Here is an 87,892-nt window from a genome sequence, read left to right as displayed (position 1 = left end):
AACGCCCGGTCCCATTCCGAACCCGGAAGCTAAGACCCACAGCGCCGATGGTACTGCACCCGGGAGGGTGTGGGAGAGTAGGACACCGCCGGACAACCATTAGGTCGAGACCCCCCAACCCACGGTTGGGGGGTCTCCCACACTCAACACCACAAACACACGAAAAGGCCTCCCCACAAGGAGGCCTTCACACGTTAAAGCCCCGCTAGCCCGAGAAGAACTCCGACAATTCCGAGATCAGCTTGTCCGGGGCCTTGTTCGGGCCATCGTGGCCGAATCCGGGCAGGATGGTGTAGCTGGATCCGGAAAGGACATCGTGGATCTGCCCGCAGGCCACGCCGAAGTACGCGGGGCTCTTTTCGCCCACCACGATCAAGGTCTCCAGAGGCAACGCCAGGAATGGCTCGGCGGGCATATCAGCGGCGATGACCGCCTTGATTTCGCGGACCCCACAGGTCATGAGTTCACGCAGCTGTTTGCCCAGCGGGGTGCCGGCTGCCAGCTTGTTGGCCAGGGTCAGCATGGACAGCGGCATCCTCGCGAAGGCGCCGCCCGTCTCCACTCCCTTGATGAGAACGGCGAGGGCGCGATCGTAGTCTCCTGCCGCCGTCGCCCGTTCATAGTCGTCTGTCCACTCTGCCTTGACACTGTGGTTGACCGAGACCGCCGGATCATAGACCGCCAGGCGTTCCACGGGCAGGGTGCGGGCCGCGTGTAATGCCACTGCACCGCCGAAGCTGTGGCCGAATACATCCGTAGTGGACGTGTGCTCCATAACGGTCTGAAGATCACGGATATCGGCTTCCAGGGTGTAGTCCTCGGCCTGCGGGGATGAATCGCCCCGCCCGCGCCTGTTGAACGTGTGGACCGGCCGGCCGAGGGCGTCGCTGAGCTTCTGGGCAAAGCGCGTGTAGTCCGAGGCCGTCACCATGGAGGCAGGGACAACCACGACACCGGAGCCTGCCGATACATGTTCACTGCCAGTGGTGAATATTTCGAGGTGGCCGCCGTCGTGGGTCATGATGATGTCGCGCGTCATGTCATGAGCCTAGCTGAGGCACCTGGCAGCAAGCCGCATACCGGCCCCGTATGTGCATAAACCGCAGGTGGGTAAGAAGTCAGCTTTTAAAGTACTCCGAAATATCCGTCACCAGCTCGTTGACCGCCGCAGGGATCGAGCCGTGGAATCCTTTGGGGGAGACCTCCAACGTGCTCCCGGGAACGGCCCTGTTCAGCCGGGCCGCGGTGACTTTATAGAACTGCGGACTCTTTTTGCCCACCATGAAATGGGTGTTCGAGGGCAGCACCGAAAAGTCCTGGGGCGTGCCGGCGTCGTCGAAGGCCGCCTTCAGCTCGCCTACTCCGGAAGGCAGCAGCTGCCGGAACAACCTGTTCACCTTGGTTCGGGAAACCACGGCCATGAGACCGGCCAGGATGGGCTCGGGAACGCGTGCCAGCGCAGTCCCCGGCTCCATTCCGCGCCGCATCCTCGCCATGGCCCGGTTGATGTCGCCTTGGTTTACCGCGTCCGCGAAACCATCCACCCAGCCGGTGTCCATGCTTCCGTCGATATTCACTGCGGCGTCGTAAACTGCGAGTTTGCCGGGTTCATGGCTGGTTCCGGCAAACGCCTGCGCGGCATTCAAGGCAACGGAGCCGCCGAGGCTGTGTCCAAGGATGTTTCGGGCGCCGGTGGCGTCCATGACAGTGCGGACATCCTCGATTTCCGTCGCCATTGAGTAATCGTTCGGCTGCTTGGTGGAATTTCCCCGGCCGCGACGATCGTAGACGTCCACCGCCCAGCCGTCGCCAAGGCCTTTTGCCAAGGCTACTGAGAAGGGCCTGTAGATCAGGGCCGTCAGAAACGCACCTCCGATCAACGCCACCCTGCGCTCCCCGGGCGCGTTGTGGTCGCCGTAGCCGTACAAGGCGAGGCTGCCGCCGTCGTGTGTCTTGATCACGCGTTCCTTCACCGGAACAGCTTAGGTGGCGTCCGCCCGTTCTTCCGGGAGGTGGTCCGCCGAAAGGAACCGGGCGATCCGCGCCGCCAGGCTCCGTCCCGGCCGGAGCGGACCTTCGTGGAATTGCCGCGGCACCACGGCGAACTCGATGGCGGGAACGGCGCCAGCCAGCGCCCGCCCCGTCTCGCCGAAGTACGACGGACTCCATCCTCCACTGAGCATGAGGGTGGGCGTGGACAGTTTCATGAAGTCGTGAAGGTGCGCGTCGGCGTCCAGGACCGCCCGCATTTCCACGACGGCGGTGGGCAGCAGGGAGCGCATCTCCAGTCCCAGCCTGGTTTGGGCCGACAACACGCTCAAGGTACGCAAGGCGCGCAGCGGGAGGTAGGAAATGGGCCCGGCCGTGCCAAGCCCTTGCACCAGGTGTGCCCACGCATGGTCCAGCTGGCCCGCCGTGACTGCTGCCTCAAGCTCCGGCCGCCAACGGCTGCTCAAATTGCCGGACAGGGACACCGCGGCATCGTAGGTCACCAAGCGGTCGATAGGGATCTCCCGGGCAGCCTGGAGCCCCACAAACCCGCCGTAGCTGTGCGCAACAACGTCGGTGGAGCCGCTCTTTTCCATGACTGCCTGGAGGTCAGCGATCTCCGTGTCGACGGAGTAGCCGGCGGGTTGCGGGGCGGAATTGCCGCGTCCGCGCCGGTTGTAGCTGTGCACGGGGCGCCCCAGCAAAATACTCAACGTCCGCGCGAAGGGCCAGTACAGGGAATCGGTCACCAAAGTGCCGTGGACCAGCACGACGCCGGTCGGTTCCACGGGCGCTTGGGCTCCTGGAATCGAAGCAGCCGACGCCGGCCTGAAGCTGTGCACCTCAAGCTGCCCGCCGCCGTCGTGCGTTTCAACCATCCATGTCTCCACCGTCCGAGTCTATGCTTTTCCCCGCTGGTGAAGTCCGGAAGTGGAGGTCGGTAATCAACGGTAAACTTAAGGACTGTGACTTCCGCAAACACCCCAGCCCCGAACACCTCCGCAGAACCCATCGACGCCAGCGAGCAGATGCGCATCCGCATGGACAAGCGCGCCAAGCTGATCGAGCGCGGCACGGAGGTCTACCCCGTGGGCGTGGAACGGACCCACTCCCTCGGCGAAATCCGCGAAAAGTATGCGCACCTCGAGGCCGACGAGACGACGGGGGACATCGTTGGCGTCACCGGGCGCGTGGTGTTCGTCCGCAATACCGGCAAGCTCTGCTTCGCCACTCTCCAGGAGGGCGGCGTGGACGGGAAGGGCGTACGCCTTCAGGCGATGCTGAGCCTGGCCAACGTCGGCGAGGAAGCCCTGGCCGACTGGAAGGCCCTGGTGGACCTAGGCGACCATGTGTTCATCAAGGGCGAGGTCATTTCCTCCCGCCGCGGCGAACTGTCCGTGATGGCCGATTCCTGGTCCATGGCGTCCAAGGCACTGCGTCCGCTCCCCGTCCTGCACGCGGAGCTCAACGAGGAAACCCGCGTCCGCCAGCGCTATGTGGACCTCATGGTCCGCGACGAAGCCCGCGAGATGGTTTACAAGCGTGCCGCCATTACCCGTTCGGTCCGCGACACCCTTGACCGACACGGATACGTGGAGGTGGAAACCCCCATCCTTCAGTTGGTCCACGGTGGCGCCACGGCGCGTCCTTTCGAAACGCACATGAATGCGTTCGACCAGAAAATGACGCTCCGCATTGCCACCGAGCTTTTCCTCAAGCGCGCCGTTGTAGGTGGAATTGACCGCGTCTACGACATGGGCCGCGTCTTCCGCAACGAGGGCGTGGACTCCACCCACAGCCCCGAATTCACCACGCTTGAATGCTACGAGGCTTGGGCTGACCAGTTCGTCATGGCCGAGCGCATGAAGGAAATCATCCTGAATGTGGCAGACGTCGTGGGCACGCGTACCATCCAGACCGAGGCCGGAGAAATAAACCTCGACGGCGAATGGGCCTGGCTTGCGGTTTACCCCGGTATTTCAGAAGCCGTCGGTGTGGAAATTACCCCGGACACCACTGTGGAGGAGTTGTTGGCGATCGCCGCCAAGCACGACGTCAAGGTGGACCCGAAATGGGACGCCGAGAAGATTGTGGTTGAACTCTTCGGTGAAATCGTCGAGCCCACGCTCCTGAACCCCACTTTTGTGTACGACTACCCGCCGTCGGCGCAGCCATTGGCCCGCCCGCACCGCGAGGATGGCCGTTTGATCGAGGCATGGGACCTCATTATCGGTGGAATGGAGCGCGGCACGGCATTCTCCGAGTTGATCGACCCCGTCATTCAGCGTGAACGCCTCACCGAGCAATCCCGCAGGTCCGCTGCCGGTGATGAAGAAGCAATGCAGCTGGATGAGGATTTCCTCCGTGCCCTCGAATACGGTGCACCGCCGATGGGTGGAATCGGACTGGGCATCGACCGCCTGGTCATGTTGTTCACCGGGGCCGGTATCCGCGAGACCATTCTTTTCCCCTTGTTGAAGCCTGAAGGGCACTGATCATGGAGTACATCGCAGTCCTGGCGCCGTCGGTGGTGGTCGGTTTGATTTTCTGGTTTGCCATGAAGTCCATCTTCAACGCGGACAAATCCGAGCGTCAGGCAGAAGCCCGGGCCCAGGAGGAGGCCAATTTGAAAAATCAGGGCCCGGCTCCCGAAGGTCCGGCCGCTAAATAGCTCCAAAATGGCTTCCCCTAAGCAGACGAATCCAATTGTGCTTTGACGTGCGTGCTTGTTGTGACAGATAATCAAGAAAGAAACCCGGGGAATTTCTGATTATCCAAACCCTCCAAATGAGAGGCAACTCATGGCACAGAAAGTAAAAATCATCCTCGTCGATGACCTGGATGAAGGGGCTGCGGACGAAACTGTCCGTTTTGGCCTCGACGGCGTGAGCTACGAGATGGACCTGTCCACGGCTAACGCAGCTTCCCTTCGGAAAGCCCTGGAACCGTTTGTCGCCAAGGCCCGGAAAACCTCCGGCCGCGCAACGCGGGGCCGCGCAACAGCTGCCCGCAACCAGGATTCTGCGCAGATCCGGCAGTGGGCCCGTGACAACGGTTACACGGTCAACAGCCGCGGACGTATTCAGGCAGAAATTCAGGAAGCTTACCAAAAGGCAAATTCCTGATTCATCACTTCAATGCCCCGGCAGTTGCTGCCGGGGCATTCGTTGTTTAAGCGCCCTTTTTCGCGCGCTACGGCCTTGCCTGGGAATCTTCTGTGAAATCCGTCGCCATGGAAAGAGATGGTGATTCCATTTGGTCGCCCTAATCCCGGGGGAGCACGCGTTGCGAAACGGCCCGGGCGGGATCCCGGCGACCACCGGTGGGGCGCGCGTCAGGATGTCACCGCCGTCGTCCCGGGTCAAGGGCCGCAAACGGATTTATTCCGCGAGAGCGTCATGTTTCCCCTGTGGCGAACACGCTCCAAAAGTCTTCTCCGGGCACGTAGCATCAAAGTACGTCGTAGCTAGGAGTGTGGCGAAATGTTTGAGAGATTTACGGACCGTGCCCGTCGCGTGGTCGTCCTTGCCCAAGAAGAGGCAAGGATGCTCAACCACAATTACATCGGTACCGAGCACATCCTCTTGGGTCTGATCCACGAGGGTGAAGGCGTTGCAGCCAAGGCGCTCGAGTCCCTGAGCATTTCGCTCGATGGCGTCCGCGAGCAGGTGCAGGAGATCATCGGCCAGGGCCAGCAAGCCCCGTCCGGCCACATCCCCTTCACTCCGCGCGCCAAGAAGGTGCTTGAGCTTTCGCTCCGCGAAGCACTGCAGCTCGGCCACAACTACATCGGTACTGAGCACATCCTGCTCGGCCTCATTCGCGAAGGCGAAGGCGTGGCCGCCCAGGTGCTGGTCAAGCTTGGTGCGGACCTGAACCGTGTCCGCCAGCAGGTTATCCAGCTGCTCTCCGGCTACCAGGGCAAGGAGACCGCCGGAAGCGGCTCCGGCCAGGGCCAGCCCGAAGGTACCCCTGCCGGCTCGGTGGTTCTGGACCAGTTCGGTCGCAACCTCACCCAGGCTGCCCGCGAAAACAAGCTCGATCCTGTGATCGGCCGCGAGCAGGAGATGGAACGCGTCATGCAGGTCCTCTCCCGCCGTACCAAGAACAACCCTGTGCTGATCGGTGAGCCCGGCGTCGGCAAGACCGCCGTCGTCGAAGGCCTCGCCCAGGCGATCGTCCGCGGCGATGTCCCGGAAACCATCAAGGACAAGCAGCTCTACACGCTGGACCTTGGTTCCCTGGTTGCCGGCTCCCGTTACCGCGGTGACTTCGAAGAGCGCCTGAAGAAGGTCCTCAAGGAAATCCGCACCCGAGGCGACATCATCCTGTTCATTGACGAGATCCACACCCTCGTCGGTGCAGGTGCCGCAGAAGGTGCCATCGATGCTGCGTCGATCCTGAAGCCGATGCTCGCCCGTGGTGAACTCCAGACCATTGGCGCCACTACTCTGGACGAGTACCGCAAGCACATCGAGAAGGATGCCGCCCTTGAGCGCCGCTTCCAGCCGATCCAGGTCAAGGAACCCTCTGTTGCGCACGCGATCGAGATCCTCAAGGGCCTGCGGGACCGTTACGAGGCACACCACCGCGTCACGATTACCGACGGCGCACTGGCCTCGGCCGCTCAGCTCGCCGAACGCTACATCTCGGACCGCTTCCTGCCGGACAAGGCGATCGACCTCATCGATGAAGCCGGCGCACGCCTGCGCATCCGCCGCATGACCGCTCCGCCGGAGCTCAAGGCCATGGACGAGCGCATTGCCGACGTCAAGATGGAGAAGGAATCCGCCATCGACGCCCAGGATTTCGAGGGTGCTGCCTCGCTGCGCGACAAGGAGCAGAAGCTCATTGCCGAACGCGCCGAGAAGGAGCGCACGTGGAAGTCCGGCGGCATGGACGACATCTCCGAGGTTGACGAAGACCTGATCGCCGAGGTTCTCGCGAACTCCACCGGCATCCCGGTCTTCAAGCTCACCGAGGAAGAGTCTTCGCGGCTCCTCAAGATGGAAGACGAACTGCACAAGCGCGTCGTCGGCCAGGACGAAGCCATCAAGGCCCTGTCTCAGGCTATCCGCCGTACCCGTGCAGGCCTCAAGGACCCCAAGCGTCCCGGTGGTTCGTTCATCTTCGCCGGCCCCACCGGCGTCGGAAAGACCGAGCTCGCCAAGGCACTTGCCGAGTTCCTGTTCGGTGAAGAGGACGCCCTCATCACGCTGGACATGTCCGAGTACTCCGAGAAGCACACGGTTTCGCGTCTCTTCGGTGCACCTCCGGGCTACGTCGGCTACGAAGAAGGCGGCCAGCTGACCGAGAAGGTCCGTCGTCGTCCGTTCTCCGTGGTGCTGTTCGACGAAGTTGAGAAGGCGCACGCCGATCTCTTCAACTCGCTGCTGCAGATTCTGGAAGACGGCCGCCTGACCGACTCCCAGGGCCGCGTGGTGGACTTCAAGAACACCGTGATCATCATGACCACCAACCTGGGGACCCGCGACATCTCCAAGAGCGTCGCAACCGGCTTCCAGTCCGGCACGGACACCCAGACCGGCTACAACCGGATGCGTGCACGGGTCACGGAAGAGCTCAAGCAGCACTTCCGCCCCGAGTTCCTCAACCGCGTTGATGATGTCGTGGTGTTCCCGCAGCTGACGCAGGACGAGATCATCGAGATCGTGGACCTGTTCGTCACCCGCCTGGAGCGTCGCCTCAAGGACAAGGACATGGGCATCGAGCTCACCAAGGCCGCCAAGGTCCTGCTCGCTACCCGTGGTTACGACCCCGCAATGGGTGCCCGGCCTCTGCGCCGCACCATCCAGCGCGAGATCGAGGACCAACTGTCCGAGAAGATCCTGTTCGGCGACATTCACCCGGGCGACATCGTTGTGGTGGACGTCGAGGGTGAGGGTGACGACGCCAAGTTCACGTTCGAAGGCAACGCCAAGCCGCGGATCCCGGAGATTGCTCCCACCGCGTAAGTTATCCGGCCTGGCCCAACGAAAGCCCCGTCCATTCCGAAAGGAGTGGGCGGGGCTTTCGCTTTGCACCCCCCACCCGCCCTCCCTCCTTCCCCCGATGGAGTTTTTGTACACCTAATGACGTTAAGGTGGCCTTATAAGGGCGTTATCTGTACAAAAACTCCAGTAGGGGAGGGGCGCGTGCGCGTTTTGATGGTGGCTCCGGGTACCAGGGGTGACGTTGCGCCCATGGCCGGTCTCGGCAGCAGCCTCCAGTCTTTGGGCTATGAGGTCGCCATTGCCGCCAACCCTGCGTACGCCGCACTCGTTGTTGGGTCCGGCTGCGAATTCAGGCCGCTGCAAGGGGATTTGGCGCAGCTGATCAGGCGGCCTGCCCCTGGCACGAAGCCGACATCCGGCAGCGTAATGGCATTCTGGAAGCAGCTTGGCCAGTACATGGAGAATGCCGCGATCGGCACCCTGGCCGCAGCCGAGGCCGGAGCCGACGTCATTCTGGCCAACTCAGTAGCACCCTATGCGTACGACGTTGCTGAAGCCTTCGGGATCCCAGCCATCGGCGCCCACCTGCAGCCCACGGAACCGAGTTCTGCCTACCCGCCGGTGATCATGAACTCTGCCCGAAGCCTTGGCCCATGGGGCAACAAGCTCATCGGTGAGCGGGCTGCCGCGGGCCCGGCCCCCTATGACGGGCCCAGCAGACGGCTTCGCAAGACCCTGGGCCTGAAAAAGGAAAGCCGAGTGGCTGCGGAGCGTCGTACAAGGAAAGCCCGGGCAACTACGCTCCACGGCATCAGCCCCACCGTGCTTGCGCGTCCTTCAGATTGGCACGACGGCCTGGTCATGGCCGGATACTGGTGGCCCGCAGGCAGGCAGGACTGGCAGCCGCCGGAGGACTTGGTGGACTTCCTTGCGGGCGGACCGCCGCCCGTCTTCGTGGGCTTTGGCAGCAGCGCCCATATTGACCCCGACTTCATTCTCGAGGCCACGCGGCGGGCCGGCGCGAGGGCTGTGGTGCAAGGGGTGGAGGGAGTCCTGGGCGATGACGCAATCGGCGTCGGCGATGTTCCCCATGAGTGGCTGTTTCCGCGGATGGCGGCGGTTGTGCATCACGCGGGTGCAGGAACGACGGCGGCCGGCTTCCGGGCCGGTGTCCCTGCGGTAGCCGTCCCGGTGTACACCGATCAACCGCTGTGGGCCTCCAGGATTGCCGCGCTCGGGGCTGGTCCCCGTCCGCTTCCGCATAAAACGCTGACTCCGGAGAGCCTCGGCGAGGCCATTGCGGAAGCGGTCAACGCGCCGTCGTACGGTCTACGGGCGAAGGAAGTCGCGGCGGCCGTCGCCGAAGAGGACGGAACCATCCCGGTCGTTGACGCACTGCGGCAGGTTGAAGCCCGCACCAATATCTGAAAGTAGTGTTTCACTCTAAGTGAACCGGACTGTGATGGCGGGCACATTCCGTGTTGAATCAGGGTATGGACTCTGCTGATACCTCGGGCGAGCAGCCCGAAACCCCCTTTCACGACCTGGACCACTACCTCGCCATCCCGCGGGTAGGAGGCCTGGCGCTCAGCCCGGATGGCAATCGCCTGGTCACCACCGTGACGACGTTGAACTCCAAAGGAACCAGCTTCACTACCGCCCTCTGGGAGCTCGATCCCGCCGGTCAAAGCCACGCACGCCGGATTACCCGCAGTTCCAAGGGGGAAACGGGTGCCGCCTTCGGGGCCAACGGTGACCTCTACTTCACCTCGGCACGCCCTGACCCGGAAAGTCCCGATGCCGACCCTGTCAACGCGCTGTGGCTGCTCCCGGCCGACGGGGGTGAAGCGCGTGTGGTCCACTCGCGTGCCGGTGGCATCAGTTCCGTCATGACGGCGAAGAGTGCCGACGCGACCTTCATCAACGCAGAGGTCCTGGCGGGCTCCACCGACGAGGAAAACGATGAAGAGCGCAGGAAGGCCCGCAAGGACAACAAGGTCTCCGCCATCCTGCACAGTGGCTACCCCGTCCGCTATTGGGATGCCGACCTCGGCCCGGCAGAGCCGCGGATCTTCGCGGTGGAGCCTGGTGAAGAGAAGGAGCCCGGCAAGCCTTCAACAGTGGACGCTACCGCGCCGCTGAAGTTGCGCAACCTGACATCCGGCGTCGGAAGTTCGCTTCGGGAAGCCAAGACCGTGGTGAGCCCGGACGGCAAAACCATCTACACCAGCATGGCCAAGGCACTGGCAAAAGCCGACAGCCGCCAGGTCCTGGCCGCCATCGACGTGGCTACCGGTGCCGTCAAAGTTCTGCTGGATCACGAGGGCATGAGCTACTTCCCGGGTCCCGTCAGCCCGGATAGCCGGACGCTGGTGGTGGAGAGTGAGAGTGACACAACGCCCACCCAGGCGCCCCAGGTGAAGCTGCACCTGCTGAACGTCTCGGGCGGAGAGACCGCCGACCTGGAGCCCCTGGCCCACCAGTGGGACCGATGGGCTACTGCGCTCGCATGGCTCCCGGACGGTTCGGCCATCCTGGCGAAAGCGGACGACGACGGCGCGTCGCCGGTTTTCCGGATCAACGTCGCCGACGGTGGCGTTACCCAGGTGACGAAAGACGGCGCGGCGTATACCGACGTCGTGGTTTCTCCCGACGGAAGCGTGGCCTATGCGCTGCGCAGCTCTTATGAATTCCCCGCCGAAGCAGTGCGGATCGACCTCGCCACGGGAGAAGTGGTCCGCTTGCAGGCCCCGGCGGATCGCCCTGTGTACAAGGGCCGGCTTGAGCGTGTGGAGGCAACGGCCGACGACGGCGCGCGGGTCCCTGCGTACCTCGCCCTCCCGGAGGGTGCCTCGGCGGACAATCCCGCGCCGCTCCTGCTCTGGATCCACGGAGGGCCCCTGGGCTCGTGGAATGCCTGGACCTGGCGCTGGAACCCGTGGCTGTTGGTGGCCAAGGGCTACGCCGTCCTGCTGCCCGATCCTGCCCTGTCCACCGGCTACGGGCAGGACTTCATCCAGCGTGGATGGGGTGAATGGGGAAAGAAGCCTTTCACGGACCTTATGGCCATCACCGATGCCGCGGTGGGGCGACCGGATATTGACGAAACGCGGACCGCAGCGATGGGTGGCTCGTTCGGTGGCTACATGGCGAACTGGGTGGCCGGGCAAACGGACCGTTTCAAGGCCATCGTCACGCATGCGAGCCTGTGGGCGCTGGATCAGTTCGGCCCCACCACGGACGCGGCCCAGTATTGGCTGAAGGAAATGACCGCTGAGATGGCCATGGAGAATTCGCCTCACCTGAACGTGGGCGACATCAAGACGCCCATGCTGGTGATCCACGGTGACAAGGACTACCGGGTGCCGATCGGCGAGGGCTTGCGGCTTTGGTACGAGCTCCTGTCCTCTTCCCAGCTGCCGGCGGACGACAACGGCCAGAGCCCGCACCGCTTCCTGTACTTCCCGGATGAGAACCACTGGATCCTGCAACCGCAACACGCCAAGGTTTGGTACGGCGTGGTGGAGCACTTCCTGGCCAAGCAGGTTCTGGGCAAGGATGTGGCGCTGCCCGAAGAGTTGGGACTGTGAGCACCGGGGAGGCTGGGCGATCAGCCTCCCCGGATCAGCTTCCCGACATCCGGCGGATGTCGCCCACACCCGCCTTCACGAAGCTGCCCCTTCCGCCCATCTCGCTAGGATGGGGGAGTGACTTCCTCCTTCACTCTTCGCCCTGCCCGCACCAGCGACGTGGCGGCCATTAAAAGGCTCGTTGCTCCACTGGCGGAGGAGCGGATTCTCATGGCGAAGGAGACGGTGGCCTACTACGAGAGCCTCCAGGAATTCCGGATCGCCGAATCCGACGCCGGCGAGGTTATTGGCTGCGGCGCCCTGCACGTGATGTGGGAAGACCTGGCCGAAATCCGCACGCTGGCGGCGGCAGACTCCTGGCGCGGACGCGGCGTCGGGCACACCCTGGTGGAGGATCTCCTGGAAGAAGCACGTGCCCTGGGTGTAAGCCGGGTCTTCTGCCTGACCTTCGAGGTGGACTTCTTCAAGCGCCACGGATTTGAGGTCATGGCGGACCAGTCCGCGGTGGATCCGCAGGTGTACTCGGAGTTGCTGCGCTCGCATGACGAGGGTGTGGCGGAGTTCCTGGACCTTGCCCGGGTCAAGCCCAACACCTTGGGCAATACCCGCATGATCAAGCAGCTTTAGCCCTTAACAACCGCCGCCCGATTATGGGTGATTTAAAAACTCTTCTCTTATATCCAGTTGATGGATAAACTGATCACGGCTTGCTGGGGAAGCTTCCACTACTCGGTCAATGTGAGAGAAGATCATGCAGTCCCACGCGTCCATTTCAGATGTTTCAGAACTCCAACTCAGCGTGCGCGGTCCAGTGTTCACGCCTGCCGATCCCGGCTTCGCCGCTGAAGTAGCGGCGTTCAATCTATCCACCCAGCACCAGCCTGACCTTGCCTTCGGCGCCCTCGATGCAGAGGACGTCGCGGCGGCGGTCCGTTGGGCTGCAGAACGTCGAATGCCTGTTTCCGTGCAATCCACGGGTCATGGTGCCACCAACGCCATCGAAGGTGGCCTGCTCATCAGTACGCGCCGCATGCTGGAGCTCAGTATCGATCCCCTCGAGAAGACCGCCCGTGTCGGAGCTGGTGTCCGTTGGAGGGCGGTGGTGGACCACGCGGCGACCTTCGGGTTGATGGGCCTCTGCGGCTCAACCACCGACGTCGGCGTGGTGGGCTACACGCTCGGCGGCGGATTGCCCATCCTTGGCCGCAAGTACGGCTTTGCCTCGGACCATGTGATCGCCTTTGAACTCGTCACCGCCGACGGCACCCAGCGCCGGGTGAGCAAGGACGAGAACTCCGAACTGTTCTACCTCCTGCGGGGCGGGAAGGGAAACCTCGGCATCGTCACGGCCATGGAATTCCACCTGTTCCCCAGCTCGGACCTCTTCGCCGGCGGCCTCTACTACGACGGCGAGCACGCCCCGGCCGTTCTCCAGCAGTTCAGCGAATGGGTGCCGGAGCTGCCCAAGGAGGCATCGGCGTCGTTGGCTTTCCTTCGCCTGCCGGACATGGACATCGTCCCCGAACCGCTGCGCGGAAGATTCGTAGTGCACCTGCGCTATGCCTACCAGGGCGACGCCGCGGTGGCCACCCAGCTGCTGGAGCCGATGCGCCGGAGTGCTCCCTTCATGATGGACGGGACCGGCCCTTTGGATTCAACCCAAATGGACATGGTCCATCAGGACCCGGAGCAGCCCGTCCCCGTGCGGGAGCGGGGTTTCCTGCTGGATCGCTTGGACCAAGGGGCCAAGGACGCCATCCTTCGCCACTTCGGCCCCGGTGTCCCGAGCCCCGTGCTCATGGCGGAAATCCGGCTCCTTGGTGGGGCCCTGGCCGCCTGCGCGGACGGTGAAGACATGGTTGGTGCGCGCGACGCTGCGTTCAGCTTCTTTATGGCCGGCATGGCCGTCCCGCCTGTGGCGGAGCTGCTCCCGGGGGTGTTCGACGCCGTTCGCGAGGACCTGCGCCCGGCCTCCAGCGGCGGGACTTTCGTCAACCTGCACGGTCACTTCGTGGATGCCGAGGACAGGGAACGGCCATGGGGGCCAAGCGTCCGTGAACGGCTCCGCAAGGCGAAGGCCGAAGTGGATCCGCAGAATATGTTCAGTTTTGGGCACGTCGTTGGGCTGCCGGTCATCGATCAGACCGTCCTGCTGGAAGACGTTGCCACTGCCGGCGGCGACGCCGTGCTGAACAACTGAAGGGGATGCGGACAATGGACCATAGGGTCACATTTCCCGATTTCTCCGCCTTCCAGATCGATCTCCCTTTCGGGTCATGGCCGCACGATGCTTCCTGGTCGGGCGACCGGCACACCGACCCGGATCTCTACTCGGCTTTCTGGCCGGAGTTCCCGGTGCGGCAGGAAGCCAGTGAGGTGACCGAACCGTCCGGCGAGGAGTAGCCCGGTAGGCCTACCGGGGCAGTGGATATATTCTACGACAGATCCAGTTATCTGTCGTAGAATATATCCATGAATCGAAGGAGCCCGCTCCTGGACAGGCTTCCGCCCCGGGCCGCCTTTAGCGTAAAGGAGGCCGCTCACTACGGCGTGCCCAAAGCAAGCCTGTACCGGCTACGCGACGCGGGGCTCATAGAGCAGCTCGGGCATGGCCTCTACATTGCGGCGGAAGGTCTGGACGCAGACCTCGACTTGGTTGAGGCTGCGCATAAGGCGCCCTTGGCTACTCTGTGCTTGAACAGTGCGCTGGCGCGCCATGGGCTGATCGACGAGATTCCGTTGGCCATCGATTTGGCGATCCCTCGAGGAAAAACTCCGCCCCAGGTTTTGTCGCCGGTAAATTGGCATATCTTCGACCGGGCGACCTTCGAGGTAGGCCGGTCAGAGACGCCTATCGACGGTGCGGACGGTGCAATGATCGGAATTTACTCCCCTGAGCGTTCAATAGTTGATGCGTTTCGCCTGCGTGCCACCGCTGGGTATGAAACTGGCATTGAAGCTCTTCGCAACTGGCTGAAGCGTTCAGACTCTCATCCGGGGCGACTAATGCAAGTGGCGTCTGCCATTCCCCGATCCGGCGGGCCGCTCCGCCGGGCACTGGAGGTCCTTCTATGACCGCCTCCGGGATTTACAACCAATTGCAGGCCCTCGCACGCAATCGGGCTCGTCCCTTTGACGAAATCCTGGTCTTGTACGCACTTGAGCGCTTTCTGCACCGTCTCGGCAGCACCCCTTACGTTGGAGATTTTTGCCTTAAAGGTGGGGTCCTCTTGTCTGCCCACTCGCTTCGTAGACCCACGCGGGATATCGATATCCAGGCGCTCGACTTTGAGCTGGACGTCACCCACGTCACCCAGGTAGTGGCAACGGTCGCGGATGTGGTCGCAGGGGACGGTCTCTCGTTTCATACTGGATCCCTGAACATCGAGCAGATTCGTGATGAAGACGAGTACACAGGCCTTAGGGCTACCCTGCCGGCAACACTGCATCGGGCAAAGCTCACAATCAAGCTGGACATCAGCACCGGGGACCCCATCTGGCCCGCTCCCGAGCAAATTGAACTTCCATCATTGTTGGGCGGCTCTGTGAAGATGCAAGGCCATCCTCTAGTGATGGTCCTTGCCGAGAAGACGGTCACCATGCTGCAAAGAGGGACAACGAGCACCAGATGGCGTGACCTTCTGGATGTCGTGGCCCTGTCCGATAGATACCCCTTTGTGGCAGAGCAGGTCAGGGAGGCGGCAAGGAAAGTTGCTATCCACCGGAATGTCGAGCTGGGACCGCTCCGCGAATTCCTCAACGGCTACGGGCAGGTTGGGCAAAGCAAATGGGCGGCCTGGCGCGCTAAAAACAGGGTGGAAGACCTATGCGCGAAGGACCTTGATGACCAAGTGGAACGCATCCTGCGGTTCATGGATCCACTTTTCGATGGAACAGCGGAAGACCACCATGTATGGAGTCCTGACCAGCGATCGTGGGCATAGGGTCGACGACGACGGCAGGGGAGTTTAGTCCCCGACACCCATGGCCCGGTTCACTGGGCCAAAGCGGCAGGATAACTGCCATAGCGGGCCCGGTAGGCCTACCGGGGCCACGGCCCCGGTAGTAGGGTCAGAGCACCAGCCACACCACGCCAGGAGCATCCAATGAAAAAGCTCATCAATGATCCGCGTGCCGTGGTGGACGAGTCCGTTGAAGGGTTCGGCATGGCGCATGCCGACATCGTGGACGTCCACCCCGAGCCGAAGTTCGTCGTCCGGAAAGGTGCACCGGTGCAGGGCAAAGTAGCCCTCGTTTCCGGCGGAGGCAGCGGCCACGAGCCCCTGCACGCGGGGTTCGTCGGACTCGGCATGCTCGACGCCGCTGTCCCGGGTGTGGTCTTCACCTCGCCGACCCCTGACCAGATCATTCCGGCCACTGTCGCGGTCGACTCAGGTGCCGGCGTCGTCCATATCGTGAAGAACTACACCGGCGACGTCCTGAACTTCGAAACCGCGGCCGAGATGGCGCAGGCCGAGGGCGTCCACGTGCGTTCGGTCCTGGTCAACGACGACGTCGCCGTGGAGGACTCGCTGTACACGGCCGGGCGCCGAGGCGTTGGCGGAACCGTTTTGGTGGAGAAGATCGCCGGTGCTGCGGCGGAGCGCGGAGACGATCTCGACGCCGTCACAGCAATCGCCGAAAGGGTAGTGGCGAACGTGCGGACCATGGGCGTGGCCCTGTCCGGCTGCACGGTGCCGCACGCGGGAACACCAAGTTTTGAACTGGCCGACGACGAAATCGAAATCGGCATAGGCATCCACGGAGAGCCGGGCCGCCACAGGATAGCCATGGAAGGAGCCGACGCCATCACCGACCGGCTGCTCGAACCCGTGCTGGAGGACCTTGGCCTAAGCTCCGGTGACAAGGTGCTGCTGTTCGTCAACGGCATGGGCGGGACCCCGCAAAGCGAGCTGTACATCGTGTACCGGCGGGCCGCGCAGGTTCTTGCCGAACGTGGGGTCACAGTGGAGCGCTCCCTGGTGGGGAACTATGTGACGTCCCTGGAGATGCAGGGCTGCTCTGTGTCGATACTGCGCCTGGACGACGAGATGACGGGGCTCTGGGACGCTCCCGTCCACACTGCGGCACTGCGATGGGGAGCCTGAGCATGGGGCTGGACGTTAAATGGACGCAGGACTGGCTGAAGCTGTCCGCCAAAGCGATGGCTGAGCACCGGGTTGAGCTGATTGAGCTGGACCGGGCCATCGGGGATTCCGACCACGGCGAGAACATGGACCGCGGTTTCCAGGCCGTGCTGCAGAAACTCGATGAAAGCCCGCCGGAAACTCCTGGTGCCGCACTGAAGGCCGCAGCCATGGCGCTCATGTCCAAGGTGGGCGGGGCGGCCGGGCCGCTTTACGGAACGGCCTACCTCCGCGCGGCCACCTCGTTGGGCGACACGGTCGACGTCGACTCGGAGGCGCTCGCAGCGGCCCTCGCCGCAGCGCGGGACGGGGTTGTGGCGCGTGGAAAGGCCGAGCCTGGCGATAAAACGATGATTGATGCGTGGACGCCGGCGGTTGAGGCTGCCGCGAAGGCGGCGTCCGAGGGTGCAGAACCGTCGGCCGTGCTGGAAGCCGCCGCCAAAGCCGCGGAGGAAGGTGCCAAGGCAACCGATCCCCTGGTGGCACGCAAGGGCCGGGCCAGCTATCTCGGCGACCGCAGCGCCGGCCACCGGGACCCCGGGGCGGCATCAACCGCTCTCCTGTTGCGGGCAGCTGCCGAAGCAGCGGCCGGATCCGCCAGCACGGGAGCGGCCGGATGACGGTTGGGATCGTGGTTGTTTCGCACAGCAGCAAGATCGCTGAAGGAGCCGTTGAACTCGCCGCCCAGATGGCGCCCGACGTCGACCTCGTCGCCGCCGGGGGAACTGACGACGACCGGATCGGGACCAGCCTGGAGAAGGTGCTTGCCGCCGTCGAGCAGTCACTGGTGGATTCCGGTGGCGACGGCGTTGTTGTGCTGACGGATCTTGGCTCTGCGGTGATGACGGCTGAATCCGCGATGGAATTCGCCAGCAATCCGGACGCCGTGCGACTGGCCGACGCGCCGTTGGTGGAGGGGCTCGTCGCGGCGGCTGTGGCCGCGCAAGGGGGCGCAGGCGTCGAGGATGTACGCAAGGCTGCGGAGGCGGCCGGCTCAACCAGCAACTCCGCAGCGGCCAAGCGTACTGACCTGCCGGATCCGTACGGACAGGATGAACCTGACGCCAGCGGAGACTTCGAACTCATCAACCCCATGGGCATGCACGCGCGGCCGGCAGCAAAGATCGCGGGTGGCCTGTCAGGTTTGGACGCGGAGGTGACGGTGAACGGCGTCGACGGCATGTCCATCATGGCGCTCGCCGCCGGGAAAGGCTCCAGCCTCCATGTCGAGGCCCGGGGCAAGGACGCCGCCAAGGCCGTCGAGTATGTGGGCCGCTTGGTCAAGGAAGGGTTCGGGGAGCTCTAGTATGAACCGATTTTTACCCAAATATTGCTAAGTACACTGATTAGTGATGTTGTAGAGGTACAAGGTTCCTACGACGAAAGAGGTGCGACATGGGTGCTGACGACAAGTTGGAGAACACCGGCGAGAAGCTTGGCGGCAAGGCCAAGGAAGCTGCCGGCAAGCTGACGGACGACAAAGGCCTCGAAGCTGAAGGTAAAGGCGACCAGGTCAAGGCTGACCTCAAGAACGCCGGCGAAAAGGTGAAAGACGCCTTCAAGAAGGACTAGGAATGTGGACAGGGCCGCTGCGCTTGCAGCGGCCCTGTCGCGTTGTGTGAACTTCTTGTGCGAAGCGCCGCTCCAGCGGTGCGCTGATTGATGGAGGATCGTCGTGAACATAGTGGTAAAGCTGTTTGGACTCGCCGTGAGCCTGGGTGCCGGCGCGCTCGCCAACAAAACGCTGGAGGGCCTCTGGGAGAAGAAGACCGGCAAGCCCGCGCCCAAGGACGGAACAGACCTTGATGACTCCCTGCCGGGTGTCCTGGTTTTCGCCGTTGTGTCCGCCGCTGTTGGCGCAGTGGTTCACGTACTGACCCAGCGGGGCACCAAGAGTGCCCTGGCCCGCATGAAAAAGACGGCTGACGAGGTCTAAGCCATGGCTATAGCTAAATTCCCGAACGTTGTTCTTGATTGTCCCGATGCGGCCGCATTGGCCGCGTTCTACGGGGAAGTCTTCGGCTGGGAAGTCCAGGGCAAGGACGACTGGTACGAGATCCGCCCCAGCGATGGCAGCAACTGCATCTCATTTCAGCAAGTGGAGGTTTACCAGGCACCTGTTTGGCCCGGGCAGACCATCCCGCAGCAGATGCACCTGGACATGGTGGTAGAGGACCTGGATAAGGGTGAGGAGGCTGTGCTGTCACTTGGTGCGACCAAAGCCGACCACCAGCCGGGCGAAACATTCCGGGTATTCCTCGACCCGGCCGGCCACCCCTTCTGCCTCTGCCTCAGCTAGCCCCCCGGGCTGGCCGCACCCCCGGTCCGGTCAGCCCTGCCGGGCCGCCCATTCTTCTACCCGACGGTTGCTTTCCTCCTCGGAAAGGTCTTCAACGCGGGTCATGATGGACCAGCGCACGCCAAAGGGGTCCCGGATGCTGGCGTAGCGGTCACCGGAAACGAAGGTGGTCAGTGGCTCACGGATAGTGGCTCCGGCTTGCTCGGCCTTCCGGACCAAACCGTCCGCGTCCGCGCAGTACAGGCCCATGGAGTAGCAGTCGTCCTCGCCGTCCGGTGCGGGCACCAGGTGGTACTCCGGGTTCGGCTCACCGAGTTGCAGGTGTCCGTTTCCGAAGTCCAACTCGGCGTGCACCACCACTGCGCCCATTTCGGTCTGGCCCACCACGCGGGCTCCGAAGATATCGCGGTAGAACGCTATGGCTTCCCTCGCGTTGGGGACAGCGAGGAAAGGCGTGAGGCTGGTCAGCCCGTTGGGGACGCCGCGGGTGGTGTACTGTCCATCGGCTGCCGTGGTTGATTCTGTGCTTGTAGTATCGGTCATGGCTACGACGCTACGCTCCGGCCGCGCAGGGGCGCTTGCAGATTCGCGACAGGTTTGGAGGTCCGTTGGAGAGCTCCTTCAAGGGCATCCTGTATCCGGCGAGGCTGCCCACTTTCCATCGGCTGCCCGCCCCCGACGCCGTCGCGGAGCTCGTGGAATGGTTCTGGATCCCCGAATGGGACATCGAGCCTGGCCGCTCTTCCCGGCAGCATGTGATCGCCTACCCTGCCTCCAACCTGGTGGTCCAAGGTGGTGGCGTCGGGTTTTCCGGTCCAACCACCCGTGCCGGATTCCGCGACCTCAGCGGCAAAGGCTGGGCCGTGGGCGCCCTGCTCCGGCCCGCCACGGTTCCCCTGTTCACGGATGACCCCACTGGGCTGCGCGACAAGGAAGTCGCGCTGCCGCTTGACGACCTTCAAACCGCGGTATCGGCCGCCATGGACCCGCCTCCCGGGCGAACCGCGCACGACGGCGGCGCTCACCGGGAGCGCGCAGTGGCTGCCTTCGTTGCGTGGTTGGCTTCCCGGGATGTGGTCCCGTCCGAGGAGGCCCTGCTCGCCAACCGCATGGCGGACGTGATCGCTTCCGACCCTGATGTACTCCTGATCGAAGATGCCGCACGGCGCTTGGCGGTATCGCCCAGAACCCTGCAACGGATTGCGAAGAAGTACGTCGGGCTCAGCCCGTCGGCCCTCATCCGGCGTCGAAGGCTGCAGGACGCCGCCGAGCGCGCAAGGTCCAATCCAACAGCGGACCTCGCGGCGATCGCCGTCGAACTTGGCTACGCGGACCACGCGCACCTGACGAACGACTTCCGGAAGTACCTGGGCTTTACGCCGAGTACGTATCGGAGGTCAGCTGGGGAGTTTTGAGTACGGGGGCTTGCGGTTCAGCCGGGGCGGCCTCGGGATCCGGTGGGGTGCTGTCACCGCGGAAGGCAGCGAGCATTGCCTCCCGGTCGAACTGGCCTTCCCACTTTGCCACCACGAACGTGGCCACACAGTTGCCGAGCAGGTTCACCACAACGCGCATGGAGTCCATGAGCCGGTCCGCTCCGAGGAGCAGCGCGACCCCGGCGACCGGGAAGATGCCCAGCGCTCCCGCTGTGGCGGACAGGGCAAGGAAGGCGGAGCCTGGCACGCCGGCCATGCCTTTGGACGTCAGCATCAGCACTCCGAGCGCGGCCAGCTGCTGCCCGAGATCCAGATTGTGGCCGAAAGCCTGGGCGAGGAAAAGCAGGGAGATGGAGAGGTAGAGTGCTGCGCCGTCGAGGTTGAAGGAGTACCCGGTGGGTACAACCAAGCCCGTGGTCGCCCTGGAGCAGCCGGCGTTGGTCAGCTTGGTCATGATGCGGGGCAGCACCGATTCGGTGGAGGCCGTACCGAGGGCCAGCAGGAACTCTTCGCGGGAGTACTTGATGAACTGCCATAGCGGGACACGAGGGTAGACCCAGGCGACGACGAACAGCAGTCCGATGAAGACCAGGGCGGAGCCGTAGCACGCTGCGATCAGGAGTGCGTAGGTGCTGAGTGAGCTGAGGCCGTACTGGCCGATGATGAAGGCCATGGCGCCGAAGGCACCCACGGGCGCAACCCGCATCACCCAGGCCATGATCTTGAAGAAGAGCTCGAGGGTGGTTTCCATGACATCGATGACCGGCTTGCATTTTTCGCGGCCTACCACCACGATTGCAGCCCCGAAGAAGACGGCGAAGCACAGGACCTGAAGCAAGGAGTTGGAAGCGAACGCGCCCACCACGCTGGTAGGGATGATGCCCAGCAGGAATTGTCCTGCATCCTTGGGCGGGGCGGTGGTGGTCTTGGCGTTCACCGCGTCTGCGGACAACGTGGCGGGATCGATGTTCAGGCCAGCGCCCGGCTGCACGATGTTGGCGACCACCAGTCCGAATGCCAGGGCGAAGAGCGTGGCGGCGGTGAAGTAGATCAAAGCCTTCACACCTACCCGGCCCACTGCTTTCACGTCTCCCACGGCGGAAATTCCTGTGACGATGACCAGGAAGATCAGCGGGGCGATGATCATCTTGATGAGCTGGATGAAGCCGTCGCCAAGGGGACGAAGCGCGGATCCAAGGTCAGGCCAGAGGTAGCCAATGCTGATCCCCAACACCACGGCCACCAGGATCTGGAAGAACAAGGATTTGTACAAGGGCTTCTTGGCCGCCGGGCTCACGGCGGAGGCGGGTGCTGGGATCTTCAAAGTGGCGCCTATCTGTGCGATGGCCGTGCAGGGTCACGGTCCGGAACACCTAAGACGCTATGGAAGGGTTGTTTCCGGGAGGCTAATTCCAAGGGCTTGCTGTGTTTAATATCGGAATCAAGTTTCCGCCATACGGAATCTACTGTTGTTGCTTCAGGCCTTCCGTATCAAGCACCACGCCGGCCGAAATGACCCGTCCGCACTTCTCGCCGTACGGATACGAGCCGCGGGGTGTAAAGCTCACCGTGCGCACGGGCAGCGCCGCGCCGGTCTTGGACACGCCGCTGACCGTGACTTCCATCGGAGACTCCGATAGGGAGGGCAACTCCACGAAGCCCTGCAGGGTCCCGTCCGGAGACGACGTCGCCGAGCACACGCCATCCGGTGTGCACTTCTCGTCCGAGGTCACGGCTCCCGGGTTCAGCATGAGGTCCTTCTCGGTGCACGCCGCGTCCTGGCAGGCCTTCAACCGCAGCGAACCCACCTGGTTCACGTAGTCGGCAGTTACGGTCAAGGAGACGGCGGCTATGTGCCCGATCGCGGGACAAGCAACCGGCACGTCTGCGCAAGCGGATAGCAATGCCGTCCCGGCAAGGGTCAAGGCGACTCCGATTCTCCCCATGCTTCAGGGTAGGACGGCAATCGTTCCGCCGCTACGCTGGGAGCCGCAACCCGTCGTCGTGCATTTCCGCCAGTCCGTCGGCAAGCAGGCCGTCGAGCGCCCGTTCGAGCTGCTCGGGCGCGGAGTTGAGCCGGTGCAGGGCAGCCAAGGGGATCCCGATGCCCGAGGCCTCGAACCCGAGGTCGGCAGGCGCATGCTCGAACATCTCGCGCGGAACCGGATGGGCGGCCTCGCGCAGGACAGCCATCACGGCTCCGCGGACCTGGCGGTCGGTGCCGTGCCAGGACTGGCCCTTGGGGGTGTACGACGGCGGCGGCTCACCGGCCGCGAGCCAGGCGCAGCTGTCGCGAACGGGACACTCGGTGCACTTGGGACTGCGGGCCGTGCAGACCATGGCTCCCAATTCCATGACGGAGGCGTTCCACCGGACCGAAAGGCCTTGGTCTTCTGGCAGCAGGACATCGGCGAGCCGCATCTCCGCGGCAGTGAGCGCCGGGGCCGGCAAGGCATTCCCGGAGACAAGCCGTGCATGGACGCGCCGGATGTTGGTATCCACCACCGTTTCGCGGCGACCAAAGGCAAAAGCGGCGACGGCGGCCGCTGTGTAACCGCCGATCCCCGGCAATCCAAGAAGCGCGGGATAGTTGTCAGGTACGTTGCCGTCGTGCTCCTCACAGATGGCGACGGCGGCCGCGTGCAGCCGGAGGGCGCGGCGCGGATACCCCAGCCGTCCCCAGTGACGTACGGCTGCTCCGGACGCTTCCGCTGCGAGGTGGGCCGGTGTTGGCCAGCGCTCCATCCAGTCTAGCCACACCGGGAGTACCCGGACCACAGGGGTCTGCTGGAGCATGATTTCGCTGACCAGGATGCCCCACGGGGTACAGTCCGGCTGGCGCCACGGCAGGTCCCGCGCCGTCCGGGCGAACCAACGGTCCAAGGCGTGGTGGAGCCGGGCAAGCTCATTGGAATCGGGGAGTGTCATACTGCAATTAACTGTAGTGGAACCACCCCGGCGGCCTGCTCATGGCCGACGTCACACACGCCGGGATTGTTGCCAAGCGGCGTGTAGGTTAGCTGCCCCGACGGCCACGAGCCTAGCCTAGATGCATGGCCACCAACGGTAAGCAGCACTCGACCGCGCGCTCCTCCGCGCCGGCAAAGAGCGCTGCCCGGGGCTCCTCCAGCACCCCGGCCAACAGGCGGCGGCCCAGCCCCGCCGTGTATCGCCGTCGTCGTCAGGTTGTCTTCGGGGGGCTGCTGCTGGTGATCGTGCTGGTGGTTGCTGCCGTGCTGGCTCTGACTGGCGTGTTCGCCGGAACCGCCGAGCCACAGGCCGTCAATACCCCGGCGCCCACCCAGGCGCCCACGCAGGGGAGCGCGCCGTCCGTGGCGGCGTCGCCGTCGGCCTCGCCCACTCCCGTCTGCGACTTCAACCTGATGACCGTTGCAGCGAAAACTGACAAGCCTGCCTACGGTCCCGATGAAAAGCCGCTGCTGACCATGACCATCACTAACGGCAATGCAGCGCCATGCGAGGTCAATGTGGGCACATCCCAGATGGAATATGTGGTGATGAGCGGCTCGGACCGCATCTTCTCATCCAAGGACTGCCAGACCGGGGGAGTAGACCTGGTCAAGACCATCCAGCCGGGCAAGAGCGAAACCGCCAACTTCCCTTGGGAGCGCAACAGGTCGCTGGAAGGCTGCGGCGTGATCAACGCAAAACCCGGCGCGGGCGGCGCCTACTACACGTTTGAGGCGCGGTTGGGAAACAAAGCCAGCCCCAAGGCTGTCTTCCAGCTGAACTGACGGTTCAGGCGGCAGCCGCGCCCGAGGCGGCTGGAAAACGCCCGACGGCGGCAGCCGGCTTTAGAGGAACCGGTCCAGCAGGCTGGCCTCGGCCATGCGGCTCAAACCTTCGCGGACAGTGCGGGCGCGCTGATCGCCGATGCCGTCCACGGTCATGAGGTCGTCGATGGTGGCGGCCATCAGGTTCTGCAGCCCACCGAAGTAGTCCACCAAGCGGTCGGCGACAGCCTTCGGCACGGACTTCAGGCCGGACAACAGGCGGTAACCGCGCGGCTGGACTACGGCGTCCCACTGCTCGACTCCGCCGGCGAAGCCGATGATGTGGGCAATGCGGCTGAGGTCGATCAGTTCCGTGGGCCCGAGGTTCAGCAGTGCCTGGACGGCTTCTTCGATGTCTTCAGGGGTTGCGTTGGGGTCGGAGTAATCGCGGATGATCACTTCGCTGCCCGGGCCACGCCCCACGGTGAGTTCCTCCACCTGGAGGGACAGCAGGCGGCCGTCTTCGCCGAGTTCAAGAACGTATTGGGCAATTTCTTCGGAGATCCGGCGGACCATTTCCTGGCGTTGCAGCGTGACGGCTACGTCCCGCACCGTCACCAAAGCCTCGATCTCCAGTGCAGAAAGGGAGCTGGTGACCTGGTCCAGCCTGGCGCTGTACCGCTCCAGGGTTGCCAAGGCCTGGTTGGCGCGGGCCAGGACCTTCTCGGAGCCCTCCAGGACGTGGCGCAGGCCGTTCACGTACAGGGCGATGATCTGCATTGACTGGCTGACCGAGATTACCGGCACACCTGTCTGGATGGCGACGCGTTCAGCCGTGCGGTGCCGGGTACCCGATTCCTGGGTTTCAATGCTGGCATCCGGGACGAGTTGGACGGCTGCTTTGATGATGTTGCTGGCGTCCTTGTCGCAAATGATGGCCCCATCCATTTTGGCCAATTCACGGAGACGTGTCGGGGAGAAGTCGATGCCGATGTCGAAGCCGCCCGAGCAGATGGAATCAATGGTGCGGTCGTGTCCCAACACAATCAATGCGCCGGTGCGCCCGCGGAGGATGCGCTCAAGGCCGTCGCGCAATGGAGTTCCGGGTGCGACTCTGGCAAGAGTCGCCTTGAGCGATTCTTCCGGGCTCCGGGCCATAGGGTTTCCCTTCGAAGGTGCAAGCCATGGCTCGCAAACATGCTGAATCCGGCGTCAGCGGGCACATCCAAAAATGGCCTTGTGACGACAAGCTCAATGATAGGGCTTCATTGCATCGTTAACCGCACCAGCAAGCCCCAAAGTGGGTCATTTCGTTATGTTCGGAGGTGCCTCAAAGTGGCTAGTAGTCCACCTGCCGCTTGAGCCTGTTCCCCAGCCAGAGCATCGCCAGGCTGACCACGAGGAACCCGACAGAGATGGCCAGTGCGAACATCACCACTCCACCCCAGCCGCCTGCACGATCCGGGTTGATGAACCAGTACGGATACCAGTTGACGATGGAGCCACGGATGAGGCTGTACGTCAGATAGGCGATGGGGTAGATCAGCCAGTACCAGATGTGACGGAGTTCAAGCTTGGCCCGCGGGGGTTGGAACAACCAGTCCGCCACCATCACCACGGGCATCAGGTAGTGCACCACGAAGTTGACCCACGGCACCATGGACCCGAGATCCTCGCCGGCAAGCAAGGCGCCAAAGACCAGCCCCACCACGGCCATGGCGATGGTAGCCGTGCCCCGGGTAACGTCGTCCGCTTCGCTGGGGCGTTTGCGGACCAGCACCCTGTAGCCGCCGATGAGCAGGACGACGGCGGCGAAAATGTTGGACAGGTTGGTGAAGTAGCTGAAGAAGTTCCCGACGTCGTAGCCCAGCCCGATGTGGACCACCAGCTGGGTCGCCACAGCCACCAACGTCAAAAGCCCAAAGAAAAAGCGTCCCCCGATAAGCACATTCCGTCTGGTCATGGGCCAATCCTTGCCCAAGCCGGTCCACGGAGGCGGCCCGACACCCCGAAAGGGTTAAGTGATGAGCAGTTCCAGTGCCTCAGCCAAATGTCCCACTTCGCGGACGGAGAAGCCGTCGGGGATGACTCCCGCTCCGGCTGGACTGGCTGGAACGATCGCGTGGGTGAATCCGAGGCGATGGGCTTCCTGGATGCGTTGGTTGATCCCGGGAACCGGGCGCACCTCACCGGCCAGGCCTACTTCACCAAAGGCAATCAAACGCTGGGGGAGTGCTTTGCGGGACTTGGCAGAGGCAACAGCCAATGCCACGGCGAGGTCCGTAGCCGGTTCCGTAAGCTTCACCCCGCCCACGGTCGCCACGTACGAGTCATCCTTGTGCAGCATGCAGCCGGCGCGTTGCTGCAGGACGGCGAGCAGCATGGCCACGCGGGAGCTTTCCAGGCCGCTGGTGGCACGCCGGGGCTGGGAGTTGGGGCTCTCGGCGAGAAGTGATTGGACCTCGGCCAGCAGGGGCCGGCGGCCTTCCATGGTTACCGTGATACACGTTCCCGAAACCGGCTCCCGGGTGCGGGAAACGAACAGCCCGCTGGGATCAGCGAGTCCTTCGATGCCTGCCTCGTTGAGGTCGAAACACCCCACATCATCCGTGGCGCCGTAACGGTTCTTGACCGCCCTCAGCAGGCGGAGCCGCGAGTGGCGCTCACCCTCGAACTGGCACACGACATCCACCAGGTGCTCCAGCAAGCGCGGGCCCGCGATGGTGCCTTCCTTGGTGACGTGGCCTACCAACAGTGTGGTCATGTTTCGCCTCTTGGCTGCAGCAATGATGGAGGCAGCTACTTCGCGCACCTGTGACACACCGCCGGCACTGCCCTCGACGTCCGCGCTGCTCAGCGTCTGCACGGAGTCCACAATCAGGAGTTTCGGCTCAAGCTTCTCCACCTGCCCAAGGGCCTGGCCCAGGTCGGTCTCCGCGGAAAGGTAAAGGGTATGGGCGACGGCGTCGATCCGTTCTGCGCGCAGCTTCACCTGCGCGGCGGATTCCTCGCCCGTGATGTACAGGACATCCTGCCCGGTGCGGGCGAACTTCGCGGCGACGTCCAGCAGCAGCGTGGACTTTCCGACGCCGGGTTCCCCCGCGAGCAGGATGACGGCACCCGGGACGAGGCCTCCTCCGAGGACGCGGTCAAGCTCGTCTACTCCCGTGGGCAGGAACGCCGCCGTGGTCCCATCCACCTCGGCGATCCGGCGGGCCGGCTCCAGAACTGTAGCGGCCGCCGTCGTACGGGCTACCGTGGCGCCGTACTCCTCAACGGTTCCCCATGCCTGGCATTCGCCGCAACGACCCACCCACTTGATGGCCGTCCAGCCACATTCGGAACACTTGTAGGCGGGTGTCTTGGATGCGCGGGAAGTCTTTGAAGCCATGCGTTCCAGATTAGTCGGGGGGACTGACAGGATTAGCCCGGCCGTACCGCACCGCGTCAACGAACACTGCCAGGCCAAACACGCCCAGCGCCACCCCCATCGATGCCACGACGTCCGTGAGCCAGTGGTAGCCCAGGTAGAGCCGGCTGTAGGCGACCAGCAGCGTGACCAAGGCGGCGCCGGCGTAGGTGAGGACCGCCGTCGTGCGTGATCCTGAGCGTGACACCAGCAAATACGTGAGGACAAGGCTGAAGACAGCGGCGCCCAGCGTATGGCCGGAGGGGAAAGACAGGGCGTCGTCTGGGCCAAGAAGGAAGTCCGACGACGGCGGCCGGGACCTGGAAACCTCCAGCTTGATGACAGTAGCCAGGACGACGGAGAGCACCATGGCCCCCATGAGAATGGCCGGACGCCACAGCTCCCTCTTCCACACGGCCCACGCCACAGCCACCAGGCCGCCGGCCACCGACATCACGATCGGCGACGTAACTGCCGAGACACCGGCCAGGAATCCGGTGGCAAGATCGCTGCGGGAGTCCACGACGAACGAGTGCACTGCGCCGTCCAGGGTCGCCAGGCCGCTGGTGGACACAACGGCCGCGAACATCAGCCAGAACACCACGTCCCCGGCGACAAACAGCGCTCCCGCCCAGAGAAACAGGACCCGCTGCGGCATCCGGAGGGCGGGGGCAGGCCGGGGTTGCAACGAAAGGGCTTGGATCATCGGGTCATTCTGCCAAACGGTGCTGAGGCTTGGCTGAGAGCGTCTCGAGATGGCATTTAATGACAATCCGAGGCCGTGGGACTGTCATTAAATGCCACCTCGGCGCGGGTTACAGGGCCGGAAGCACCGCCCGGGCCTCCTCCGGCTCCATGCCGCTGGCCTCCAACAGGTCGACCATGAGCGGCCTGAAGAGCATCACCACGGTTTCACCCTCGAGCCTTTGAACGTCGAGCATCTTGGGGTGCAGCCGGGCCGCGATGTCGGAAAGTTCGTTCCGGGCGCGCCTCAAGTGGACCCTGCGCGTGCCTTCGCTTTGCTCGGAAAGGCCAATGGTCAGCTCATCAATGGCCGCTGCGGTTTCCTGCAGCACCTCCGAAATGCTGTCGATTGCCTCGTCTGAGAGTGCGGCGTGGTTGATGGCGCTCGTGAGGCGGCGAGCGAACACACGGCTGTTACGGAGTGCGAGGTCAATGTATTCCAGGGAGTGCTCCAGGCTGGCGAGCTCCTCGCGGTGCCTGCGATGGGCGGGAGCCAGGGTGGCAACCTCCCCGGAGGCCCGCAGCGTCTGCCGCATCCGGTCAACCAAAGGCTGGCAGTTGCGGCCGCGGATCAACGCGTGCCAGGCAGCTGTCGAGTCGCTTTCGATCATCGCCGTGGCACACTCCCGCAGTACCTCGGCGAGTTCGTGCAGGATTTTCTGGACGTCCTTGCGGGGCTCCCTGCGCGGATCCTTCGGTACCAGGATAGTCACCAGCAGCGCGAACACGCCGCCGATCACCGCGTCCAGGCTCCGCGTGAAAGGCCCGCCGGCCGGCGCCGGAAGCAACACCACCAGCAACGACTGCAGTCCCAACTGCGTTGTGAAAATGGTCCCGCTGTCCAGGAACCTGGCCAGCAGGATGGAGAAAAGAAGAACGACGGCGGCCTGCCAGATTCCAGCGCCCAGCCAGTGGAGCAGGAGGTCGCCAACCACGATGCCGAGGGTGCAGCCCAGCCCTACCTCAATGACCCGGCGCAGGCGTGGATCGCGCGAGAAGCCCAGGGCAATCAGTGAGGACGTGGCCGCGAACAGGGGTCCTTGGTGGCCCAGGACGTATTCGGCGAAAGCGTAGGCACCCACTGCGCACACCGTCATTTGGATGGCCGGGGTCAAGGAGTTCCGGCTTCGGACCAGGCCGGTCCGTACCCTGGCCCGCAGAAACCTCTTGCTTGCAGTGAGTCCCTTAGCGGCAGCCATGCCTTTCAGTCTATTTCCCCGGCCACGTTCCGCCGGGGAACGACGAGCGTAACAGCGGAACCACTCAAGGTGGCACGCGACACATAACCCAATGGTCCGCCGTCGTTCACCTTCCGTTCACCTGCCACCGCAGATCCCGTTACCTGCGCTCCTTACCTTCAGTAAAGGAACAAAACGGTCCACAGCTCGCGCACGCCGAAATCTCCGTTCGGAACGCATCTGAGAAATCCCTGGAAGGGGTACATCCAAGTGAAGGCAACTCGCTTCGGCCGCAACGCGGCACTCGCGGTCATCGCAGCAGGCGCACTCGCGCTCACCGCTTGCGGTTCTGACAACGCAACCGGCACCACTGGCGGATCCCAGTCCGCAGCAGCCGGCACCAAGGTGACGGGCACCCTGACCGGCATCGGTGCCTCCTCCACCGGCGCAGCCATGGACGCCTGGAAGGCCGGTTTCGCCTCCGCAAACCAGGGCGCCACGGTCCAGTACTCCCCGGACGGCTCCGGCGCAGGCCGCAAGGCCATCATCGACGGTTCGGCACAGTTTGCCGGTTCCGACGCCTACCTGAAGGACGACGAGCTTGCCGCCTCCAAGGCCAAGTGCGGCCCTGAGGGTGCCATCAACATCCCGGTCTACATCTCCCCGATCGCCGTCGCCTTCAACATCCCCGATGTCAAGGAACTGAAGCTCGACGCGGCTACGGTTGCCAAGATCTTCCGCGGCCAGATCACCAACTGGAACGACCCCGCCATCGCAGCCCTGAACTCCGGCGTCACCCTGCCGGATCTCAAGGTCACCCCGGTCAACCGCTCTGACGACTCCGGCACCACCTCCAACTTCACCGACTACCTCGCATCCGCTGCACCCGAGGTCTGGACGGACAAGGCTGCAGGCGTTTGGCCCGCCTCCCTGAAGGGCGAGAACGCAAAGGGCACCTCCGGCGTCGTGAAGACCGTCACCGACACCCCCGGTGCCGTGACCTACGCTGACGACTCCGCAGTTTCCGGCAAGCTGGGCACCGCCTCCATCAAGGTCGGCGAAGAGTTCGTGAAGATCTCCGCAGACGCTGCCGCCAAGGCTGTTGAAGCAGGCAAGCCGGTTGACGGCCGCGCCAGCAACGACGTCGCCATCAAGCTGGACCGCAAGACCACCGTATCGGGTGCCTACCCGGTAGTGCTCGTCTCGTACCACGTTGTCTGCACCACGTACGAAACCAAGGCTGTTGCCGACCTGGTCAAGGCCTTCGAGACCTATGTCGTTTCGGACGAGGGCCAGAAGACCGCCGCTGACGCAGCAAAGTCCGCGCCGCTCTCCAAGACGCTGCAGGACAAGGCCAAGGCTGCAATCGAAACCATCAAGGCCAAGTCCTAAGGGCTTTCGCCAAGAGCACGGCTGAACACTGAAGTTCCCTGTCCCGTTCGCCGGTGGCCGCAACGCCACCGGGGCGGGGCAGGGAACTTAGCCGTGTAAGACCAGTTCACTCCAGACTGAAGGATCGTGAAGTGACCACCAACTCCCTGACAACCTCCCGAGGCGCAGGACGCGCCGGGGACAAGGTTTTCTCCGGGGCCGCCATGGCCGCAGGGTGCCTTATTCTCGCGGTCCTCTTCGGAGTCGCGTTGTTCCTCGTGGTGCAGGCCATCCCGGCCCTCACCGCCCCGCCCGCCGACATCCAGGGCGGACACGGCTTCTTTGCCTACATTGCTCCGATCGTGGTGGGCACCCTGATCGCCGCTGTGATCGCACTGGTCATCGCCACGCCCGTGGCCATCGGCGTGGCACTGTTCATCTCGCATTACGCACCGCGCCGGCTCGCTGCCGGACTCGGTTACGTGGTGGACCTCCTGGCCGCCATCCCCTCCGTTGTCTACGGTGCGTGGGGTGCTGCCTTCCTGGCCAAGGAAATTTCCCCCGCCTACGACTGGCTGGCCAACAACCTCGGATGGATCCCGATCTTCCAAGGCCCGGCCTCCGCTACCGGGAAGACCATCCTCACGGCAGGCATCGTCCTGTCGGTCATGGTCCTGCCCATCATCACCTCCCTGTCCCGCGAAATCTTCCTGCAGACCCCCAAGCTGCACGAAGAAGCCGCGCTGGCGCTGGGAGCCACCCGCTGGGAAATGATCAAGATGGCTGTGCTGCCCTTTGGCCGCCCGGGCATCATCAGCGCCGTCATGCTTGGCCTGGGCCGCGCGCTCGGAGAAACCATGGCCGTGGCCCTGGTGCTGTCCTCCGGCGTCCTTACGGCCAGCCTGATCCAGTCCGGCAACCAGACCATCGCCGCCGAGATTGCGCTGAACTTCCCCGAGGCCAGCGGCCTGAAGGTCAACACGTTGATCGCTGCCGGCTTGGTGCTGTTCGTCATCACCCTTGGCGTGAACATGATCGCCCGCTGGATCATCTCCAAGCACAAAGAATTCTCGGGAGCCAACTAAATGACCGCCACAGCAGTCCGCAAGCGCTCCGCGCTCACCAAGGGCCAACTGCCCAAGTTCGCGCCCTACGTCGTCCTGGCTGTCGCGCTCGTTGTCGGCGCGGCCATCCTGGCATTGATCGGCTTCAACGCCTTCGGCTGGGGCATCGTTTCGGCCATCCTCTTCGCCATCGGTCTGGTTTCCTGGAGCGGCGTTGTAGAGGGTTCCCGCAAGGCCAAGGACAAGCTGGCTACCTGCCTCGTTGTAGGTGCGTTCCTGATCGCTTTGTTGCCTTTGATCTCGGTGATCGTCACGGTGCTGATCAACGGCATCCCCGGGCTCATTACCCCTGGGTTCCTTGGCACCTCCATGAACGGTGTCACCGGCGCGTTCGACAACAAGGCAGCCGAGGAGGGCGGGAAGGTCCTCGGCGGCATCTATCACGCGCTGATCGGCACCATCCAGATCACGCTCCTTGCAACCGTCATCTCGGTGCCCGTTGGCCTGCTCACCTCGATCTACCTGGTGGAATACGGCAACGACCGTCCGCTGGCCCGCGCAATCACCTTCTTCGTGGATGTCATGACCGGCATCCCGTCGATCGTGGCCGGCCTCTTCGCGGCAGCGTTCTTCTTCGCCGTTGTGGGCCCCGGCACCAAGACCGGTGCGGTAGCCGCCGTCGCGCTTTCCGTCCTGATGATCCCGGTGGTGGTCCGCTCCAGCGAGGAAATGCTGAAGATCGTCCCGAACGAGCTCCGCGAGGCCTCCTATGCGCTGGGCGTACGCAAGTGGCGAACCATCACCAAGGTGGTTATTCCGACGGCGATCTCCGGTATCGCTTCCGGCGTCACCCTGGCGATCGCGCGCGTTATCGGCGAAACTGCGCCGATCCTCGTAACCGCCGGTTTCGCCACCACCATCAACAACAACGTGTTCGGCGGCTGGATGGCTTCGCTGCCCACGTTCATCTACACGCAGATCCTCAACCCGACGTCGCCGTCCAACCCTGGTCCGTCCGACCAGCGTGCCTGGGGCGCGGCGCTGGTGCTGATCATCCTGGTGATGCTCCTGAACCTCGGAGCACGCCTCATCGCCCGCATCTTCGCTCCCAAGACGGGCCGTTAGCCGGCCGCCGCCTCCGGCAGGCTCAAAAACTTCCAGAACCCCCAAGGAACAAAGGAACACCATGTCCAAGCGCATCGACGTCAAAGACCTGAATGTCTACTACGGCAATTTCCTGGCCGTCGAGGACGTCAACATCAACATCCAGGCCAAGTCCGTAACGGCATTCATTGGCCCGTCCGGCTGCGGCAAGTCCACCTTCCTCCGCACGCTGAACCGCATGCACGAGGTCCTCCCGGGCGCCCGCGTCGAAGGCGAAGTACTGCTCGACGGCGACAACCTGTACGGACCCGGCGTGGACCCCGTGACCGTCCGCACCCAGGTGGGCATGGTCTTCCAGCGCCCCAACCCGTTCCCGACCATGTCCATCCGCGACAACGTGCTGGCCGGCGTGAAGCTGAACAACAAGAAGATCTCCAAGGGCGCAGCCGATGCCCTGGTGGAGAAGTCCCTCGTCGGCGCCAACCTGTGGAACGAGGTCAAGGACCGCCTGGACAAGCCGGGCTCCGGTCTCTCCGGTGGCCAGCAGCAGCGACTCTGCATCGCCCGCGCCATCGCCGTCGAACCCCAGGTGATCCTCATGGACGAGCCCTGCTCCGCCCTGGACCCCATCTCCACGCTGGCCGTTGAAGACCTCATCAACGAGCTCAAGGACCAGTACACCGTGGTGATTGTTACCCACAACATGCAGCAGGCTGCCCGCGTGTCCGACAAGACCGCGTTCTTCAACATTGCAGGCACCGGCAAGCCGGGCAAGCTCATCGAGTTCGCCGACACCACGTCCATCTTCAACAACCCGTCCCAGAAGGCCACGGAAGACTACGTCTCCGGTCGCTTCGGATAAGGGTTCCGCGGGTTCCGGCTTCTATGGGGGGAGTCGGCACATAACGACGGCGGCCGTCGCCTTGGGGGTACGGCCGCCGTCGTTTTTTGTTGCCCAACTAAGTAACAGCAAACGGTCCATTGAGTGCTCAGTGGGCCGTTTGCTGTTACTCAGTTGGGTCTAGAGGTGGGTGAGGGGGGAGAAGGCGAGTTCCAGGATGAATGCCGCGGCCGCAGTGACCAGGGGAGTGGCTACCCAGAACATCAGGATCCGTCGAACAAGCCGCCTGTTGACGGTATGGAACCGCTGGTTGATGCCCCCGCCCAGTACCGACGCCGTGAGGGTGTGTGTGGTGGAGAGCGGCAGCTGGAAACCGATGGCGCCGACAAACAGCATGACGGACGTCAGGGTCTGGGCCACGAATCCACGCAGTGGATCCACCCGGATCAGTTTGTGGCCCAGCGTGTGCGAGATCCTCCAGCCACCCAACAGGGTACCCGCCGTCAGCATAACGGCCGTTAGCAGCAGGACCCACAGGGGCACGTCGTCACCGCCTGACAACCCGGCTGCCACAACGGCAAGGAAAATGACCGCTGCTGTGCGCTGGCCGTCCTGCAGGCCATGACCGAACGCCACGGCCGCGCTGGACACGGCCTGCGCCCGCCGGAAGCGCCTGTTCACCACATTCGGCTGCGTATAGCGGGCCGCCCACGTCACAGGCCACACCAGCAAATAGGCCGCCACGAAAGCAAGCAACGGGGAGAGGACCAGCGGCAGCACGACCTGCGTCAGTACGATGCCGTCCACACCGCCGACGGAGTTTCCGCCTACCAGGATGCTCGCGCCGCCGGCTCCGATGAGCCCACCTACCAGCGAGTTCGTGGAGGACAGCGGAATACCCCGCCACCACGCATAAACTCCCCACAATATGGAGGCCGCAAGGGCAGAGGCGAGCATGGTGAGGCCACCTGTGCCCTGGGGCAGGGTGATCCACGACTGCGTGAAGGCCAGGACGAACGTGCCGCTGAGCATGGCGCCCACAAAGTTGAAGACAGCAGCCAGGAGTACGGCTACCGACGGCGTAAGGGCGCGGGTCCGCGTTGAAAGGGCGACGGCGTTGGAGACATCGCGGAAGCCGTTAAGGAACGCGAACCCGGAGGCCAAAGCGACTACCAGGACCAGGACGGCGATGGTCACGTCATGATTCCTTGACGATGATGCTGCCTACCTGGGTGGCGACCTTCCGCATGTCCTTGGTGACTTCCACCAGCTGGTTGGCGATGTCCCGGTGCCGTGCGTACTGCGTCGACTTCATGTCCTTGAGCATCTCCGCTACCCAGATGCGGTGTGTCCGTTCTGCGCGCTTGGCCAGGCGGAGGATTTCGATCCAGTAGTCCTCAAGTTCGTCGAGGTCTTCGAGTTTCCGCATGGCGTCCACGGTCAGCTCGGCCTGCCGGCTGATGATCTCCAGCTGGTCGGCGGCACGTTTGGGAAGCCGGTCCAGCTTGTAGATGGCCACGAGGTCGCCGGCAGCATCCAGCTTCTCCATGGCCTCGTTGAGGTGCCGGGAGAGGGTGTACATGTCCTCGCGGGGGAGGGGGTTCACGAAACTGGTGCGCATATGCGTCAGGAGGGCGAAGTGCAGGTCCAGCGACTTGGACTCATGCTCGTGGAGCTCTTCTGCGAGTCGTTCGTGCTCGCTGGCGGGGGCGCCAAGAATTTCGGAGAGCGTCCCGGTGGCGGCCACGATGACGCCGGCCATCTGCGCGAGCAGTACGAGCCCGGCGGGTTCCTGGGGGAAAAGGCGCAGCTTCATGTCGCTTCCGGGCTGGGGACGGGTGGGCACGGGCCGGCTTGACTTGACGCGATCCGTTTCGCTCCCAACTTTACCGGTCCTGCGGAGCGCCGCGGGAACTTGTCCCCATCGCAAGCCGCAGCGCATCCATGCAACACTTGGGACGTCCACTAATTAATCTAATCAATGGGGGAACTGTGCGTTTCAACAACGTAGCTAAGATCACCGCTTTGGCGGCAGCAGGGATGCTTGCCTTGAGTGCTTGTGGCGCCGCCGCATCCAGTCCGACGGCGGGAGGTTCCGAATCGTCGTCGTCCTCCTCTTCCGCGTCCCCGTCAACGTCAGCGTCCTCGCCTGCCTCGTCGGCAGCGTCCGAAGGCACCACTTCCGGCACCTACAAGGTTGCCTCCTGGGCCCTCCCCATTTCTGACGCCGGGGACAAGCTGGGCAGCATGAAGGGTGACAGCTTCTCTGTCGACGTCTTCCAGGTGGCCACGGATGTCGCCTCCAAGGACAGCATGTTCGTGGACAAGGAAACCAAGGAGAACCTGCTGAAGAAGGGCGCTCCGATCGTCTACGTGAACTACGTAGTCACCAACACCTCATCGGCCGATATTCCCCTGAGCCACTCACTCGTGACACCCAGCGCCAAGTACACGGACTGGAAGTACCTGGGCGGCATGCCGTCCGACTCCAGCAGTGACGGGTTCAAGAAGCACGGCCTCACCAGCACAGGCATCAAGCTGAAGGAAAAGGACCCATTCGTGCTGAAGCCGGGTGAGTCGTTCAACATCGCTGAAAACTTTGCCTACACCGCGGGCAAGGAAACCGAGATCAAGGCGACCATGACGCCGCAAAACGCGGCCGGCGACCTTGATCACGACAAGAAGGAAACCGCCGAAACCACGGTCACGCTGAAGTAGTGCCTGCCTCGCTTTGCCCGGACCGCCTCAGTACTGGTCCGGGCAAAGCACTTTCGGGCATAAAAATGGTGCCGAACCGGATACGCCTCTCGGCGGTAGGCCGCTCGAAGCGGCTATAAGTTGAAGCCCGGGGGTTTCGCGGTTCGACACCAGTTTTAGTTTTCCCCGTCTGGCTGGCTAAGTCAACATTGACAGTCCGGGCCGGGCGTGGGTACGTTTCGCCCTTCGGGCGCGCTAGTCCAACTCGCCCAGCCGCCACGCGTTTGCCGCGTGCTCGAGGTCTTCGGCGGTCTTCACCAACTGGTGGGAGTTGCGGGTGAGCTTGCTCGCGTGGCCTTCGTTGCTGTGCTCGGCGCCGTCGGCGAGGGTTGCCTGGCCGAGCGCCACCACGCGGCAGAATGCAGCGGAACGTTCCAGCGCGACGTCGAACTCGCCGTCGAAAGCGCCCGACAAAATCGCATCCGCCATGGTCTTCATTTCTTCGGCTCCCGGTGGCTCGGCTGCGCCCGCCACGACGTTGGAAACCTGCGCTGTGTCGCGGCCGGCCCTGAAGTAGACAGAGATGCGCTCCGGGTTCTGGATGGTGGCCGCGCGGAGGGCATACAGCCGCCAGAGTGCGCCGGGCAGGCTGCGGGCCGGGCTCTCGGCCCACATTTCGGCGATTGCATCGAGGCCCTGCTCGTCGGCGAGTTTCACCAGTCTGCGCGTGACCTTCGGGTCGTCGCTGTCCCGGCCCCGCTTAACAAGCGCCTGGGCGGCGAGGTGTGCGGCCTCGGACACTCTCGCAGGGTCCGCGCCGCCGGCAAACGGTTCGAAATCGATGGGCGCAAAGGGCTTGGGCTTGTGGTGCCTGTTTGCTCCGCCGTACGCACGTGATCCTTGCTGTTCGCTCATGAGTTCACCGTACTCCTGTGCTCTGGTGGGGTCGAGTAACGGTTGTTTCGCGCGCTCGTGTACCGCAACGACCCACTTTGGTGCCGCCCGTGGGCCGACACGCCGCTGCCGCCGCGCGTCGCCGTCGTGGTTTCGTTTAAAGAAGGTCACGACGGCGCACCCCACCCCGGGTTCCTTACCTGCCTTGACCTTGGGGTACAGTATTTATGGCTGTTTCAACAGCTGGAGGGCCTTTAGCTCAGTTGGTAGAGCATCGGACTTTTAATCCGTGGGTCGTGGGTTCGATCCCCACAGGGCCCACCCTCCTGCAGGCCGGAGACGTTGAGTCTCCGGCCTGTTTTTGTTCCCACACGGGAGCTACCTCCGCACGGCCACGACCGCCGCATGTGGACGGGCTCCGGGATCCGTGCGCGAGTGCGTGCTGATGACTGTGAAGCCCGCCCTTCGAAGCCGGGCGGACACCTCCTCCGCAGGCCAGAAGTAGGCGGGTGTTACGGCGTGCGGGAATTCCTTCACCCTGTCGGCTTCGAAGAATCCCAGCAGCAGGCGCCCTCCGGGCTTGAGGCATCGGGCGAATTCCATAAGCACCGCGCCCAGCTCCTCCGGCGGCGTGTGGATCACCGAGTACCACGCGAGGATCCCCGCCAACGAGCCGTCCGGCGTCGACAGCTGTTCCAGGGAACCCAAGGAGAAGGGTATGTCAGGGTGGTTCTCCCGGGCGGTGGCGATGAACTCCGGGACCAGGTCAACCCCCTCGACGTCCGTGCCCAGTGAGTGAAGGAAACCCGTCCATTGCCCCGGGCCGCAGCCGGCGTCGAGGACCTTCCCATCGAGCTCGCCGGCCCATTCCCTGACCAGTGCCCTGTCGGTCGGATGAGTGCTTTTGATGGAGCCGAAAAGGCCCGTGTACTCGGCAGCCCGGGCAGCGTAGGCGGCCCGAACGGTGTGCGATCGCATGAACCCAGAGTAGAGGCGCGCGAAGAAATCTCTTGACTCCCACCCCATCCACAGACAGCATGGTTTTTATAACGTTGTAAATTGACTCGCATGTCCCCGTACAACCCAGCAGACAAGGACCCACGCTTTGGGAGCCCAGAACACCACCGCCAAAATCACTGTCGACCCCGCATTCGTCATCGGCCCCGTCCGGAGGAAGACCTTCGGGGCTTTCGTCGAGCACCTGGGCCGCTGTGTCTACACCGGCATTTTCGAGCCGGAGCATCCCAAGGCTGATGAGGACGGATTCCGTACGGACGTCCTGGACCTAACCAAGGAACTCGGCGTCTCCACGGTCCGCTATCCCGGCGGCAACTTCGTCTCCGGCTACCGCTGGGAGGACGGGGTGGGTCCGAAGGAAAACCGTCCCACGCGTCTTGACCTTGCCTGGCACTCGAGCGATCCCAACCTGGTGGGCGTTGACGAATTCGCCAAGTGGTCCGTGAAGGCCGGGGTGGAGCCCATGATGGCCGTGAACCTGGGCACGCGGGGAACCCAGGAAGCGCTGGACCTGCTGGAGTACTCCAACATCAAGGGCGGCACGGCGTTGTCCGAGCAGCGTAAAGCGAACGGTGCCGTGGAACCGCACAACATCACTATGTGGTGCCTCGGCAACGAGATGGACGGCCTCTGGCAGATCGGCCACAAAACGCCCACCGAGTACGCCCGTGTGGCCGCCGAAACCGCCCGGGCGATGCGCATGGTCAACCCGGACCTGGAACTGGTTGCCTGTGGCAGTTCCGGCCCCAATATCCCCACGTTCGGTGAATGGGAGCGCGTGGTCCTCAACGAAACCTACGAACTGGTGGACCTGATCTCGGCGCACCAGTACTTCGAGGATTTCGGCGACCTGCAGGAACATCTTTCCGCAGGCCACAGGATGGAGGCCTTCATCAAGGACATCGTCTCGCACATCGATCACGTGAAATCGGCTACCAAGTCGGAAAAGCAGGTCAACATTTCCTTTGATGAGTGGAACGTCTGGCACCTGACACGCGACGAGTCCAAGGCCCCCACCGGCGATGACTGGCCGGTTGCTCCGGTCCTGCTGGAGGACCGCTACACGGTGGCGGATGCGGTGGTGGTGGGCGATCTCCTGATCACGCTGCTGCGCCACACCGATCGCGTCCATTCAGCGAGCCTCGCCCAGCTGGTCAATGTCATCGCACCAATCATGACCGAGCCCGGCGGCCGCGCATGGAAGCAGACAACCTTCCACCCGTTCGCCCTCACATCCCGACACGCCTCCGGCGAGGTGCTGAATCTCGCCGTCGAGTCTCCGCAGCTGGACAGCGAAAAGACCCCCGGCTTCAGCTCACTGTCGGCCGTGGCAACCTACGACGCCGACGCCAACCAGGCCGTGGTGTTCGCAGTGAACCGCTCGGCCACGGACGCGCTGACGCTGGACGCCGTCGTCGGAAGCTTGCACGCCGGAAAGGTCATCGAGGCGGTGACCTACACGAACAAGGACCCGTACTGGCAGGCGACTGCCGACGATTCGACGTCGGTCCTGCCGTCCGAAAACGTCAGCGTAAAGCTCGACGGCGGCAACCTCACCGCCGAGCTTCCGGCCGTGAGCTGGACCATGATCAGGCTGTCCCTCGAGCCCTAGGGGAAACTAGGCGATCTGCTGCGTTCCGTCGTGGAAGGTAGGGTACGCGGAAATTGGTGTGACAGCGGCGGGAGCCTGCTTTGGCGGTTGCGTTGCAGCCTCCGGAGCCGGTCCGTCGACGGTCACGATTTCCATGGATTCCATATCCAGCAGACGCCTGGTCCCGGTCTGGTCGTTGAGCCAGAAGAGGTCGGTGCCGGCCACGGTCTTGACCACGGTGCCCTGGTGGTACAGGCGGCCGTTGTGCCACGCCTGGACGTAGTCTCCCGGGCTCAGCGCGTGCGGTTCTTCCTGGCTGCCGGGAAGTGCGCCGAAGGCCTGGGCCAAAGTGGCCTGTGTCTTCAGCGCTTGGAACAGGTCCCTGTTTGCAATGCCCATGGTTGCCTCCTCAGCTGGCTCCGTCATTTGCTTGGATCCAGCTTTGCGCAACTATGTTGCGGGCGCGTTGCAGGGGTATGAGCGCCGTGTGACGGCTCGGCAAGGCTGGCTTGCGAAGGCCCTACTCCTCAAAGGAGACGGGGAGCTGTCGGTCTCCGGCTATCCGGGCAACGACGGCCTCGGCTACCGCACGCAGTTTCATGTTGCGGTGGCTCGACGCGTCAACCAGGATCTGGAAGGCTGCATCGCGGTTGCACCTGCTCTGGGCCATGATGATGCCCACAGCGGTGTCGATGGTGGCCCGGGAATCCAGCGCCGCGACCAAATTCTCACGGGCATCCCGCAATTGGGAGAATTTGATTGCCAGATGCAGGGCCTTTGCTCCCGTGGCGGTTACGCGCTGGGCGGCCAGGACATCCTCTTCGTCGAAACCGTGCGGGTGCGCCGAGTACAAATTAACGACGGCGGCCGAGGTGCTGTTCACATCAAGGGGCAGCGCCAGGATGGCGCCAACATTCGTGTTTTCCACGGCTTGCATATAAGCCGGCCAACGATTCTCGCGCCGTATGTCAGGGACATGGGTCATGGTCCGCGTCCGGAGGGCAGTGAGGCAAGGGCCGTCCCCCAAACGGTTTTGAATTTCGTCCAATTGACGGGCAAGGGGGCTGCTGTCCGCGACTGCCACCGGCCTTTTCTGCCGCATGACAGTCATTCCACACGCGACCGGGTTGGCCGATGTGGTGAGCTCGTCCGCCGTCATATCCACCAACTCGTCGAGAAAGCAGGGAATGTCCGCATTTTTGATAAGCAGATCCTGGATTCGCTCCAGAAAATACGTCAGATCAGTGGGAGCTGCAGGGGGCGTTGAGTCAGGAATTTCAGAAAGATGATTTTGCATTTTTGCAGAAGATTGCTCTTCCTCATTGCGGGCCATTATGGCCTCAATTCAGCAAGGCCGGACTTCACGCGTCTCCGGCTGGGCGGCTGTGTGCTCGTGTTCGCGCACAACCCGGATTATCAGTCCCGGACTGTCAACATCCGGGATCTCATACTTCGACACTACGCTTATGGCGTGCAACACGATACAGCCAACCGTGCGTTCTTTGATTGCAACGATGTATTTCACCAGCACCGAAGGAGTGCCGCATGGCAGTGACCATGAACGACGTCGCGAAGGCCGCCGGGGTCTCGTTGAAGACGGTTTCCAATGTCATCAACAACTACGAATTCATCCGGCCAACCACGCGCCAACGTGTCCTGGACGCCATCGAGGAGCTCGGCTACGAAACCAACCTGACGGCCCGCAGCCTCCGATCCGGGAAAACCAACATGCTGGGCCTCGTCCTGGCCGACCTCTCCGTCCCCTATTACGCGGAGCTGGCGTCCGACATCATGAAAGCAGCCTGGCGTCGCGGCTACCGGGTCCTGGTGGAGCAGTCCGGCAACGAAGCAGGCCACGAGAAGGCAGCAATCCAGGGCCAATTCCGCAGCCTCACCGACGGCCTCCTGTTCATTCCCCTGGCCCTTGGTGCCGAGGAGATCATCCAGGCGGCGGGCACCAAGCCGTTGGTCCTCCTGGGGGAATATGTGCAGGACCCGCGCCTGGACATGGTCCTCATCCAGAACCAGGAAGCCGCCGCCGCTATTACCACCCACCTGCTGGCGGGTGGTCGCCGTCGTATAGCTGTCCTGGGAGCCGCCGACGGCGATACGACAGGCAGCGCGGGGCTGCGGCTCGGCGGGTACAAGGCTGCGCTCGCGGACGCCGGAGTCGGGTATGACCCAGCATTGGTGGTGCGGTGCCCGTGGCGGCGGGACGGGGGCGCGGAGGCGATAGCGGGACTGTTGGACAGCGGCGCGGAGTTCGACGCGGTGTTCGGCCTCAACGACGCCCTGGCCTTGGGAGCGCTTCACGAGCTTCTGGTCCGTGGAAAGAAGGTGCCGGAGGAGATCGCCGTGGCCGGTTTCGACGATATTGAAGAGGCGCGCTTCGCTTCGCCTTCGCTAACGACTGTGGCGCCGGGGCGTGCGGAAATTGCGGAGCGCGCCGTCGAACTCCTGATCGAGAGGATCGGAAGCGACCAGGAAACGTCCGGGGTCCGCCAGCCGGAAGCCGCCTTCGAGCTGAGGGTCCGGGATTCCGCGCCTTAGAGGTTGGTGCCGGGCCGGTTAGTCTTTGAGGAATGAACGTGATTCCAGCTGCCGTCCGTACCCCTGCCGTCATGATCGACGTCGATATCCTTGACCGCAACATCCAGCGGATGGCTGACAACATGCAGGGCCGGGGGCTGAATCTCCGCCCTCACGTTAAGACGCACAAGACGCTGGAGATTGCGCGCAAGCAGCTTGCTGCCGGTGCAGTCGGCATCACGGTTGCCACCATCGGGGAGGCTGAGGTCTTCGCGGCGGACGGCGTCAAGGACATCTTCATTGCGTACCCACTGTGGGTGGAAGCTGATCACGCTGACCGCCTCCGGGCCCTTGCCGCGACTTCCCGCTTGGCCGTTGGCGTCGATTCGGCGGAAGGCGCGACGGCGATGGGTCACCAATTGGGCTCGGACGCCGGTTCCGTCGAGGTTCTGATCGAGGTGGACAGCGGCCACCACCGCAGTGGTGTCCTTCCGGACGAGACAGTGGACGTGGCCCGTGCTGCGGCCGCGGCAGGGCTCAAGGTTGCCGGCGTCTTCACCTTCCCCGGCCACAGCTACAAACCCGGAATGCCAACGGGTGCGGCCGGCAACGAAAACGAGGCCTTGGGGCAGGCGGCTGCGGCACTCGAGTCGGCCAGCTTTGAGGTGCGGACCATCAGCGGTGGCTCCACTCCCACGGCACTCCTCGACGGGCCGACGGCGGCAACGGAGCTGCGCCCAGGCGTCTACGTCTTTGGCGATGCCCAGCAGCTGGAGCTTGAACGGTGTGCCTGGGACGACATTGCCCTGACGGTGGCCGCTACGGTGGTCAGCCGCCACGAAGCACGCGGCGGCAATGTCCGTCGCGTGGTGGTGGATGCCGGCAGCAAGGTCCTGGGCAGCGATCGTCCTGACTGGGCCACGGGTTACGCCCGGCTTCCCGAGTTCCCGGAGGCCCGGGTGACGGCGCTGTCCGAGCACCACGCCACGGTCGTCTGGCCGGATTCGGACGAGCTTCCGGCCCTGGGCACCCGGCTCCGGGTGATCCCCAACCACGTCTGCCTCACCATGAACCTGGTGGATGAGGTTTCAGTGGTGCGTGATGGTGCTGTGGTGGATACGTGGGCCGTGGCGGCGCGGGGCAGGAACAGCTAGGCCGGCACGCTCTCAAGCAGGGTGTGGAACGCTCGGTCGTGGTACACCAGCGGGGCTGAGTCGCCATCTGCTGCCCGGATGTCCTCAACGGTGGCCGCGAGCAGCACTGAGCCTCCCAGCGGTGCGCGGTGAATGATGTTGCACCGCAGCGCCCACCGGGCCTCCCGGAGAAGGGGTTCGCCGGTGGGCAGCCACTGCCAATCCATGTCTTCCGTGAAGCGGGGAGCCGTGGGGTCCGCAAATGTACGGGCCAGTTCGAGCTGCCCGGCCCCTACCAGGTGCACCACGATCGAGTCGGCCGCTGCAACGACCGACGCCGAACGGCCGCCGGTTACGGAGAACGCAAGCGTTGGTGGATCCACCGCCACCGACGCCACCGAGGACGCCGTGAGTCCCACCGGCCCGTCCGGCCCTGAGGCAGTGACGATCGCGACTCCCGCCGGGTGCGCACGGAATGCAGCCCTGAAGAGCTCGCCGACAGCCGGGTCCGGCAGGGGATTGTGGTGGGTCATCGCTATACCTTTGGTGGAAAGTGCTCGAATGTGGCACCGCTGGGCGCACAGTATCCGATGCTAGAACCTCAACATTAGTTGAGGTCAATTCGGGGCCTTCCGACCCCCCGCTGAGACAGATCGGAAACGTGGCTGAAACTTCCGCTCCTTACGCTGGTCACACCAGGCCAGCTGTGCCCAGCCAGAAGGAGATGTCGTGCACCTATTGCCCCGTGAGCAGGAGAAACTCATGATCGTGGTGGCCGCAGACCTCGCACGGCGCCGCCAAGGCCGCGGGCTTAAGTTGAACTACCCCGAAGCAGTGGCAATCATCAGCTACGAGCTCATCGAAGGTGCCCGCGACGGCAGGACCGTGGCGGAACTCATGAGCTACGGAACCACCCTGCTCAGCCGCGAAGACGTGATGGAGGGCGTTCCGGAGATGATCCATGATGTCCAGATCGAGGCCACGTTCCCTGACGGCACCAAGCTCGTCACCGTCCACAACCCCATCCGCTAGGAGCCCCCATGATCCCCGGTGAATACAGGCTCCGGCCAGGTTCCATCACCTGCAACAGCGGTCGTGAGGCCATCGCCGTCGAGGTCGTGAACCGCGGCGACCGTCCCGTGCAGATCGGCTCGCACTACCACTTCGCCGAAGCGAACCGTGCCCTGGAGTTCGACCGCGAAGCCGCCTACGGCCGCCGCCTCGACATCCCGGCGGGCACAGCCGCACGCTTTGAACCGGGGGACAGGAAGACGGTCCAACTCATTGAACTTGCGGGGTCCCGCGAAGTCTTCGGCCTCAGCAATGCTGTCAACGGAAAGCTCGACGGCGGTACCGGCGTTTCCGGGGAAGCCCGCCCAGGCGTCGCAGCGGAAAGGGACCACCAGTGAGCTTCGAGATATCACGCAAGCAGTACTCCGAACTCTACGGACCCACCACCGGCGACGCCATCCGTTTGGCGGATACGGAGCTAATCCTCGAAATCGAGAAGGACTACACGGTCCATGGCGAAGAAGTGGTCTTCGGCGGGGGCAAAGTCATCCGCGACGGCATGGGCCAGAACGGCCAGCTGACGCGCTCAGAGGACATCCCGGATACCGTCATCAGCAACGTTGTGGTCCTGGACTACACGGGGATCTACAAGGCCGACATTGCCCTGAAAGACGGGCACATCTTCAAGATCGGCAAGGCCGGAAATCCGCAGATCACCGATGGCGTGGACATCGTCATCGGCGCCAGCACCGAGATCATCGCCGGTGAACGGAAAATCCTCACAGCCGGCGGCATCGACACCCACATCCACTTCATTTCTCCAGAGCAGGTGCCGGCCGCATTGTGCAACGGCGTCACCACCATGGTGGGCGGCGGCACCGGTCCGGCCGAAGGTACCAAAGCCACCACCATCACGCCCGGCGCTTGGCACATCTCCAGGATGCTGCTCGCGGCCGAGGGGCTGCCCGTGAACATCGGCCTATTCGGTAAGGGCCACGCGTCCGCCGTCGAGCCCCTCGCTGAGCAGATCCGCGCAGGTGCGGTAGGGCTGAAAGTCCACGAGGATTGGGGCTCAACCACGTCCTCGATTGACATGTCCCTCCGCGTGGCGGACGAATACGACATCCAGGTGGCCATCCACACAGACACCCTCAACGAGTGCGGCTTCGTGGAGGACACCATCCGGGCCATCGACGGCCGCGTCATCCACACCTTCCACACCGAAGGCGCCGGCGGCGGCCATGCCCCGGACATCATCAAGATCGCCGGTCTGCCGAACGTCCTCCCCGCATCGACCAACCCCACCCTGCCGTACACGAAGAACACCATCGAAGAGCACCTGGACATGCTCATGGTGTGCCACCACCTCAACCCGGACATCCCCGAAGACGTGGCTTTCGCCGATTCCCGGATCCGTGCCGAAACCATCGCCGCCGAAGACGTCCTGCACGACCTCGGCATCTTCGCCATTACCTCATCTGACTCCCAGGCCATGGGCCGGGTGGGCGAAGTGGTGACCCGGACCTGGCAGGTAGCCGACGCCATGAAACGCCAGCGCGGTGTCTTGCTCGATCCGTCAGGGACGGTGCACGGATCCCCGGAATCCGACAACTTCCGGTTGAAGAGGTACGTGGCCAAATACACCATCAACCCGGCGATCGCGCAGGGCATGGCCAACGTCATCGGCTCCGTGGAAGAGGGCAAATTCGCCGATCTGGTGCTGTGGGACCCCGCCTTCTTCGGCGTGAAACCGGAACTCGTCATCAAAGGCGGGCAAATCGCTTACGCCCTCATGGGCGACTCCAACGCCTCCATCCCCACCCCACAACCACGCACCATGCGGCCCATGTTCGCCACCTACGGTAAGGCGCTGCAACAGACGTCCATCACGTTCCTGTCCCAAGCAGCCATCGACGCCGGGGTGCCCGCCGAACTCGGCCTTGAACGCATCATCAAACCCGTTACCGGCATCCGCAACCTGAGCAAGGCGGACCTCAAATTCAACGGCGAAACGCCGGACATCGCCGTCGACCCCGAAACCTACAAAGTGACGGTCGACGGCGAAGAAGTCACCTCCCAGCCGTCCGACGTGCTGCCCATGGCGCAGCGCTACTTCCTGTTTTAGGAGCCTGCATGATCATCGAGAAAATCCTGGGCAACCTGCACGAGCAACCCGGGGACTTCACCGGGCACCACAAGGAAAAGGTGGTGCTTCCCAGTGCGTTACTGGTCAAACGCATCCAGCGCGTCACCACCGACCACGGCAAGGAACTGGGCATCCGGCTCCCAAGCGGTTCAGGGGACCTCCGCGACGGCGACATCCTGGCCGCGGACGACCACAACGTCATTGTCATCTCCGTGCTGCCCACCGACGTCCTGGTGATCGCGCCGCGAAGCATCCACGAAATGGGTGTTGTGGCACATTCGCTCGGCAACCGGCACCTGCAGGCACAGTTCTTCGATGCGTCCTCTGAGTACGGGGCCGAGGTCATGGTTTGTCAGTACGACCACACTGTCGAGGATTACCTGAAGAGCGTCGGCGTCCCCTACGACAGGCAAGAACGGGTCATGCCGGTGCCGTTCCGCCATGCCGAGCACTCGCACTAAGCGTTTGCCCGCAACTTGTGGCGGCTGGGGCGCCGCCCCGGATTTTGGGCCGTGCCCGCTTCGCGATGCCCGCCACGCCGCGGCCCAAAAATCCGGCGCGGCTGGCTGTCTCCTCACCCTTGAGGGCGCTCGATGAGTGCGACATATCAGCTTGCTCTTCAACAGTTGACCGACTCGGCTTTGCCTACGGGGGCGTTTGCTCATTCTTTGGGGTTTGAGGGCTATATCGAGCGGGGGCTTGTTGGGGATGAGGTCGCTTTTGGGGTTTGGCTTTCCGCTTTAGTGGGGCAGCAGTTGACCTATTCTGATGGGTTGGCTCTTCGCTTCCTTTATGAGGGGGTGGATGTGGGGTTGTTGGACTCTGTTCTTTCGGGGCAGCTGTTGGCTCGGGAGGTGCGGGAGGCTTCGCTGAAGATGGGTGGGCGGCTGCTTGAAATTGGCGGGGAAGTGTTTCCTTCGAGTGAGTTGGATGCCTACCGGGAGTTGGTTCGTGAAGGTGGAGCTTCCGGGCATCAGCCCCTGGCTTTTGGGGTCATTGCGCGGTCGCTCGGGGTTCCCTTTGAGGAAGCCCTTGGCGCCTACCTGTTCGCCACGGTTACTTCGCTGACGCAGAACGCCGTTCGCGCCATACCGCTGGGGCAGAACGCCGGGCAGCGGGTACTTCGCCACGCGCACGACGCCGTTGCTGCCGCCATCCAGGTTGTAGCACAGCTGTGCTGGGACGACTTTGGGGCGGTAAGTCCTGGACTGGAAATTTCACAAATGCGGCACGAGAGGCAACGCGCCCGCATGTTCATGAGCTAAAGCAGGAGGACACATGACTGAACCCATCAAAATCGGCATCGGCGGACCCGTCGGAGCAGGAAAGACCCAGCTCGTGGAGCGGATCACCCGACACATGAGCCGTGACATCTCCATGGCCGCCATCACCAACGACATCTACACCATCGAGGACGCAAAAATCCTCGCCGCCAACGGCATCCTGCCCGAAGACCGGATCATCGGCGTCGAAACCGGCGGCTGCCCGCACACGGCCATCCGCGAAGACACCTCCATGAACACGGCTGCCATCGAAGAACTGAAAGCCCGCCACCCCGGGCTGCAGGTCATCTTCGTCGAATCAGGCGGCGACAATCTCTCGGCAACCTTCAGCCCGGAGCTCGTGGACTTCTCCATCTACATCATCGACGTCGCCCAGGGCGAGAAAATTCCCCGCAAGGCCGGCCAAGGCATGATCAAATCCGACCTCTTCATCATCAACAAGACCGACCTCGCACCCCACGTCGGCGCGGACCTGTCCATCATGGAGCGGGACTCCAAGGAGTTCCGCGGTAATAGGCCGTTCTGCTTCACGAACCTCAAGACGGACGAGGGGTTGGAAGACGTCCTCAACTGGATCCGGCGGGATGTCCTGATGCTCGACCTCGCCTCGTGAGTCTGGTTGCGACGGCGGCTTCGCCGGATTTTGGGTCGTGCCCGTCCCCAGCTGCTCCCAACTCTCGCAAGCTCGAGTCGGGGCCCTCGCAGCAGTGGGCCCCCCGCGGAGCCCGCCACGCCGCGGCCCAAAAATCCGGCTCAGCCGCCTCGGCGGTCCAGTCACCCCGAGGTGAACTCCGGTTGCGCATTGCCCAAAGTTCCGGGAGGGCTGTGGCTTCTTGGCAGTTTCATGAGGGGGCTTTGCGGGTTTTGAGGCCGCACTATCTCGATGAATCCGGGCAGGTTTGTTATGTCATGGTCAATCCGGGTGGGGCGTATCTGGGGGCGGATTTGTTCCTCATCGAGGTGGAGGTTGAGGACGGGGCTGACCTGCTCCTCACCACGCAGTCGGCCACCAAGGTGTATCGGACGCCCGGCTCCTTTGCCGAGCAACGGATGAGCGTGCGGCTGGGGGAGGGCTCGCGGCTGGAGCTGTTTCCCGACCAGTTGATTGCCTACCGTGAGGCGAGCTACCGGCAGAATTCGCACATCAGTCTCCACCCGACGTCGTGCTTTGTGATGGCCGAAGTCATCACGCCCGGCTGGTCGCCCGACGGCGCGGCGTTCCGATACGAGGAAGTTCGGCTCAGGAACGAGATCCGCGTCCAGGCCGCCAACGGGGAACGGCTGCTGGCGCTCGACAACCTGCTTATCCGGCCTCCCCTCAACGATGTGACGGGGCTGGGGTTCATGGAGGGCTTCAGCCATCTGGGGTCGCTGGTGGTGGTGGACCCACGGGTCGACCAGGGGCTCGCTGACCAGTTGCATGAACTGACCCGCGGATTCGAGGCGTACACCGGAGTTTCTTTGACCGCGACTATTGCCGGAACTACCGGGCTTGTGCTGCGATCGTTGTCGAACAGCACCGAAGAACTCAACACACTGCTGGGTGCCTGCACCAACTTCCTTCGCGAACGCTGGTACGGGCAGGAGCCCCTGAACCTGAGGAAATACTGATGACTGCGTTGACCGAGTTCGCCACCATGTACCGCGAACGGGACGCCCTGTCCCTCCGGACGCGCCTGCTGTTCACCTTCGGTGCAGTGGCCGCATTGCATCTTGCCGCCGTCGTGCTTTTGCTTGCCGGAAGCGCGGGCGGCGCCCAACCGCTGGCGCTCGGGCTGGTGGTAACCGCTTACGTGGCGGGTATCAAGCACAGCTACGACTGGGACCACATCGCGGCCATCGACAACTCGACGCGCAAGTTCGTAGCCCAGCGGAAGGACCCGGTGAGCGTTGGGTTCGCGTTCAGTCTGGGGCACAGTTCCGTGGTGATCCTGGCCGGGCTGCTGGTGGTTGCAGGGGCCACGCTGATCGGGCAGTTCATGGAGGACGGCACCACCGGCAACATGGTGCTGGGCCTGATCGGCAGCGGGGTTTCCGGCCTCTTCCTGCTGGCGATGGGCCTGTTCAACGGCTCCGCATTCATCCGTGCCACGCAGGTCTACCGGAAAGTGCAGGGTGGCGGTGAGTTGCACCCTGAAGACCTCGAAGCCAAAGGTTTTGTGGCCCGGCTGCTGGCAAAGCCCCTGTCCAAGGTGGAGCGGCCCAGGAACATCTACGTGATCGGTTTCCTGTTCGGCCTGGGTTTCGATACCGCCACCACCATCGGGCTGCTGGTCATCACGACGACGGCGTCACTCGCCGGCGTTTCGCCGCTCGCCCTGATGGCCCTGCCGCTGGCGTTCGCGGCAGCCATGACACTGTGCGACTCCATCAACGGGGTTGCCATGATGAAAATGTACAAATCCGCCATACACAATCCCCGGCGGAAACTCGGCTTCAACGCCGTCGTTACAGGCATCTCGGCAGTTTCGGCACTGTTCATTTCCGTGATTACGCTTGGCGGCTTCCTCAACGCCGCTTTCGGACTGAATGATCCTCTGACAACCTGGCTCGGCGGAATCGACCTGGGCGATGCCGGCTTGATCCTCGTGGCGTTGTTCGTGATCGTGTGGGGTGTGTCTGCCTGGCGCGGACGGCGCGGGCGGGCGCTGCGGCACGCGGCATAGGCAGACACCCACAAAAATTTCCCGCTCCCTGTAACCATCGGGCCTGAGCCGGAAACTAGACAAGTATCCTGCAGGTTCGGGCTCTATATTTCAGGGGGAAAATCGTGCTTTCCGAGCGCGAATTGGCGTTCATCGCCATTCACAAAGACAGCTATCCAGCCGTATTCAAGTTTGTTCGCCGAAGGGTTGAATCGGCGGAGATAGCCGAAGAGATCGCCGCGGACGTTTTCCGCGTGGTGTGGCAAAAATGGACCGACGAGTCCACTCCGGAACTTCCGTACCTTCTGACGGTTGCCCGCAACCTGGTGGGGAATGCGTACCGGAGCCGCGATAGACGACTCGCCCTGCAGGAAAAGCTTCGCACGACGGCGGTCCAGCGCTTTGGTGATGACTCCGAAAACGTCGTGGTACAGGACGCTTTGATGCGAATGCGGGAACAGGACCGTGAAATCCTGCAGCTCGCCTATTGGGATGACTTGAGCACAGCTGAGATTGCCGGAGTCCTGCAATGCAGCGAATCAGCGGCGAAGGTCCGCCTGCACCGCGCACGCACAGCTTTCCGCAAACAGATGCCTGCGGGAGTCGAATTTACTACACAGAAGTTGGGGGCCTGAAGATCATGGATCCTATCAAGAACCAAATTTCAGCGATTGACCCGTGGGATATGGATGATGCTCCGGAGCCGAAGGGTGATGAAGCGCTCCACAGAATCCTGTCCGGGACCACTGTATTCAGTGACACGGATTCTCATTCAAATGTGACTGCCCTTGATAAGCGAAGGGCGCGGAAGTTCCAGATTGCCGGGGGATTGCTGCTCGGTGCTGCCGCAGTGACAACCGGCGTCCTGGTGGCTGCCTACTTTGGGCCGGTCAGCGCCACTCCTGCTCCTGCTGCGACGGTGACTTCCGCCGACGCCACAGCCACGCCCACAGCGTCCGCCCCGCCGTCGCCGACGGCCACGCCAACCGCCAGTCCTGCAGCGACGCCCACAGCAGTTGCAACGCCCCAGCCCACCTCCACGCCGGTCGCTACAGTCCCAGTGGCGGCCCCAACGCCCATTTCGACAACGACTCTGCCGCATGCTGCCCAAGTCCAGAGCTACACGTTCCCCGATGGACACCTCTCCTTCAGCTACCCGGTTGGATGGAGCGTTAAGACGGAGCAGGGTCCATACCTGTCAGAGGAAACGAAAGCGGCTTCGCAGGGGGCCACTGTCATGGACAGCGCCGGGACGCCCGTTGCCTACGTGTACAGCGGATTCTATGGCGACGGTACGGGCGCGTTCGTAAAAAGGACGGTCTTTGACCAGGCTCCAGTCACGGAGATCATGGCTTCGGATGCGCCGGATGACCTGGTGCAGTTCGGGTTCTTCTCGGATGTGGGAGCCCAGATGGTTGAGCCCGGCCAGGATCCTGCGGCTGCCTTGGAGGACCAGACCCCGCACTACTCGATGGATGTCCGTCGCAGCTCGCAGCTGGGCTCAGGCTTGACCGGCTCGGGAACCAACCAGATCAAAATGCCGAACGGGATCATGGCCGCACGCGTCATTTTCGACTACGAGAAGCAACCGATCTTCGCCACCCCCGAAGCTGCAAAGGCCTGGATGGGAACCACGCAATACCAGCAGTTGAAGTCCCTGCTTTTGAGCCTTCGGTATCAGTAGCTGCGTGCATCACATGACAAGTCACATTACTTTTTTGTCAATTACATGACTTTCTTGTAGATAGATCTTCTTCATTGCGCTAGCCTGAACTCGTCGTTGCGCAGCAAATGGGGTGCCTGGTTTCGATGCTTCCCTTGCGTGCGGCCTCTTAATGGTCTCAAGCAAAGGAATCATTCAATGAAATCCCCTTCCTCCCGTACCAGGGCCATCGCAGCTTTTACCGCAGGTCCTGTCGCTGTCCTCATTGCCGGGGCCATGGTGTGGCAAGGCTCGCAGGCCGCCTTCACGGCCACCACGCGCAACTCTGGAAGCTCATGGAGCACCGGCAGCGTCACACTGACAGATGACGACCTTGGCGCCGCAGCATTCACGGTGGAGAACATCGTTCCGGGGCAGACGGGCCAGAAGTGCATCGTGGTGACGTCGAATTCCAATGTGCCGGGCGAAGTGCGTGCTTATACGCAGAACCTGATTGCGGACAGGGGTCTGGAAAACCGCATCTTCTTCGACCTGGAGCAGGGCACGGGAGGGTCGTTCAACGATTGCACCGGCTTCACTCCCACGGCCAACACGGTTCCGGAGCTGCCTCTTTCCACCCTGGCAGCGAACAGCCGCGACTATGCCACCGGTGGTTCAATCTGGGATACCACGGGCACTCCGGGGGAGACTCAAAGCTACCGGGGCACGTGGCGTTTCGACACCACGGGTTTGACCCAGGACCAGGTGAATGCGCTGCAGGGCGCCAGGGTGGGGCTTGACCTCGTGTGGGAGCTGCAGTCGGACACCGCACCTACCCCGTAGCCGTACGACGGGACCCATCACTGAATCGTGAGCTTGGACCATAAGGACAGCGCCGCACAGGCCCTGTTCTCCGCTGAAGGATGGGTGCCTTTCGTCGTGGGCATCGTTGCCCGGGTCTACCTGGGCATCTCCCTGAGCTTGGCGGTGATCGCCCTGTTCCCTGCGTTGCTGGGATGGGGCGGAAGCGTGGTTCAAAGTGGCTCCATGGAGCCGCACATCAGCCCCGGTGATGTGGTCCTCTCGTCCAAACTCACGGACGCCGAGCCTGTACCTGTGGGCGGTGTGGTGGAGTTCCTGAGTCCGGCCGAGGCGGAGCCGGACGGGACCGAAAAGACGCGGCTCCACCGCATCGTCGGGGCCAACGACGACGGCAGTTACATCACTGCCGGCGACGCCAACTCGGACGTCGACAGCACGCCCATGGAGCGGGAACAGATCACCGGCCGAGCCCGGCTGTTGGTGCCCATGGTCGGTCTGCCGGGACTGTGGTTGACGCATGGGACACTGCCGCAGCTCGCCGTGTGGTCGGTGGGCACGCTCCTGGCCGTGGTGTGTGCGATTTACCTGGGCGGCTCGTCCGTTGATGGCGCGGCACGGCCGCAGCGGGACGGACATAAAGCCCGACGGCGGCCTTCCACAGGGCGCCCGGCAGCGATCGCCCTGCCGGCCCTCTGGGCGAATCCGCGTGTCAAAGCCGTGGCTGCGTTCGTGCTGGCCGCGCTGATCGCGGTCCTGGTGGTTCTCGGCGCAACTGCGGGTACTTCCGCTGCCGCCTTCACCTCCGCCACGTCCACCTCCGGTAACAAATGGGCGGCGGCACCAGACTGGAATCCCCCAACAGTGTCCTTGGCTGATCCAGGCACTTCCGTCAAGGACACCGTTGCCCTCCCGGCCACAGCGCAGGACGCCGAATCCGGCATCAGAAGTATCGACGTCGAATACCTCCGCGATGGGGCGTCCGCCTGGACGAATATCTGCTCCGCTCCCAGTGCGGCGGTTACATGCCAGTGGAACACCAAAGCGGGGCCCGACGGCGGCTACAGCCTACGTGCGCGTGCCACGGATAATGCCGGACTCGCCTCGGTGACCGCTCTCCGCAGCACGACCGTCGCCAATAACCTGCTGGTGGTCCTTGCCAGCCCGGCCGAAGCCATCCGGGGCAACGTGCCGCTTTCCACCACGCTGCTTGGCGCTGGAAACTCGATTTACACGGTACGGGTGGAGTACTCGGTGGCCGGGGCGAACAAGTGGAACATTGCCTGCCCCAGCATCCTGGCCCCTTACAGCTGCACGTGGAACACTGCGCTTGTGGCCAATGAAAGCTACGATCTCAGGGCCGTGGCCGTATCCGGCCTGACAACTACGTACTCGGCAGTCGTTACGGATATCACCGTCGACAATCTTGCCCCCACTGTTGCCCTTACGGACCCGGGAACACCGCTCAGTGGTGTCCGGACCCTGGCGGCAACCAGCACCGATGCACACTCGGGCGTTGCCCAGGTCAGCCTGCAATATGCGCGCACCGGGGCCAGCACCTGGAGTACGGCGTGCACCGTCACTGACAGCCCCTATTCCTGCCGTTTCGACACCACAGGGGTGGCCGATGGGGGTTACTCCTTCCGCGCGGTCAGCCTTGACGCGGCAGGGAACAGCACCACCTCCGCTGCCGTCAGCAGGACCGTGGACAACACGGTCGCATCGGTGTCCTTGGAGGATCCCGGGGCGTACCTGACGGGGACCGTGCCTCTGACGGCGGCCGCGAACTCAACGGCCGGGGTGGCTTCCGTCAAGATCCAGGCAGCCCCTGCCGGCACAACCACTTGGAGCACGCTCTGCACTCTGGCCGCCACTCCCTACGCCTGCAACTGGAACACGGTCGCAAGTGCGGATGGGCTGTACGATCTCAGGGCCGTGTTGACGGACCGCAACGCCAAGGACACCATTTCATCCACGGTGGCATCGCGAAGGGTGGACAACAGCCCGCTCCGTGCGGCGGACATCCGTGCCAACAACGGCGGGCTCACCCAGGGAAGGCTGGAGGCCGGAGATTCCCTAAGCTTTGTGTACAGCCAGCAGGTCAACCTGGCTACGGTCACTCCCGGCTGGTCGGGGGCGTCCCTGCCGGTAACCGTTCGTCTCCGGGATGGCAACGTACTGGGGCTGGGGAACTCGCAGGACGTTTTGGATGTCCAGAGGACCGGTAGCAGCGTGAATCTGGGGTCTGTGAACCTAAAGCAGAACTTCGTCAAGAGCCGTAAGACCGTCATCTTCAACGCCAACATGACGGCCAGCACGGAGACGGTAGCCGGCGCACCGCGGACTGTGGTCACATTGGTGCTGGGCACCGCGGCCAGCGGGGGATCCGGTGTTCGAACGGCGGGGGCTGCTGCCGCCATGATCTGGACTCCGACGGCCGCCGTTACGTCCCTCTCGGGAGCTGCTTGCTCACTCGCTCCGCTCACTGAGCCAGGCGCCTTGGATAGAGACTTCTAGCAGCTGCTGTGCGCTTGCATGCCGGTGGGAATAAACGTTGTGCAACTGCCCATAACGAAGCGTCCGCGGCTTACATAGGGTTAGAGAGATCTACTTCACACAGTGCCCCGATCTACCCCAAGGATGAGTTTCAACGATGAAGAGCATCGCCCTCCTGCGCGAACGAGCCACCCGCGTCATGCCCACTGGTTCCCACTGCCCGGCGTCGGGTCTGTGGAGCCCGGACTGCGAACCGGACACCGTCCAGGTCTTCGCTGAGGGCCACGTGCTGCCGGCCTACAACGGTGTCCCGACTCTGTGGAGGCGGCGCACTTCCGCCGAAGTATCGGCATGACCAGCTCCATCCTGAACCGCCCGGCCGACTACCGCCACGTGCCTGCTTCCGAGTGGGCAGACCTCAGCGCCGGCCATCCTGTGTGGATTTACGACGTCGCGTGGGGCGCCGGCAAGGGTCGCGTGGACGATGTCTCAAAGCACCAGGAATTGCTCTGGGTGGTCCTCGAACCGACCGGCCGGAAACTCATCTGCGGCACGGACGACGTCGAGGTGTGGTCCGCCTGAAAAGCTCGCCGAGATGGCAAATAATGGCAATGTCTGAGCGGATCATTGCCATTAAGTGCCATCTCGGTGTTATTTAACCGGCGACGAGCAACATGCTGGGTGAGCCAGTCTCCACCCGGCCCACGGGTCCGTCCGGCAGTCCGGTTTGCGGGTCCAGCCTGAAACCCACGACGTCGTCCGAGCCTTCGTTGGCGACGTACAGCCAGCCCTCGCGGACCAGGTGGTGGCGCGGCCACTCGCCGCCGCAGGGCACCTCGCCGACAGGCTCAACTCCGGAGCCGTCGGCGGAAACTTCCAGCACGCAAATACGGTTGGTACCCCGCACGCCCACATAGGCGAAGCGACCGTCCGGGGACAGCGCGATCTCCGCACCGGCGTCGCCGTCTTTTGCTCCGGCGCTGCTCGCGGGCACCACCGAGGCCAGTTCGTACGTGCCGTCAGGTTCCATCCGCACCGCCGCAACTTCAACGGAGTACTCGGTGTCCACGAAGACCGTTCCGCTGTGGTGCCGGGCCATATGCCGTGGCCCCGAACCCATCGGCAGGACCAGTTGGTGGTCTGCCTGCAAACCCTCGCCGGGAATGTACTGCCACACCCGGACCAGGTCGTGGCCCAGGTCCGTCGTCATCACCCGGCCGTCAGGAAGCATCAGGCTCGAATGCGCCCGACTGGGCCTGGCGTCCGGAGACGTCCCGGCATGGGGGTCGACGGCGGCTGCCGCACTCGCGCGCGAGGTGATGGCGCCGTCGTCGTCCAGTTCGAAAAGGATGACCTGGCCGTCGCCCCAACAGGTGGCAACGATAAAGCGGCCCTGGGGATCCGCCGCGACATGGCAGGTCGCTTCTCCGGTGGGCCATGGCTCGCCGAAGGCTTCCAGCTTGGCCTCGCCCGTCCGGCGGTAAGCCTGTACATGGCCCGCTTCTTCTGCCACCGCGTACAGCACCGGAAGTGTGGGGTGCGACGCGAGGAACGACGGCGAGTCCGCGGCAACGGCCAATCCCAGTGACGTGAGATGTCCTTCTGAATCGGCGGAGATGGCAGCGATTCCCTCGCCCTTGGCGTTTCGGTCGGCGGTGTAGGAACCGGTCCAGATAACAGTTTCCATGGCAGTCCTCCTTAGTGTCCCTGAACATCCGAGTCGACGCCTGCGTCGGGGCCGGCGTCGAGGGTTTGCAGTTTGCTGAGGTCGTCATGGTCAAGCTCGAAGTCGAAGACGTCCAGGTTCTCCCTCATGCGCTGGGGATTCGCGGTTTTGGGAATGGCGACCAGTCCTTGCTGCACGTGCCAGCGGAGCACCACTTGGCCCGGTGTTTTCCCATACTTTTCACCAACGGAAGCCAGCACGGGTGCGTTCAGCAAGTCGCTGCTCGCGCCCAACGGACTGTAGGACTCGGTGACGATGCCGTGGCGCTCGTTGTAAGCCCGTGCCGCCGGGCGGGGAATCGAGGGACTGAGCTGGATTTGATTCACGGCAGGAACCACATCTGTTTCGCGGAACAACTGATCCAGGTGCGCCGGCTTGAAGTTGGACACTCCGATGGAGCGCACCTTGCCCGATGCCTGGAGCTCCTCAAAGGTTTTCCACGTGGAGATGAACTCACCCCGGCGGGGGAGGGGCCAGTGGATGAGGAGCAGGTCAACGTACTCCAGCCCAAGGCGTTCCAAGGAGCCATCCAGGCCATCCACGGCCCTGCCGTCACCCTGGAAGGCGCCGTCCAGCTTGGTGGTGATGAACAGCTCCGAACGGTCCACTGCGGCCGCCCTGATCCCGTTGCCCACGCCCTTCTCGTTGCCGTACTTCACCGCGGTATCAATGTGCCGGTAGCCGCAGGAAACAGCATCCGCCACGGCATCGGCAACTTCCGCATCATTCAGTGGCCAAGTGCCAAGGCCGATCTGCGGGATCTTGTGGTGATCGTTCAGTTCGATAAGCGGGGCAAGTTCCATGGGCTGCTCTCCTCTACGTTTCTACGTTTCTACGCTGGCCGTTCACTGCTTGGCAACCGTTATCGCCGGGACCAATCAAAGAGCCGGTCACTCAGTTCCATGTAGTCCTCGCTCACCACCTGCAGCTCAGGGTGGTTGTCATGCCACTCGACGATTTCCCTGGCGCCATCCGCGAACGGAATTGTTGCCCGGTAATCGGGGACGAGCGCTTTGATCTTGGAATTATCGAAAACCACCGAGTGCGAACGGTCGCCCAACAGATTCGGCCCGAGTTCGGCGCTGTGTCGGGCAATGGTGTCCGAGGAAACGTGGAACAGTTCCGGCTCCTCCACGCCGGCGGCCCGGGCGAACAGGCGATAGATCTGGTTCCAGGGCAGGAACTCGTCCGAGGTAATGGTGTAGCTCTCTCCGACGGCCTGCGGCCTGCCCAGCAGCCCCACGAACGCCTTGGCAAAGTCACGGCTGTGGGTGAGGGTCCAGAGGGAGGTGCCATCGCCGTGGACCATGACCGGCTTGCCTGCCCGCATCCGGTGGATGTCGGTCCAGCCGCCCACCATCGCTATCTTGGTCCGGTCGTAGGTATGGGACGGGCGAACCACGGTCAGGGGGAAATCAAAGTCCCGGTATGCCCCGAACAGCAGCTCTTCACACGCGATCTTGTCCTGCGAATACGTCCAAAACGGGTTCTTCAGCGGCGTGGATTCGCGGATGGGCAACGTAGTGGGCGGCTTCTGGTACGCCGAAGCGGAACTGATGAAGACGTACTGTCCCGTCCGCCCGCGGAACAATTCCAACCCGGCCCGGGCGTGATCCGGGGTGAACGAGATGAAGTCCGCAACGGCGTCGTACTCCCTTCCCTGAAGCACCTCACGCACAGCCTCCGGGTCGCGCATGTCCGCGTGCAGGACTTCGGCTCCGTCGGGTACCGGCCGACCGGCCGACTGTCCTCTGTTGAGGATGGTCAGCCGGTGGCCCAGCGCGACGGCGCGTTCAGCCGCCGCCGCGCTGATGACCCCGGTCCCGCCGATGAACAGGATGTTCCGCGGCGAGACGGTGTCCGCTTCCGCCCCAAGGCTGCTGGGGAGGAGGGCGGTCACCAGGCGTAGTCCTCGGGCGCGGGACGATGGCCCGGGAAGATGTCGTCAAGCCGCTTGAGCGCGTCCTCGTTCAGGGAAACGTCCAGCGCGCGGATGGCCGCGTCCAGCTGTTCCTGGGTGCGCGGACCAACGATCGGCGCCGTCACCGCAGGCTGATGAAGCAGCCAAGCCAGTGCAACGTCGCCGGGCTTCTGCCCCAACTCGTCAACGAAATCCTCGTACTGGCGGATCTGGTCCTCGTGCTTCTTGAGGGTCTCCAGTGCCCGGCCCTCCGTTCGGCGGACGCCCTGCTCCTCCTTCTTGAGCACGCCGCCCAGCAGGCCACCCTGCAGCGGGGACCACGGGATCAAGCCAAGGCCATACTGCTGCGCGGCCGGAATGACTTCAAGCTCCAGTTCACGCTTGAAGAGGTTGTAGATGGACTGCTCGCTCACCAGGCCGGTGTAGTTCCGCCGCCGGGCCGCTTCCTGGGCCTGGGCGATGTGCCAGCCCGCAAAGTTGCTGCTGCCCGAGTAAAGAATCTTGCCCTGCTGGACGGCTACCTCGATGGCCTGCCAGATCTCGTCCCACGGAGTATCGCGGTCGATGTGGTGGAACTGGTAGATGTCGATGTAGTCCGTCTGCAGCCGCTTAAGGCTCGCGTCCAGTGCCCGCCGGATGTTCAGGGCGGAGAGCTTGGACTCGTTCGGCCGGTCCGTCATGGTGCCGTAGAGCTTGGTGGCGAGCACAGTCCGTTCACGGCGCTCGCCGCCCTTGGCGAACCAGCGGCCAATGATCTCCTCGGTCCAGCCGCGGTGCTCCACTCCGCCGTAGACGTTGGCGGTGTCGAAAAAGTTGATGCCGGAGTCCAGCGCCGAATCCATGATGGAGTGCGCGGTTGCCTCGTCGGTCTGCGGGCCAAAGTTCATGGTTCCAAGGCAGAGACGTGAAACCTTCAGGCCCGAACGGCCCAGATGGGTGTACTGCATTTCTTTTGGTCCTTTTGTCTGGTCTTAGAGCTGCGTAAAAGCGGCGACGGCGGGATCGGAACCGATGCGGGCACCGGCCTCCAGGGCGGTGATGGCCGCGAGTTCGGATTCCGTGAGGGTGAGGTCGGCTGCGCCGAAGTTCTCCCGCATCCGGGCCGAGTCGGCGGACTTGGGGATCACGATGGTTCCCTGAGCCAAGTGCCAGGCAAGGATCACCTGCGCAGGAGTAGTATCGTGCGCCGCGGCGATGAGGGCCACCTGCTCCGCGTTGAGGTCCTTGCCTTGTCCCAGCGGGCTGTACGCCTCAACGGCAATCGTGAGGTCGCGACACTTGTTGGCGAGGTCGCCCTGCTGGAACGTGGGGTGCAGCTCGATCTGGTTCACGGCAGGAACCACTTCGGCTTCCCGCAGCAACGTGTCCACATGCTCGGCGAGGAAGTTGGAGACACCGATCGCCCGGATTTGCTTGTCCTGGTAGAGCTTCTCCATTTCCTTCCAGGCCTGCGTGTAAAGCCCTTGGGAAGGAACCGGCCAATGGATGAGGTAGAGGTCGATCACTTCCAGATCCAAGGCATCACGGCTTCGCTGGAAAGCGTCGTAGGCCTCTCCTTGCTCGCCGTTGCGAAGCTTGGTGGTGATGAAGAGTTCTTCCCGGGGAATCCCCGAGGCCTTGATCGCGGCGCCAACTCCGGCCTCGTTCCGGTAGGCGGCTGCGGTGTCTATGTGGCGGTACCCGGTTTCCAAGGCATCTTCCACCACCTTCTGCGTTTCGTCGGCGGGCACTTGGAAGACACCAAATCCCAGCTGCGGGATGGTGACGCCGTTGTTCAGGGTCAGCTCTGGCATGACGGTCTCCTTCGACGGGATGTATATGGCCGTGGCGCTCCGGTGTTGCGCCCGTGCCGTGGCCGGGCATCAGAAAGCGTTTTCGGAGGCTCAGTATTGAGCCTATGCAGTTTTGGAGGCAGAGTCAGCACTACAGCCTGATCTTGTTTTTCCTAGGTCTGGTAGTCCTACCCACAACAGTGGCCTTTCACACGCCCTGGGCGGCAGAATGGACGGATGGGTCAGAGCGCCGAGTTCGGCAAATTCCTTAAAGTCATGCGTGCCCGTCTCCAACCCGAGGACGCCGGAGCGCAGGATTCCAGCGGCTCACGAAGGGTCCCGGGCCTTCGCCGCGAAGAGGTCGCGCGTCTCTCCGGCGTGAGCACGGACTACTACACCCGCCTGGAACAAGGGCGCAATATCCACCCCTCCAGGGCTGTCCTGGACTCCGTGGCACGGGCACTGCGCCTTGACCCGGGGGAGCAGGCGCACATGATGGACCTCCTGGAGCACTGTGCCAGTTCCGCCGGCAACCCCGGCCCCGTGCAGAAGGTCCGGCCCGCGTTGAGGCAGTTGCTTGACGCGGTGGGGGAGGTTCCGGCCCTGGTTCTTGGCCGGCGTGCGGATGTCCTGGCCGGAAACCGCATGGCGCACCTGTTGTTCACGGACTTCTCCTCGTTGCCGGCGCCGGAGCGCAACCTCACCCGCTGGCTACTCCTGGACCCCGCGGCTTGCGCGTTGTTCCGCGACTGGAAGACCGTTGCTGCCGAGGCCGTGGGCGCGCTCCGCATGGACGTCGGCCGGCATCCCAACGATCCCGAAACGAACCAGCTGGTAGGGGAACTCGCAGTCCACAGCGAGCAATTCCGTCAATGGTGGGCCGGGCACAGGGTTGCCACCCGCGCCGCAGGCACCGTGAGGCTGCACCACCCGGTGGTCGGGGACCTGGAACTGAACTTCGAGACGCTCAGTCTCCCGGACGATCCCGACCAGCACCTTCGGGTCTATTCAGCGAAGGCCGGTTCGCCGTCGTCGGACGCTTTGATGCTGCTCAGCAGCTTTGGTGAGGTGGATACGGTGGCTCCCCAACCTGAACCGGCCCGCCGGGATGACAGTTAATGCCAATGTTCGCCTGAAACATTGGCATTAACTGTCAACTCGTGGAAGGGGAGTCAGCGCTCCAGCCGGAAGCCGAGCTTGATGGTGACCTGCCAGTCGGCGACCGCGCCGTCTTCGAGGTGTCCGCGGATTTCCTTGACCTCGAACCAGTCGAGGTTCCGCAGTGTTTGGGACGCTGTTGCAATGCCGTTCTTGATTGCGTCGTCAACGCCCTCGGTGGAAGTTCCTACAATCTCGGAAACGCTATAGGTGTGGCCAGCCATGGTGCTCCTCATCAACGTGTTACGAATCTTGGGAAATCCAGGCCTGCGGGGCAGGCCGTTCATGCAGACTAGCCCACGGAACTCCGCGCGGCCAGAGGTGGTGCGGCTTAGCTTTCGCGCCAGTCGTGGCTGGTGATGTGTGAGCCGGCCTGGGGTCCCATCTGCAGCATTCCGCCGTCCACGGGCCACGAAGCTCCGTTGACGTAGCTGGCAGCCGGGGACGCCAGGAAAGCGATGACGGCGGCTATTTCCCGGGCATCTCCGGGACGTCCGAGCGGCACACCGGGCCGGTCCTTGGTGGTGGGGTCCTCGTCCTCCTGGCCCGTCATCGGGGTGGCGATCTCGCCGGGAGCCACGTTGTTGGCGGTGATGCCGTGTTCGGCGAGTTCCAGGGCCATGGTCTTGATGAGTCCGCCGAGACCGTGCTTGGAGGCATCGTAGGCCGAGGCGCCAACCCGCGGCTGGAATTCATGGACGCTGGTGACGGCGATGATGCGGCCGCCGCGTCCAGCCTTGACCATGCGCTTCGCCGCCGTTTGCATGGCGACGAACGCCCCGTTGAGATTGGTGTTCAGCGTGGACATCCACGTTTCGTAGTCCAGATCCAGGAACTTGGTGCCGTCACCAGTTCCGGAGTTGTTCACGAAGACGTCCACGCCGCCAAGCTCTTCCGCGAGCTTGTCCACGGCGGCGGCAGTTCCCTGCGGGTCGGTGGTATCCAGCTGCTGGACCACCGCCTTGCGGCCCAAGCCGCGGACCTCCCCGGCCGTCTTTTCGGCGCCCTGCTGGTCCGAGTACCAGGTGATTCCCACATCCATGCCTGCCTGGGCCAACGCCACCGCCGTGGCACGCCCGATCCCTGAATCCGAGCCTGTGACGATGGCGGTCTGCGGGGCAAATGGTGCGTCGCTCATGGTCGTGCCTTTCAGTGACGTGATGGTTCCGATGATGTATCCCTACCCTCACGCCCCGGCGGTAAACACTCCCGGCGCAAACAGGTCATCCCCGTGGATGGCTATGGAGTGTAGATTTCTTTGCAGCAGCACCCAGCGAATCCCACAACCAGGAGTACTCATGTCAGAAGTTATTGTCGTCGGCGTTGACAACAGTGAAACTGCCAAGCGCGCGGCCGTTACCGCTGCGAAGCTGGCTACCGCCCTCGGCGCAGAGCTGCACGTCATCAGTGGCTTCTCCGATGACCGCATCGAGGAATTCGGCAGCGGCAGCGACCGCATTACAGTCTCCTCGGCTGATTCGGCCGAATACGTGGCCCGCAAGGTTTCCGAGGAACTCGATGTCCCGGCAGACAAGATTAAGTACTTCGCTGCCCGCGGCAACCCCGCCAATGCCCTGATCAATTACGCGGAGACGAACAACGCGTCCCTGATCGTTGTGGGCAACAAGCGCATGAAGGGCCTTGGCCGCGTACTGGGCAGCATCGCCAACAGCGTGGCCCACGGCGCCCCGTGCGACGTGTACATCGTGAACACCGAAGTAGACGCGTAGCACCCATGTAGGTAACAGCAAACGTCGCTATGACCACTCATAGCGACGTTTGCTGTTACTCAGTTGGGCGGCCCGGGCGTTAGTGGCCCTGGAACGCTTCAGCCAGCCACCACGAGCCGCCGTCGGAGGCGATCTTTGCGTCGATGACGAGTGGCCGGTCTTGCGTACCGGCGTCGTAGGCGGCCAGCCAAGGCTCGACGGCGGCCAGGTCGGCGACGGTTCGGACGGTCACACCGTCTGCCCCAAAACCGCGGGCAATCGCGGCGATGTCCGTCTCAGGAAACACCACGCTTGAAACGTCCGTCCCTGGGTGTCCAGAAGCGAAATGGTGCACTTCAGCCCCATACGCGGCGTCGTTGTAGACGATGCACACCAGGGGCAGCTTCAGCCGTACAGCGGTTTCGAGCTCGCTGATGCCCATGAGGAACCCGCCATCACCCGCGCCCAGCACCGGCAGCCGGCTCGGCTGGGCCACGGCTGCTCCGATCGCCGTGTAAAGCCCCAGCCCGATCGCTTGGAATGCTTGCGTGAAGCAGAAACCGAACTCGTCCGGCACGGCAAGGTACTGGCTGGGGTAGCCCATGAAGTTGCCGGAATCGACGGATACGATCCGCTCGACGGGCAGCAGGGTGTCCAGTTCGCGGGTCAGCACGCGGGGGTCGATGGACGTCGCCGTGGACAGGTCGGGCGTATCAACGTCCCGCCACCGCGAGCTTCCCTTGATGGCGAGGGCGATGGCTTCGGTACGGTACTTCTCCGCGGGCTCAGGCTGTGAAGCGCGCAGAACAGCCAAAGCGTCGACGGCGGTCAGCCCCGAATCGCCCAGCACACCCAGCGCAATAGGCCGGTTGGCGCCAAGCGAGGAGTCCTCCACGTCCACCTGGACCACTTTGGTGCCGCTCGAGATGAGCCGTCCGTGCCGCATGGTCCACATGTTCAGCGTGCACCCCCATCCCACGATCAAGTCCGCGCCGCTGATCAGTTCAGCGGTCAGCGGGGACGAGAAACCACCCGAAATTCCGAGGTTGTGAGGGTCTCCGTTGAACAGCCCACTCGCCACAGCGGAGGTGGCGACCAACGCCCCAGCGTGGTGGGCCAGGGCGAGGATTTCCTCCCGCGCGCCGCGGCCACCGCGTCCAGCGACGAACACCGGCCTCTCCGCGGCGGCCAGCAGTGCCACCAGTTTTTCAACCGCTGCGGTCTCAGGCCTCGTCACCGACGGTTGAGGTACGACGACGGCCCCCACCTCGTCTGCGGCGGTGGCGCTTTGGATGTCCAACGGCAGGCTGAGCACCACCGTGCGCCGCTCGTTCACCGCCGTCCGGAATGCACGGACGGTGTCGGCGATGGCTGTCGCGGGCGAGTGGATCCGTTCCGCGACTGCCCCCACGCTGCGGGCCAGGGCGTCCTGGTCAATCTTGAAGTTGGACCTGGTGGCCGCTGCCTGGGTGTCGGCGGTCAGCACGATCATGGGCGTCCGGCTTTTCGCTGCTTCGCCAACCCCGGTGATGGCGTTGGTCAGTCCGCACCCTTGATGCGTAGTGACCACGCCAACCCTGCCGGACATCCGACCGTAGGCATCTGCCATGGTTGCTGCGCCGCCCTCGTGCCGGGCGGCGGTGAAGGGGATGCCTTCTGACATGAGGGTCCCGGTGACATCGAAATTACCGGATCCCACCACACCGAAGACATGCCCGACGCCGAGCTTCGCCAGCGTCCTGCCGACCAGGGTGGAAACGCGCACTTCCGCACTCATGAACCCTCCACCGCGTCCTTTTCAACCAGGGCGTACACCCGGCTTGGGCTGCCCGTGCCGCCCACGATGGGAAGGGGAGCCACCACCAGCGTGGCACCCGTAACGGGGAGTCGGTCCACGTTCCGCAGCGACGTCACGCCGTACTTGTCCGCTCCCAGCAGGAACGAATGAACAGGAAACATGGGATCCAGTGATCCAGCCTGTCCGGCGTCGATGCCCACGGTTTCGACGCCGAAACCGCTGATCGAGGCGTTCCCGGCAAGCCACTTGGCACCTGCCGCAGAGACCCCGGGAGTGTGGGGACCGGCGTCGTCCGCGTTGACGAAAGCCGCAGCGTCCGCTCCCCGGGCTGCCCAACCAGTCCGGAAAATGACCCAACAGTTCTCCGGGAAGGCGCCATGCTCTTCCTGCCACTGCTCAAAGTGATCAGGCTCCAGCAGGAAGTCGGGGTTCTCGGCGGCTTCGATTGTCTTGTCGATGACCACCAACGGCCCCACCAGGCGGTGCGGCTCGATCCGGTCCACGGACTTGCCGTCCTTGCCGGTGATCCAGTGAACCGGGGCATCCAGGTGCGTCCCGGCGTGCTCGCCCACAGTGACGTCGTTCCACGCCCACGCCGGACCGGCGTCGTCGAAATTGCTTACCGGGGAGACTGAGAGCCCCACCGTGTTGGCGAACGGCTGCGGCAGATTCAGGATGGGCGTCTCGGAACTCAAGGGAGTGGTGAGGTCGATGATTTCCACCGAACCATTCGAAAGGGCTGCTGTGAGCCCGGCCAGAACAGACATTGTTCTCCTATCGCTTGCGTGGTGTCAGTGCTGCTTGAATACGGGAAAAACGTGAAGGCGGCGAGGTGAGCTTCTGCGCTACCAGGTGCCCCGAACCGCCGGAGAGCCCCGGGCCGGGGTGGGTTGAAGCTCCAATGTGCCAGAGCCCTTGGATGGCCGTCCTGTGACCGGCTGCCTCCGGGAAGGGCCGCCAGAGGAGGTTCTGGAAGAGCTCGGCAGAGCCTCCGTAGGGATCGCCGTTCACAGCATTGGGATTGGCGGCGGCTAGGTCTGTCGGCGCGATGATGTCAGAGGCCAGGACACTGGCGCGCGTGCCGGGAGCGAACTGCTCGAGCCGGGCCAGGACCCGTTCCAGATAGCCCTTTTTCAGTGCCTCATCCCAGCCGTTTGCCACGTCCAGTTCACCGCCGGCGTCGCCCACAGGCGTGAAGGGCACCTCCTGGAGCTGGAGCCATAGGGTGGCTTTGCCCTCCGGCGCGCGGGAAGGATCCAGCACGTATTGTTGCCCCACCACTACCGTTGGCTCGGCCGGCAGCAACCCGGCCTCTGCCTGGGCGCAGGCGATGCCCGTGCTGTCCGAACCATTGCTGATGTGGATCAGCGGGACCCGGTCCAGGCGGGAATCCGACCACGCCACGGGCCTGTCCAACGCGAGGTGGATCTGCATTGCCCCTCGGCCGTTCTGGTACCTGCGGGCTGCCTCGGCGAGAGGTGCAGGAGCGTCTGGGAGCAGCCGGGTATAGAGGGCCTGCGGTGAAACGTTGGCCAAGACGGTGGCCGCTGAAACAACGCCCCCGGAGGTCCGGACACCCGTCACGGAACCGGACACCGAGAGGATTTCCTGTGCCTCGGTGCCCAGCATGATCCGGATACCGTTGTCTTCCAGCAGGGATTGGAACGCCTCAACAAAGCGGGAAGCGCCACCTTTCACTACCGGCAGCCCAAATCCGTGCATGCTCATTGCCATCACGGGCAGCATCACGCCACCTGTCGCCTGGTCAGGGCCCAACCCCGCATGCAGGAGCCACGCAGACCACAGCTGATCCGTTTCCCACCCGTCAAAACGGCTGCGGAGGTAGTTTCGGCCGCTCATGAGGGAGTCCCGGATGAAGGCTTCATTGGCCTTGATTTTGCCGGTTCGCAGCGCTCCGAAAGCGAGCTTTGCCAAGTCCGGGAACGAGCGCAGCTCCGCGCCGAAAGCCCCGAACACAGTTGCCGAATGCCTGCCCAGATCATCCAGCATGGCGAGGTACGCGGCCCGGTCACGAGGCGCAGTGAAGGCCGACGCCGTTTCCGCCGGATCCCGGTAGGCAATGGCTACACGCTGTTCTCCGGTGGCCGGATCCAGCGACACCGCGGCGGTCACAGGGCCGGAGGTATTGCAGTACTCCAAGCCCCTCGCATGCAGTTCCTTGCCCAGAACTCCGTATGCGCCGCCGGAGACAAACAGCGGATGCCAGGAGGAAAAGGTGTCGTGGATGAAGCCCGGGAGGGTCCGCTCGGAGGATTCGATGAAGCCACCCAAGCGGTCTGCGCGCTCAATGAGGCACACCCGCTTCCCGGCCAGGGCGAGCTCGGCTGCGGCGACCAACGAGTTGATGCCTGAGCCGAGGATTGCGACGTCAAAGGAGTCCATGCGCTGCTGTTCCTCTCAGAAGTCGGGGTGGCTGGCGGTGGCGTGGTATTTGCCGCCGTGGAACACCAGGGGAGCACCGCCGTCGTGCTTGTAGCTTTCCACCTCACCCACGTAGATGACGTGATCCCCGGCGTCATGTCGCGAGACAGTTCGGCACTGGAAGGTAGCCACCGCACCGCTGAGCAGTGGCACACCCGCGATGCCTTCGGTGGTGTCAGCACCGGCGAACTTGTCCGTTGCCGGTGTGGCGAACTGCCGGGACAGGACGTGCTGGTCGCTCGCGAGGATGTTGATGGCGAAGTGCGTGGCGTCCTCGAAGTCACCCAGGCTTGGTGCGCGTTTGCTGGGGCACCACAGCACCAGGGGCGGTTCCATGGACACCGAGGTGAAGGAGTTCGCCGTCATTCCCACCTTCCTGCCGTCTGCCGAGACAGTGGTGACCACGGTGACGCCGGTGGCGAACTGCCCCAGCGCGCTCCTGAACTCACGGATGTCGAATGAGGAGGTGTCTTCTTCCTTCCGGGCCTGCATGAAGTCGGCGGCTGCGGTGGAGTCGAACCACCAGGGGTACGAGGTTCGCGGGTCGTCGAACCCGTTCACGATGCTTGCCGCCAATGCGGGATGTTCGGCGGCTTCGCTGAGGAGCGTCTTTTGGTGGTCCCTTCGCGGCTTGAGCAGATCGTTGGTCCATTCAACGGCCCATTGCCCCCATCCGCGCCAGAATTCATCGAACGTCCGTTCCATCCATTGGCGGTCGAACGGACGTTGGCCGCGGCGGACGATCGAATCGAGGTAGTACTTGGCGGCCAGGGTTGCGTTGTTGGAGCCCTGGCCCGTGAGGGGATCGTTGAGGACCACGGCATCGCCCAGGCCGAACACCAGTTTTCCGTCGCCAAGCTCCCCGACGGCGGACCTCACCGTGGGCGTGATGCGTCCAAGGAGGGTGGCGCCGTCGTCGGTCAGTTCCGCTCCGGCGAAGTTCTCTGCCTCGTGCGGGAAATGCTCGCGGAGGATCTCCAGGGAACGCTCGAGCTGCTCTTGAGGACTTCCGACGTCGGTCCAGCGGTCCATAGGGCCACCCACCACGCCTTCGAACACCATCATGCGGCAGGGGCCGGACACCGTCAGGCCGGGGAAGGTAAAGAATTCGCCGACGCCGGGGGCCATGGACATGCGGATGGCGTCACCGGCAGTGCCGTCCCCGGCGTCGGGCTTTACGTAGTTCAGGGCCAGAACGCGCTGTGGGCGGTCAAACGGCGACTTGGCCTTGTCCCGAGGGAAGATCTGGCCGATCTCGCCCTTGCCGGTGCTCACGATCACAAGTTCGTAGTCCCGGGTGAGCTCCTCCAGCATGCGCGGAGTGACCTTCTCGATGCGGAAATCGCCACCCGCCGCAACGAAGGTCTCGATCCACAGGGCGCTCTTGATCCGCTGGTCGATGGAGCGGGCGGGGCCATCGAGGGCTGCTTCCCATTCGACCGGTTGTTCGCCGTCCACCCGCAGCCGGATTGAGCCAACGGCGGGAACTGACCCGGACTCGTAGTATTCCGTGAGTGCTGTGCCCAGCTGGGCCTCGGCATCCAGTGCTGTGGAGAACATGCACTGGCTGGACATGACCTTCCCGGAGCGGATTTGGGCGGCGGAACGGTCGGACAGCAGTGTTACCGCGTATCCCTCTCGTTGCAGGCCCAAAGCCAGCTGGGCGCCGGATTCGCCGGCTCCGATGATTGCTATTTTGCGCATGGTGGGTCCTTTTAGCAGGGCTGTGCTAGGAAACCTTGGCCGCAGCCAGGTCCGCCAGATAGTTGGCAGCTTTGTCCGGGTACATGAACCAGTCCTGGAATTCCGGCGGGTGGTTGAAACCGTTGGCGAAGCGGTGGGCGATGTCCGGCTCGCTTCCGGCGGCGCCCAGGAGTTCGAGGACGTGGGGCGGTGGCGGTGCGAGCAGGGCGTTCGTCCAGTGGGCAACGTGCTGTGCGTAGTCCCAATAGCGCTCAAAGGTGGCCTGCATGAACTCTGCGTCGTAGGTGCGGTCGCCCTGCTGGATGATGCTGTCCAGGTACGACGCCGCGCATTTGCTTGCGTTGTTCGAGCCCTGACCGGTGATGGGGTCGTTCAGCACCACGACGTCGGCCAGGCCAAGTACGCGGGCGCCGCTCGGCAGCGTGGCGATGGGGTGGCGGACCGTGGGGGCGAACCGGCCCTGGAGAACGCCGTTGGGGTCGGTGAGTTCAACGTCTTTGGCGCGTTCTGCTTCCCACGGCAGGAAGGTCTTGAGGATGTTCTTGGAGTTCTCCAGGTGTTCCTCGGGGGAGAGCCCCTTCCAGGAATCCATGGGGCCGCCGGGTACACCCTCGAAGACCATGATCTCGCAGGGGCCGGTGGTGGTCAGGGCGGGGAAGACGAAGTATTCGCCTACGCCGGGGATGAGGTTGAAGGAGACCGCCGAGTATTCCTCGCGCGGCGTGAGGCCCTTTACATACGTCAGGGCCAGGGCGCGCTGGGGAGCGTCGTAGGTGCTGCGTTCGGCATCACGGGTGAAGAGCTGCGCAATTTCACCTTTGCCGGCTGCAACAATGACCAGGTCTGAATTGCGGGCGTATTTCTCCAACTCCTCGACTCCAGCGTCCTCGAAGACCAGCTCTCCGCCGCGCTTGGTGAACTCCTCCATGAACCGGGGAAACTTCACCCGCTGGTCGATGGACTTGGCGTGGTGGTCCAGGCGTGATGCCCAGCTGATGGCCTTCTCGCCAGGAAGTTCGGGATGGGGGATGGTGAAGGAAATCCCATCCACTGTGGGTGCGTCCGGCCAGAAGTCCAACCCCAGCGCCCTTTCATGTTCCAACGCGTTGTGGAAGATGCATTGGCTGGAGGCGACCCTGCCGCCGGCAATTTCCTCAGGCGTCCGGTTGGAGATGGTGGTTACCTGGTAGCCCGCGTTGAGCAGGCCGATTCCCAGCTGGAGGCCGGATTGCCCGGCGCCCACGATCGTGATGTGGCGTTGCGTCATGGTGGTCTCTTTCCTATTTCGGATTGCGTGTGGTCGGGTTGCGTTGCGGTCAGTTGGCGGCGAGCAGGGGGATGGTTTCTTCGGCGCGCTCCGGGCCCAAGGCGGAATAGCCGCCGTCGACCGCCCAATCGGCGCCCGTCACGAAACTCGCCTGGTCGCTGGCGAGGAACGCGACGACGTCACCCACCTCGTGCGGGCGTCCGACGCGTCCCAAAGCGTGGAAGGGAGCCGCAACGGAGTCCGTTTTGTCCAGGTTTCCGTTGCTGAGGGAGTCCATGATGTTGCTCCAGACCCAGCCCGGGCTGACCGAATTGACCCGGATGCCGTCGGCAGCGAAGTCCACGGCCATGCTGCGGGTGACCTGCACCAGGGCGGCCTTGCTGGCGGGGTAGAGCCAGCGTCCCGTTTGGGCTACAGAGCTCGAGATCGAGGTGAAGTTGATGATGGCGCCGTGGCCGGACTTTGCCAGATGCGGGCGGGCCGCGTTGCTGGCCATGACCGCGCTGACCAGGTTGACGTTGAGGGCCTCCAGCCAGTCGGTGCGGGGTGACGCTGCGCCTTCATCCTTGTAGGTGCAGGCCAGGTTGACCAGGATGTCCAGGCCGCCGTGCTCCTCCACGGTCCGCGACACCAGCGCGTTGACGGCGTCGTCGTCGGTGATGTCCGTGTGGAAGAACGAGACGCGTTCGCCCAGCCCGGCGGTGACGGAACCGCCGTCGGGATTTATGTCCGCAACCACGACGGCGGCACCCGCGTCGCGCAGTGCTGTCACCACGCCCTGGCCCACCTTGGTGACGCCGCCGGTGACGATTGCTGTCCTGCCGTGAAGTCCTGACATGGCCAAACCTTCCTTCCGAGGGATGTGTTGCGGAAATATGACGTGCGTCATATTTCCTCTGCAAGCGACTCTAGGGATTCCAGGCCATCCGGAATATCCACTTGGCGCAGGGCCTATCCGTTGTGCGCAGAGTCCTCGTCCTCCTGGTGCCAGCCGGCCCACGGCGAATGAGTCACCGGGGTGTCCTTCTTCTGCAGTTCTGCTGCCCACAGTTCGAAGTGTTTGCGGTCCCATTCGTCCTGGCGGTCGTGCACGAGCTTGATGTTCTTCACTTGTCCCCACCTCCCTTCGCGTTGTTTCGGTGGTGTGAGCTGCGTCATACTGGTCCTGAAAGCGACTCTAGACAGCCGCTGCACTCCGGAATATCCAGTTGGCGCGGGGAACATCCGAAAGGCGAAAAGCTGCGAAAACCCAGGTAAAGCAGGTGGTTGATAATGCGGATTCTTCCCCGGGATGTCCTGCGGGGTCGCCCAACCACGGCCACAACCGACGTTGACGAAGCACATGCCAGAATCGCCGAATTGTTCTGCGGGCATGAGCTGGCTCCCCGCAGCCGCACCTCAACCGTGAACATGAAGCTGCGGTCGATGCACCGCGGGGACGTGGGCATCGAATTCCTGGATTACGGCGGGGACGTCAGGATCAATCCGGAGGGCCTGCAGGACTTCCACCTGGTCCAGATTCCGCTGGCCGGCCACGCCTCAATGCAGGTTGGTCCCACCACGGTGGAGTCCAGCGCGACGGTGGCCAGCGTGCCGCCGATCGACCGGCCGTTTTCCATGAGCTGGGACGTCGGCAGTCCGCACTTGATTGTCTATGTCCGCAGGCAGGCGCTGGAGCGTGTCGCCTACCAGCTCAACGGAACCGCTCCAGGTGAGTTGGGCTACGGCATGAACCTTTCAACCGCGGCCGGCCGCGCATTCCTGAGGTCCGTCGTCGAACTTCATGACGATCTCATCAGCCAGCCGCAGTCCGAATCCCCGGCCTTCGTTCAGGGGTTGTTGGCGGACAGTATGATGTCACGGCTCCTGATGGCGTTGGAGCCTGCCTCCGAAGTGGTGCCGGATGGCGACAGGGAAAGCCGCTTGGTCCGGGAGTGCCGCGAGCTGCTGGAACGGCACGCCTCCGAAGAACTCACGGTGCCCGACATCGCCGAACGGCTCGGCGTCTCGGTCCGCACCCTGCAAACCGCGCTTCGGGCCGAAACCGGAGCGACGCCGTCGGACCTCCTCAGGAGCATCCGCCTGGACCGGGCGCGGGAAATGCTGCTCGAAGCAGATCCCCGCGAGCAAAGCGTGACGGCGGTCGCCGAGTTATGCGGCTTTACGCACCAGGGGCGGTTCTCGGCCCTGTATCTGAAGACGTTCGGGGAGCTGCCGTCGGAGAGCCTGCGGCGGTGAGGGGCGGAACGGCTACGCCTCCAGCACGTACGTTTTCAGGTCGTCCAGCGTCTGCTGCATGTGCGCGTCCATGGCCAGCCGTGCTTCGTTGGCGTTCCGTGACTCAAGGGCGGCCGCGATCTTCCGGTGGTGCCCGATGGCGTGCGCCTGGATCTCCGGGAACGCGGAGGTCTCCGCCCGGCGCGCTTCGAGCACCCTGTGCAGCGGCTCAAAAAGGACTGCCACGAAGACATTGCCGGACGCATGGAGAATTACATCGTGGAAGGCAAGGTCCGCTTCCACGAAGCCAGCGAGGTCGTTGACTTCATGCGAGGCCTGCATCTTGTCCACGTGCTCGTTGAGCGTGCGGAGTTCGTCGTCGGAGATCCGTGCGGCCGCCAGCTCGCAGGCGCCGGTTTCGAGCATCCGGCGAAGCTCGATCAACTGGACAGCGGCAGCGGCGTCCTTGGTGCCCTCCGAAGCTGCGCGGAGCACTGCTTCAAGCGAGGCCCACTGGTTAAGGGGGTTAACAAAGGTTCCGCGGCCGCGCTCCACGCTGAGGATCCGCTGTGCTTCCAGGGTCTTCATGGCTTCACGAACCGTCATCCGGCTCACCTCGTGCCTGGCGCTGAGCTCCAGTTCTCCTGGAACAACCGTGCCGGGCGGAAATTCACCCGCGATGATCCGGTCCAGCAACTCATCAGCTACGACGCCGACCAGCGACTTGCGTGCCATGTATCCCCACTCCTGTATTCCCGCCCATCATGTGCCCTCGTAGCCCGGGGCGGGATGGATGTCAGACATCTTACGCTGGCGATGGCCCGTTGGTTCTCCAAAACTCCCGCAACGCCTCGGCGCATTGTTGGGGTTGCTCCCAGTGGACGCTGTGCCCGGCGTTTTGAATCGCCCTGACGGTCCTCCCTGGGGCGGCGTCCACAAAGGCGGACATTTGGTCCATCGACCGTACGCGGTCCTCCGTTCCAGCCAGCACCAGCAGCGGCGCGTGGACGCGCCCGGGTATTGAAGGGTCGACGCCGGTCATGGCCGCTTCGCCGCTGGGGCCCAGAACCTCAAACGGCACGTCAAAGCCGCGGCTGAGCAGCTTGTTGTCGCGTTCGGACAGGGTGCCGTACCAAGCCTTCATGCAGCGTTCCTTGGTTTCGGGATCAATGAAGCCCTGCTTCCATTGCGACTCCAGCATGGCCCGGAAGCTTTCGTTGGGCGGTGCCGGGACCATGCCAACCAGCGTCACCGTTGCCGCCAGCTCCGGATGATTGGCAGCCAGAGTCAGGGCTACGCTGCCGCCCAGGGAGTGTCCCACCAGATGGACGGGCCTGCTACCCGTGGCCTCCAGCGCCGCCGCCAGGGATGCGGCCGCTGAATCCAGGCTCCATCGAAACTCCGGCGGCAGAATCTCCCCCGGGTGGTACCCGGGCAAGTCCGGGATCCATACCGGCGACCCGGCGTCGAGCAGCTTTTCCGCCAGAGGTTCCCAATACGCGGAGGTGGAGGCCCAGCCGTGGATGAGGAGCGCCGGCAGCGACCCTGCGGAAACGCGTGGCTCGCGAATGTGCACGAACAATCGCGGAACCGTGCTCTCTGCCATGCTTCCAGCCTAGTGACCGGGGTCTCCTTGCGCGGTCTGCATAGCGTGTGTCACACTGATTCAAATGTTAGATGTCTGACATCTGACATTCACAAACCGCAGCAGAGATTTTCCACGATGGAGTGCACAGTGATCCTTGAAGCCGACGTACTGGCCGCCTTCCCGGCGGAAGTCCGGATTCCCGCCCAGCTCGTGGCCGACGCCGTTGCCGCATCCTCGGCGAGCAGCCCCCGCATCCTGGTGGTCCTCGACGACGACCCCACGGGCACGCAGTCCGTTGCCGATCTCGCAGTCCTGACCAGCTGGGACGTCGCCGACTTCGCGTGGGCCTTCACCTACATCCGGGACAACGAAACCGACCCCGCCGTCTACGTTCTGACCAACACGCGCAGCCTCGACCCCGCAGAAGCCGCAGCGCGGAACGAGGAAATCGTCCGCAACGCGCTCGCCGCCGCGGCTTCCGCGGATGGCCTGCGCTTAGGTTTCGTCAGCCGCAGCGATTCCACCCTCCGTGGCCACTACCCACTGGAGCCGGACACCATCGCCGCCACCGTCGCCGCCGAAACCGGCGAAAGCACCGACGGCGTCGTGATCGTTCCGGCATTCCCCGACGCCGGTCGCGTCACTATTGGCGGTGTGCACTACATGCGTGGCGACGCCGGTACGCTCACCCCGGTGGCCGAAACGGAGTTCGCAAAGGATGCCAGCTTCGGCTTCGCCAACTCCGAGTTGGCCCTGTACGTGGAAGAGAAGTCGCAGGGACGCTTCCCCGCAGGCGACGTCATCGTCCTGGACCTCAACATCATTCGGGCCGGTGCCGCAGCAGGCGAACCCGACATCTCCGCCAAGGCCATCGCCGACGCCATCGAATCCGCCACCGATTCCACCCCGATCGTGGCCGACATCGTCACGGAAAATGACTTCCGGGCCCTTGCCCTCGGCTTGGAAGAAGCAGAACGCCGCGGCAAGAAGCTCCTTTACCGCGTGGGTCCTCCATTCGTCCGGGGCCGCATCGGCCAGGACATCCGCGAGGCCCTGACGGGAGAGGAAGCCTTTGCAGGCAACACACCGTCATCAGCCGGCGGCTTGATCGTGGTCGGCTCCCACGTTGGCGTGACCACCCGCCAGCTCAACGACCTCACCTCCCAGCACAGCTCGGCCCGGACCATCGAAATCGATGTCGAGGAGCTTCTGGCCGGCGAGACGGAAGCCGAGGTCTACATCGGAACTGTCGTGTCCGACGTCGTGAACGCTCTCCGCGAGGGTGACGTCATCGTCCACACCAGCCGCCTGCTCATCAAAACCGACGACCCCGCAGCGAGCCTGAAGATCGCCCGCACCGTCTCCGCCGCCGTCGTCGCTGTCGTGAACCGAACGCTCAAGACCTTCCCGCCACGGTTCGTCATTGCCAAGGGCGGCATCACATCCTCGGATGTCGCAGCTCATGGCCTGGAAATCCGGCACGGGATTGTCCGCGGACCCATGCTGCCGGGCATCGTCTCGCTGTGGGAACCGGTCGACGGGCCCGCAAAGGGCATCCCCTACATCGTCTTTGCCGGCAACGTCGGCGACGACCAATCACTGACCCAGGTCACCCGCAAACTCAGCGCCACTTTCTAGATTCAACGGAGAACACCATGACCACCAGCAGCAACTACACCGTCACCGTCCTCGGCCTGGGCGCCATGGGACTGCCCATGGCCACGCGGCTCGCGTCCGAAGTCACCGTCCACGGCTTCGATATCGCCGAGGCGCGCCTCGATCTCGCCGCCGCAGCCGGCATCAAGACCTTCGCTTCGGCCCGCGAGGCTTCCCAGGATGCGGACGCACTGCTTCTGGCCGTCCGCAACGGCGAGCAGCTCAATGACGTCCTCTTCGGTGAGAACGGCGTGGCCCCCGTCCTGAAGCCGGGCGCCGTCGTAATCCTCGGAAGCACTGTGGGCACCGAAGCCATCCCGGCTACGGTCGCAAAGCTGGCCGAATACGGCGTCTCGCTGGTTGACGCCCCGCTGTCCGGCGGCCCCAAGCGCGCGGGCGAAGGCGACCTTCTGATCGTCGTGGGCGCCGAACCGGAGGCCTTGGAAAAGGCCCGTCCCGCCTTGGAACTGCTCGCCTCCACCCTGACCATCGTTGGGGACAAGCCCGGTGACGGCCAGGCCCTCAAGACCGTCAACCAGCTGCTGTGCGGCGTCCACATCGCCGCCGCCGCTGAAGCCCTGGCGCTCGCCGATGCCCTTGGACTGGACCAAGCCAAGACCCTGGCCGCCCTCGAAGCCGGAGCAGCCGGGTCCTTCATGCTCTCCAACCGCGGTCCTCGTATCCTCGAGGCCTACGACGAAGAAGGCGCCGAAGTCCTCAGCCGCCTGGACATCTTCGTCAAGGACATGGGAATCGTGGGCAAGGCTACCCGCGCGGCTGGACTCGCCGCACCCGTTGCCGCTGCCGCAGAACAGCTTTACCTCCTTGGCCAGGCCCAAGGCCTCGCCGCCGCTGACGACTCCGCCGTCATCAAGGTAGTAGCGCCCGCCAAGCGCACCGCCTAACCCCTTGGAGTTTTTGTACAGATAACGCTCTCAAGAGGCGCTCTAAAGGGCATTAGCTGTACAAAAACTCCACCCACCCCAGAATCCGCGACGACGGCGGTCCCCCTTCGTCGTCGTCGCACCTGCCACCGGTCTTCTTTAGACTGGTACGTCAAAGGAGACACCCCCAATGAATCCCCTCATCAACTCGTTGATGGTTGGTGCCGCTGACGCGCCGGCCATCAAACCCGCAGTGGAGCTGGGCACTCCGCTGCTCCTGACCATCGCGGCCGCAGGCATCGCCCTGTTGCTGGTGTTGATCATCCGCTTCAAAATCCAGGCATTTGTTGCCCTGCTTGCCGTCAGCATCCTGGTGGGCGTCGCAGCCCAGATCCCGCTCAAGGACATCTTCACCGTGGTCACCAACGGCGTTGGCAGCACCATGGGCAAGGTTGCTTTGCTCATCGCACTCGGTGCCATCCTTGGCCGCATGATCGAAGTCTCCGGCGGCGTGCAGTCGTTGGCTACGCACTTTACCGAGAAGCTAGGCGCCAAGCGGGTTGCCGTGGCGCTTACCGCCGTCGGCTTCCTGGTCGCCATCCCGGTGTTCTTCGAGGTCGGCGTCATCGTCCTCGTGCCGATTGTTTACGCTTTCGCCAAGATCGCCAAGGTCCACCCCATTAAGTTCGGCCTGCCCATGGCCGGTATCATGCTGTCCATCCACGTGGCTGTCCCTCCGCACCCGGGAATCGTTGCCGGCGCCGGAGTTTTCGGTGCAGACATTGGACTCATCACCCTGATTTCGCTGATTATCTGTGTCCCCCTCGGCTTCCTGTCCTACTGGGTTGCCAGCATCATGAACCGCAAGGACTACGAGCTGCTTCCCGGCGTCAAGCAGCAGGTTGAAGAGTTCGGCTCCGATTCCCTGGTCCATGTTGGCCACGACGGCCCCGGTGCCCGCGCCATCGCTCCGCCGCGTCCAGGCCTCATCATGTTCCTGATCGCCGCCCCGATCGTCCAGATCCTCCTCGGCACTGTAGGTACATTGACCCTGCCGAAGGACAACTACTGGTACGGCGTTGCCGCTTTCATTGGAAACCCGTTCTTCGCGCTGCTCGTTGCAGTGGCCCTTTCCTTCTTCCTGCTGGCTGTCCGCCGCCACTGGTCCTTGAAGGAAACCGGCGAGATCTTCGAGGGCGCCCTTCCTCCCATCGCTTCCATCCTGATGGTGGTCGCGGCCGGTGGCGTGTTTGGTGAAGTACTCCGCACCTCAGGAATCGGTGCTGCCTTGTCCCACACCCTGGACAGCCTGGGCCTTCCGGTGATCGTTCTCGGCTTCATCATCTCGTTGGCACTGCGCGCGGCCCAAGGTTCTGCCACCGTCGCCATCGTGACCACCACAGGCCTGCTGACCTCCGCGGTCATGGAAGGCGGCTACTCGCCGGCCCAGATCGCCGTCATCGTGATTGCCATCGGATTCGGATCACTCGGCCTGTCCCACGTGACCGACGCCGGCTTCTGGACCGTGATCCGCTACTACGGCCTCACTGTCTCCGACGGCCTCAAGACCTGGACCGTCCTCACCACCATCCTGGGCCTGGCCGGCTTCGTCCTCACTTACGTCGCCTGGATCCTGGTGGGAGGCCTGGCCCACTGATGCGAGCTTCCCTGGACCATCTGGTCAGCTCCGCGCTGGCTTCGGGCTCGGCCGTTCCCGCTTTCACCTGCTACGACTTCACGACCGCTTTGGCCGTGGTGTCCGCAGCGGAGGAGACCGGACTTGGTGTGATCTTGTTGGTTGCTCCGAAGACTGCTTCGACTCAAAACGGGCTGCGCCTCATTTCCGCGCTTCGCGGCCTGGCTGATTCCGCCACTGTCCCGGTTTCGGTCCAGCTGGACCACGCCTCGGACCTGCCGGTGATTCTTGCCTCCGTGGCCGCGGGTGCCGATGCTGTGTTGGCGGATGGCTCATCGCTTGCCTACGCGGACAACATCGCCTTGGTCCGCGAAGTCCGTGCCGCGCTGGACGCGGCCGGTCATGCCGACGTCGTGCTTGAAGCGGAACTCGGCGGCCTCGCCGGTGACGAGGACAGAGCCTTCGGCACCTCAGCGGAAGAGTCCGACGCCGGTCCCGCCGTTGCCGGCCTGACGGACCCGGCACAGGTGGCTGATTTCGTTGAACGCACCGGCGCGCAGTTGCTCGCCGTCGCCGTGGGGAACGTGCACGGGAAGTACAAGGGCGAGCCCAATATCCGCTGGGATGTGCTGCAGGACATTGCTGCACGCACGGAGGTGCCGCTGGTGCTGCACGGTGCCTCGGGCATCCCCGCTACGGAGTTGGCCAAGGCGTCTTCGCTGAACGTTGGCAAAGTGAACTTCAACACGGAACTGCGGACGGGCATCCTGTCCACGCTGGAGTCCGAAACGGCGGCCTACCGGGCGGATGGCGAGAATCTGCAAGGATTGCTGGCGCGGTGGAACACCTCCGCGGCGACCTTTGCCGGCGCCACGCTGGAGCTGCTCAGCGCCTGACGCGCAACCACGTGAACACGGGGAGGCTAGGATCAAAACATGATCCTGGCCTCCCTGATTTTTGCCCTGGTTGCGGCCCTGCTGCACGTTTACATTTTCACCATGGAGTCCATCACCTGGACCAAGCCGAAGACGTGGAAAACGTTCAGCATCACCTCCCAAGCTGACGCCGAAACGACCAAATCGCTGGCCTACAACCAAGGCTTCTACAACCTGTTCCTCGCCATCGGCGCCCTAGTTGGCATCATCGCGGTGTGGGCCGGTTCGCCACAGGTGGGCTGGACCCTGGTCTTCAGTTCATGCGGGTCCATGCTCCTGGCGGCTCTCGTCTTGGCGGCCAGTGGTAAAAAGTACCTCCGCGCGGCGGCCATCCAAGGCACAACGCCGCTGCTCGCCGTCGTGCTTGGAATCCTCGCCCTCCTTTAACAGCAACGCGGGGTCACTTATGGCCCATGTTTCCTTCCAACATCGGCCATAAGTGACCCCGCGTTGTCCTTAGTTCTCCGGTGGGCCGTCCTGGGCTGCGGCGGCGTCCATCCACACGACTTCCCAGTGGTGCCCGTCGAGGTCGCGGAAGGCGCGGCTGTACATGAAGCCGTAGTCCTGCGTCGCGGAGCTTTCGGAGCCTCCCGATTCCAGGGCCTTGTTGGCCAATTCATCCACGGCCCACGGCTTTCCGCCGAAATGGCGACGATGGCCGCCGTCGTATTCCTGGTGTCGGCGATGGGCTGCTTGGTGAACTGGCTGAATTTTTCGTGAGTGAGCAGCATGGTGTAAATCGTGTCGCTGAAGACCACGCATGCCGCTGTTTCGTCCGTGAAATTCGGGTTGATGGTGTAGCCGAGTGCTGTGTAGAAGGCCTTGGAGGCCTCGAGGTCGCTGACGGGCAGGTTCACGAAAATGGACGTAGTCATGCCTCTGATCCTGCCGGTGTTTTAGCAGCCAGTCCAGTGTCAAACATGTCTATGTGAACAATCATCGGACGGCGTTCTCCTTCCAGAGAGGAAGCGGCACCACTCGAATGCTCCGCCCTGAGCCGTCCAGGACGTGACCCAGCCTCTTGTAGGTCCGTACCACCGCCTGCCTGGAGATGACGGCACTTCCCGGAGCCCGCTCCGCCAGTTCGCGTTCATAGGCCTGAACTTCCAGATAGTCGCGGACCCAGAGTGTCACCAGAAGGTTCTGGGCACCCAGGACCTGCGCGCATAAGCGGCAATTCGTCAATGCCGCGAAGTAACGGCCGACGTCGTCAACAAAGTGTGCCGGGACGTTGAGCACCAAAGTAACTTCCCGCAGGCCCTGCTGGGCCGACGTCGATGTATCGCACCTCAGCGCAATGTAGCCGGCCGCAAGGAACCGCTCCACCCGTCGTCGTGCTGTCTGGGGTGAGACGCCGCAGGCGGCACCCAGCTCCGCCCAGCTGGCCCGGCCATCGTTGGCCAACTCCTCCAGCAACTGCGCGTCCAGGGGGTCGGGGGAGTAGCCAGGTTGCTCCGGCAGGGGTTCCGCCGAGACCTGCCGCGCGCGGGCCGGTTCCAGGGTGCCGCTGCGCCATTCCGAGGCCTGCCTGTACAACTTGGTGACGAAGACTACCTCGCGGTGGGTGATTCCGGGCAGCCGCGGAAAGGACCCTGTGACGATGTCCATCAACTCCGCGTGGCTGGAGGCGAAGCAGTCCATGAAGATGTCGTGCGCGCCGGTGACCAAGGAAATCGTGGCGAACGCGGGCTCCGCACACAGCCGTTCAAGAAGGTCCTCGCTCTCGCCAGGGGTGGAGGACAAGTGGATGAAAGCCGACCACCCGGCTGAAAGATAGCGCTGCCCGGGCGAAGGAGTGATCCAGGCTTGGCCCTGTTCGGCCAGCGCGCTCCATCGCCGGGCAACAGTGGGGCCGGACAGGCCCAACGCGTCCGCAACGCGGCTCCATTCCGCCCGTGGGTTGATTTGAAGGGCATTCACGATTTCGAGGTCTAACTCGGAAATCATGGCTGATTCGTTCATAAATGCCCCTCTTAGGTGGGATTCGGATATTTCCAAAGCCAGTGTAGATGCCAGTTCTAACGTTGTGACACGCATCACCGCCCCTTCAACCGCAGAGTCTCACGCATCAAACCCAAGGAACTACATGACAAGCAACACAGCACCCCCGGCGTCGTCAACGATGACCCGCCGGACCATCGCAGGCATGATCCTGGCAATGGCACTGATCGAATCTCTCAGCGGCGTCACGCAGGGCTACCTCAACCCGATCCTTCCCGCCCTGGGTCCCGTCTTTGAGATCGACGACCCCACCATCAACGGCATTTTCCTCATTTCCAATGTCAGTTTCGCCGTCCTCACCCCCATCATCTCGAGGCTGGGCGACAGCTATGGCTACCGGCTGGTACTGCGCTGGTCCACGGGAGTGGTCACCCTCGGGGTGCTGCAAATGGCACTTTGGCCGTCGCTGTTGACCGTGACGCTCGGCGTCGTCATGCTTACTTGCGTTGTGGGCTTCATCCCGCTGATGATGGGCATCCTCCGTGTCACCAGCCCCGCCCATACCCGCACCGGCGTCAGCGTGATGATCGGCATGCTCATGATCATGGTGGGAGCCGGGGGCCTCCTCGCCGGGATCGTCGGCGTCACAGACCCAACGCTGGGCTTCTGGGTGGCGGTCCCGTTCGCGGCGGCAGCTTTCGCATGCTCCTACCTGCTGCCCGACGGCGGGATCCCCACCCGTGAAGGCATCGCCCTTGCGCCGCTGCTGGCATGCTCCCTGGGACTCATTGGGTTTGTCGTGGCCCTATCCATGGCCCCCGAATGGGGTTGGTTTGACGCCCGGACCCTGATCGCCGGACTGCTGGGCCTTGGCCTGCTGGCGTACTGGGCCAAGCGTGACTCCAGCGCCGCGGAAGGCAAGCGCTTCATGGACCTGCGCATGCTGGCCATACCCCGCATCCGCGCAGTCTCGATGGCTACATTCTTCTTCGGCTTCGCCTCCATCAGCTACTTCGGAACCAACGGGATCTTCCTGCACTCCAACCCGGACAAGACAGGCTACGGCTTCGGCTTGAGTCCACTCATGATCGCTGTAGTCCTGGCACTGGCCTCAGTGCTGTCACTGGGCTCATCCCTCATGACGGCCAAAGCGCTGCGACTATTCGGCGAACGTGCCACCTTGGTCTTCGCCGGGCTCTTGCTGGCCTGCGGCTTCGTGGTCATGCTCATGGCCCACAGCTCCTTTGCCGGTTATTGCCTGGGCTTCGCCATGTTCAACCTGAGCCTGGGCATGTATCAGGCGGGAACGCGCTCACTGTCCGTTGAAGGCGTTCCCTTGGAAGAAACATCCACTGCGGCCGGTTTGAACGAACTCGCCCTGTCCGTGGGCATTGCCGTAGGGGCAGCCGTGGTGAAGCTGATCTCCTCTGCCTCCGCCGAATCCGGCCACATCACCGAGCCTGGGCTGTTCTCCATCTGGGGAGCCTTGGCCGTCGCGGCTTTGGTGGCCGCCGCAGCCAGTGCCAGCTACCCCAAACGTGCAGCGACCGAGGTGACCGCCTGATGCCGCGACCCGACAACCCAAGCCATGGCGCCGCCGTCGTGCTTGATTCCGGAAACGGCATCCCCGCCACCCTGGACAGCCACGTGCAACGCTGGAAATCCGAAATACTCAACCTCAGCCATGCGATCCATGCAGATCCGGAACTTGGCGGCCAGGAAATCCGGGCAGTCAAACGCGTCCAAAAGGTGCTCCGAAAAGCCGGGTTCACGCTGGACAAAAAACAGCCCTCGGAGCCCACCGCGTTCAGCGCACGTTTCGGAACCGGTGAGCTTGTGGTGGCACTGTGCGTGGAATACGACGCCCTGCCCGCCATCGGCCACGCCTGCGGGCACAATGTGAACGCAGCCAGCGCCGTGGGAGCAGCGCTGGCGCTCGCGGCCATGGCTGAGCAAGTGGGGATTACCGTCAAGGTGCTGGGAACCCCCGCGGAGGAGACCACCGGTGGCAAGGTGGATTTGATCGATGGAGGCTTCTTCGACGACGTTTCCCTGGCCATGATGGCGCATGCCGGAGCGACCGATGTCGTAGGAGGATCGTCGTTGGCCATGGGTATGTGGGATGTGCTTTTCGAGGGGCGTCCGGCGCACGCCGCCGCTGCTCCCTGGGAAGGCGTTAATGCCCTGGACGGGCTGGTCATTGCCCAGACGGCTGTAGCCCTGGCTCGTCAGCAACTGCCCGCAGGCTCGATCGTTTCGCTGATCGTCACCGAAGGTGGGAGCGCCGTTAACGTGATTCCGGAGCGTGCCAGGGCAAATGTCGAAATGCGCGCCCCCAACGTCCGCGCACTAGGGACTATCCAGGACAAAGTAAGGCGTTGCCTTGAAGGTGCCGCCCACGCCAGCGGATGCACTGTCCAAGTGACACCCTCCGGCAACGACTACGCGGAGTTGCGCCAGGATGCATTCCTCTCTGAGGCCTACAGGGATGCCATGGCAGGAAAGGGCCGAACCGTAATCTGGAGTGCTGAGCCGGTGGCTTCGACGGACATGGGCAACGTTTCGCACATCGTGCCGAGCATCCACCCCATGGTGGGCTACGACGTGCGGGGCGCGGCCCATCACACTGCGGAATTCGCGGCCTTCGGCGCCTCGGCGGGCGCGGACCAGGCAGTGCTCGACGCTGCATTCGGGCTCGCAGCTGCCGCTGGTTCCGCCGCGATGGATCCGGAGCAGAGGGAGCGTCTGCTGCGGGCACGTCCGTAAGGAGCAGGACCCGGCCAGCCTTCTGGCCCGATTCCCCAAGCGGGCGGACAATGGAGTCAGCATACGGGAGCCAACGCCCGGGGGGAGCCAACCCGGGGGCCCGTCTGGTAGGGAGAGCCATGGAGCGGGAGGCGTCTGCTGCGGTCAGCCCAGCGGCTGTGCACAGGGATCCGGCGATCGACCTCGTCCGCTTCACCTGCCTGCTCCTGGTGGTGGCTGCCCACTGCATGATGGTGAGTCCTGTCCTCCACAAGGATGGGACGGTCGAGACGCGCAACGTGCTGATGGAGCAGGCGTGGTCTGCACCCGTGTTGTGGGTGCTGATGATCGTTCCCCTGTTTTTTGTCCTGGGTGGCGTCACCGGTCTCCAGTCGTGGCGGCGCCTGAAGGCAAGCGGTGGGAACGGATTCGATTTCGCGCAGCTGCGGCTTCTCCGCCTGGTGCGCCCGGCCATGGCCTTGCTTGCTGTCATGTGGGGAGGCTTGTGGATTGCTTTGCTGCTTGGTGTCCACCCGCAAGTTATCCAGCTGATGACAACCGGCGCCGCCATGCCGCTGTGGTTCCTGGCCGCGTACCTCACTGCCCAGCTCAGCATCCCGGTCATGGCCAGGTTCCATGAACGTTCGCCGCTCCTGACGTTCCTGTCACTGCTGGGTGCGGTCATCACCATCGATTCCCTCCGTGGCACCCTTCCACTGCTGGCGTTCACCAACATGATCTTTGTGTGGTGCGCAGTCCAGGAGTTGGGCTTCATGAAAGCCGACGGCTTTTTCGAGGACCGCAGCCGCACGTGGCTGGTGGCCGCCATGGTCTCCAGCAACCTGCTTCTGGGCCTCGTCACAGGAGTGGGGATCTATCCGGGCAACATGGTGGTGAATATCAACCCACCCAATCTGTGCCTGGTCCTGCTGGGTATCTCCCAGACGGCGGTACTGCAGCTCCTGGCCCCCGGCGTGCGGTGGCTCGGCGAAGTCCGTTGGATCCGTGCGGTGATTGCGGTGGCAGGGCGTCGCTCCATGTCGGTATATCTGTGGCACCTTCCAATCCTTGTTGGCATGTCCGGGCTGTTGTTGCTCACAGATCTGCCCAAGGCCGCGGCGGGATCGGCGGAATGGTGGTGGGCCCGGATACCCGTCTTCCTGACAGTGGTAGTTCTGCTCGTCCCGGTGGTGAGGCTCTTCGGCCGTTTCGAGGATCGTCCCATGGCAGCCAGCCACGCCCGGGGCCCGGCGCGCGTGGCAGTGGTGACGGCCGCCGTCGTGGTCTTTGTCCCGGTGACGAACGCAGCCTTGAACGGGCTGACTCTCGCCTTGTTGGGTGGGGGAGCGGCCTGCTTCGCCCTGTCTGTCCTGCTGCTGGGCAGGGTTCCGACGCCGGTGCTGCCGCTTGGTGAAGCGGCAGCCGCGGAGGTTCCACGCCTCACGTTGCCAGCGCACGATTTACGTGCCAACCTCGAAACATGACCGAGAATACCGATTCACTGGCCGAGTCGTTCCGCCCTGGTGTTACCACCCTGCGCAACGACAAATTCCACCGCTACGAGCTTCATGTGGACGGGGAGTTGGCGGTGATTTCGCAGTTCATGGACAAACCCGGGCATATCGATTTCATCCACACCGAAACAAAGCCGCAGTTCAAGGGACAAGGACTGGCCAACGTCCTGGCGCACTTCGCCTTGGACGACGTCGTGGCGTCCGGGAAGCGCATCATTCCGCACTGCCCCTTCATAGCCGGCTACCTGAAGAGGCACGAAGGGTACGAGCAGGACGTTGACTGGCCCAAGGAGAAGCCTCCGGTTGAAGCGGAACCGGGCAACAACTAGCTGGCCCGTGCGCTCGGCGTAGGTGGTTTGCGACGCGGCGCTACGTTCGTGACGATCGCGGAGCTCCAGAACCCCAGGCCGCGACGCGTTGAACGGGACGGCAAGTCCGGCCGTGACCCTGTGAGCGCAACCATGGCATCGTGTTCATCGAGGACTTCCTGGCCGCGGCACCACGCCCTGACCTGCATGGCACTGATCAGGCTGCCCCCGTGGATATGGTCCGATTCTGTGACGCGATAGGAGAAACTCCGCATCACGCCTTCCCCCGGAGCCAGGGCGCCCACTGACAGGTGGCGTTGGTTCGGACTGGAGTCGTATAGGAGCGGTTCCATGGCCTCGTTGGTGAAGGACCTCGGAATAAGACGAATGTTACGCAGATGGCATGTGGACTCATTCATGATCCACGCCGTGAAGATAACGGTCTCCCCGGGGACGGCCGTGGGCTTGTCCGCACCATGGATCAACGTGATGCACTTCGATTGGCCCGAAAGTGAGCGGCATCCGTAGAGCCGGGTGGGCGATGAAGGTGTTACCGCACCTCGTGGGCGGATTGAGTCTCCCGCACGCGTCCAGCGAACCACCCTGATCAAGGAGGACCGTCCCCTGAAGCGCGTGAGTATCGGTTCGGAGCCCGGGTTGTGAAGCCTCATGTGTGGTTAGTGCCGTGTGAACCGGTTATGTGTCGCCATTTTGACGAAATTTTTCGCCCCTTATAGTCCTAAGTAGCCTGACATTCAAGTCAAGTCGCAATCTGATGACACACTACTGTTTATGGATCAAGTATTAGTGGCCGGGGCCGGAGGGGCGCCCGCAACGTCGACGGCCGGAAACTCCAGCGATCCCCAGATCCTTGACCTCGTTCGACAAGGCGTCACTGAGGCCTTCGACACCCTTTACACCCGTCACGTGCAGATCGCCCAGTACGTTGCCCGCGCGCAGTCCGACAACCCCAGCGACGCTGATGACGTTGTGGCCGAGGCCTTTGCATCCATCTTCCAGTCCCTGAAGGACGGCAAGGGCCCCAGGGAGTTCTTCCGCTCCTACCTCCTGACTGTGGTGCGGCGTACCGCGCATGAACGCAACAGAAAAGCCAGGCTCACGCAGACGGCCGCCGATGACACCGTGTTGGACGCCGTGGTCCATGATGACGACCACGTGGTGGGCGACCTCGAGTCGAGCATCATGGC

91 protein-coding genes, 1 tRNA gene, 1 rRNA gene and 1 pseudogene (1 of these 94 cut by a window edge) are annotated in these 87,892 nt (G+C 63.6%); 56 read left to right on the top strand and 38 right to left on the bottom strand.

What is annotated here, in order from left to right; genetic code table 11:
- Positions 1-94, top strand: a 5S ribosomal RNA gene (gene rrf, locus ACFUOZ_RS10925); the annotation flags it as partial.
- Positions 95-205: 111 nt separating this feature from the next.
- Here the strand turns inward: rrf and ACFUOZ_RS10920 are convergent.
- The 3 genes from ACFUOZ_RS10920 to ACFUOZ_RS10910 all read right to left on the bottom strand — a co-directional run bounded on the left by ACFUOZ_RS10920 (position 206) and on the right by ACFUOZ_RS10910 (position 2,879).
- The gene (locus ACFUOZ_RS10920; protein WP_377547824.1) at positions 206-1,039 is read right to left on the bottom strand and encodes an alpha/beta fold hydrolase; all 834 of its coding nucleotides are present in this window, start codon (positions 1,037-1,039) and stop codon (positions 206-208) included.
- A 79-nt stretch (positions 1,040-1,118) separates the two neighbouring features.
- On the bottom strand, positions 1,119-1,973 hold the full coding sequence (locus ACFUOZ_RS10915) for an alpha/beta fold hydrolase (RefSeq protein ID WP_377547821.1): 855 nt from the start codon (positions 1,971-1,973) through the stop codon (positions 1,119-1,121).
- Positions 1,974-1,982: 9 nt separating this feature from the next.
- Positions 1,983-2,879, bottom strand: a complete 897-nt coding sequence (locus ACFUOZ_RS10910) for an alpha/beta fold hydrolase (protein ID WP_377547819.1) — start codon at positions 2,877-2,879, stop codon at positions 1,983-1,985.
- Positions 2,880-2,954: 75 nt separating this feature from the next.
- Between ACFUOZ_RS10910 and lysS the strand changes: the two genes are divergently transcribed.
- The 17 genes from lysS (at position 2,955) to ACFUOZ_RS10825 (ending at position 18,979) form a co-directional block, all read left to right on the top strand.
- Positions 2,955-4,484 (top strand): lysine--tRNA ligase, encoded by a 1,530-nt coding sequence (gene lysS / locus ACFUOZ_RS10905; protein ID WP_377547817.1) that lies wholly within the window; start codon positions 2,955-2,957, stop codon positions 4,482-4,484.
- A gap of 2 nt (positions 4,485-4,486) precedes the next feature.
- Positions 4,487-4,660, top strand: coding sequence for a hypothetical protein (locus ACFUOZ_RS10900; protein WP_377547815.1), 174 nt, complete (start codon positions 4,487-4,489; stop codon positions 4,658-4,660).
- Positions 4,661-4,790: 130 nt separating this feature from the next.
- Positions 4,791-5,114, top strand: coding sequence for an Lsr2 family protein (locus ACFUOZ_RS10895; RefSeq protein ID WP_377547813.1), 324 nt, complete (start codon positions 4,791-4,793; stop codon positions 5,112-5,114).
- Between the two features lie 357 nt (positions 5,115-5,471).
- The gene (locus ACFUOZ_RS10890) at positions 5,472-7,964 is read left to right on the top strand and encodes an ATP-dependent Clp protease ATP-binding subunit (protein WP_377547810.1); all 2,493 of its coding nucleotides are present in this window, start codon (positions 5,472-5,474) and stop codon (positions 7,962-7,964) included.
- Positions 7,965-8,144: 180 nt separating this feature from the next.
- Positions 8,145-9,371 (top strand): glycosyltransferase, encoded by a 1,227-nt coding sequence (locus ACFUOZ_RS10885; RefSeq protein WP_377547808.1) that lies wholly within the window; start codon positions 8,145-8,147, stop codon positions 9,369-9,371.
- A gap of 65 nt (positions 9,372-9,436) precedes the next feature.
- A complete protein-coding gene (locus tag ACFUOZ_RS10880; RefSeq protein ID WP_377547806.1) occupies positions 9,437-11,533 on the top strand; it encodes a prolyl oligopeptidase family serine peptidase in 2,097 nt (698 codons plus the stop codon).
- Between the two features lie 117 nt (positions 11,534-11,650).
- Positions 11,651-12,160: an amino-acid N-acetyltransferase gene (locus ACFUOZ_RS10875; RefSeq protein ID WP_377547804.1), complete on the top strand. Its 510-nt coding sequence runs from the start codon at positions 11,651-11,653 to the stop codon at positions 12,158-12,160.
- Between the two features lie 124 nt (positions 12,161-12,284).
- Entirely contained in the window at positions 12,285-13,733 is a 1,449-nt protein-coding gene (locus ACFUOZ_RS10870) for an FAD-binding oxidoreductase (RefSeq protein ID WP_377547801.1), read from the top strand.
- A 14-nt stretch (positions 13,734-13,747) separates the two neighbouring features.
- A complete protein-coding gene (locus tag ACFUOZ_RS10865; RefSeq protein ID WP_377547799.1) occupies positions 13,748-13,936 on the top strand; it encodes a hypothetical protein in 189 nt (62 codons plus the stop codon).
- Between the two features lie 69 nt (positions 13,937-14,005).
- Positions 14,006-14,608 (top strand): type IV toxin-antitoxin system AbiEi family antitoxin domain-containing protein, encoded by a 603-nt coding sequence (locus tag ACFUOZ_RS10860; RefSeq protein ID WP_377547796.1) that lies wholly within the window; start codon positions 14,006-14,008, stop codon positions 14,606-14,608.
- Positions 14,605-15,477: a nucleotidyl transferase AbiEii/AbiGii toxin family protein gene (locus ACFUOZ_RS10855; RefSeq protein ID WP_377547794.1), complete on the top strand. Its 873-nt coding sequence runs from the start codon at positions 14,605-14,607 to the stop codon at positions 15,475-15,477. The genes ACFUOZ_RS10860 and ACFUOZ_RS10855 overlap by 4 nt, the downstream gene beginning before the upstream one ends.
- Positions 15,478-15,639: 162 nt before the next feature.
- Positions 15,640-16,641 (top strand): dihydroxyacetone kinase subunit DhaK, encoded by a 1,002-nt coding sequence (gene dhaK / locus ACFUOZ_RS10850; protein ID WP_377547791.1) that lies wholly within the window; start codon positions 15,640-15,642, stop codon positions 16,639-16,641.
- A 2-nt stretch (positions 16,642-16,643) separates the two neighbouring features.
- Positions 16,644-17,300: a dihydroxyacetone kinase subunit DhaL gene (dhaL, locus tag ACFUOZ_RS10845; protein ID WP_377547789.1), complete on the top strand. Its 657-nt coding sequence runs from the start codon at positions 16,644-16,646 to the stop codon at positions 17,298-17,300.
- A complete protein-coding gene (gene dhaM / locus ACFUOZ_RS10840) occupies positions 17,297-17,986 on the top strand; it encodes a dihydroxyacetone kinase phosphoryl donor subunit DhaM (protein WP_377547787.1) in 690 nt (229 codons plus the stop codon). Before dhaL ends, dhaM begins: the two co-directional genes overlap by 4 nt.
- 89 nt (positions 17,987-18,075) lie before the next feature.
- Complete coding sequence (locus ACFUOZ_RS10835; RefSeq protein WP_144663172.1) at positions 18,076-18,252, top strand: CsbD family protein; 177 nt, start codon at positions 18,076-18,078, stop codon at positions 18,250-18,252.
- A 103-nt stretch (positions 18,253-18,355) separates the two neighbouring features.
- Positions 18,356-18,616 (top strand): DUF4235 domain-containing protein, encoded by a 261-nt coding sequence (locus ACFUOZ_RS10830; protein ID WP_377547784.1) that lies wholly within the window; start codon positions 18,356-18,358, stop codon positions 18,614-18,616.
- A gap of 3 nt (positions 18,617-18,619) precedes the next feature.
- On the top strand, positions 18,620-18,979 hold the full coding sequence (locus tag ACFUOZ_RS10825; protein WP_377547782.1) for a VOC family protein: 360 nt from the start codon (positions 18,620-18,622) through the stop codon (positions 18,977-18,979).
- A gap of 30 nt (positions 18,980-19,009) precedes the next feature.
- On the opposite strand, the gene ACFUOZ_RS10820 is transcribed toward ACFUOZ_RS10825, so the two are convergent.
- Positions 19,010-19,522, bottom strand: coding sequence for a VOC family protein (locus ACFUOZ_RS10820; protein WP_377547779.1), 513 nt, complete (start codon positions 19,520-19,522; stop codon positions 19,010-19,012).
- 65 nt (positions 19,523-19,587) lie between these two features.
- On the opposite strand from ACFUOZ_RS10820, the gene ACFUOZ_RS10815 reads away from it, so the two are divergent.
- Positions 19,588-20,394: a helix-turn-helix domain-containing protein gene (locus tag ACFUOZ_RS10815; RefSeq protein WP_377547777.1), complete on the top strand. Its 807-nt coding sequence runs from the start codon at positions 19,588-19,590 to the stop codon at positions 20,392-20,394.
- Here ACFUOZ_RS10815 and dctA read toward each other — a convergent pair.
- From dctA to ACFUOZ_RS10800, 3 genes are all read right to left on the bottom strand, one after another.
- A complete protein-coding gene (dctA, locus tag ACFUOZ_RS10810) occupies positions 20,354-21,739 on the bottom strand; it encodes a C4-dicarboxylate transporter DctA (protein ID WP_377547774.1) in 1,386 nt (461 codons plus the stop codon). The two genes, ACFUOZ_RS10815 and dctA, sit on opposite strands and share 41 nt — an antisense overlap.
- Before the next feature lie 139 nt (positions 21,740-21,878).
- Entirely contained in the window at positions 21,879-22,361 is a 483-nt protein-coding gene (locus tag ACFUOZ_RS10805; RefSeq protein ID WP_377547771.1) for a hypothetical protein, read from the bottom strand.
- A gap of 31 nt (positions 22,362-22,392) precedes the next feature.
- Complete coding sequence (locus ACFUOZ_RS10800; protein WP_377547768.1) at positions 22,393-23,343, bottom strand: A/G-specific adenine glycosylase; 951 nt, start codon at positions 23,341-23,343, stop codon at positions 22,393-22,395.
- Positions 23,344-23,468: 125 nt separating this feature from the next.
- Between ACFUOZ_RS10800 and ACFUOZ_RS10795 the strand changes: the two genes are divergently transcribed.
- On the top strand, positions 23,469-24,170 hold the full coding sequence (locus ACFUOZ_RS10795) for a hypothetical protein (RefSeq protein ID WP_377547765.1): 702 nt from the start codon (positions 23,469-23,471) through the stop codon (positions 24,168-24,170).
- Between the two features lie 60 nt (positions 24,171-24,230).
- On the opposite strand, the gene disA is transcribed toward ACFUOZ_RS10795, so the two are convergent.
- The 5 genes from disA to ACFUOZ_RS10770 all read right to left on the bottom strand — a co-directional run bounded on the left by disA (position 24,231) and on the right by ACFUOZ_RS10770 (position 29,501).
- Positions 24,231-25,307 (bottom strand): DNA integrity scanning diadenylate cyclase DisA, encoded by a 1,077-nt coding sequence (disA, locus tag ACFUOZ_RS10790; RefSeq protein ID WP_377547763.1) that lies wholly within the window; start codon positions 25,305-25,307, stop codon positions 24,231-24,233.
- 181 nt (positions 25,308-25,488) lie between these two features.
- The gene (locus ACFUOZ_RS10785; RefSeq protein WP_377547761.1) at positions 25,489-26,112 is read right to left on the bottom strand and encodes a Pr6Pr family membrane protein; all 624 of its coding nucleotides are present in this window, start codon (positions 26,110-26,112) and stop codon (positions 25,489-25,491) included.
- Positions 26,113-26,166: 54 nt separating this feature from the next.
- Entirely contained in the window at positions 26,167-27,540 is a 1,374-nt protein-coding gene (radA, locus tag ACFUOZ_RS10780; RefSeq protein ID WP_262276865.1) for a DNA repair protein RadA, read from the bottom strand.
- 10 nt (positions 27,541-27,550) lie between these two features.
- Complete coding sequence (locus tag ACFUOZ_RS10775) at positions 27,551-28,264, bottom strand: phosphatase PAP2 family protein (RefSeq protein ID WP_377547757.1); 714 nt, start codon at positions 28,262-28,264, stop codon at positions 27,551-27,553.
- Between the two features lie 109 nt (positions 28,265-28,373).
- A complete protein-coding gene (locus tag ACFUOZ_RS10770) occupies positions 28,374-29,501 on the bottom strand; it encodes an aromatic acid exporter family protein (RefSeq protein WP_377547754.1) in 1,128 nt (375 codons plus the stop codon).
- Positions 29,502-29,750: 249 nt separating this feature from the next.
- Here ACFUOZ_RS10770 and pstS point away from each other — a divergent pair, with 249 nt between their 5' ends.
- The 4 genes from pstS to pstB all read left to right on the top strand — a co-directional run bounded on the left by pstS (position 29,751) and on the right by pstB (position 33,881).
- The gene (gene pstS / locus ACFUOZ_RS10765; RefSeq protein WP_377547752.1) at positions 29,751-30,872 is read left to right on the top strand and encodes a phosphate ABC transporter substrate-binding protein PstS; all 1,122 of its coding nucleotides are present in this window, start codon (positions 29,751-29,753) and stop codon (positions 30,870-30,872) included.
- Between the two features lie 131 nt (positions 30,873-31,003).
- A complete protein-coding gene (gene pstC / locus ACFUOZ_RS10760) occupies positions 31,004-31,936 on the top strand; it encodes a phosphate ABC transporter permease subunit PstC (RefSeq protein ID WP_377547749.1) in 933 nt (310 codons plus the stop codon).
- Entirely contained in the window at positions 31,937-33,040 is a 1,104-nt protein-coding gene (pstA, locus tag ACFUOZ_RS10755; RefSeq protein ID WP_377547747.1) for a phosphate ABC transporter permease PstA, read from the top strand.
- Between the two features lie 61 nt (positions 33,041-33,101).
- The gene (gene pstB, locus ACFUOZ_RS10750; protein ID WP_039239203.1) at positions 33,102-33,881 is read left to right on the top strand and encodes a phosphate ABC transporter ATP-binding protein PstB; all 780 of its coding nucleotides are present in this window, start codon (positions 33,102-33,104) and stop codon (positions 33,879-33,881) included.
- A gap of 159 nt (positions 33,882-34,040) precedes the next feature.
- On the opposite strand, the gene ACFUOZ_RS10745 is transcribed toward pstB, so the two are convergent.
- Positions 34,041-35,057: an anion permease gene (locus ACFUOZ_RS10745; protein WP_377547744.1), complete on the bottom strand. Its 1,017-nt coding sequence runs from the start codon at positions 35,055-35,057 to the stop codon at positions 34,041-34,043.
- 1 nt (position 35,058) lies between these two features.
- Positions 35,059-35,676 carry a DUF47 domain-containing protein gene (locus tag ACFUOZ_RS10740; RefSeq protein ID WP_144663131.1) on the bottom strand — a complete coding sequence of 206 codons (618 nt, stop codon included), beginning with the start codon at positions 35,674-35,676 and terminating at the stop codon, positions 35,059-35,061.
- 176 nt (positions 35,677-35,852) lie between these two features.
- Here ACFUOZ_RS10740 and ACFUOZ_RS10735 point away from each other — a divergent pair, with 176 nt between their 5' ends.
- Positions 35,853-36,578 carry a hypothetical protein gene (locus tag ACFUOZ_RS10735; RefSeq protein ID WP_377547742.1) on the top strand — a complete coding sequence of 242 codons (726 nt, stop codon included), beginning with the start codon at positions 35,853-35,855 and terminating at the stop codon, positions 36,576-36,578.
- Positions 36,579-36,812: 234 nt separating this feature from the next.
- Here ACFUOZ_RS10735 and ACFUOZ_RS10730 read toward each other — a convergent pair whose 3' ends face one another.
- Positions 36,813-37,472: a hypothetical protein gene (locus ACFUOZ_RS10730; protein ID WP_363934705.1), complete on the bottom strand. Its 660-nt coding sequence runs from the start codon at positions 37,470-37,472 to the stop codon at positions 36,813-36,815.
- Positions 37,473-37,699: 227 nt separating this feature from the next.
- On the opposite strand from ACFUOZ_RS10730, the gene ACFUOZ_RS10725 reads away from it, so the two are divergent.
- Positions 37,700-37,772 (top strand) — tRNA-Lys (locus tag ACFUOZ_RS10725).
- 57 nt (positions 37,773-37,829) lie between these two features.
- Here ACFUOZ_RS10725 and ACFUOZ_RS10720 read toward each other — a convergent pair.
- The gene (locus ACFUOZ_RS10720; RefSeq protein ID WP_377547740.1) at positions 37,830-38,429 is read right to left on the bottom strand and encodes a class I SAM-dependent methyltransferase; all 600 of its coding nucleotides are present in this window, start codon (positions 38,427-38,429) and stop codon (positions 37,830-37,832) included.
- Positions 38,430-38,556: 127 nt separating this feature from the next.
- On the opposite strand from ACFUOZ_RS10720, the gene ACFUOZ_RS10715 reads away from it, so the two are divergent.
- Positions 38,557-40,080, top strand: a complete 1,524-nt coding sequence (locus ACFUOZ_RS10715) for an alpha-N-arabinofuranosidase (RefSeq protein WP_377547738.1) — start codon at positions 38,557-38,559, stop codon at positions 40,078-40,080.
- A 6-nt stretch (positions 40,081-40,086) separates the two neighbouring features.
- On the opposite strand, the gene ACFUOZ_RS10710 is transcribed toward ACFUOZ_RS10715, so the two are convergent.
- Together ACFUOZ_RS10710 and ACFUOZ_RS10705 are read right to left on the bottom strand one after the other, a co-directional pair.
- On the bottom strand, positions 40,087-40,458 hold the full coding sequence (locus ACFUOZ_RS10710) for a hypothetical protein (protein ID WP_377547736.1): 372 nt from the start codon (positions 40,456-40,458) through the stop codon (positions 40,087-40,089).
- A 121-nt stretch (positions 40,459-40,579) separates the two neighbouring features.
- On the bottom strand, positions 40,580-41,356 hold the full coding sequence (locus ACFUOZ_RS10705) for a GAF and ANTAR domain-containing protein (protein WP_377547734.1): 777 nt from the start codon (positions 41,354-41,356) through the stop codon (positions 40,580-40,582).
- A gap of 248 nt (positions 41,357-41,604) precedes the next feature.
- Between ACFUOZ_RS10705 and ACFUOZ_RS10700 the strand changes: the two genes are divergently transcribed.
- Entirely contained in the window at positions 41,605-42,609 is a 1,005-nt protein-coding gene (locus tag ACFUOZ_RS10700; protein ID WP_377547731.1) for a LacI family DNA-binding transcriptional regulator, read from the top strand.
- A 32-nt stretch (positions 42,610-42,641) separates the two neighbouring features.
- The gene (locus ACFUOZ_RS10695) at positions 42,642-43,742 is read left to right on the top strand and encodes a D-TA family PLP-dependent enzyme (RefSeq protein WP_377547729.1); all 1,101 of its coding nucleotides are present in this window, start codon (positions 42,642-42,644) and stop codon (positions 43,740-43,742) included.
- Here the strand turns inward: ACFUOZ_RS10695 and ACFUOZ_RS10690 are convergent.
- The gene (locus tag ACFUOZ_RS10690; protein ID WP_377547726.1) at positions 43,739-44,254 is read right to left on the bottom strand and encodes a flavin reductase family protein; all 516 of its coding nucleotides are present in this window, start codon (positions 44,252-44,254) and stop codon (positions 43,739-43,741) included. The two genes, ACFUOZ_RS10695 and ACFUOZ_RS10690, sit on opposite strands and share 4 nt — an antisense overlap.
- Positions 44,255-44,450: 196 nt before the next feature.
- Here ACFUOZ_RS10690 and ACFUOZ_RS10685 point away from each other — a divergent pair, with 196 nt between their 5' ends.
- The 14 genes from ACFUOZ_RS10685 (at position 44,451) to ACFUOZ_RS10620 (ending at position 56,345) form a co-directional block, all read left to right on the top strand.
- Positions 44,451-44,753: an urease subunit gamma gene (locus ACFUOZ_RS10685; RefSeq protein WP_281452098.1), complete on the top strand. Its 303-nt coding sequence runs from the start codon at positions 44,451-44,453 to the stop codon at positions 44,751-44,753.
- A gap of 8 nt (positions 44,754-44,761) precedes the next feature.
- On the top strand, positions 44,762-45,130 hold the full coding sequence (locus ACFUOZ_RS10680; RefSeq protein ID WP_377547724.1) for an urease subunit beta: 369 nt from the start codon (positions 44,762-44,764) through the stop codon (positions 45,128-45,130).
- On the top strand, positions 45,127-46,857 hold the full coding sequence (ureC, locus tag ACFUOZ_RS10675) for an urease subunit alpha (RefSeq protein WP_377547722.1): 1,731 nt from the start codon (positions 45,127-45,129) through the stop codon (positions 46,855-46,857). The genes ACFUOZ_RS10680 and ureC overlap by 4 nt, the downstream gene beginning before the upstream one ends.
- Positions 46,858-46,865: 8 nt before the next feature.
- On the top strand, positions 46,866-47,339 hold the full coding sequence (gene ureE / locus ACFUOZ_RS10670; protein ID WP_377547720.1) for an urease accessory protein UreE: 474 nt from the start codon (positions 46,866-46,868) through the stop codon (positions 47,337-47,339).
- 132 nt (positions 47,340-47,471) lie between these two features.
- The gene (locus tag ACFUOZ_RS10665) at positions 47,472-48,143 is read left to right on the top strand and encodes an urease accessory protein UreF (protein ID WP_377547718.1); all 672 of its coding nucleotides are present in this window, start codon (positions 47,472-47,474) and stop codon (positions 48,141-48,143) included.
- A 13-nt stretch (positions 48,144-48,156) separates the two neighbouring features.
- The gene (ureG, locus tag ACFUOZ_RS10660) at positions 48,157-48,774 is read left to right on the top strand and encodes an urease accessory protein UreG (protein WP_377547716.1); all 618 of its coding nucleotides are present in this window, start codon (positions 48,157-48,159) and stop codon (positions 48,772-48,774) included.
- A gap of 296 nt (positions 48,775-49,070) precedes the next feature.
- Positions 49,071-49,772, top strand: coding sequence for an urease accessory protein UreD (locus tag ACFUOZ_RS10655; RefSeq protein ID WP_377547713.1), 702 nt, complete (start codon positions 49,071-49,073; stop codon positions 49,770-49,772).
- Complete coding sequence (locus ACFUOZ_RS10650) at positions 49,772-50,827, top strand: HoxN/HupN/NixA family nickel/cobalt transporter (protein WP_377547711.1); 1,056 nt, start codon at positions 49,772-49,774, stop codon at positions 50,825-50,827. The genes ACFUOZ_RS10655 and ACFUOZ_RS10650 overlap by 1 nt, the downstream gene beginning before the upstream one ends.
- Before the next feature lie 104 nt (positions 50,828-50,931).
- A complete protein-coding gene (locus ACFUOZ_RS10645; RefSeq protein ID WP_377547709.1) occupies positions 50,932-51,441 on the top strand; it encodes an RNA polymerase sigma factor in 510 nt (169 codons plus the stop codon).
- A 143-nt stretch (positions 51,442-51,584) separates the two neighbouring features.
- Positions 51,585-52,490, top strand: a complete 906-nt coding sequence (locus ACFUOZ_RS10640; protein ID WP_377547706.1) for a hypothetical protein — start codon at positions 51,585-51,587, stop codon at positions 52,488-52,490.
- A gap of 177 nt (positions 52,491-52,667) precedes the next feature.
- Entirely contained in the window at positions 52,668-53,291 is a 624-nt protein-coding gene (locus tag ACFUOZ_RS10635) for a hypothetical protein (protein WP_377547704.1), read from the top strand.
- 27 nt (positions 53,292-53,318) lie between these two features.
- Complete coding sequence (locus ACFUOZ_RS10630) at positions 53,319-55,784, top strand: S26 family signal peptidase (RefSeq protein WP_377547702.1); 2,466 nt, start codon at positions 53,319-53,321, stop codon at positions 55,782-55,784.
- Positions 55,785-55,920: 136 nt separating this feature from the next.
- Positions 55,921-56,118, top strand: a complete 198-nt coding sequence (locus ACFUOZ_RS10625; RefSeq protein WP_144663110.1) for a hypothetical protein — start codon at positions 55,921-55,923, stop codon at positions 56,116-56,118.
- Complete coding sequence (locus ACFUOZ_RS10620) at positions 56,115-56,345, top strand: hypothetical protein (RefSeq protein ID WP_377547700.1); 231 nt, start codon at positions 56,115-56,117, stop codon at positions 56,343-56,345. The genes ACFUOZ_RS10625 and ACFUOZ_RS10620 overlap by 4 nt, the downstream gene beginning before the upstream one ends.
- Positions 56,346-56,418: 73 nt before the next feature.
- Here ACFUOZ_RS10620 and ACFUOZ_RS10615 read toward each other — a convergent pair whose 3' ends face one another.
- From ACFUOZ_RS10615 to ACFUOZ_RS10595, 5 genes are read right to left on the bottom strand one after another with little or no spacing between them, the layout of a single operon-like run.
- On the bottom strand, positions 56,419-57,450 hold the full coding sequence (locus ACFUOZ_RS10615; protein WP_377547698.1) for a lactonase family protein: 1,032 nt from the start codon (positions 57,448-57,450) through the stop codon (positions 56,419-56,421).
- Between the two features lie 11 nt (positions 57,451-57,461).
- The gene (locus ACFUOZ_RS10610) at positions 57,462-58,292 is read right to left on the bottom strand and encodes an aldo/keto reductase (protein ID WP_377547695.1); all 831 of its coding nucleotides are present in this window, start codon (positions 58,290-58,292) and stop codon (positions 57,462-57,464) included.
- A gap of 59 nt (positions 58,293-58,351) precedes the next feature.
- Positions 58,352-59,389: an NAD-dependent epimerase/dehydratase family protein gene (locus ACFUOZ_RS10605; protein ID WP_377547692.1), complete on the bottom strand. Its 1,038-nt coding sequence runs from the start codon at positions 59,387-59,389 to the stop codon at positions 58,352-58,354.
- Positions 59,386-60,357 (bottom strand): aldo/keto reductase, encoded by a 972-nt coding sequence (locus ACFUOZ_RS10600; RefSeq protein WP_144663106.1) that lies wholly within the window; start codon positions 60,355-60,357, stop codon positions 59,386-59,388. The genes ACFUOZ_RS10605 and ACFUOZ_RS10600 overlap by 4 nt, the downstream gene beginning before the upstream one ends.
- Before the next feature lie 24 nt (positions 60,358-60,381).
- On the bottom strand, positions 60,382-61,203 hold the full coding sequence (locus ACFUOZ_RS10595; protein WP_377547689.1) for an aldo/keto reductase: 822 nt from the start codon (positions 61,201-61,203) through the stop codon (positions 60,382-60,384).
- 216 nt (positions 61,204-61,419) lie between these two features.
- Between ACFUOZ_RS10595 and ACFUOZ_RS10590 the strand changes: the two genes are divergently transcribed.
- Complete coding sequence (locus ACFUOZ_RS10590) at positions 61,420-62,301, top strand: helix-turn-helix transcriptional regulator (RefSeq protein WP_377547687.1); 882 nt, start codon at positions 61,420-61,422, stop codon at positions 62,299-62,301.
- Between the two features lie 53 nt (positions 62,302-62,354).
- Here ACFUOZ_RS10590 and ACFUOZ_RS10585 read toward each other — a convergent pair whose 3' ends face one another.
- On the bottom strand, positions 62,355-62,564 hold the full coding sequence (locus ACFUOZ_RS10585; RefSeq protein ID WP_011773002.1) for a dodecin: 210 nt from the start codon (positions 62,562-62,564) through the stop codon (positions 62,355-62,357).
- Positions 62,565-62,671: 107 nt separating this feature from the next.
- Positions 62,672-63,478 carry an SDR family oxidoreductase gene (locus tag ACFUOZ_RS10580; RefSeq protein ID WP_377547685.1) on the bottom strand — a complete coding sequence of 269 codons (807 nt, stop codon included), beginning with the start codon at positions 63,476-63,478 and terminating at the stop codon, positions 62,672-62,674.
- Between the two features lie 160 nt (positions 63,479-63,638).
- Between ACFUOZ_RS10580 and ACFUOZ_RS10575 the strand changes: the two genes are divergently transcribed.
- Positions 63,639-64,070: a universal stress protein gene (locus tag ACFUOZ_RS10575; RefSeq protein WP_377547683.1), complete on the top strand. Its 432-nt coding sequence runs from the start codon at positions 63,639-63,641 to the stop codon at positions 64,068-64,070.
- 79 nt (positions 64,071-64,149) lie between these two features.
- Here ACFUOZ_RS10575 and ACFUOZ_RS10570 read toward each other — a convergent pair whose 3' ends face one another.
- The 7 genes from ACFUOZ_RS10570 to ACFUOZ_RS10540 all read right to left on the bottom strand — a co-directional run bounded on the left by ACFUOZ_RS10570 (position 64,150) and on the right by ACFUOZ_RS10540 (position 72,370).
- Complete coding sequence (locus ACFUOZ_RS10570) at positions 64,150-65,826, bottom strand: thiamine pyrophosphate-binding protein (protein WP_377547681.1); 1,677 nt, start codon at positions 65,824-65,826, stop codon at positions 64,150-64,152.
- Complete coding sequence (locus ACFUOZ_RS10565) at positions 65,823-66,614, bottom strand: cyclase family protein (RefSeq protein ID WP_377547678.1); 792 nt, start codon at positions 66,612-66,614, stop codon at positions 65,823-65,825. The genes ACFUOZ_RS10570 and ACFUOZ_RS10565 overlap by 4 nt, the downstream gene beginning before the upstream one ends.
- 7 nt (positions 66,615-66,621) lie before the next feature.
- The gene (locus ACFUOZ_RS10560) at positions 66,622-68,250 is read right to left on the bottom strand and encodes a phytoene desaturase family protein (RefSeq protein ID WP_377547675.1); all 1,629 of its coding nucleotides are present in this window, start codon (positions 68,248-68,250) and stop codon (positions 66,622-66,624) included.
- A 15-nt stretch (positions 68,251-68,265) separates the two neighbouring features.
- A complete protein-coding gene (locus ACFUOZ_RS10555) occupies positions 68,266-69,993 on the bottom strand; it encodes a flavin reductase (RefSeq protein ID WP_377547673.1) in 1,728 nt (575 codons plus the stop codon).
- A 25-nt stretch (positions 69,994-70,018) separates the two neighbouring features.
- Positions 70,019-71,260, bottom strand: a complete 1,242-nt coding sequence (locus tag ACFUOZ_RS10550; protein WP_377547670.1) for a styrene monooxygenase/indole monooxygenase family protein — start codon at positions 71,258-71,260, stop codon at positions 70,019-70,021.
- Positions 71,261-71,309: 49 nt separating this feature from the next.
- On the bottom strand, positions 71,310-72,098 hold the full coding sequence (locus ACFUOZ_RS10545; protein WP_377547668.1) for an SDR family oxidoreductase: 789 nt from the start codon (positions 72,096-72,098) through the stop codon (positions 71,310-71,312).
- A gap of 113 nt (positions 72,099-72,211) precedes the next feature.
- Positions 72,212-72,370, bottom strand: coding sequence for a hypothetical protein (locus ACFUOZ_RS10540; RefSeq protein ID WP_377547666.1), 159 nt, complete (start codon positions 72,368-72,370; stop codon positions 72,212-72,214).
- 162 nt (positions 72,371-72,532) lie between these two features.
- Between ACFUOZ_RS10540 and ACFUOZ_RS10535 the strand changes: the two genes are divergently transcribed.
- Positions 72,533-73,498, top strand: coding sequence for an AraC family transcriptional regulator (locus ACFUOZ_RS10535; protein ID WP_377547663.1), 966 nt, complete (start codon positions 72,533-72,535; stop codon positions 73,496-73,498).
- 12 nt (positions 73,499-73,510) lie between these two features.
- On the opposite strand, the gene ACFUOZ_RS10530 is transcribed toward ACFUOZ_RS10535, so the two are convergent.
- Both ACFUOZ_RS10530 and ACFUOZ_RS10525 read right to left on the bottom strand, forming a co-directional pair.
- Positions 73,511-74,212, bottom strand: a complete 702-nt coding sequence (locus tag ACFUOZ_RS10530) for a FadR/GntR family transcriptional regulator (RefSeq protein WP_377547660.1) — start codon at positions 74,210-74,212, stop codon at positions 73,511-73,513.
- A 70-nt stretch (positions 74,213-74,282) separates the two neighbouring features.
- Entirely contained in the window at positions 74,283-75,083 is an 801-nt protein-coding gene (locus ACFUOZ_RS10525) for an alpha/beta fold hydrolase (RefSeq protein WP_377547658.1), read from the bottom strand.
- A 129-nt stretch (positions 75,084-75,212) separates the two neighbouring features.
- Between ACFUOZ_RS10525 and ACFUOZ_RS10520 the strand changes: the two genes are divergently transcribed.
- The 5 genes from ACFUOZ_RS10520 to ACFUOZ_RS10500 all read left to right on the top strand — a co-directional run bounded on the left by ACFUOZ_RS10520 (position 75,213) and on the right by ACFUOZ_RS10500 (position 80,563).
- Complete coding sequence (locus tag ACFUOZ_RS10520) at positions 75,213-76,703, top strand: four-carbon acid sugar kinase family protein (RefSeq protein ID WP_377547656.1); 1,491 nt, start codon at positions 75,213-75,215, stop codon at positions 76,701-76,703.
- A 17-nt stretch (positions 76,704-76,720) separates the two neighbouring features.
- Entirely contained in the window at positions 76,721-77,626 is a 906-nt protein-coding gene (locus ACFUOZ_RS10515; RefSeq protein WP_144661674.1) for an NAD(P)-dependent oxidoreductase, read from the top strand.
- Between the two features lie 169 nt (positions 77,627-77,795).
- Entirely contained in the window at positions 77,796-79,262 is a 1,467-nt protein-coding gene (locus tag ACFUOZ_RS10510; protein ID WP_377547653.1) for a GntP family transporter, read from the top strand.
- Positions 79,262-80,137 carry a class II fructose-bisphosphate aldolase gene (locus ACFUOZ_RS10505; RefSeq protein ID WP_377547651.1) on the top strand — a complete coding sequence of 292 codons (876 nt, stop codon included), beginning with the start codon at positions 79,262-79,264 and terminating at the stop codon, positions 80,135-80,137. Before ACFUOZ_RS10510 ends, ACFUOZ_RS10505 begins: the two co-directional genes overlap by 1 nt.
- 39 nt (positions 80,138-80,176) lie before the next feature.
- Entirely contained in the window at positions 80,177-80,563 is a 387-nt protein-coding gene (locus tag ACFUOZ_RS10500) for a DUF1304 domain-containing protein (RefSeq protein WP_377547649.1), read from the top strand.
- Positions 80,564-80,632: 69 nt separating this feature from the next.
- Here ACFUOZ_RS10500 and ACFUOZ_RS10495 read toward each other — a convergent pair.
- Positions 80,633-81,051 (bottom strand): annotated as a pseudogene (locus ACFUOZ_RS10495) (VOC family protein).
- A 61-nt stretch (positions 81,052-81,112) separates the two neighbouring features.
- Positions 81,113-82,123, bottom strand: coding sequence for an Lrp/AsnC family transcriptional regulator (locus ACFUOZ_RS10490; protein ID WP_377547647.1), 1,011 nt, complete (start codon positions 82,121-82,123; stop codon positions 81,113-81,115).
- Between the two features lie 139 nt (positions 82,124-82,262).
- Between ACFUOZ_RS10490 and ACFUOZ_RS10485 the strand changes: the two genes are divergently transcribed.
- From ACFUOZ_RS10485 to ACFUOZ_RS10470, 4 genes are all read left to right on the top strand, one after another.
- Entirely contained in the window at positions 82,263-83,681 is a 1,419-nt protein-coding gene (locus ACFUOZ_RS10485) for an MFS transporter (protein ID WP_377547645.1), read from the top strand.
- Positions 83,681-84,883: an amidohydrolase gene (locus tag ACFUOZ_RS10480; RefSeq protein WP_377547643.1), complete on the top strand. Its 1,203-nt coding sequence runs from the start codon at positions 83,681-83,683 to the stop codon at positions 84,881-84,883. Before ACFUOZ_RS10485 ends, ACFUOZ_RS10480 begins: the two co-directional genes overlap by 1 nt.
- A gap of 119 nt (positions 84,884-85,002) precedes the next feature.
- The gene (locus ACFUOZ_RS10475; protein ID WP_377547641.1) at positions 85,003-86,346 is read left to right on the top strand and encodes an acyltransferase; all 1,344 of its coding nucleotides are present in this window, start codon (positions 85,003-85,005) and stop codon (positions 86,344-86,346) included.
- Positions 86,343-86,705 carry a GNAT family N-acetyltransferase gene (locus ACFUOZ_RS10470; RefSeq protein WP_377547639.1) on the top strand — a complete coding sequence of 121 codons (363 nt, stop codon included), beginning with the start codon at positions 86,343-86,345 and terminating at the stop codon, positions 86,703-86,705. The genes ACFUOZ_RS10475 and ACFUOZ_RS10470 overlap by 4 nt, the downstream gene beginning before the upstream one ends.
- Here the strand turns inward: ACFUOZ_RS10470 and ACFUOZ_RS10465 are convergent.
- Complete coding sequence (locus ACFUOZ_RS10465; protein WP_377547637.1) at positions 86,702-87,103, bottom strand: hypothetical protein; 402 nt, start codon at positions 87,101-87,103, stop codon at positions 86,702-86,704. The two genes, ACFUOZ_RS10470 and ACFUOZ_RS10465, sit on opposite strands and share 4 nt — an antisense overlap.
- 373 nt (positions 87,104-87,476) lie before the next feature.
- On the opposite strand from ACFUOZ_RS10465, the gene ACFUOZ_RS10460 reads away from it, so the two are divergent.
- Positions 87,477-87,892, top strand: the 5' portion of a protein-coding gene (locus ACFUOZ_RS10460) for a sigma-70 family RNA polymerase sigma factor (RefSeq protein WP_377547635.1). 1,159 nt of this gene lie beyond the right edge of the window; the window shows 416 of its 1,575 coding nt (coding positions 1-416); the start codon lies at positions 87,477-87,479; its stop codon lies beyond the right edge, outside the window.

The organism is Paenarthrobacter sp. NPDC057355 (assembly GCF_042667405.1).
Lineage (GTDB): Bacteria > Actinomycetota > Actinomycetes > Actinomycetales > Micrococcaceae > Arthrobacter.
Note: the sequence above shows the minus strand (reverse complement) of the source record. Positions and strands in the feature narration are given on the sequence as shown.

What these genes read in the sequence shown, in the direction of transcription:
- ACFUOZ_RS10920 (WP_377547824.1), bottom strand. Translation starts at nt 1,039, where the DNA reads ATGACGCGCGACATCATCATGACCCACGACGGCGGCCACCTCGAAATA.
- ACFUOZ_RS10900 (WP_377547815.1), top strand. Translation starts at nt 4,487, where the DNA reads ATGGAGTACATCGCAGTCCTGGCGCCGTCGGTGGTGGTCGGTTTGATT.
- ACFUOZ_RS10895 (WP_377547813.1), top strand. Translation starts at nt 4,791, where the DNA reads ATGGCACAGAAAGTAAAAATCATCCTCGTCGATGACCTGGATGAAGGG.
- ACFUOZ_RS10890 (WP_377547810.1), top strand. Translation starts at nt 5,472, where the DNA reads ATGTTTGAGAGATTTACGGACCGTGCCCGTCGCGTGGTCGTCCTTGCC.
- ACFUOZ_RS10880 (WP_377547806.1), top strand. Translation starts at nt 9,437, where the DNA reads ATGGACTCTGCTGATACCTCGGGCGAGCAGCCCGAAACCCCCTTTCAC.
- ACFUOZ_RS10870 (WP_377547801.1), top strand. Translation starts at nt 12,285, where the DNA reads ATGCAGTCCCACGCGTCCATTTCAGATGTTTCAGAACTCCAACTCAGC.
- ACFUOZ_RS10865 (WP_377547799.1), top strand. Translation starts at nt 13,748, where the DNA reads ATGGACCATAGGGTCACATTTCCCGATTTCTCCGCCTTCCAGATCGAT.
- ACFUOZ_RS10860 (WP_377547796.1), top strand. Translation starts at nt 14,006, where the DNA reads ATGAATCGAAGGAGCCCGCTCCTGGACAGGCTTCCGCCCCGGGCCGCC.
- ACFUOZ_RS10855 (WP_377547794.1), top strand. Translation starts at nt 14,605, where the DNA reads ATGACCGCCTCCGGGATTTACAACCAATTGCAGGCCCTCGCACGCAAT.
- dhaK (WP_377547791.1), top strand. Translation starts at nt 15,640, where the DNA reads ATGAAAAAGCTCATCAATGATCCGCGTGCCGTGGTGGACGAGTCCGTT.
- dhaL (WP_377547789.1), top strand. Translation starts at nt 16,644, where the DNA reads ATGGGGCTGGACGTTAAATGGACGCAGGACTGGCTGAAGCTGTCCGCC.
- dhaM (WP_377547787.1), top strand. Translation starts at nt 17,297, where the DNA reads ATGACGGTTGGGATCGTGGTTGTTTCGCACAGCAGCAAGATCGCTGAA.
- ACFUOZ_RS10835 (WP_144663172.1), top strand. Translation starts at nt 18,076, where the DNA reads ATGGGTGCTGACGACAAGTTGGAGAACACCGGCGAGAAGCTTGGCGGC.
- ACFUOZ_RS10825 (WP_377547782.1), top strand. Translation starts at nt 18,620, where the DNA reads ATGGCTATAGCTAAATTCCCGAACGTTGTTCTTGATTGTCCCGATGCG.
- ACFUOZ_RS10820 (WP_377547779.1), bottom strand. Translation starts at nt 19,522, where the DNA reads ATGACCGATACTACAAGCACAGAATCAACCACGGCAGCCGATGGACAG.
- ACFUOZ_RS10805 (WP_377547771.1), bottom strand. Translation starts at nt 22,361, where the DNA reads ATGGGGAGAATCGGAGTCGCCTTGACCCTTGCCGGGACGGCATTGCTA.
- ACFUOZ_RS10800 (WP_377547768.1), bottom strand. Translation starts at nt 23,343, where the DNA reads ATGACACTCCCCGATTCCAATGAGCTTGCCCGGCTCCACCACGCCTTG.
- ACFUOZ_RS10795 (WP_377547765.1), top strand. Translation starts at nt 23,469, where the DNA reads ATGGCCACCAACGGTAAGCAGCACTCGACCGCGCGCTCCTCCGCGCCG.
- disA (WP_377547763.1), bottom strand. Translation starts at nt 25,307, where the DNA reads ATGGCCCGGAGCCCGGAAGAATCGCTCAAGGCGACTCTTGCCAGAGTC.
- ACFUOZ_RS10785 (WP_377547761.1), bottom strand. Translation starts at nt 26,112, where the DNA reads ATGACCAGACGGAATGTGCTTATCGGGGGACGCTTTTTCTTTGGGCTT.
- radA (WP_262276865.1), bottom strand. Translation starts at nt 27,540, where the DNA reads ATGGCTTCAAAGACTTCCCGCGCATCCAAGACACCCGCCTACAAGTGT.
- ACFUOZ_RS10775 (WP_377547757.1), bottom strand. Translation starts at nt 28,264, where the DNA reads ATGATCCAAGCCCTTTCGTTGCAACCCCGGCCTGCCCCCGCCCTCCGG.
- ACFUOZ_RS10770 (WP_377547754.1), bottom strand. Translation starts at nt 29,501, where the DNA reads ATGGCTGCCGCTAAGGGACTCACTGCAAGCAAGAGGTTTCTGCGGGCC.
- pstA (WP_377547747.1), top strand. Translation starts at nt 31,937, where the DNA reads ATGACCGCCACAGCAGTCCGCAAGCGCTCCGCGCTCACCAAGGGCCAA.
- pstB (WP_039239203.1), top strand. Translation starts at nt 33,102, where the DNA reads ATGTCCAAGCGCATCGACGTCAAAGACCTGAATGTCTACTACGGCAAT.
- ACFUOZ_RS10740 (WP_144663131.1), bottom strand. Translation starts at nt 35,676, where the DNA reads ATGAAGCTGCGCCTTTTCCCCCAGGAACCCGCCGGGCTCGTACTGCTC.
- ACFUOZ_RS10730 (WP_363934705.1), bottom strand. Translation starts at nt 37,472, where the DNA reads ATGAGCGAACAGCAAGGATCACGTGCGTACGGCGGAGCAAACAGGCAC.
- ACFUOZ_RS10720 (WP_377547740.1), bottom strand. Translation starts at nt 38,429, where the DNA reads ATGCGATCGCACACCGTTCGGGCCGCCTACGCTGCCCGGGCTGCCGAG.
- ACFUOZ_RS10710 (WP_377547736.1), bottom strand. Translation starts at nt 40,458, where the DNA reads ATGGGCATTGCAAACAGGGACCTGTTCCAAGCGCTGAAGACACAGGCC.
- ACFUOZ_RS10705 (WP_377547734.1), bottom strand. Translation starts at nt 41,356, where the DNA reads ATGCAAAATCATCTTTCTGAAATTCCTGACTCAACGCCCCCTGCAGCT.
- ACFUOZ_RS10700 (WP_377547731.1), top strand. Translation starts at nt 41,605, where the DNA reads ATGGCAGTGACCATGAACGACGTCGCGAAGGCCGCCGGGGTCTCGTTG.
- ACFUOZ_RS10695 (WP_377547729.1), top strand. Translation starts at nt 42,642, where the DNA reads ATGAACGTGATTCCAGCTGCCGTCCGTACCCCTGCCGTCATGATCGAC.
- ACFUOZ_RS10690 (WP_377547726.1), bottom strand. Translation starts at nt 44,254, where the DNA reads ATGACCCACCACAATCCCCTGCCGGACCCGGCTGTCGGCGAGCTCTTC.
- ACFUOZ_RS10680 (WP_377547724.1), top strand. Translation starts at nt 44,762, where the DNA reads ATGATCCCCGGTGAATACAGGCTCCGGCCAGGTTCCATCACCTGCAAC.
- ureE (WP_377547720.1), top strand. Translation starts at nt 46,866, where the DNA reads ATGATCATCGAGAAAATCCTGGGCAACCTGCACGAGCAACCCGGGGAC.
- ACFUOZ_RS10665 (WP_377547718.1), top strand. Translation starts at nt 47,472, where the DNA reads ATGAGTGCGACATATCAGCTTGCTCTTCAACAGTTGACCGACTCGGCT.
- ureG (WP_377547716.1), top strand. Translation starts at nt 48,157, where the DNA reads ATGACTGAACCCATCAAAATCGGCATCGGCGGACCCGTCGGAGCAGGA.
- ACFUOZ_RS10655 (WP_377547713.1), top strand. Translation starts at nt 49,071, where the DNA reads ATGGTCAATCCGGGTGGGGCGTATCTGGGGGCGGATTTGTTCCTCATC.
- ACFUOZ_RS10650 (WP_377547711.1), top strand. Translation starts at nt 49,772, where the DNA reads ATGACTGCGTTGACCGAGTTCGCCACCATGTACCGCGAACGGGACGCC.
- ACFUOZ_RS10635 (WP_377547704.1), top strand. Translation starts at nt 52,668, where the DNA reads ATGAAATCCCCTTCCTCCCGTACCAGGGCCATCGCAGCTTTTACCGCA.
- ACFUOZ_RS10625 (WP_144663110.1), top strand. Translation starts at nt 55,921, where the DNA reads ATGAAGAGCATCGCCCTCCTGCGCGAACGAGCCACCCGCGTCATGCCC.
- ACFUOZ_RS10620 (WP_377547700.1), top strand. Translation starts at nt 56,115, where the DNA reads ATGACCAGCTCCATCCTGAACCGCCCGGCCGACTACCGCCACGTGCCT.
- ACFUOZ_RS10615 (WP_377547698.1), bottom strand. Translation starts at nt 57,450, where the DNA reads ATGGAAACTGTTATCTGGACCGGTTCCTACACCGCCGACCGAAACGCC.
- ACFUOZ_RS10610 (WP_377547695.1), bottom strand. Translation starts at nt 58,292, where the DNA reads ATGGAACTTGCCCCGCTTATCGAACTGAACGATCACCACAAGATCCCG.
- ACFUOZ_RS10600 (WP_144663106.1), bottom strand. Translation starts at nt 60,357, where the DNA reads ATGCAGTACACCCATCTGGGCCGTTCGGGCCTGAAGGTTTCACGTCTC.
- ACFUOZ_RS10595 (WP_377547689.1), bottom strand. Translation starts at nt 61,203, where the DNA reads ATGCCAGAGCTGACCCTGAACAACGGCGTCACCATCCCGCAGCTGGGA.
- ACFUOZ_RS10590 (WP_377547687.1), top strand. Translation starts at nt 61,420, where the DNA reads ATGGGTCAGAGCGCCGAGTTCGGCAAATTCCTTAAAGTCATGCGTGCC.
- ACFUOZ_RS10585 (WP_011773002.1), bottom strand. Translation starts at nt 62,564, where the DNA reads ATGGCTGGCCACACCTATAGCGTTTCCGAGATTGTAGGAACTTCCACC.
- ACFUOZ_RS10580 (WP_377547685.1), bottom strand. Translation starts at nt 63,478, where the DNA reads ATGAGCGACGCACCATTTGCCCCGCAGACCGCCATCGTCACAGGCTCG.
- ACFUOZ_RS10575 (WP_377547683.1), top strand. Translation starts at nt 63,639, where the DNA reads ATGTCAGAAGTTATTGTCGTCGGCGTTGACAACAGTGAAACTGCCAAG.
- ACFUOZ_RS10570 (WP_377547681.1), bottom strand. Translation starts at nt 65,826, where the DNA reads ATGAGTGCGGAAGTGCGCGTTTCCACCCTGGTCGGCAGGACGCTGGCG.
- ACFUOZ_RS10565 (WP_377547678.1), bottom strand. Translation starts at nt 66,614, where the DNA reads ATGTCTGTTCTGGCCGGGCTCACAGCAGCCCTTTCGAATGGTTCGGTG.
- ACFUOZ_RS10560 (WP_377547675.1), bottom strand. Translation starts at nt 68,250, where the DNA reads ATGGACTCCTTTGACGTCGCAATCCTCGGCTCAGGCATCAACTCGTTG.
- ACFUOZ_RS10555 (WP_377547673.1), bottom strand. Translation starts at nt 69,993, where the DNA reads ATGCGCAAAATAGCAATCATCGGAGCCGGCGAATCCGGCGCCCAGCTG.
- ACFUOZ_RS10550 (WP_377547670.1), bottom strand. Translation starts at nt 71,260, where the DNA reads ATGACGCAACGCCACATCACGATCGTGGGCGCCGGGCAATCCGGCCTC.
- ACFUOZ_RS10545 (WP_377547668.1), bottom strand. Translation starts at nt 72,098, where the DNA reads ATGTCAGGACTTCACGGCAGGACAGCAATCGTCACCGGCGGCGTCACC.
- ACFUOZ_RS10535 (WP_377547663.1), top strand. Translation starts at nt 72,533, where the DNA reads ATGCGGATTCTTCCCCGGGATGTCCTGCGGGGTCGCCCAACCACGGCC.
- ACFUOZ_RS10530 (WP_377547660.1), bottom strand. Translation starts at nt 74,212, where the DNA reads ATGGCACGCAAGTCGCTGGTCGGCGTCGTAGCTGATGAGTTGCTGGAC.
- ACFUOZ_RS10525 (WP_377547658.1), bottom strand. Translation starts at nt 75,083, where the DNA reads ATGGCAGAGAGCACGGTTCCGCGATTGTTCGTGCACATTCGCGAGCCA.
- ACFUOZ_RS10515 (WP_144661674.1), top strand. Translation starts at nt 76,721, where the DNA reads ATGACCACCAGCAGCAACTACACCGTCACCGTCCTCGGCCTGGGCGCC.
- ACFUOZ_RS10510 (WP_377547653.1), top strand. Translation starts at nt 77,796, where the DNA reads ATGAATCCCCTCATCAACTCGTTGATGGTTGGTGCCGCTGACGCGCCG.
- ACFUOZ_RS10505 (WP_377547651.1), top strand. Translation starts at nt 79,262, where the DNA reads ATGCGAGCTTCCCTGGACCATCTGGTCAGCTCCGCGCTGGCTTCGGGC.
- ACFUOZ_RS10500 (WP_377547649.1), top strand. Translation starts at nt 80,177, where the DNA reads ATGATCCTGGCCTCCCTGATTTTTGCCCTGGTTGCGGCCCTGCTGCAC.
- ACFUOZ_RS10490 (WP_377547647.1), bottom strand. Translation starts at nt 82,123, where the DNA reads ATGATTTCCGAGTTAGACCTCGAAATCGTGAATGCCCTTCAAATCAAC.
- ACFUOZ_RS10485 (WP_377547645.1), top strand. Translation starts at nt 82,263, where the DNA reads ATGACAAGCAACACAGCACCCCCGGCGTCGTCAACGATGACCCGCCGG.
- ACFUOZ_RS10480 (WP_377547643.1), top strand. Translation starts at nt 83,681, where the DNA reads ATGCCGCGACCCGACAACCCAAGCCATGGCGCCGCCGTCGTGCTTGAT.
- ACFUOZ_RS10475 (WP_377547641.1), top strand. Translation starts at nt 85,003, where the DNA reads ATGGAGCGGGAGGCGTCTGCTGCGGTCAGCCCAGCGGCTGTGCACAGG.
- ACFUOZ_RS10470 (WP_377547639.1), top strand. Translation starts at nt 86,343, where the DNA reads ATGACCGAGAATACCGATTCACTGGCCGAGTCGTTCCGCCCTGGTGTT.
- ACFUOZ_RS10465 (WP_377547637.1), bottom strand. Translation starts at nt 87,103, where the DNA reads ATGAATGAGTCCACATGCCATCTGCGTAACATTCGTCTTATTCCGAGG.